At 60.6% G+C, this 114,192-nt stretch carries 93 protein-coding genes and 7 pseudogenes (1 of these 100 cut by a window edge); 37 read left to right on the top strand and 63 right to left on the bottom strand.

All coding sequences use genetic code 11. The annotated features are described in order from the left end of the window. Positions 1-245, top strand: partial view of an SDR family NAD(P)-dependent oxidoreductase gene (locus tag BRA1253DRAFT_RS34615; RefSeq protein WP_007601981.1) — the 3' end only. Its footprint begins 466 nt before the window's first position; the window shows 245 of its 711 coding nt (coding positions 467-711); its start codon lies off the left edge, out of view; it ends in the stop codon at positions 243-245. A gap of 192 nt (positions 246-437) precedes the next feature. Here BRA1253DRAFT_RS34615 and BRA1253DRAFT_RS34610 read toward each other — a convergent pair whose 3' ends face one another. The 4 genes from BRA1253DRAFT_RS34610 to BRA1253DRAFT_RS34595 form a co-directional block, all read right to left on the bottom strand. Continuing rightward, positions 438-1,898 (bottom strand): NAD(P)/FAD-dependent oxidoreductase, encoded by a 1,461-nt coding sequence (locus BRA1253DRAFT_RS34610; protein WP_007601980.1) that lies wholly within the window; start codon positions 1,896-1,898, stop codon positions 438-440. A gap of 161 nt (positions 1,899-2,059) precedes the next feature. Next, positions 2,060-3,481, bottom strand: a complete 1,422-nt coding sequence (ahcY, locus tag BRA1253DRAFT_RS34605; protein ID WP_007601979.1) for an adenosylhomocysteinase — start codon at positions 3,479-3,481, stop codon at positions 2,060-2,062. A 201-nt stretch (positions 3,482-3,682) separates the two neighbouring features. Next, complete coding sequence (gene metK, locus BRA1253DRAFT_RS34600) at positions 3,683-4,879, bottom strand: methionine adenosyltransferase (protein WP_007601978.1); 1,197 nt, start codon at positions 4,877-4,879, stop codon at positions 3,683-3,685. Between the two features lie 61 nt (positions 4,880-4,940). After that, complete coding sequence (locus BRA1253DRAFT_RS34595) at positions 4,941-6,296, bottom strand: hypothetical protein (RefSeq protein ID WP_007601977.1); 1,356 nt, start codon at positions 6,294-6,296, stop codon at positions 4,941-4,943. 173 nt (positions 6,297-6,469) lie between these two features. On the opposite strand from BRA1253DRAFT_RS34595, the gene BRA1253DRAFT_RS34590 reads away from it, so the two are divergent. Beyond that, on the top strand, positions 6,470-8,188 hold the full coding sequence (locus BRA1253DRAFT_RS34590; RefSeq protein WP_007601976.1) for a caspase family protein: 1,719 nt from the start codon (positions 6,470-6,472) through the stop codon (positions 8,186-8,188). Between the two features lie 141 nt (positions 8,189-8,329). Here BRA1253DRAFT_RS34590 and BRA1253DRAFT_RS34585 read toward each other — a convergent pair whose 3' ends face one another. The 6 genes from BRA1253DRAFT_RS34585 to BRA1253DRAFT_RS34560 all read right to left on the bottom strand — a co-directional run bounded on the left by BRA1253DRAFT_RS34585 (position 8,330) and on the right by BRA1253DRAFT_RS34560 (position 14,221). Further along, positions 8,330-9,448 carry a cobalamin-independent methionine synthase II family protein gene (locus BRA1253DRAFT_RS34585; RefSeq protein WP_007601975.1) on the bottom strand — a complete coding sequence of 373 codons (1,119 nt, stop codon included), beginning with the start codon at positions 9,446-9,448 and terminating at the stop codon, positions 8,330-8,332. Positions 9,449-9,469: 21 nt separating this feature from the next. Beyond that, positions 9,470-10,186 (bottom strand): ABC transporter ATP-binding protein, encoded by a 717-nt coding sequence (locus tag BRA1253DRAFT_RS34580; RefSeq protein WP_007601974.1) that lies wholly within the window; start codon positions 10,184-10,186, stop codon positions 9,470-9,472. After that, positions 10,179-10,934 (bottom strand): ABC transporter ATP-binding protein, encoded by a 756-nt coding sequence (locus BRA1253DRAFT_RS34575; protein WP_007601973.1) that lies wholly within the window; start codon positions 10,932-10,934, stop codon positions 10,179-10,181. Before BRA1253DRAFT_RS34575 ends, BRA1253DRAFT_RS34580 begins: the two co-directional genes overlap by 8 nt. After that, complete coding sequence (locus BRA1253DRAFT_RS34570; protein ID WP_007601972.1) at positions 10,931-11,959, bottom strand: branched-chain amino acid ABC transporter permease; 1,029 nt, start codon at positions 11,957-11,959, stop codon at positions 10,931-10,933. Before BRA1253DRAFT_RS34570 ends, BRA1253DRAFT_RS34575 begins: the two co-directional genes overlap by 4 nt. A 7-nt stretch (positions 11,960-11,966) precedes the next feature. Beyond that, positions 11,967-12,836 carry a branched-chain amino acid ABC transporter permease gene (locus BRA1253DRAFT_RS34565; protein WP_007601971.1) on the bottom strand — a complete coding sequence of 290 codons (870 nt, stop codon included), beginning with the start codon at positions 12,834-12,836 and terminating at the stop codon, positions 11,967-11,969. Between the two features lie 194 nt (positions 12,837-13,030). Further along, complete coding sequence (locus BRA1253DRAFT_RS34560) at positions 13,031-14,221, bottom strand: ABC transporter substrate-binding protein (RefSeq protein WP_007601970.1); 1,191 nt, start codon at positions 14,219-14,221, stop codon at positions 13,031-13,033. 524 nt (positions 14,222-14,745) lie between these two features. Between BRA1253DRAFT_RS34560 and BRA1253DRAFT_RS34555 the strand changes: the two genes are divergently transcribed. Beyond that, a complete protein-coding gene (locus BRA1253DRAFT_RS34555; protein WP_007601969.1) occupies positions 14,746-15,030 on the top strand; it encodes a hypothetical protein in 285 nt (94 codons plus the stop codon). 39 nt (positions 15,031-15,069) lie between these two features. Here the strand turns inward: BRA1253DRAFT_RS34555 and purU are convergent, their stop codons facing one another. Further along, on the bottom strand, positions 15,070-15,933 hold the full coding sequence (gene purU / locus BRA1253DRAFT_RS34550) for a formyltetrahydrofolate deformylase (protein ID WP_007601968.1): 864 nt from the start codon (positions 15,931-15,933) through the stop codon (positions 15,070-15,072). 141 nt (positions 15,934-16,074) lie between these two features. On the opposite strand from purU, the gene BRA1253DRAFT_RS34545 reads away from it, so the two are divergent. Further along, entirely contained in the window at positions 16,075-16,914 is an 840-nt protein-coding gene (locus BRA1253DRAFT_RS34545) for a uroporphyrinogen-III synthase (protein ID WP_007601967.1), read from the top strand. Between the two features lie 16 nt (positions 16,915-16,930). Here the strand turns inward: BRA1253DRAFT_RS34545 and BRA1253DRAFT_RS34540 are convergent, their stop codons facing one another. From BRA1253DRAFT_RS34540 to BRA1253DRAFT_RS34530, 3 genes are all read right to left on the bottom strand, one after another. Continuing rightward, complete coding sequence (locus tag BRA1253DRAFT_RS34540) at positions 16,931-17,611, bottom strand: redoxin domain-containing protein (protein ID WP_007601966.1); 681 nt, start codon at positions 17,609-17,611, stop codon at positions 16,931-16,933. A 21-nt stretch (positions 17,612-17,632) separates the two neighbouring features. Continuing rightward, positions 17,633-20,956 carry an adenylate/guanylate cyclase domain-containing protein gene (locus tag BRA1253DRAFT_RS34535; protein WP_007601965.1) on the bottom strand — a complete coding sequence of 1,108 codons (3,324 nt, stop codon included), beginning with the start codon at positions 20,954-20,956 and terminating at the stop codon, positions 17,633-17,635. 128 nt (positions 20,957-21,084) lie between these two features. Then, positions 21,085-21,762, bottom strand: coding sequence for a Crp/Fnr family transcriptional regulator (locus BRA1253DRAFT_RS34530; protein ID WP_035995649.1), 678 nt, complete (start codon positions 21,760-21,762; stop codon positions 21,085-21,087). A gap of 332 nt (positions 21,763-22,094) precedes the next feature. On the opposite strand from BRA1253DRAFT_RS34530, the gene BRA1253DRAFT_RS34525 reads away from it, so the two are divergent. The 6 genes from BRA1253DRAFT_RS34525 (at position 22,095) to BRA1253DRAFT_RS34500 (ending at position 29,339) form a co-directional block, all read left to right on the top strand. Continuing rightward, positions 22,095-22,916, top strand: a complete 822-nt coding sequence (locus tag BRA1253DRAFT_RS34525; protein ID WP_007601963.1) for an ABC transporter ATP-binding protein — start codon at positions 22,095-22,097, stop codon at positions 22,914-22,916. Beyond that, positions 22,913-24,844 (top strand): long-chain fatty acid--CoA ligase, encoded by a 1,932-nt coding sequence (locus tag BRA1253DRAFT_RS34520; protein WP_007601962.1) that lies wholly within the window; start codon positions 22,913-22,915, stop codon positions 24,842-24,844. The genes BRA1253DRAFT_RS34525 and BRA1253DRAFT_RS34520 overlap by 4 nt, the downstream gene beginning before the upstream one ends. 223 nt (positions 24,845-25,067) lie before the next feature. Further along, complete coding sequence (locus BRA1253DRAFT_RS34515) at positions 25,068-25,961, top strand: branched-chain amino acid ABC transporter permease (RefSeq protein WP_007601961.1); 894 nt, start codon at positions 25,068-25,070, stop codon at positions 25,959-25,961. Positions 25,962-25,964: 3 nt separating this feature from the next. Beyond that, positions 25,965-27,038, top strand: coding sequence for a branched-chain amino acid ABC transporter permease (locus BRA1253DRAFT_RS34510; protein ID WP_007601960.1), 1,074 nt, complete (start codon positions 25,965-25,967; stop codon positions 27,036-27,038). A 46-nt stretch (positions 27,039-27,084) separates the two neighbouring features. Then, the gene (locus BRA1253DRAFT_RS34505) at positions 27,085-28,368 is read left to right on the top strand and encodes an ABC transporter substrate-binding protein (protein ID WP_007601959.1); all 1,284 of its coding nucleotides are present in this window, start codon (positions 27,085-27,087) and stop codon (positions 28,366-28,368) included. A gap of 131 nt (positions 28,369-28,499) precedes the next feature. After that, the gene (locus BRA1253DRAFT_RS34500; protein ID WP_007601958.1) at positions 28,500-29,339 is read left to right on the top strand and encodes an ABC transporter ATP-binding protein; all 840 of its coding nucleotides are present in this window, start codon (positions 28,500-28,502) and stop codon (positions 29,337-29,339) included. Here BRA1253DRAFT_RS34500 and BRA1253DRAFT_RS34495 read toward each other — a convergent pair. Continuing rightward, positions 29,336-30,490, bottom strand: coding sequence for an AGE family epimerase/isomerase (locus BRA1253DRAFT_RS34495; RefSeq protein ID WP_007601957.1), 1,155 nt, complete (start codon positions 30,488-30,490; stop codon positions 29,336-29,338). The genes BRA1253DRAFT_RS34500 and BRA1253DRAFT_RS34495 overlap by 4 nt on opposite strands. An 86-nt stretch (positions 30,491-30,576) precedes the next feature. Between BRA1253DRAFT_RS34495 and BRA1253DRAFT_RS34490 the strand changes: the two genes are divergently transcribed. Then, positions 30,577-31,800, top strand: coding sequence for a phenylacetate--CoA ligase family protein (locus BRA1253DRAFT_RS34490; RefSeq protein ID WP_007601956.1), 1,224 nt, complete (start codon positions 30,577-30,579; stop codon positions 31,798-31,800). Between the two features lie 529 nt (positions 31,801-32,329). On the opposite strand, the gene BRA1253DRAFT_RS34480 is transcribed toward BRA1253DRAFT_RS34490, so the two are convergent. Continuing rightward, positions 32,330-32,557, bottom strand: a complete 228-nt coding sequence (locus BRA1253DRAFT_RS34480; RefSeq protein WP_245286039.1) for a hypothetical protein — start codon at positions 32,555-32,557, stop codon at positions 32,330-32,332. 425 nt (positions 32,558-32,982) lie between these two features. Here BRA1253DRAFT_RS34480 and BRA1253DRAFT_RS44020 point away from each other — a divergent pair, with 425 nt between their 5' ends. After that, on the top strand, positions 32,983-33,120 hold the full coding sequence (locus BRA1253DRAFT_RS44020) for a hypothetical protein (RefSeq protein ID WP_007601953.1): 138 nt from the start codon (positions 32,983-32,985) through the stop codon (positions 33,118-33,120). Positions 33,121-33,910: 790 nt separating this feature from the next. On the opposite strand, the gene BRA1253DRAFT_RS34475 is transcribed toward BRA1253DRAFT_RS44020, so the two are convergent. Continuing rightward, positions 33,911-34,471 carry an HAD-IIIA family hydrolase gene (locus BRA1253DRAFT_RS34475; protein ID WP_007601951.1) on the bottom strand — a complete coding sequence of 187 codons (561 nt, stop codon included), beginning with the start codon at positions 34,469-34,471 and terminating at the stop codon, positions 33,911-33,913. 3 nt (positions 34,472-34,474) lie between these two features. Then, positions 34,475-34,603 (bottom strand): hypothetical protein, encoded by a 129-nt coding sequence (locus BRA1253DRAFT_RS45950; RefSeq protein WP_256375812.1) that lies wholly within the window; start codon positions 34,601-34,603, stop codon positions 34,475-34,477. Positions 34,604-34,834: 231 nt separating this feature from the next. On the opposite strand from BRA1253DRAFT_RS45950, the gene BRA1253DRAFT_RS34470 reads away from it, so the two are divergent. Further along, positions 34,835-36,292 carry an IS4 family transposase gene (locus BRA1253DRAFT_RS34470; protein ID WP_007601949.1) on the top strand — a complete coding sequence of 486 codons (1,458 nt, stop codon included), beginning with the start codon at positions 34,835-34,837 and terminating at the stop codon, positions 36,290-36,292. Positions 36,293-36,897: 605 nt separating this feature from the next. After that, positions 36,898-37,138: pseudogene (locus BRA1253DRAFT_RS45705) on the top strand (transposase); the annotation flags it as partial. An 82-nt stretch (positions 37,139-37,220) separates the two neighbouring features. Here BRA1253DRAFT_RS45705 and BRA1253DRAFT_RS34465 read toward each other — a convergent pair. Then, positions 37,221-37,691, bottom strand: coding sequence for a GtrA family protein (locus BRA1253DRAFT_RS34465; RefSeq protein ID WP_007601948.1), 471 nt, complete (start codon positions 37,689-37,691; stop codon positions 37,221-37,223). 461 nt (positions 37,692-38,152) lie between these two features. Between BRA1253DRAFT_RS34465 and BRA1253DRAFT_RS44015 the strand changes: the two are divergent. From BRA1253DRAFT_RS44015 to BRA1253DRAFT_RS34450, 4 genes and pseudogenes are all read left to right on the top strand, one after another. Next, a pseudogene (locus BRA1253DRAFT_RS44015) lies at positions 38,153-38,571 on the top strand (phenylacetate--CoA ligase family protein); the annotation flags it as partial. Positions 38,572-38,826: 255 nt separating this feature from the next. Continuing rightward, positions 38,827-40,377 carry a hypothetical protein gene (locus BRA1253DRAFT_RS34460; protein WP_007601947.1) on the top strand — a complete coding sequence of 517 codons (1,551 nt, stop codon included), beginning with the start codon at positions 38,827-38,829 and terminating at the stop codon, positions 40,375-40,377. Positions 40,378-40,605: 228 nt separating this feature from the next. Continuing rightward, positions 40,606-41,739: a hypothetical protein gene (locus BRA1253DRAFT_RS34455; RefSeq protein WP_007601946.1), complete on the top strand. Its 1,134-nt coding sequence runs from the start codon at positions 40,606-40,608 to the stop codon at positions 41,737-41,739. A gap of 270 nt (positions 41,740-42,009) precedes the next feature. Beyond that, complete coding sequence (locus BRA1253DRAFT_RS34450; RefSeq protein WP_157158675.1) at positions 42,010-43,923, top strand: hypothetical protein; 1,914 nt, start codon at positions 42,010-42,012, stop codon at positions 43,921-43,923. Positions 43,924-43,995: 72 nt separating this feature from the next. Here the strand turns inward: BRA1253DRAFT_RS34450 and BRA1253DRAFT_RS34445 are convergent, their stop codons facing one another. From BRA1253DRAFT_RS34445 to rfbF, 7 genes are all read right to left on the bottom strand, one after another. After that, positions 43,996-44,730 carry an SDR family oxidoreductase gene (locus BRA1253DRAFT_RS34445; protein ID WP_007601944.1) on the bottom strand — a complete coding sequence of 245 codons (735 nt, stop codon included), beginning with the start codon at positions 44,728-44,730 and terminating at the stop codon, positions 43,996-43,998. After that, entirely contained in the window at positions 44,727-45,956 is a 1,230-nt protein-coding gene (locus tag BRA1253DRAFT_RS34440; RefSeq protein WP_245286038.1) for an FAD-binding oxidoreductase, read from the bottom strand. The genes BRA1253DRAFT_RS34445 and BRA1253DRAFT_RS34440 overlap by 4 nt, the downstream gene beginning before the upstream one ends. 140 nt (positions 45,957-46,096) lie before the next feature. Beyond that, positions 46,097-46,951, bottom strand: coding sequence for an NAD(P)-dependent oxidoreductase (locus BRA1253DRAFT_RS34435; RefSeq protein WP_007601942.1), 855 nt, complete (start codon positions 46,949-46,951; stop codon positions 46,097-46,099). Continuing rightward, on the bottom strand, positions 46,948-48,174 hold the full coding sequence (locus BRA1253DRAFT_RS34430; protein WP_007601941.1) for a class I SAM-dependent methyltransferase: 1,227 nt from the start codon (positions 48,172-48,174) through the stop codon (positions 46,948-46,950). The genes BRA1253DRAFT_RS34435 and BRA1253DRAFT_RS34430 overlap by 4 nt, the downstream gene beginning before the upstream one ends. Then, positions 48,171-48,722, bottom strand: a complete 552-nt coding sequence (rfbC, locus tag BRA1253DRAFT_RS34425; RefSeq protein ID WP_007601940.1) for a dTDP-4-dehydrorhamnose 3,5-epimerase — start codon at positions 48,720-48,722, stop codon at positions 48,171-48,173. Before rfbC (BRA1253DRAFT_RS34425) ends, BRA1253DRAFT_RS34430 begins: the two co-directional genes overlap by 4 nt. Further along, a complete protein-coding gene (gene rfbG / locus BRA1253DRAFT_RS34420) occupies positions 48,719-49,801 on the bottom strand; it encodes a CDP-glucose 4,6-dehydratase (RefSeq protein WP_198288327.1) in 1,083 nt (360 codons plus the stop codon). Before rfbG ends, rfbC (BRA1253DRAFT_RS34425) begins: the two co-directional genes overlap by 4 nt. 2 nt (positions 49,802-49,803) lie before the next feature. After that, entirely contained in the window at positions 49,804-50,571 is a 768-nt protein-coding gene (rfbF, locus tag BRA1253DRAFT_RS34415; RefSeq protein WP_007601938.1) for a glucose-1-phosphate cytidylyltransferase, read from the bottom strand. A gap of 424 nt (positions 50,572-50,995) precedes the next feature. On the opposite strand from rfbF, the pseudogene BRA1253DRAFT_RS34405 reads away from it, so the two are divergent. Next, positions 50,996-51,762, top strand: a pseudogene (locus BRA1253DRAFT_RS34405) (IS630 family transposase); the annotation flags it as partial. Between the two features lie 185 nt (positions 51,763-51,947). On the opposite strand, the pseudogene BRA1253DRAFT_RS42395 reads toward BRA1253DRAFT_RS34405, so the two are convergent. From BRA1253DRAFT_RS42395 to rfbC (BRA1253DRAFT_RS34335), 14 genes and pseudogenes are all read right to left on the bottom strand, one after another. Further along, positions 51,948-52,110 (bottom strand): annotated as a pseudogene (locus tag BRA1253DRAFT_RS42395) (enoyl-CoA hydratase-related protein); the annotation flags it as partial. A 219-nt stretch (positions 52,111-52,329) separates the two neighbouring features. Next, on the bottom strand, positions 52,330-52,728 hold the full coding sequence (locus BRA1253DRAFT_RS34395) for a hypothetical protein (RefSeq protein WP_157158674.1): 399 nt from the start codon (positions 52,726-52,728) through the stop codon (positions 52,330-52,332). 778 nt (positions 52,729-53,506) lie between these two features. Continuing rightward, a pseudogene (locus BRA1253DRAFT_RS34390) lies at positions 53,507-53,822 on the bottom strand (glucose-1-phosphate cytidylyltransferase); the annotation flags it as partial. A 226-nt stretch (positions 53,823-54,048) separates the two neighbouring features. After that, positions 54,049-54,996, bottom strand: coding sequence for a glycosyltransferase family 2 protein (locus tag BRA1253DRAFT_RS34385; RefSeq protein WP_007601936.1), 948 nt, complete (start codon positions 54,994-54,996; stop codon positions 54,049-54,051). Beyond that, the gene (locus tag BRA1253DRAFT_RS34380) at positions 54,993-56,828 is read right to left on the bottom strand and encodes a hypothetical protein (protein ID WP_007601935.1); all 1,836 of its coding nucleotides are present in this window, start codon (positions 56,826-56,828) and stop codon (positions 54,993-54,995) included. Before BRA1253DRAFT_RS34380 ends, BRA1253DRAFT_RS34385 begins: the two co-directional genes overlap by 4 nt. Positions 56,829-56,876: 48 nt before the next feature. Beyond that, on the bottom strand, positions 56,877-57,776 hold the full coding sequence (locus BRA1253DRAFT_RS34375; protein ID WP_245286037.1) for a hypothetical protein: 900 nt from the start codon (positions 57,774-57,776) through the stop codon (positions 56,877-56,879). A gap of 355 nt (positions 57,777-58,131) precedes the next feature. Beyond that, the gene (locus BRA1253DRAFT_RS34370) at positions 58,132-63,717 is read right to left on the bottom strand and encodes a glycosyltransferase (RefSeq protein ID WP_007601928.1); all 5,586 of its coding nucleotides are present in this window, start codon (positions 63,715-63,717) and stop codon (positions 58,132-58,134) included. Then, complete coding sequence (locus tag BRA1253DRAFT_RS34365) at positions 63,710-65,077, bottom strand: ABC transporter ATP-binding protein (RefSeq protein ID WP_007601925.1); 1,368 nt, start codon at positions 65,075-65,077, stop codon at positions 63,710-63,712. The genes BRA1253DRAFT_RS34370 and BRA1253DRAFT_RS34365 overlap by 8 nt, the downstream gene beginning before the upstream one ends. After that, a complete protein-coding gene (locus tag BRA1253DRAFT_RS34360) occupies positions 65,067-65,885 on the bottom strand; it encodes an ABC transporter permease (protein WP_007601924.1) in 819 nt (272 codons plus the stop codon). The genes BRA1253DRAFT_RS34365 and BRA1253DRAFT_RS34360 overlap by 11 nt, the downstream gene beginning before the upstream one ends. A 416-nt stretch (positions 65,886-66,301) precedes the next feature. Continuing rightward, on the bottom strand, positions 66,302-67,324 hold the full coding sequence (locus BRA1253DRAFT_RS34355; RefSeq protein WP_007601923.1) for a hypothetical protein: 1,023 nt from the start codon (positions 67,322-67,324) through the stop codon (positions 66,302-66,304). A gap of 71 nt (positions 67,325-67,395) precedes the next feature. After that, entirely contained in the window at positions 67,396-68,265 is an 870-nt protein-coding gene (gene rfbA, locus BRA1253DRAFT_RS34350; RefSeq protein ID WP_007601922.1) for a glucose-1-phosphate thymidylyltransferase RfbA, read from the bottom strand. Positions 68,266-68,279: 14 nt separating this feature from the next. Continuing rightward, entirely contained in the window at positions 68,280-69,164 is an 885-nt protein-coding gene (rfbD, locus tag BRA1253DRAFT_RS34345) for a dTDP-4-dehydrorhamnose reductase (RefSeq protein ID WP_007601921.1), read from the bottom strand. Positions 69,165-69,172: 8 nt separating this feature from the next. Next, positions 69,173-70,222, bottom strand: coding sequence for a dTDP-glucose 4,6-dehydratase (gene rfbB / locus BRA1253DRAFT_RS34340; RefSeq protein ID WP_007601920.1), 1,050 nt, complete (start codon positions 70,220-70,222; stop codon positions 69,173-69,175). Positions 70,223-70,234: 12 nt separating this feature from the next. Continuing rightward, positions 70,235-70,843 carry a dTDP-4-dehydrorhamnose 3,5-epimerase gene (rfbC, locus tag BRA1253DRAFT_RS34335; RefSeq protein ID WP_245286036.1) on the bottom strand — a complete coding sequence of 203 codons (609 nt, stop codon included), beginning with the start codon at positions 70,841-70,843 and terminating at the stop codon, positions 70,235-70,237. A 388-nt stretch (positions 70,844-71,231) separates the two neighbouring features. Between rfbC (BRA1253DRAFT_RS34335) and BRA1253DRAFT_RS34330 the strand changes: the two genes are divergently transcribed. Further along, a complete protein-coding gene (locus BRA1253DRAFT_RS34330; protein ID WP_051058488.1) occupies positions 71,232-72,005 on the top strand; it encodes an ABC transporter permease in 774 nt (257 codons plus the stop codon). Positions 72,006-72,010: 5 nt separating this feature from the next. After that, complete coding sequence (locus BRA1253DRAFT_RS34325; RefSeq protein ID WP_007601914.1) at positions 72,011-72,796, top strand: ABC transporter ATP-binding protein; 786 nt, start codon at positions 72,011-72,013, stop codon at positions 72,794-72,796. Positions 72,797-72,803: 7 nt separating this feature from the next. On the opposite strand, the gene BRA1253DRAFT_RS34320 is transcribed toward BRA1253DRAFT_RS34325, so the two are convergent. The 3 genes from BRA1253DRAFT_RS34320 to BRA1253DRAFT_RS34305 all read right to left on the bottom strand — a co-directional run bounded on the left by BRA1253DRAFT_RS34320 (position 72,804) and on the right by BRA1253DRAFT_RS34305 (position 78,649). Then, the gene (locus tag BRA1253DRAFT_RS34320) at positions 72,804-73,811 is read right to left on the bottom strand and encodes a glycosyltransferase family 2 protein (RefSeq protein WP_245286034.1); all 1,008 of its coding nucleotides are present in this window, start codon (positions 73,809-73,811) and stop codon (positions 72,804-72,806) included. A gap of 1 nt (position 73,812) precedes the next feature. Beyond that, a complete protein-coding gene (locus BRA1253DRAFT_RS34315) occupies positions 73,813-74,655 on the bottom strand; it encodes an NAD(P)-dependent oxidoreductase (RefSeq protein ID WP_007601911.1) in 843 nt (280 codons plus the stop codon). Between the two features lie 1,255 nt (positions 74,656-75,910). Beyond that, positions 75,911-78,649: a M10 family metallopeptidase C-terminal domain-containing protein gene (locus BRA1253DRAFT_RS34305; RefSeq protein ID WP_007601910.1), complete on the bottom strand. Its 2,739-nt coding sequence runs from the start codon at positions 78,647-78,649 to the stop codon at positions 75,911-75,913. Between the two features lie 201 nt (positions 78,650-78,850). On the opposite strand from BRA1253DRAFT_RS34305, the gene BRA1253DRAFT_RS34300 reads away from it, so the two are divergent. Then, positions 78,851-79,165, top strand: a complete 315-nt coding sequence (locus tag BRA1253DRAFT_RS34300; protein WP_035994526.1) for a hypothetical protein — start codon at positions 78,851-78,853, stop codon at positions 79,163-79,165. Between the two features lie 133 nt (positions 79,166-79,298). After that, positions 79,299-80,492, top strand: a complete 1,194-nt coding sequence (locus BRA1253DRAFT_RS34295) for a CaiB/BaiF CoA-transferase family protein (protein ID WP_007601908.1) — start codon at positions 79,299-79,301, stop codon at positions 80,490-80,492. An 822-nt stretch (positions 80,493-81,314) separates the two neighbouring features. Here the strand turns inward: BRA1253DRAFT_RS34295 and BRA1253DRAFT_RS34290 are convergent. The 3 genes from BRA1253DRAFT_RS34290 to BRA1253DRAFT_RS34280 form a co-directional block, all read right to left on the bottom strand. After that, a complete protein-coding gene (locus BRA1253DRAFT_RS34290; protein ID WP_007601907.1) occupies positions 81,315-82,835 on the bottom strand; it encodes a tripartite tricarboxylate transporter permease in 1,521 nt (506 codons plus the stop codon). A gap of 11 nt (positions 82,836-82,846) precedes the next feature. Next, a complete protein-coding gene (locus BRA1253DRAFT_RS34285; RefSeq protein ID WP_007601906.1) occupies positions 82,847-83,389 on the bottom strand; it encodes a tripartite tricarboxylate transporter TctB family protein in 543 nt (180 codons plus the stop codon). A gap of 179 nt (positions 83,390-83,568) precedes the next feature. Further along, on the bottom strand, positions 83,569-84,543 hold the full coding sequence (locus BRA1253DRAFT_RS34280) for a tripartite tricarboxylate transporter substrate binding protein (protein WP_007601905.1): 975 nt from the start codon (positions 84,541-84,543) through the stop codon (positions 83,569-83,571). Positions 84,544-85,064: 521 nt separating this feature from the next. On the opposite strand from BRA1253DRAFT_RS34280, the gene BRA1253DRAFT_RS34275 reads away from it, so the two are divergent. Next, complete coding sequence (locus BRA1253DRAFT_RS34275; protein ID WP_007601903.1) at positions 85,065-88,520, top strand: autotransporter domain-containing protein; 3,456 nt, start codon at positions 85,065-85,067, stop codon at positions 88,518-88,520. A 32-nt stretch (positions 88,521-88,552) separates the two neighbouring features. On the opposite strand, the pseudogene BRA1253DRAFT_RS42385 reads toward BRA1253DRAFT_RS34275, so the two are convergent. The 3 genes and pseudogenes from BRA1253DRAFT_RS42385 to BRA1253DRAFT_RS34265 form a co-directional block, all read right to left on the bottom strand. Further along, a pseudogene (locus BRA1253DRAFT_RS42385) lies at positions 88,553-88,681 on the bottom strand (GspMb/PilO family protein); the annotation flags it as partial. A 90-nt stretch (positions 88,682-88,771) separates the two neighbouring features. Continuing rightward, positions 88,772-89,569 carry an enoyl-CoA hydratase/isomerase family protein gene (locus BRA1253DRAFT_RS34270; protein WP_007601901.1) on the bottom strand — a complete coding sequence of 266 codons (798 nt, stop codon included), beginning with the start codon at positions 89,567-89,569 and terminating at the stop codon, positions 88,772-88,774. A 44-nt stretch (positions 89,570-89,613) separates the two neighbouring features. Further along, on the bottom strand, positions 89,614-90,813 hold the full coding sequence (locus BRA1253DRAFT_RS34265; protein ID WP_007601899.1) for an alanine--glyoxylate aminotransferase family protein: 1,200 nt from the start codon (positions 90,811-90,813) through the stop codon (positions 89,614-89,616). Between the two features lie 230 nt (positions 90,814-91,043). On the opposite strand from BRA1253DRAFT_RS34265, the gene BRA1253DRAFT_RS34260 reads away from it, so the two are divergent. Continuing rightward, positions 91,044-94,055, top strand: coding sequence for an FAD-binding and (Fe-S)-binding domain-containing protein (locus BRA1253DRAFT_RS34260; protein WP_051058554.1), 3,012 nt, complete (start codon positions 91,044-91,046; stop codon positions 94,053-94,055). Then, positions 94,048-94,476, top strand: coding sequence for a heme-binding protein (locus BRA1253DRAFT_RS34255; protein ID WP_007601896.1), 429 nt, complete (start codon positions 94,048-94,050; stop codon positions 94,474-94,476). The genes BRA1253DRAFT_RS34260 and BRA1253DRAFT_RS34255 overlap by 8 nt, the downstream gene beginning before the upstream one ends. Positions 94,477-94,889: 413 nt before the next feature. Here the strand turns inward: BRA1253DRAFT_RS34255 and BRA1253DRAFT_RS34250 are convergent, their stop codons facing one another. Further along, a complete protein-coding gene (locus BRA1253DRAFT_RS34250) occupies positions 94,890-96,095 on the bottom strand; it encodes an integrase core domain-containing protein (RefSeq protein WP_007601895.1) in 1,206 nt (401 codons plus the stop codon). A gap of 342 nt (positions 96,096-96,437) precedes the next feature. Between BRA1253DRAFT_RS34250 and BRA1253DRAFT_RS44765 the strand changes: the two genes are divergently transcribed. Together BRA1253DRAFT_RS44765 and BRA1253DRAFT_RS34240 are read left to right on the top strand one after the other, a co-directional pair. Further along, complete coding sequence (locus BRA1253DRAFT_RS44765; protein WP_007601894.1) at positions 96,438-98,036, top strand: AAA family ATPase; 1,599 nt, start codon at positions 96,438-96,440, stop codon at positions 98,034-98,036. Positions 98,037-98,541: 505 nt separating this feature from the next. Next, a complete protein-coding gene (locus tag BRA1253DRAFT_RS34240) occupies positions 98,542-98,985 on the top strand; it encodes a DpnI domain-containing protein (RefSeq protein ID WP_035994523.1) in 444 nt (147 codons plus the stop codon). A 725-nt stretch (positions 98,986-99,710) separates the two neighbouring features. Here BRA1253DRAFT_RS34240 and BRA1253DRAFT_RS45700 read toward each other — a convergent pair. Then, a complete protein-coding gene (locus tag BRA1253DRAFT_RS45700) occupies positions 99,711-99,947 on the bottom strand; it encodes a PilZ domain-containing protein (protein WP_083870012.1) in 237 nt (78 codons plus the stop codon). A 308-nt stretch (positions 99,948-100,255) separates the two neighbouring features. Between BRA1253DRAFT_RS45700 and BRA1253DRAFT_RS44760 the strand changes: the two genes are divergently transcribed. Further along, positions 100,256-100,447, top strand: coding sequence for a Myb-like DNA-binding domain-containing protein (locus tag BRA1253DRAFT_RS44760; RefSeq protein WP_083870011.1), 192 nt, complete (start codon positions 100,256-100,258; stop codon positions 100,445-100,447). 12 nt (positions 100,448-100,459) lie between these two features. After that, entirely contained in the window at positions 100,460-100,594 is a 135-nt protein-coding gene (locus tag BRA1253DRAFT_RS45945) for a hypothetical protein (RefSeq protein ID WP_007601891.1), read from the top strand. 68 nt (positions 100,595-100,662) lie between these two features. Here the strand turns inward: BRA1253DRAFT_RS45945 and BRA1253DRAFT_RS34235 are convergent, their stop codons facing one another. The 4 genes and pseudogenes from BRA1253DRAFT_RS34235 to BRA1253DRAFT_RS44755 form a co-directional block, all read right to left on the bottom strand. Next, on the bottom strand, positions 100,663-100,848 hold the full coding sequence (locus BRA1253DRAFT_RS34235; protein WP_035994520.1) for a hypothetical protein: 186 nt from the start codon (positions 100,846-100,848) through the stop codon (positions 100,663-100,665). Between the two features lie 37 nt (positions 100,849-100,885). Continuing rightward, positions 100,886-101,101 (bottom strand): hypothetical protein, encoded by a 216-nt coding sequence (locus BRA1253DRAFT_RS34230; protein ID WP_035994517.1) that lies wholly within the window; start codon positions 101,099-101,101, stop codon positions 100,886-100,888. A 128-nt stretch (positions 101,102-101,229) separates the two neighbouring features. Then, a pseudogene (locus BRA1253DRAFT_RS34225) lies at positions 101,230-101,590 on the bottom strand (hypothetical protein). 347 nt (positions 101,591-101,937) lie between these two features. Then, positions 101,938-102,102 carry a hypothetical protein gene (locus tag BRA1253DRAFT_RS44755; RefSeq protein WP_007601883.1) on the bottom strand — a complete coding sequence of 55 codons (165 nt, stop codon included), beginning with the start codon at positions 102,100-102,102 and terminating at the stop codon, positions 101,938-101,940. 666 nt (positions 102,103-102,768) lie between these two features. Between BRA1253DRAFT_RS44755 and BRA1253DRAFT_RS34220 the strand changes: the two genes are divergently transcribed. The 4 genes from BRA1253DRAFT_RS34220 to BRA1253DRAFT_RS46375 all read left to right on the top strand — a co-directional run bounded on the left by BRA1253DRAFT_RS34220 (position 102,769) and on the right by BRA1253DRAFT_RS46375 (position 104,221). Then, positions 102,769-103,068 carry a hypothetical protein gene (locus tag BRA1253DRAFT_RS34220; RefSeq protein ID WP_035994514.1) on the top strand — a complete coding sequence of 100 codons (300 nt, stop codon included), beginning with the start codon at positions 102,769-102,771 and terminating at the stop codon, positions 103,066-103,068. A 128-nt stretch (positions 103,069-103,196) separates the two neighbouring features. Next, positions 103,197-103,595 (top strand): response regulator transcription factor, encoded by a 399-nt coding sequence (locus BRA1253DRAFT_RS42360; protein ID WP_007601881.1) that lies wholly within the window; start codon positions 103,197-103,199, stop codon positions 103,593-103,595. A 12-nt stretch (positions 103,596-103,607) separates the two neighbouring features. Further along, entirely contained in the window at positions 103,608-103,811 is a 204-nt protein-coding gene (locus tag BRA1253DRAFT_RS44010) for a hypothetical protein (RefSeq protein ID WP_157158672.1), read from the top strand. 140 nt (positions 103,812-103,951) lie between these two features. Then, entirely contained in the window at positions 103,952-104,221 is a 270-nt protein-coding gene (locus BRA1253DRAFT_RS46375; protein ID WP_083870009.1) for a PilZ domain-containing protein, read from the top strand. Between the two features lie 525 nt (positions 104,222-104,746). Here the strand turns inward: BRA1253DRAFT_RS46375 and BRA1253DRAFT_RS34210 are convergent. Beyond that, positions 104,747-105,013, bottom strand: coding sequence for a hypothetical protein (locus BRA1253DRAFT_RS34210; RefSeq protein ID WP_007601879.1), 267 nt, complete (start codon positions 105,011-105,013; stop codon positions 104,747-104,749). Between the two features lie 290 nt (positions 105,014-105,303). Continuing rightward, positions 105,304-106,287 (bottom strand): ABC transporter substrate-binding protein, encoded by a 984-nt coding sequence (locus BRA1253DRAFT_RS34205; protein ID WP_007601877.1) that lies wholly within the window; start codon positions 106,285-106,287, stop codon positions 105,304-105,306. A gap of 493 nt (positions 106,288-106,780) precedes the next feature. Between BRA1253DRAFT_RS34205 and BRA1253DRAFT_RS44890 the strand changes: the two genes are divergently transcribed. Continuing rightward, positions 106,781-107,017 carry a hypothetical protein gene (locus BRA1253DRAFT_RS44890; RefSeq protein WP_210161958.1) on the top strand — a complete coding sequence of 79 codons (237 nt, stop codon included), beginning with the start codon at positions 106,781-106,783 and terminating at the stop codon, positions 107,015-107,017. Positions 107,018-107,111: 94 nt separating this feature from the next. Here the strand turns inward: BRA1253DRAFT_RS44890 and BRA1253DRAFT_RS34200 are convergent, their stop codons facing one another. The 6 genes from BRA1253DRAFT_RS34200 to BRA1253DRAFT_RS45690 all read right to left on the bottom strand — a co-directional run bounded on the left by BRA1253DRAFT_RS34200 (position 107,112) and on the right by BRA1253DRAFT_RS45690 (position 111,816). Next, a complete protein-coding gene (locus BRA1253DRAFT_RS34200) occupies positions 107,112-107,342 on the bottom strand; it encodes a hypothetical protein (RefSeq protein WP_007601875.1) in 231 nt (76 codons plus the stop codon). Then, complete coding sequence (locus BRA1253DRAFT_RS42345) at positions 107,339-107,680, bottom strand: hypothetical protein (RefSeq protein ID WP_083870006.1); 342 nt, start codon at positions 107,678-107,680, stop codon at positions 107,339-107,341. Before BRA1253DRAFT_RS42345 ends, BRA1253DRAFT_RS34200 begins: the two co-directional genes overlap by 4 nt. Further along, positions 107,677-107,946 (bottom strand): hypothetical protein, encoded by a 270-nt coding sequence (locus tag BRA1253DRAFT_RS34195; RefSeq protein ID WP_007601874.1) that lies wholly within the window; start codon positions 107,944-107,946, stop codon positions 107,677-107,679. Before BRA1253DRAFT_RS34195 ends, BRA1253DRAFT_RS42345 begins: the two co-directional genes overlap by 4 nt. A 54-nt stretch (positions 107,947-108,000) precedes the next feature. Continuing rightward, positions 108,001-108,243, bottom strand: a complete 243-nt coding sequence (locus BRA1253DRAFT_RS34190; protein ID WP_007601872.1) for a hypothetical protein — start codon at positions 108,241-108,243, stop codon at positions 108,001-108,003. Between the two features lie 388 nt (positions 108,244-108,631). Then, positions 108,632-111,361 carry a DNA primase family protein gene (locus BRA1253DRAFT_RS34185; RefSeq protein ID WP_007601870.1) on the bottom strand — a complete coding sequence of 910 codons (2,730 nt, stop codon included), beginning with the start codon at positions 111,359-111,361 and terminating at the stop codon, positions 108,632-108,634. A 59-nt stretch (positions 111,362-111,420) separates the two neighbouring features. Continuing rightward, complete coding sequence (locus BRA1253DRAFT_RS45690) at positions 111,421-111,816, bottom strand: AlpA family transcriptional regulator (RefSeq protein ID WP_245286033.1); 396 nt, start codon at positions 111,814-111,816, stop codon at positions 111,421-111,423. Between the two features lie 298 nt (positions 111,817-112,114). On the opposite strand from BRA1253DRAFT_RS45690, the gene BRA1253DRAFT_RS34170 reads away from it, so the two are divergent. Further along, entirely contained in the window at positions 112,115-113,725 is a 1,611-nt protein-coding gene (locus BRA1253DRAFT_RS34170; protein ID WP_007601867.1) for a recombinase family protein, read from the top strand. 77 nt (positions 113,726-113,802) lie between these two features. Further along, positions 113,803-114,192: helix-turn-helix domain-containing protein (locus BRA1253DRAFT_RS34165; protein ID WP_007601866.1), on the top strand; the 390-nt coding region annotated here is incomplete at its 3' end.

Raw genomic sequence — 114,192 nt, 5'->3', positions numbered from 1 at the left:
CCGCGACCAAGTCGCTCGCGATCGAATACGCCAGGCGCGGTATCCGCGTGAACGCGGTGTCGCCCGGCATCATCAAGTCGCCGATGCACCCCTTTGCGACGCACGCCCAGCTCGATGCGCTGCATCCCGTCGGCCATATGGGCGAGATGTCCGACATCGTCGATGCGGTGCTCTATCTCGAGGGCGCCTCCTTCGTCACCGGCGAGATCCTGCATGTCGACGGCGGCCAGAGCGCCGGCCACTGAACGCTAGCGCCTTCGCGCGCACGAGGACGACATGACGGACGCAGACGCCAAGCAGCAAGTCCACCCCGACCGCGTCAGCGGTCGGGTTCGACATCGGGCATTTCTTCACAGGCGCCGTCGTGCTCGCACTCGCGATTGATCTTGCGCTGCCGCTTACCACGCGCAAGGCATCGAATGCCGAGGTCGTTGTGATCAGGAGTAACGCATCACGCCGTCGTCGATCCGGCCGAACCGCAAGGAGACGATGTCGAGCGCGTAATTCTGGTAGAGCCGCCACGGTTGCTTCGAGCCCTGCTTCGGCATCTTTGCGACCGAGCGCTGAACATAGCCCGAGGTGAAATCGAGCGACGGCTGCGCGGTAATAGTAGGATCGTCATTATGCGGCATGCACTGCCGGAAATTGTGCCGGCCCATGTAGTTGATGAGCCGACAGACATACTCGCAGGTGAGGTCGCATTTCAGCGTCCATGATGCGTTGGTGTAGCCGAACGCAGAAGCCATGTTGGGCACGTCGGCATACATCATGCCTTTGTAGGTCAGCGTATTGGCGAAATCGACGATGCGGCCGTCGACGCTAACCTCAAGCCCGCCGACGACCTGGAGCACCAGTCCCGTCGCGGTCACGATGATGTCCGCCGCAAGCTCGCTGCCGTCCTTCAGGCGGATACCGTCGTGCGTGAACGTGTCGATCTCTTTGGTGACCACCGAGGCGCGCTGCTCGCGGATCGCCCTGAACAGATCGCCATCCGGCACAAGGCAGAGCCGCTGGTCCCAGGGATTGTAGCGCGGCGTGAAATGGGTCGCGACATCGTAGTCGGGGCCGAGCGCCATCTGCACGCCCTTGAGAACCAGCTCCTTGACCTTCGCAGGGCGGCGCCGACTGAGCTGAAAGAAGAACATCCCCCACATCACGTTGCGCCAGCGGATCAGGTGATAGGCAAGTCGCGTCGGCAGATTTCGCCGCAATTTGTTGGCGACGGGATCCTGCGCCGGGCGCGACACCACGTAAGTCGGCGAGCGCTGCAGCATGGTGACCTGCGCGGCCGTCTTGGCGAGCTCCGGCACCAGCGTCACCGCGGTCGCGCCCGAGCCGATCACGACGACGCGCTTGCCGGCGCAATCGATGTCGTCGGTCCATTTCTGCGGATGCACGACGCGGCCGGCGAAATCCGCGACGCCCGGAAACTCCGGCGTGTAGCCTGCCTCGTACTTGTAATAGCCCGAGCACATGAACAGGAAATTGCAGGTGAAGCGCACGGTTTCTGCCATGCCCTCGCCGGTGATGCTCTCGGCCTCAATGGTCCAACGTGCGTCCGGCGTCGACCACGCTGCACGCTTGACGCGATGGCGGAAGCGGATGTGCTTCTCGATACCGTTCTCGGCAGCGGTTTCGCGCACATAATTGAGAATCTGCGCGCCGTCGGCGATCGCCTTCGGATCGGTCCAGGGCTTGAAGGAATAGCCGAGCGTGAACATGTCGCTGTCGGAGCGGACGCCGGGATAGCGAAACAGATCCCAGGTGCCGCCGATGCAGTCGCGCCCCTCGAGAATGACGTAGCTCTTGCCCGGGCATTTGGTCTGAAGATGATAGCCCGCGCCGACGCCGGACAGGCCGGCACCGACGATCAGCACGTCGAAATGTTCTTGCGACATTTGTTTCCTCCGCCGTCAACGATTGTCTGACCGGGACGATCCCTCGTCAACCGGCAATCGCCCCCTGACACAACCGCGAGGAGACACGTGCGTCGCGCTCAAAACAACAAAGCCCCGGATCGCTCCGGGGCTTTGCGTCAATTGTAGATGCGATCAGCCGATCAGTACCGGTAATGGTCCGACTTGTACGGGCCTTCCTGCTTGACGCCGATGTAGTCGGCCTGGTCCTTGCGCAGTTCGGTCAGCTTGACGCCGATCTTGGCGAGATGCAGCCGGGCCACCTTCTCGTCCAGCGACTTCGGCAGCACGTAGACTTCCTTCTTGTACTTGCCGTCCTTGTTGTTGGCGAAAAGCTCGATCTGCGCCAGCGTCTGGTTGGTGAAGGAGGCCGACATCACGAATGACGGATGGCCCATCGCGTTGCCGAGGTTCACGAGGCGGCCTTCCGACAGCATGATGATGCGATGCTTGTCGGGGAATTCGATCTCGTCGACCTGCGGCTTAATGTTGGTCCACTTCAGGTTACGCAGACCCGCGATCTGGATCTCGTTGTCGAAGTGACCGATGTTGCAGACGATGGCGCGATCCTTCATCGCGCGCATGTGCTCGATCGTGATGATGTCCTTGTTGCCGGTCGCGGTGACGAAGATGTCAGCGCGGGGCGCGGCGTCTTCCATGGTCACGACTTCATAGCCTTCCATCGCCGCCTGCAGCGCGCAGATCGGATCAACTTCGGAGACCATGACGCGGCAGCCGGCCTGGCGCAGCGAGGCGGCCGAACCCTTGCCGACGTCGCCGAAGCCCGCGACCATCGCAACCTTGCCGGACATCATCACGTCGGTGCCGCGGCGAATGCCGTCGACCAGCGATTCACGGCAGCCGTAGAGGTTGTCGAACTTCGACTTGGTGACGCTGTCGTTGACGTTGATGGCCGGCCACAGCAGCGTGCCGGCCTTCTGCATGTCATAGAGACGATGCACGCCCGTGGTGGTTTCTTCGGAAACGCCCTTGATGCTCTTGGCGATCTCGGCGAAGTAGCCCTTCGGCTTCTCCTTAAGCTGCTTCTTCAGAAGCGCGAAGAAGACTTCCTCTTCTTCCGAACCCGGCTTGTCCAGGAACTTGGTGTCGCCGTTCTCGGCGCGCAGGCCGAGATGGACGTACATGGTGGCGTCGCCGCCGTCGTCGAGGATCATGTTCGGGTGACCGCCGCCGTGCCAGTCGAACAGCTTGGCGGTGTAGTCCCAGTATTCGGTAAGGCTCTCGCCCTTGACGGCGAACACAGGAATGCCGGCGGCTGCGATCGCCGCCGCGGCGTGGTCCTGCGTCGAATAGATGTTGCAGGAGACCCAGCGGATGTCGGCGCCGAGCGCTGCCAGCGTCTCGATCAGCACGCCGGTCTGGATCGTCATGTGCAGCGAGCCGGCGATGCGTGCGCCCTTCAGCGGCTGCTTCGGGCCATATTCTTCGCGGGTGGCCATCAGGCCGGGCATCTCGGTCTCGGCGAGCGAGAGCTCCTTGCGGCCGAAATCGGCGAGCGAAATGTCCTTGACGATGTAATCGGTGAAGCCGGGCTTCGCGTTCATGTCTGTTTCCTAGTGGTGGGTCTGGCGTGTCAGTAACGAAGCAAACGAAGCGCCTTGCGGCACAGTCTTCTCCCTCTCCCCGTTCTTGCGGGGAAAGGGCTGGGGTGAGGGGCTCCATCCGCGCACTGAGCCAGTGGAGAGTCCCCCTCACCCGCCGCTTCGCGGCGACCTCTCCCCGCAAGCAGGGCGAGGTAAGAGCGTTTAGACTGCGCGCTTGAGCGCTTCGACGAGATCGGTCTTCTCCCAGGAGAAGCCGCCCTCGTTGTCGGGGGTACGGCCGAAATGACCGTAGGCGGAGGTGCGCGCGTAGATCGGGCGGTTGAGATCGAGATGGCTGCGGATGCCCCGCGGGGTGAGATCCATCGCCTTGGCGGCGGCCTTCTCGAGCTGTTCCTCCGACACCTTACCGGTGCCGTGGGTGTCGATGTAGATCGACAGCGGACGCGCCACGCCGATGGCGTAGGCGAGCTGCAGCGTGCAGCGATCCGCAAGACCGGCCGCGACGATGTTCTTGGCGACGTAGCGAGCAGCGTAAGCCGCGGAGCGGTCGACCTTGGTGGGATCCTTGCCGGAGAACGCGCCGCCGCCGTGCGGGGCCGCGCCACCATAGGTGTCGACGATAATCTTGCGGCCAGTCAGGCCGGAATCGCCGTCGGGACCGCCGATGTAGAACTTGCCGGTCGGGTTGATGTGCCAGATGGTCTTCGCAGTGATCCATTCCTTCGGCAGCGCCTCGCGCACGTAGGGCTCGACGATGTCGCGAATTTGCTTGGACGAGATGTCCTCGACCAGATGCTGATGCGAGACCACGATCTCGCGCACGCCGACCGGCTTGCCGTTCTCGTACTGCACGGTGACCTGGCTCTTGGAGTCCGGGCCCAGCACCTTCTCGCGGCCGGAGTGACGCGCTTCCGAGATGAGGCGCAGAATCTTGTGGGCGTAGAAGATCGGCGCCGGCATCAGATCCGGCGTCTCGTTGGTGGCGTAGCCGAACATGATGCCCTGGTCGCCCGCGCCCTCTTCCTTGACTTCGCCCGGCTGCAGCGCATCGACGCCCTGCGCGATGTCGGCGGACTGCGGATGCAGCAGGATCTCGATGTCCGCCTTCTGCCAGTGGAAACCTTCCTGCTCGTAGCCGATGTCCTTGATCGCGGCGCGCACGACGCCTTCGATCTGCTCGTTGGTGACGGATGCGGGACCGCGGGTCTCACCGGCGATCACGACCTTGTTGGTGGTCGCGAGCGTTTCGCAGGCGGCACGAATTTGCCAGGGATCGATGCCGGCTTTCGGTCCTTCGCGGTAGAACAGATCGACGATCTCGTCGGAGATCCGGTCGCACACCTTGTCCGGATGGCCTTCGGACACGGACTCGCTGGTGAAGAGATAGGACGCGCGCATCAGTAACCCCTTGTTCCGCCGCTAGCTGGCGGGCGTTTGCGATGTTTAGCTTTCAATGATGTCAATCACGCCGGCGCGAGATGACGTAGGATTCGTCGAGAAACCAGAGCCCATTGTACTTTCGCAGCACGTCCCTGGCGGCATCCAGAGTGCGGCCGTTTTGAGTCATTTCCGTCAACCGGTCGTCCTCAATCTGAGCGACATACACCGCCGCATTCCAGGCTGCAAAGGCCGTCGAGGTTCCGATAGTGCCCGTCACCTCGTTGGGCAGCGCTTCCATATCATACCTGAAGATCGAGCGGTTATCTGCGTAAGCATTAAAATTTAAGTCGCGGCCCACCGAGCCGAGCTCATACTTCACCGCGCGCAATAGCTCATGACGGCTCACCGAGAAAGGGTTTTCTCCGGGCCAGATCGCCTGGATCATCTCCATGCCCGGATCCTGGCCATGGGAGTGAATTCCGATCAGGCGGCCGCCCGCCCGCAAGGCCCGGGCCAGGGGCGCAATGATCCGTTTTGCCCGAAAATTGACCGAGGACAGCGCGCGGTATGGCTGGGATGCAATAACGAGATCGAAATTGGCCTCGGCCTGGCCCGGCCGCGGAATGGTCGAATCGAGCAGAAACCGCTGGTCTTCACGGTAGAGCACCAGCACGACAGGCCGCTCATAGAGCGGCATTCCCGTGCGCGGGCTGACCGCTGCGCGCCAGTTCTGCTCCAAAAACGGCTTCAACTCCGCGATTTGCGTCTCGAACTCGCCCGAGGAAGCACCCCGCAGGGGAACTTCATGCCAGACTGTCGCGGCTGCCGCCGCGGGCGATGAAGGCGTGAGCCAAGGCGCCTCCGCATAAAGCATGTTGGTAAAAACGAACACCGAGGCCGGATGCTCGAAAATGCGATCCGGCACCTTGTCCAGCGTCAGGCGGAGGTCCTCGAGACTGAGCTCCTTGCCGGCGACATAGAACGGCATGTGTGGAAAGCGCTGATGCATCGAGCGCAGCACGCGCGCCAGTACCGTGCCGTCGCCAACACCGGCATCGAACACGCGCAGCGCCGGGGGCCGGGGATGGATGCTGGCAAGCTCCAGCGCCACGCGCTCGGCGACCACCCGCTTCTCACTGCAAGTGTGCACGAACAGCAGGTATTTCTGGCGGTTCTCGAAAAAGCGGAAATTGCCGCGCGGATCGCGCTTTTCCGGGGGCACCTGAAGTCCCCGCGGCGGCGGCACGCCGCCGGCCATCGATGCGGCCATGTAGGCCTGGATTCGGTCCAGGGTGTCGATCGTGATGCGCTTGCCCTCGCGCAGGCGGTGCACGAGCTTCCCATCGTTCACCGCGCGCCGTCCGAACGTCGACTCCGCCATGTCCGCCTTACGGCAGAACTCGGTGATTTGGCTCAGGATTTCGTCATTCTTCATGGAGTGGGACGCGGTGGGCAGAAGGGTTGGGTAATGCCTCGTAGCAAAATCTGCCCACTGAGGGAATAGGGATAGAGCCGCCCCCGTTTGCCATGTGCACAACAGCGAGGCCGTGAACCACCTTCCCCTGCCGGGCAACCAACAGACGCCTCTCCTCAACGGGACCACCGCCAATGCGTCGCCTGCTCGTCGCGCTCTGCCTGCTCGCCGCAACCCTGTGGTCGGCGCCCGCTTTTGCGCAGGCGCGCAGCCAGCTTGGGCCGCTCTGCACCACCGACACCAAGCCGGCGGACCAGATGATCGATGCCTGCAGCAAGATCATTGCGCTGAAGGTGTTCAAGGGCGAGCAGCTCGCAACGGTCTACTTCTGGCGCGCGGTGGGCTGGAACAAGAAGGGCGAATACCTAAAGGTCATCGCCGACGCCACGGAAGCGATCCGGCTCCAGCCGAGCCAGGCAGTCTATAATCTCAGGGGATCGGCCTACTATGACAGAGGCGAGTACGAGATCGCGATCGCCGATTTCGACGATGCGCTGAACCTGGGCCCGCCTGATGGTACCATCTTCCATAATCGCGGCAATGCCTGGCGCGGCAAGGGCGATTACGCCAAGGCCATTGCCGATTACGATATGTCGATCAAAGCCGATCCGAAATCGGCATTCTCGTACCAGAACCGCGGCATCTCCAAGGAGGCGCTCGGCGACCTCGACGGCGCGCTGGCCGACATCAACCAGGCGATCCGGCTCGACCCGACGTTGCCGCAGCCGCTGATCAACCGGACCGCGATCTGGCGTGTCAGAGGCGATTACAATCGCGCGATTGCCGACGGCAGCGAAGCGATTCGGCTCGCGAAGGAGAAGCCGCCCGTCAACATCATGACGCCGCCGAACAGCGTGCTGATCTCGGGCTACACCCATCGCGCGCTGGCCTATGAGACGAAAGGCGATTACGCGCACGCGAGCGACGACTACAAGGCCACTCTGGCGATCGCGGCGTCCGATGCCGGCAGCAAGGCCAATCAAGCCACCGCAAAGGTGCGGCTGTCGCTGATCACCGACGCAAGCGCACCGATCCCGCGCGATGCGCCGTCACCGACGACGCAGCCGGCAAAGGCGCCGGCTCCCCAGCAGACGGGTGCCGCGGCGCCTCCCTCGCCTGCTCCGGCCGCGCGCGGCACGCGCATGGCGCTGATCATCGGCAACGGCGCCTATGCGCATGTCAAGGCGCTGCCCAATCCGCCCAATGACGCGCGCGCCGTTGCGAAGAGCCTGCGCGATATCGGCTTCACTGTATCAGAAGGCGTCGACCTCGACCGCTCGGCGATGCAGAAGATGACGCGTGACTTCTTGCGGGAGGCGGCGCGGGCGCAGGTCGTGGTGGTCTACTATGCTGGCCACGGCGTGCAGGTCGACGGCCGCAACTATCTCATTCCGGTCGACGTCGAACTCAAGCCGGGCGCGAGGATGACGGACGCGATGATCGACATGGACACGATCATGGCCGGCCTCGACGACCAGGTCCGCACCAACATTTTGATCTTCGATGCCTGCCGCAATAATCCGATGGCACAGCAGGTCGCATCAGCCGGCACCAACCGCGCCATCGAAGCTGCCTCGGGCCTCGCAGCGCCAACGAGCCTGGGCGCCGGCGCGACGCTCGGCGCCGGCACGCTGATCGCCTTCGCCACTGCGCCGGGCCAGGTCGCGCTCGACGGCGAAGGCGCCAACTCGCCGTTCTCCGCCGCGCTCTCTCGCCATCTCGGCACGCCCGGCCTGGAAGTGCAGCAAATGCTGACGCGGGTGCGGGCCGAGGTGGTCTCGACCACGAAGAACAAGCAGGTGCCGTGGTCGAACTCGTCGCTACTGGGCGAGGTTTATCTGGCGGAGAAATGAAGGGCGTGTGCCTCACCCTCAGCTGTCATCGCCCGGCTTGACCGGGCGATCCAGTACGCCGAGAAGTCAGCGATTCTCCGAGAAGCCGCGGCGTACTGGATTCCCCGCCTGCGCGGGGAATGACAGCGAGCGAGTGGGGCCTTATTGGCCCCACACTTCCTTCGCGATCTCCACGGCGAGGCTGAGCTTGGCCCACTGCTCCTCTTCGGAGAGGACGTTGCCCTCCTCCGTCGAGGCAAAACCGCACTGCGGGGAGAGTGCGAGCTGCTCCAGTGGGGCGAACTTGGCAGCTTCTTCGAGACGACGCTTGATGGCGTCCTTATTCTCGAGCTCACCGAACTTCGAGGTGATGACGCCGACCACGACGACCTTGTTGCCCTTGGGCAGGAAGCGCAGCGGCTCGAAGCCACCGGCACGGTCGCTGTCGTATTCGAGGAAATAGCCGTCGTAATTGGTGCCGGCGAGCATGGTCTCGGCAACCGGCTCGTAACCGCCTGACGAAATCCAGGTCGAACGGAAATTGCCGCGGCAGACATGCGTCGTCACCACCATGTCGGCGGGCTTCTCGGCCAACGCGTAGTTGATGACGCGCGCATAGATCTGCTGGAGACCCTCGGGATTGTCGCCCCGCTCGCGCGCCTTCTGCAATTCGTCCGGCGAGCAGAGATAGGCCCACACGGTGTCGTCGAACTGGAGATAGCGGCAGCCGGCGTCGTAGAACGCCTTCACGGCCTTGCGGTAGGTCTTGCCGAGGTCCTCGTAGAACGCGTCGAGATCGGGATAGACGTCTTTGGAGATCGCCTTGCGGCCACCGCGGAAGTGCAGCACCGCCGGCGACGGGATCGTCATCTTGGCGGTGACGTGAGCCTGGTCGGCGACCTTCTTCAGGAAGCGGAAGTGATCCAGCATCGGATGGCCGTCGGGAAAATCGAGCTTGCCGATCACGCGCACCGCGTCATGCCGCGTCTCGACGCCCGCGAACTGGATGCCTGTGTCGGGGTGGAACATTTCGCAGCCGGTGAGCTTTGCCAGGAAGTCGAAATGCCACCAGGAGCGGCGGAATTCGCCGTCGGTTGCGAGCTTCAGGCCAAGCGAAGCCTGCTTATGCACGACCTTCTCGATCTCCATGTCCTCGATCTTGCGCAGGTCGTCGGCCGAGATCTCGCCCTTCTCCAGCCTGGCGCGGGCTTCCTTGATCTTGGCGGGGCGCAGGAGGCTGCCGACCTCGTCGGCGCGGAAGGGGGCTTTGGTTCGCTGCATTCTTAAACTCCCGTGAATTTTTTAGTGGGCCGCCGCCCCTGCGACGCCGAGGTGGCGCTCGAGGACCGACGGGTCGGCCTTCAGCGCGGCGCTCGGGGCGTCGTGGACGATCGTTCCGCGCTCCAATATCACAACACGGTCGGCCAGCCCCAGAATCTTTTGGGCATTCTGCTCAACGATGATCGAGCAGATGCCGCCCGCCCGCGTGATGGTCCCGATCGCTCTCAAGAGCTCCTCGACGATGATGGGGGCAAGGCCCTCGGTCGGCTCGTCCAGGAGAAGCACTTTCGGATTGAGGGTCAGCGCGCGACCGATCGCCAGCATCTGCTGCTCGCCGCCGGAGAGCTGGTTGCCAAAATTGCTCCGCCGCTCCTTCAGCCGCGGGAACATCTCGTAGACCCTCTCGACGGTCCAGGGGCCGGGCTGGGCCACTGCGGACATGTTCTCCTCCACCGTGAGCGAGCGGAAGATGTTGCGCTCCTGCGGCACCCAGCCGATCCCGGCGCGCGCCCGCTGGTCCGGCCGCAAGGTCGTGACGTCGGTGCCGGCCAGCCCGACAGTGCCGGAGAAGCGACGGGTGACGCCGACGATCGAGTTGATCAGCGTGGTCTTGCCGGTGCCGTTGCGCCCCAACAGCGCCAGCACCTGGCCTTCGGCGAGACGCAGGGACATGTTCGGCAGCACCACGGCCTCGCCGTAACCGGCGCGAAGCGAGTCGATCGCGAGCAGGTCAGACATTGACCGCCTCCTCGCCGAGATAGACCGCCTTCACTTGCGGGTCGCGCGCGACCTGCTCGGGCGGGCCTTCGGTGAGCAGCGCGCCGGAGACCAGGACAGAGATGCGGTCGGCGAAAGAGAACACGAGGTCCATGTCGTGCTCGATCAGTAGCACGGTCACATCGCGCGGCAGGCTGCCGACGACGGCGAGGATGTCGTGGCGCTCGCTCTCGGGCACGCCGGCGGCGGGCTCGTCCAGCAGCAGCACGCGCGGCTTGGCGGCGATCGCGACCGCGATCTCGAGCAGGCGCTGCTTGCCATAAGGCAGCGTCACGGTCTGCTCGTTCATGACGTCGAGCAGGTGGAAACGCGTCAGGAGGTCGGCGATCTCGCCGTTGACGTCCCTGCGCGTGCCCATCCGCCGCCACCAGTCGCCGCCATGGCCTAGGCGCTCAGAGACAGCGAGACCGATGGTCTCGAGCGGGGTCAGGTCGGGATAGAGCTGGTTGATTTGGAAGGTACGCGATAAGCCGCGCAACACGCGCTTGTGCACGGGCAGATCCGTGATGTCCTGCCCTTCGAGCAGGATGCGGCCCGAGTTCGGCTTGAGCACGCCGGTGAGCTGGTTGATGACCGTGGTCTTGCCGGCGCCGTTCGGGCCGATCAGCGCGTGGCGGGCGCCCTGCTCGATTTTCAAGGACAGATCGCGGGTGACGCGCAGACCGCCGAACTGCTTTTCGAGATTCTGCGTTTCGAGCGCGATAGTCATGCGTCGCTCTCCGGCGCGGCGACGACGGCCTTGCGCCCGGCTATCTGCCTGATGACCAGATTGGGCACATACAGCATCCAGCGATGCAGGCGCTGCCGTCCGATCAGGACGATCGCGACCAGCACGAGGCCGATCCAGAACTGCCAGTATTGCGGGGTGATGGTCGAGAACAATTCCTGGAGCATGCGAAACAGCACTGCGCCGATCAGCCCGCCATAGAGATAGCCGGTGCCGCCGATGACGAGCACCAGCATCAGGTCCGCCGAGCGCTCGAAGGCGAACACATCGAGAGAGGCGATCGCGGTGGTCTGGGTGAACAGCGCGCCTGCGATGCCGGCATAGAACGCCGCGAGCGTGTAGATCGCAATCAGGCGGCGGTTGACGGGTATGCCGATGGCGGCCGCGCGCAGCGGATTGTTCTTGATCGCGCGCAATGACAGCCCGAACGGCGAGTGCGCGACGCGGCGGGCGAACAGGAACAACAAGAACAGAACGGCGAGCGAATAGAAGAACCCGGTCTTGCCGAACATGTCGAACGGGATCTCGCCGAAGATCGGCTGCATCTCGATACCCTGCAGGCCGTCGGTGCCACCGGTGATGTTGGAGAAGCGTTCGGCCAATGCCTCAAGCAGCAACGCGATGCCGAGCGTCACCATCAGCCGCGTGAGATCGACGCCACGGATCACCAGGAAGCTGGTGGCGAAGCCGAGCACCATCGCGACAAGGCCGGCGACAACAAGCGCAAGGACGGGCTCGTTGATGATCCCGTGCAGCGCGAGAAGCCCCGCCGCGTAAGCGCCGACGCCGAAGAAGGCGGCATGGCCGAGCGAGACGATGCCGGCGTAGCCGAGGATCAGATCGAGCGACATCGCAAACAGCGCGAGCCGCAGGATGTCCGTCATGATCAGGTAGCGCGTGGGAAATACGAAGCCGCAGGCCAGCACGATCAGCCAGAAAGCGGCCTCGCCATAGTGCCAGCGTGCCTGGCGCTGGGCGTGATAGCCGACGTCGGAGGAGGCGCTCATCGGCGACTCAACGCGCAGCCGTGCGGCCGAACAGACCGTTCGGGCGCCAGATCAGGATCACGATCATCATGGTGTAGATCACGAAAGGTCCCATCTTCGGGACGTAATATTTGCCGGCGACGTCGCCGATGCCGAGCAGCAGCGAGGCCAGGAACGGGCCGGTGATCGAGGACGAGCCGCCGACGGTGACCACGATCAGGAAGTAGATCATGAACTTCAGCGGAAAGTACGGGTCGAGGCCGAGGATCTCGGCGCTCAGCGCGCCACCGAGGCCGGCCAGGCCGCAGCCAAAAGCGAATGTGAAGGCGAACACCTGCGGCACGTTGATTCCGAGGCCGCTCGCGGCGCGGGGATCGTCGACCGCAGCGCGCAGGCGGCTGCCGAACCGCGTCTTGGCCAGCACCATCTGGAGACCGATGGTGAGCAGCCCGCAGATCACGATGATCATCAGCCGGTAGCGGCCGATGCCAACGCCGAACAGGTCGAACTGACCCTGGAGCGCCGCCGGCAGGTTGATGAAGACCCGCGACGAACCCTGGATGTAATCGACGGCCGCGACCGACATGAAAGTGAGGCCGATCGTGAACAGCACCTGGTCGAGATGGCTGCGCGCATAGAGGTGTCGGTACAGCGTGCGCTCGAGCACGATGCCGATCGCAGCGGAGGAGACGAAGGCGAGCGGCAATGCCGCGAAGAATGGCCAGCCCATCCGGTTGACCAGCACCATGCAGACATAGCCGCCGGCCATGGCGAAGGCGCCATGGGCGAGGTTGACGAAGTTCATCAAGCCGAGCGTGACCGCGAGCCCGCAAGCCAGCACGAACAGCAGCATGCCGTAGGCAACGCCATCGAACAGGTTGGTGAGGATTGAGGTCATTGAAGGCCGGAAGTTATCTCAGGTGTAGCCAGGGGTGTGCTGCGCTCCCTCTCCCGCTTGCGGGAGAGGGTTGGGGAGAGGGTGCCTCAACAACGAAGACTCCCCCAGAGGAGAGAACCCTCACCCGGCGCTTTGCGCCGACCTCTCCCGCAAGCGGGACAGGTGAGAGTTCCGGGATGACGCGCTTTCGCGCGTCACTTCTTGGTCTTGCCGAGATCCTTGACGGCCTCGAAGGTCGCGAACTCGACGTTGTAAAGCTCGCCGTCGACCTTCTCGACCTTCCGGATGTAGATGTTCTGCACGATGTCGCGGGTCTCGGGGTCGATCGAGATCGGGCCGCGCGGGCTCTCCCATTTCTGGCCCTTCATGGCTTCGACCAGCTTGGTGCCGTCGGTGTCGCCATTGGTCTTCTTCAGCGCTTCGTAGATCAGGTGAATGCCGTCATAGCCGCCCACCGCCATGAAGCCCGGCCGGTTTCCGTAGGCCTTCTTGTAGGCCGCGACGAAATCCTTGTTCATCTGCGAGGGATGTGCCGCCGAATAGAGGTGCGCGGTGACCGTGCCCAGCACGGCGTCGCCCATGTTGTTGAGGAGGTCGTCGTCGGTCACATCGCCCGGTCCGATCACCTTGATGCCGGCCTTGTCGAGCCCGCGTTCGGCATACTGCTTCATGAAGTTACCGCCTTGGCCGGCCGGCACGAACACGAAGATCGCGTCAGGCTTGGCGTCCTTCATGCGTTGGAGGAACGGTGCGAAATCGGGATTGGCGAGCGGCGTCTTCACCTCTTCGACCACCTCGCCGCCACCGGCGGTGAAGTTCTGCTTGAAGAAGTTGAGCGCGTCATTGCCCGGCGCGTAGTCCGAAGTCAGGGTCGCCACCTTCTTGATGCCGTTTTTCACCGCCCAGTCGGCGATGATGGTGGAGGACTGCGCCAGCGTGAAGCTGGTGCGCACGATATAGGGCGAGCGCTCGGTGATGATCGAGGTGCCGGCCGCCATCACGATCTCCGGGATCTTGGCTTGCGTGGCCAGCGGCGCCGCCGCGAGCGCGGCCGGCGTCACGCCGAAACCGGCGATGAAATTGACCTTGTCGTTGACGATCAACTCCTGCGCGGCGGTCTTGGTCTTGTCGGGAATCGCAGCATCGTCCTTGAGGATGATCTCGATTTTCTTACCGGCGACGGTGTCGCCCTTCTGCTGCATGTAGAGCTTGATCGCGTTCTCGATCTGCTTGCCGGTGGAGGCCTGGCCGCCGGTCATCGGCAGGATCAGACCGACCTTGACGCTATCCTCGGCCTTGGCCGGTGCGATGGCCGCAAGGCCCGCGATGGCGGCAGCTGCTGCAGCCCAAACAGTCCTACGAGACAGTTGTTTGCGTTCGAACATCAGATGTCCCTCCCCTTCATTCCTGATCTCTTGTGCGCTGGACCGAGTGCCCGATCCTTGCCTTAAAGTTTAGCTCACGCACGCGTGATGTCGCGCGCCACATGGCGTCTTTCGCGCCCTTATTGTCAATCGGACGTTTGGCGACCATTCCGCGCAAGCCGAGCGTTCCGATTGCCGACGGCAGAAGCGATATCGGGTGACGTCCGAGTAAACCCGGCATCGCGATTGCAATCGCTTATCATTTGTACGATTGTACAAACAAAATGGACCTGTCAACGAAAAAGCCCTATCTCCCGATCAAGGCGCTTTGTCGCGAGCTCTTGCCGCAGTCTAGAAACGCTGTCAGCCGGGTGGATGGAGGATTTCGTCTTTTGTTTGCAGAATTTGAACATCGGCAGGGCCTGGGTCGGCACACTCCGGTATCAAATTACCCACCTCGAATAAGTCTATTTTACCTGTTGAAGGCTACTCTCCCGGCGACAGCCTGACCTGGCGTCCAACACGACTGACCTCGCGTCCGTACAATGCCCAGACCCTCCCGTTCCCTCCTGATCCTCCTCGCGCTCTCCGCGGGCCTGTCCGGCTGCGGCACCGTCAACGAAAAGCTCTCGTCCGACATGGGCGACTACGTCCCGCAATGGGCCGGCGGCTTGCCGGCGGACGCCCCGCCGCGGGCGGGGACGCCGCAATACGATGCCTACATGAAGGAACGCGAGCGCAAGCGGCTGATGCCGGCAGCGGATCGCGAAAAGGAAGAGCAGGCGCAGAAGGGCGCAACGGGCTCAGCGTCCGGCACCGCGGTGCGTTAAGTCGTGCCCCTCGCCGCCTGCGGCGAGAGGTGACGCAAATCAATCCACGAACACGACGGTCTTGCGGCCATTGAGAATGACGCGGTCGTTGAGATGGTAGCGGATCGCGCGCGCGAGCACGCGGCGCTCGATGTCGCGGCCCTTGCGGACGAGATCCTCAGGCGTGTCGCGATGGCTGATGCGCTCGACGTCCTGATCAATGATCGGGCCCTCGTCGAGGTCGCGGGTGACGTAGTGCGCGGTGGCGCCAATCAGCTTGACGCCACGCTCATGGGCCTGGTGATAGGGTTTTGCGCCCTTGAAACCTGGCAGGAACGAGTGGTGGATGTTGATGCAGCGTCCCGACAGGTTTGCCGAGAGATCGTCCGACAATATCTGCATATAGCGGGCGAGAACGACGAGATCCGTGCCGGTCTTGGCGACGAGGTCGAGGATCTGCGCCTCCTGCTCGCGCTTGGTCTCTTTCGTAACAGGCAGAAAGTGGAACGGAACCCCGCCGAAATCTAGCCCGTCATAGACCTCGCGCGGATGGTTGGAGACGATGGCGGCCAAAGTCATCGGCAGCTCGCCGGTGCGCCAGCGATAGAGGATGTCGACCAGGCAGTGATCGGACTTTGACACCAGCAGCATCACCTTGCGATGCGCGGCGCGATCGCGCATCTGCCATTCCATGCCGAAACGCTCGGCGATCGCGGTAAAGCCGGTCTGGAGCGCCGACAGCTCCACGGCTAGATCGGCGGCGGTGAACACCACCCGCATGAAGAACTTATTGGTCTCGGTGTCGTCGAACTGTTGGGCGTCGAGGATGTTCTGTCCGGAATTCGCCAGGAAGGTCGACACCGCCGAGACGATGCCGGGACGATCCGGACAGGACAGGGTCAGGACATATTGATGATCTGGCATGGGCCTTGATGAAGGTTTGGGCAGCGGCTGCGGAACGCCCCGCGATTTGCGCCCTGCTCTATCACCGACCCCACCTTGCGCCAATCCCGACCGTGGAGTCAGGATGAACGCACCATTGCTTTGACTGACCGGAGTAGGCTCATGGCCGACCGCTTGAACGGCACCCGCATCCTGATCCTGGAAACGCGCGAGGAGGCGCAGTTTTCGAAGCTGCTGGCCGAGCAAGGCGCCGAGGTCGTGCAATGCCCGATGTTCACGATCCAAGATGCGCCGGACCCCGCCCCGGTCGAGGCCTGGATCCGCCGCGCCGTCGACAGGCCCTTCGACGATCTCGTGCTGATGACCGGCGAAGGGCTGCGGCGGATCATGAAGCTCGCGCGAACCCGTGGTCTCGACCAGGCCTTGGTTGCTTCCCTCGCCCGATCGCGAAAATTCACCCGCGGCCCGAAGCCCGGCAAGGCGCTACGCGAGATCGGGCTCGAGCAGCAGCAGATGACGGAGAAGCCGACCACCGAGGGTGTGATCGAGATGCTGGGCAAGCTCGACCTGAACGGACGTCGCCTCGGCCTCCAGCTCTATCCCGACAAGGACCACAGCGCGCTGACCGGCGCGCTCGCCGCGCAAGGTGCCGAGGTCGATACCGTGTTGCCTTACGTCTACGATCCAAAGGCTGCGGACGCCAGCATCGTCACCGCAATCGACGACATGGCGGAAGGGCGGATCGACGCCATCGCACTGACCAATCTCGGCCAGGTGCGCCGTCTCCTCGAAGCTGCGAGGGCGCATGGCAGCGAGGCGCGCCTGCGCGCAGGATTCGAGCGGACGCTGATCGCGTCAGTGGGGCCGGCCGTCTCCGGCGAGCTCGTAGCGCTCGGCTTGCGCACGGACATCTCGCCGGTGGAAGACCACTATTTCATGCGCCCGCTGATCTCGGCGATGGCCGCAGCATTGGCGGACAAGCGGCCGAAGGTGGCGGAATGATCGCCAGACGCGGTGCCTAGCTTGCCATCTGCGAGGCGGCCGACATCAGCTCCTGCGGGCTCGGCGCGGCAAACATGCGATGGCCGCCTTCGGGCACCTCGGTAAAGCTCCAGCGCACAACCCCCTCGCGGTCGAGCAGAAACTGCCCGAAGAGCTGGCCCTGGCCGGTTGCCGCCATGCGCTGATCGGCTTCCGTTATCTCATAGCCGTCCTTGTTATTGAGGTACTCCGCGGCCGCGGGCCGGTTCATCGGGCCGGGCAATTCGCCGGGCATGTCGACTTGCATGCTCATGACCACGTTCATGCCGACCTTGTGCGGCCACTCGGTCTCGTTCTCCGTGAACTCGAGATTGGGCAGGCCGAACGCGCGGTGCGAGATCCGCTCGGGATCGGACGCAGCGAGCAGGTTGGGTAACGGATGGTAACGGAAATAGAGTCGCGCGCGCTCGATCGGCGTGTTGACCACCGTGAGACTTTCGACGCCTTTCTCGTGCAAGGCGGCATCAAGTTGCGCCTGTGCCGCGATATGGCGGCGGCAGAACGGGCAATGCAGCCCCCGATACAGGCCCACCAATATCGGGCTTTGTCCGCGAAAGTCTTCGAGCGCGATCTTTCCGTCGCGTGTGATCGCGTCCAGCACGACGTTCGGTGCACGATCGCCCGGTTGAAGTGGTCCCTCGACGTGACGTTCAGACATGATGGCACTCCTTCACATGATCTAGTCAAGAAACGGCAGTACGATCAGCCCTGCGGGATCAAGCCCGTGCCGCGTGCAGACGTCCTGTGCCAGCGTGAAATATCGCTCGGCTTCGGGCATGTCGCCTCGATCAAGGTTCAGCGTCGCAAGACCATCATAGCATGGAAACAGCTGCTGCGGCTCGCCGGTTTCGCTCGCCACCTCGATTGCCTCATTGTAGCAACGAGCAGCCAGATCGGGCCGGAAATGGCATTGATGGATTTGCCCGAGCACGATCAACGGCACGGAGAGATGCTCGCGCTGATCAAGCGCGCGGTCGATTTCGATCGCCTTTTCGGCGGCCGGCACCCCCTCCTCAGTACATTTGTCGGTGAAGGTGCAACAGGCAACGGCAAAATTGGCGAGAAGGCGCGCCTGGAACCCGAGATCGCCGATCCGACGCGCGACATCGAGTCCGCGCCGGCAAATCTCCACGGCTTTCGCAGGGTCGACAATCGTGTAGAGCACACCGAGATTGGTGTAACCGCGGCAGGCCACGTTGAGGAGACCGGCGGCCTCGGCTGCTGCGACACTTTGCTCCACCTCGCGGACCGCCTCCTGGTGTCGGCCAAGCCGCGCCAGTGCCACCCCCTTGGTGTTGAGCGACTCTGCAATGGCGCGCGCCGCCTCGAATCCGACTTGCCTGTCGGCGTCCGCCGGTACGCTTCGGGCGTAGCCAAGCGCCTCGTCCGCCCATCTCGCGGCGGCCACGTGATCGCCCGTGCGAAACGAAAGACGGCCGCGCTCTTGCAGGAGGTGCGCCCACTCGATGGGCGCGTCGGTCCCTCCCAGCCGTTCGGCCGCCTCGGCATAATGCGCCTCTGCCTTGATCCGCTTGCCGGCGTCCCACAACAATCGGCCAAGCTTGCGGAGAATTCGCGCTTCGCCGATGCGGTCCTCCGCATTGCGATGACCTTCCAGCGCACTCTGGTAGTGCTCCTCAGCCGTGATCCTCCGGCCGGCCGCGGCACACAGCTCCGCGATCCGCTCGCAGAGGATCAGGCGTTCGGGCTCCCGTTCCCCGCCGGCCAACAACACGGCGAGAGCCTGTTGGTAGAAGCGAATGGCATCGTCATTGGCGTAGGTCGCGCGGGCGCGATCGCCGGCCGCGCGCAGATAGCGCGCACCTTTCGGCTTGCTCGCGCTCAGGCTGAAATGGTGTCCGAGCAGTATGAGGTCCTCGAGGCGCTCGGGCTCATTGCCATAGAGCCGCTCCAGCGCGGCACCAATCCGTCCATGGAGCTCGATCCGACGCTGCAAGAGCAGGTTTTGATAGATCACGTCCTGAAGCATGGTTTGCGTAAAGCGATAAGATCGCAGCGAGATCGAGTTCGCACCCGCGACCTCCTCGACAATCTCGGCATCGCACAGAAGTTCGAGCCCCGCTTCCACCTTCGTCCTCTCAGATGCCATCGCACCGAGAAGAGCCGCGTCAAAACGGGGGCCGATCACCGCGGCCTCCTGGGCCAAGCGGCGCACCTCATGCGGCAGCCGGTCCAGGCGCGCCAGTAACAGGGCCTGAATGCTTGCCGGTATACCGGCGGCGGCTTCATCTGACTTGATCCGCCACCGTGAGCCGTCACGCTCCAAGGCGCCAGCTTCGATGAGACCGCGGATGATTTCCTCAAAGAAGAGTGGATTGCCGCCCGCGCGCTCGAGGATTCGGCTGAACAGATTGCCCGGCGGTTCACTCCAGCCGTGGCTGAAGTAGGCCGCGAGCAGCTTTTGTCCGTCTGCATCACCAAGTGGAAGCAATCGAAGGGTTGTATGGCTGATCCGTCCCGAGCCGAACTGATCCAGTTCCAACATGGGCCGATGCGTAAACAACAGCATCAGCCGCGTACGCTCCAGCCGGTCCATCAGGAATCGCAGCGCTTCAAGCGATACAGCATCGGCCCAGTGCAGATCCTCGACAATGATCAGGAGCGGCGACAGGACCAGGCGCCGTTCGAACACGGTACGAATCGCAAAGAATATCTGCCGCCGAAGCTGCTCGGGCTCGACGTGCTGCAGCGCGGCGTCCGGATCGCCGAGGCCGAGAACGTGGAAATAAAGGGGCATCAGGCGATCGGCCTCTTCGACCGCAAGGCCGAGCTCCGACAGTGCCGTGGCCAGCTTGGCCTGGGCCTCCGCCACGGTCGCCTTCTGCGCGATGCCGTAGGCGCTGCGCAGCACAGCGGCAAGGGTGCCATAGGACTGTTCGCCCAGCGGCGAGCAGACAGCGCGCCGGATCGCCACGCCGGCGAAACGGTCCTCATCGCGGGCGTGGGCAACGAATTCGTCCACCAGACGCGTTTTGCCGATGCCGGCTTCACCGACCAGCCGCACCAGCTGCGCCGCGCCGCCACACGCGAGATCAAGATTGTCGACTAGACGGGCGAGCTCGGCGTCGCGCCCAATCACCGGCGCACTGAGGCCCAGCGTATCGAGGCCGCGTGCCGCACGGGGCGTGTCGAGCGCTCCGTTCAAGCGATGGACCAGGACGCTGCCCATCTTGCCCTTCAGCGAGACCTCGCCAAGCGATTCATATGAGAATGCATGCCGCGTAAGACGGTAGGTCAGCGGCCCGACCAGCACCTCGCCCGTGGAAGCCATCGACTGCAATCGTTGAGCCGTATTCACCGTATCGCCCGTGACCGAGTAGGATTTGGCAACTCCAACACCCAGTCCGCCAGCAACCACGTGCCCGGTGTTGATGCCGACATGAAGCAGGAGCGGTGACCCGGCATACGCCTTTGCACGTTCGCTGAGTTGCGCCGTTCGGCCCATCATATCGAGCGCGGCGCGGACGGCCCGCTCGGGGTCGTCTTCGTGCGCGGCCGGCGCTCCGAATAGCGCAAGCAGCGCGTCGCCGATGAATTTGTCCACGAAGCCGCCAAAGCTTTGCACCGCCGCCGTTAGCTCCTCGAACAATTCGTTCTGAAGCGCCTGCATGACTTCAGGATCGAGTCGCTCGCTCATCGTGGTGAAGCCGCTAAGGTCGGCAAACAGCACGGTAATGGTGCGGCGGTTGGCTTCGCTGTCGATCTTGTCCGGCTGCGATCGAAACCCGTATAGGGCGTCGACCGTCGGCGCCAGCGGTGGCGAGGACGCCCTGGTTGGGATTGTCACGCGGCTGGCCTGCATTGATGCCTGCCCGCCGGCCTTGGAGGCTTCACTGACGAGGGCGCCGCATTTCGGGCAGTACGCGAAATCCGGTGCGCACGCATAGCCGCAGCCGGGGCAGGCGTTCGGCTGCTTCGTGCCGCATTTCGGGCAGAAGGCAAAGCCGCTCTGAACCTCGGAACCGCAACAGGAGCAGTTCATGGGTCGAGACCCCGCGGGCGCCGCGATGGCGCAGTCTGCTGGATCCGGTCAGATGGGCCCAGGATCCCGGCAAGGATGGGCTCGTCGTGCCGGAAGAGCAAGCGGTGATAGCGGCCGCGAACGCGGCTTCACTCCTCCCCGTATCCCCTTAGCCGCTCGATATCCAAAATGGTCACGCCGCCGTACTCCAGCCGCAGCAGCCCCTCTTTCTCCAGCCGGTTCAGCGCGCGGTTGGCATTCTGGCGGGACATGCCGGAAAGCGCGCCGATCTCTTCCTGGGTGATCTCCAGATGCGCGGTGGATTCCGGATAGAGGATCGGATTGAACAGCGAGGCGATGCTGCGGGCAAGCCGCGCGGTGGCATCCAGCGTGCGGTTGACCTCGAGCATGCCGATGAACTGGCCGAGCCGCTCGTTGAGCTGGCGGACCAGGAAACGATTGAAGCCGACGCTGTTCTCGAACAGCCACATGAAGGCGCTGCGCTCCATTAGCGCGACGCGACTGTCGCGAAGCGCGACGACGTCATAGCGGCGCGGCTCGTTCTTGAGCACGCTGCCCTCGCCGAACCAGGCCCCTGCCGTCAGCCCGGCAAGACTCGTCTCCTTGCCGTCGCGCGAGACCCCGCCCATCCGGGCAAGCCCAAAGACCATGCCGGCCCAATAGTCGAACGTGTCGCCGCGCATGAAAACGGTCTCGCCCGTGCCGTAGGACCGCTCCGTGATCCCGGTACGAGCGACCTCGATCTCCGCTGGCGTGAGCTCGCGCGACCAGGCAGCGACGCGCTTCAGTTGATCCTCTGAAATCATGATCCCGAAGCCAGCCGCACCGTTCGTCACTCCTGTTCTGCTGCAACGCAGCATGACCGTTTCGACCACCATCCAACGAAAGATGGATGATCCCCCCATCCAAAAACTTTGTCGCAGAATTGTCAGGCGGGAGACATTTCAAAATAGCGCTTTCCCCTATTGAGGACCACCTCGGGCGATGCGGCTTTTGATCCCAAACGGGAAGGGAGCGGCGCGGCTCCGGTCGAGACCATCTGCTGCATGGCCTCACCGGCACGGTCGTACTAGGATCGCACGACAGAAACGGACGAAGAGCGCCACTGAAAGCGCCATCACCGGGAGGGATCTGTTTGGTGGCTACCAGTCTTGAAGTGCGCGGCGTGTCCTTGCGATTCGGCGGCGTTCGTGCGCTGACCGATGTCGGCTTCGCCATCAGGGAAGGCGAGCTGTTCTCGATCATCGGCCCCAACGGCGCCGGCAAGACCTCGATCGTGAACTGTATTTCCGGCCGCTACAAGCCGACCGAAGGCCAGTTGTTCTACCAGGGCCGCGACATCACCGGCCTGACGCCCAACGCGCGCGCTTCGCTCGGCATCGGCCGCACCTTCCAGAACCTGGCGCTGTTCCACCATATGAGCGTGCTCGACAACATCATGGTCGGCCGCCATCACCTCCTGAAGAACAATTTTCTCACGGGCTCGCTGTACTGGCTCACCGGCGCGCGCAAGGAAGAGCTCGAGCACCGCCGCAAGGTAGAAGAAATCATTGATTTCCTCGACCTCCAGTCGGTGCGAAAGGCGCCGGCCGGCACCCTCTCCTACGGCTTGCGCAAGCGCGTCGAGCTCGCCCGCGCCATGGCGCTGGAGCCGCGCCTCATTCTCCTCGACGAGCCGATGGCCGGCATGAACTTCGAGGAGAAGGAGGACATGGCCCGGTACATCGTCGATCTCAACGAGGAGTTCGGCATGACCGTGGTGATGATCGAGCACGACATGGGCGTGGTGATGGACATCTCCCACCGCGTCATGGTGCTTGATTTCGGCCGCAAGATCGCCGAGGGCGATCCGGCCGCCGTGCTCGCCGATCCCCACGTCAGGCGCGCCTATCTCGGCGAAGAGGACGAGGTGCTGGTCGATCCTGACGATGCTCCGCCGGCGCAGGAGAGCGCGGCATGATGGATTACGCAGGCCGCGTCGCCCAGGCCGACACCTATCCGAAAATGCTCCGGCTCAATGCGAAGGAGTACGGCAACGAGATCGCACTCCGGGAGAAGGATCTCGGGCTCTGGCGCCCGTTCACCTGGAACGCCTACCAGACGCGGGTGCGCGATTTCGCGCTCGGCCTCATCGAACTGGGCCTTGGGCGCCAAGACGTTATAGGCATCATCGGCGACAACCGGCCGGACTGGGTCGCGGCGGAAATCGCCACTCATGCGGTTGGAGGGTTGAGCCTCGGGCTCTACCGCGACGTGCTCGACGAAGAAGCTTCGTATCTCCTCAATTATGGCGAGGCGCAGCTCGTTTTCGCCGAGGACGAGGAGCAGGTCGACAAGCTGCTTACGCTGGCCGACCGCGTCCCAAAGCTGAAGCACATCATCTATTCCGATCCGCGCGGCATGCGGAAATACGACGATCCGCGCTTGATGTCAGCGGAGACGTTTGCCGAACTCGGCCGGGCGCGGGCTACGCGCGAGCCGGAACTTTACGACCGGCTGGTGGACACGACCAAGGGCGAGGACGTCGCGATCCTCTGCACGACATCAGGCACCACCTCGCATCCAAAGCTCGCGATGCTCGCGGCCGGCCGCGTGCTCGGCCACTGCGCGACCTATCTCGCTTTCGATCCGAAAGGGCCGGACGACGAATACGTGTCGGTGCTGCCGCTGCCCTGGATCATGGAACAGGTCTATGTACTCGGCAAAGGTCTCTTGTGCCGGATGAAGATCAACTTCGTCGAGGAGCCCGAGACCATGATGAACGATCTGCGCGAGATCGCGCCGACGTTTGTCCTGTTTGCACCGCGCGTTTGGGAATCGATTGCCGCCGACGTCCGCGCCAGGGTGATGGACGCAACGCCGTTCAAGCAGCGCCTGTTCGACATCGGCATGAAGAGCGGACTTGCCGCGCTCGAACAGGGCGAGCGTTCCGGCTTCGCCGACGCGATCCTGTTCCGCGCGTTGCGCGACCGCCTCGGCTTCACCCGCCTGCGTTCGGCCGCAACCGGCGGCGCGGCACTTGGGCCCGAGACCTTCAAGTTCTTCCAGGCCATGGGCGTGCCGCTGCGCACGCTCTACGGCCAGACCGAGCTACTGGGGGCCTACACGCTGCATCCCGCGGGCAAGGTCGATCCCGACACGACGGGCGTGCCGATGGCCGACAGCGTCGAAATCCGCATCGACAATGCCGACGTCCACGGCGTCGGCGAGATCGTGGTGCGGCATCCCAACATGTTCCTCGGCTACTACAAGAACCCGGAGGCGAGCGTTGCCGACATCAAGGACGGCTGGATGCTGTCGGGCGACGCCGGCTATTTCAACGACGACAAGCAGCTCGTGGTGATCGACCGCATCAAAGACCTCGCCGAGACCTCGCGCGGCGAGCGCTTCTCGCCGCAATTCATCGAGAACAAGCTGAAGTTCTCCCCCTATATCGCCGAAGCCGTGGTGCTGGGCTCGGGACGCGACGCGCTCGCCGCAATGATCTGCATTCGCTACTCCATCATCTCCAAATGGGCGGAGAAGAACCGGCTCTCGTTTACGACCTACAGTGACCTGGCCTCGCGGCCCGAGGTCTACGCACTACTCCGCAAGGAGGTTGAGACCGTCAACGCCACGCTGCCGCCGGCGCAGCGCATCTCGCGCTTCCTGTTGCTCTACAAGGAGCTCGACGCCGACGACGGCGAGCTCACCCGCACGCGGAAAGTGCGCCGCAGCGTCATCAACGAGAAATACGAAGGCATCATCGACGCGATCTACGGCGGCCAGGCCGAGATCCCCGTGGACACCGTGATCCGGTTCCAGGACGGCACCACGCAAAGGGTGCGGACGACGCTGCGAGTGGTGGATTTGGGCGGACCGGGGCATTTGGCGGAGGCCGCGGAGTGAACACGCTTTCAAACGAGCGCACGCTGCCAGTCGATGCGCCCCATCCCCTTGTGGGAGAGGGCATCTCCGCCGTCAGCGAAGACCCCACTCGGGTGAGGGGTCCTGTCTCCGCACCGTCGCTGCGGAGACAACCCCTCATCCGGCTTCGCTTCGCGAAGCCACCCTCTTCCGCAAGGGGAGACGGTGCACCGTTATCGCTTCTGCATTTTACGCGGACATCGGCATGAACACCGCCTTCCTCATCCAGCTCCTGGTCAATGGCCTCGTGGTCGGCACGCTCTATGGCGTGGTCGCGATGTCGTTCGTGCTGATCTACAAGGCCTCGCAGGTCGTCAATTTCGCGCAGGGCGAGCTCTTGCTGGTCGGCGCCTGGGTGTGCTGGACCTTGCTCGCGAAATACCAGGTGCCGTTCTGGATCGGCATGCCGTTGACGCTGGTGTTCATGTTCGTGTTCGGCATCGCGGTGCAGGTCCTGATCCTGCGACCGATGATCGGCGAACCCATCATCTCGGTCATCATGGTGACGATCGGCCTCTCCACCGTGCTGCAGGCCACGCTGAAATGGATGTTCGGCGTCAATCCGCAGCCGTTCCCGCGCGTGTTCGAGAGCCAGTCCGTCAGCCTGCTCGGGCTCCAGATCCAGACCGTCTATGTCATGAGCCTCGTCGTCTCGATCGCGATGATGATTGGCATGGCCTGGTTCTTCCGCGCGTCAAAGTACGGCCTTGCGATGCGCGCCACTGCGTTCAACCAACAGGTCGCGCAATCGCTCGGCATTTCCGTGAAAAGCGTGTTCGCGATGGCCTGGGCGATCTCCGCAACGGTGTCGGCGGTTGCAGGCGTCGTGGTCGCGGTCGTGAACGGCGTATCCTCGGGCCTTGCCGCCTATGGGATCAAAGTGTTTCCGGCTGCGATCCTCGGCGGGCTCGATTCCGTCGGCGGTGCCGTGCTCGGCGGCATCATCATCGGATTACTCGAGAACATCGCGCAATATGTCGACAGCGAATACCTTCACTGGGGCAATCTCTACGAGATCGCGCCGTTCTACGTCCTCATCATCGTGCTGATGATCAAGCCCTACGGCCTGTTCGGCACCCACGACATCGAACGGATCTGACCCATGGCCGGCCCCGCCCTCATCCCTGCTGGTGATTTCCGCACCTCTTACGCGGCTGACACCACGATCTTCCCGACCGCGACCAGCCGCAACTTTGCGATCGTCGGCGTGGTGCTGCTCTGCCTCGTGCCGCAATTCCTTGGTGGATACTGGCTCAGCATCCTGATCCAGATCGGCATCTTCTCGATCGCCGCGCTTGGCCTCAACATCCTGGTCGGCTTCACAGGCCAAATTTCGATTGGCCATGCCGCGTTCTTCCTGCTCGGCGCCTTCACGTCTGCCTACATCTCGAACAGCACATCGATCCCGGTGTTCTTCGCGATACCCCTCGCGGGCGTCGTCACTGCGCTGATCGGGCTGATCTTCGGCATCCCGGCGGCGCGGCTGAAGGGGCTCTACCTCGTGATCGCCACGCTCGCCGCGCAATATATCCTGCTCGACTTCTTCTCCCGCGCGGAGTGGTTCACCGGCGGCTCGGTGCCGGCCAGCGCCAATCCGTTCTCGATCCTCGGCTACACGCTGCGCGGCGACAGGCAATATTTCTACGTCGTACTCGCCTACGTAGTTGCAAGCTACGTCCTCGTCACCAATCTGATGCGCACGCGCGATGGCCGCGCGCTGGTGGCGATCCGCGACCATTATCTCTCCGCGGAGATCATGGGCATCAATCTCACCAAGTACCGCACGCTGTCATTTGGGCTCGCGGCGTTCTTCGCCGGCATCGCCGGCGCGCTCTATGCGCACTACCAGCTCGTGGTGTCGCAAGAGGGTTTCGGCATCGAACGTTCGATCCTGTTCCTCGCCATGATCATCATCGGCGGCACCGGTTCGATCATGGGCACGCTGATGGGCACTGCGTTCGTGGTGCTGCTGCCCGAGACGATGGAGTTCCTCAGCGTGACGTTGAAGGGCGGCGCGATCGACAAGGCGCTGTCGCTCAACAACAACATCACCTTCCTGCGCGAGATCGCGATCGGGGTGATCATCATCGCGTTCCTGATGTTCGAGCCCGACGGGCTCGCCCATCGCTGGCGACAGATCAAGGCGTATTGGAAACTCTACCCGTTCTCCCATTGAGCGCGGGCAACTCTCTAACCAACAAATAAACAGGAGGAGGCAACCAATGAAGACAAAATCCTTTTTGAGCACCGCATCGCTTGCACTGGCGATCGCCGCATTCTCGTCAGGCGCGCAGGCGCAGATCGCAATCGGGCATCTCGCCGATTATTCCGGCGGCACGTCCGATGTCGGCACGCCCTACGGCCAGGCCGTCGCCGACACCTTCGCCTGGGTCAACAAGAACGGTGGCGTCGGCGGCAAGCAGCTTAACGTCGACACCAACGACTATGGCTACCAGGTGCCGCGCGCCATCGCGCTCTACAAGAAGTGGTCGGCGCCGGACTCCAAGGTCGCGGCGATCATGGGCTGGGGTACGGCAGACACCGAAGCGCTGACCGGCTTCCTCGCACAAGATAAAATCCCCGATCTCTCCGGCTCCTACGCCGCCGCCCTCACCGATCCCGAAGGCGTCAGCGGCAAGGCCAAGCCCGCGCCTTATAATTTCTTCTATGGTCCGAGCTATTCGGACTCGCTGCGCGCGATGCTGATGTGGGCAGCCGAAGACTGGAAGGCCAAGGGCAAGTCCGGCAAGCCGAAATTCGTCCACATGGGGGCCAACCACCCGTACCCGAACGCGCCGAAGGCCGCCGGCGAAGCCATGGCGCAGGAGCTCGGCTTCGAGGTGCTGCCGCCGCTGGTGTTCGCGCTCGCGCCGGGTGACTACAGCGCGCAGTGCCTGAGCCTGAAATCCTCGGGCGCCAACTACGCCTATCTCGGCAACACCGCCGCGTCCAACATCTCGGTGATGAAGGCCTGCAAGACCGCCGGAGTCGACATCCAGTTCATGGGCAATGTCTGGGGCATGGACGAGAACGCCGCCAAGACCGCGGGCGATGCCGCCGACGGCGTGATCTTCCCGCTGCGCACCGCGGTGAGCTGGGGCGGCGATGCGCCCGGCATGAAGACGGTGATGGAGATCTCCAAGATGTCCGATCCCACCGGCAAGGTCTATCGCCCGGTGCACTACATCGCGGCGGTCTGCTCGGCGCTCTACATGAAGGAGGCGATCGATTGGGCCGCCAAGAACGGCGGCGCCACCGGCGAGAACGTCGCCAAGGGCTTCTACCAGAAGAAGGACTGGGTGCCGGCCGGCATGGAAGGCGTCTGCAATCCCTCGACCTGGACCGACAAGGACCACCGCGGCACGCTGAAGGTCGACCTCTACCGCACCAAGATTGCGGGCGCGACCGACGGCGACCTCAACGACCTCATGGCCAAGGGCGCGATCAAGCTCGAGAAGGTCAAGACCGTCGAGCTGCCGCGCAAGCCGGAATTGCTGGGCTGGTGAGCATGTAGCCAGTTCGTCGTTCCGGTGCGATGCGCACCATCGAACCCGGAACCTCGAGATTCCGGGTTCGGTCTTGCGGACCGCCCGGAAGACTGGAGGAAACTGCGACGACATCGAGAGAGTAACTGACCATGAGTGAAGCGGCTCACATCGAGCGCCCCTCGCCGACCGTGGTACCCGCGCCGCCTCTCCTTGGCGTGCGCAACATCGAGGTCGTATATGACGACGTCATCCTGGTGCTGCGCGGCCTCAGTCTCGACGTGCCCAAGGGCGCGATCGTGGCGCTGCTCGGCGCAAACGGCGCCGGCAAGTCGACGACGCTGAAGGCGATCTCCGGGCTGCTCAAGACCGAGGACGGCGAAGTCACGCGCGGCGAGATCCTGTTCGAGGGCGAGCGCATCAACGGCGTCGATCCCGACAAGATCGTCCGCCGCGGCATCTTCCAGGTAATGGAGGGCCGGCGCATCGTGGCCGACATGACCTCGCTGGAAAACCTCAAGCTCGGCGCCTTCACTCGCAGGGACCGCGAGGTCGGCGCCGATCTCGATATGGTCTTCAACTATTTCCCGCGCCTGAAGGAGCGCACCGGGTTGGCCGGTTATCTCTCCGGCGGCGAGCAGCAGATGCTCGCGATCGGCCGCGCGCTGATGGCGCGCCCGAAGATGATCCTGATGGACGAACCCTCGATGGGTCTGTCGCCGCTGCTGGTCAAAGAGGTGTTCTCGATCATCCAGAAGATCAACCGTGACCTCGGCGTCACCATTCTCCTGGTCGAGCAGAACGCCCGCGCTGCGCTGTCGGTGGCAAGCCACGGCTACATCATGGAGCAGGGCAAGGTCGTGCTCGACGGCACCGCGGACGAATTGCGCGACAACGAGGACGTCAAGGAATTCTACCTCGGCGGCGCCGGCGACCAGCGCAAGAGCTTCAAGAACCTCAAGAGCTTCAAGCGGCGCAAGCGCTGGCTTTAACCTTCCAATACCTGTTCCGCTTCCGTGACTGCGCAGAGAACATGATAGAACGACGACGCAGGAATGGTGTCGATCAGCGATTTGCCGTCGCGGTCGAACTGGTCGTACCAGCCGCCCCGCACGGGATGGCTGAGATAATGCCGTTCGAGCCGCGCCAGCGCCACGCGCGCCTCGTCCGCCGCGCCCGCCTCGCCGGATTCGGCCTGCGCAATCCACGCCTTCGCAATCTCGGTCTGCGGCCACAGCCGGCGCGTGTTGCGGCGAATCTTGCCGGCGTCGTCACCCTCGTCGATCAGGCAGCCGGTGGCCTCGTCGCGATAGCGCAGCGCGGTTTCCAGCAGCTCCGCGCGCCGCTGTCCGGTCGGGCAGCCCGTGATGCGTTCGAACCCCTTCAGCAACCAGACCCATTCCGCCTGGTGGCCGGGCTCGACGCTGACCGGCGCGATCTTCGACCAGTCCTCTTCGAAATATTCGCCGAGCGCGCGCGTCCGCTTGTCGTAGAGATTGGCGAGGAACAGCGCGAAGAACTCGCCGGCACGGTTCTGGAACGACAAATCGTGGGTCGCGTCGAAGCACGCGATCATCGCCTCGAACAGATGCATATGCGGGTTCTGCCGGCGCGGCAGCGAGACCGGAAGGCCTTCGTGGACGCCGCCGTGCGGCGAGCGCAGATGGCCATCGAGGAAGGCGAGCAGCGCATCGATCTCGGCGCGAATTTGTGCGTCCTGGTCGAGCGCATAGACGGCCGCGAGCGCAAACAGGATGAAGGCGTGGTCGTAGGCGTCGCGCCGGCCGTCCAGCACCGCGCCCTCCGGCGTCAGCCGGTGCACGTAGCCGGGCCGGCCGTCGGGCGTCTTTGCTTTGGCGAGCAGATGCTCGAGCCCCTTCAGCGCGATGGCGCGCCCGTCAGGGTACCAGCCCATCTGCGCAGCCTTGGCGTAGCACCAGATCTGGCGGGCCTGCACGAACACCCGGCGCGGCGCGGTCACGTCCGCCGTGCCGTCGCGGTGCAGCCGATCGATGAAACCACCCGCGCCATGGTCCCAGCCGACTGTCGACCACAGCGGCAGCGCCTCGTCGATCGTGCGGCGCTTCAGGCGCGCGACGACGTCCGCCGCCTCGTCCGCCGCACTGATTCCCTCGTCCGCCATCGCGTCCTCTTCAAACCTCGCCAATGGCCGTCTGATACCCATGCCGGCGGCGGCACGCAACGGATGCCAACACGGAAAGATCAGCCATGACCGCCCATTACGACGCCCTCGAGACACGCGAGCAAGCCGCGCGCGAGGCCGATCTGTTCGCCCGCCTGCCCGGCGTGCTGCGCTCTGCGATGACCGCGCCCGCCTATGCTGATCGGCTGAAAGGCCTGGATCCGGCTGCCGTGACCTCCAGGGCGGCACTGGCGGGCCTCCCAGTGCTGCGCAAGTCGGAACTGCCGGCCCTGCACAAGGCCTCCACGCCCTTCGGAGGGTTCGTCGCGGCGGCGCCCGGCTCGTTCGCTCGCCTCTTCACCTCCCCCGGGCCAATTTTCGAGCCGGAGGGGCGACAGGCCGACCCTTGGCGCGGCGCACGGGCACTGTTCGCGGCCGAGTTCCGGCCCGACGACATCGTGCTCAACACCTTCAGCTACCATCTCACCCCCGGCGGCTTCATCTTCGATGCGTCGGCCCGCGCGCTCGGTTGCGCCGTAATCCCGGCCGGTCCAGGGAATACGGAGCAGCAATTCGAGCTGATCGAGGCCTACCGTCCCGTCGGCTACAGCGGCACGCCGGACTTCCTTAAGATCTTGCTCGATGCTGCCGCAAGCTCGGGCCGCGACGTCTCCTCGATCAAGCGCGCGCTGGTCTCGGGCGCAGCCTTCCCGCCCTCGCTCCAGGCCGAGATCAAGGCACGCGGCATCGAAGCCTACCAGGCCTTCGGCACCGCCGATCTCGGCATCATCGCCTTCGAGACCAGCGCGCGCGACGGCTTGGTCGTGAACGAGCATCTGATCATGGAGATCGTCAAGCCCGGGACCGGCGATGCAGTGGCGCCCGGCGACGTCGGCGAGATCGTCGTGACCTCGCTCGACCCGCACCATCCCTGGATCCGGCTCGCTCTCGGCGACCTCACCGCGGCACTGCCGGGCACCAGCCCCTGCGGGCGCACCAACATGCGCATCAAGGGCTGGATGGGCCGCGCCGACCAGACCACCAAGGTCAAGGGCATGTTCGTCCGCCCCGAGCAGGTCGCCGAGATCGGCAAGCGCCATTCCGCGCTCGGAAGATTACGCCTCGTCGTCACACGCCAAGGCGAGGCCGATGCAATGACGCTGAAAGCGGAGACGGCGGCCGCGAACGATGCGTTGCGCGAGGAGATTGCAGGCACTTTGCGCGCCGTGACGAAACTCGGAGGCGACGTTGAATTGGTGAGACCCGGCGCGCTGCCGAACGACGGCAAGGTGATCGCGGACGAGCGGTAGAGCTGATCGTCTCCTCATAAGTGCAGCAAACATCTGGATCTTCGCCGCAGGCATACCGTAGGGTCGTTACTTAATCAGCGGACGTCCGCTTGGGCCCCAAGAGCTGAGGGCAAACTTCCCATCGCTCAACTCGTGTCAACTACTCGCTTCACTTCGGGACCTGCGGTTGTCATCAACGACAGCGGTCACGCCATCGATGAAAGCTTGACACTCAGCGTGGGTCTTAAACGTGCCCTTGTACTTCCCGAATAGGAAGACGGTCCGGCCCTGACCCTTTCCGAAAAAGTATTGGCCGACGTGTCCGCCGCTTTCGTCTTTGAGCTCAATACTACCAAGGGCTTGCACTGACTTGAGGTCTGTTTCGGGTAGCTTGATCTCCACATCTGTCTCCGCGATTCAGGCCGGCTCCATGCTATCACGAACTGCGCGGACTCCGCACTTAGCGCCAGGATGGCTGGTCGCCTCTCAGGAGGGCTGGCGGTCTAAGGACCTGGTAGTGGCCACAGCGTCAACTCGCGGGTCTACCAGATCAGCGCTCCGCCGCGTTGCCGGCCAATTCCATCGCTAGATCCAGAGCTGCGACTCCAATTTGATCTGAAGAATTAGATTTGCAGCGCCGGTCCATCCAAGCAACAATCGCGGAGAAATCGCCGCCGCCGACAATGTCCCTTTCGGCACTCACGTTTAGCCCGCTGACGAAGCCCACGACCCAGGATTCAAAAGCTGCCTTTGCGACTAAGTTCTTCTTGCTATTCATCCAGGCGGTACAAGATTGCGAGGCAGCGCCCACGATCGTTGATTCGGCGTTCAGCTACGTCAAAAATAGCATCATCACAATGGCAAGCGCTCGTTTCATCTCTTCCTCGACCGAAAACGGCTACTTCCAAGGAGGCTTTATCTGTCATTGCTTATGCCAGCTTATCCGTCCCGTCGAGAGCTTACGTGTCCGCACTTTGCAGGCCGAGAACTCACCGCAATGCCGCGAGAAATCGCGGAGTCGAGCTTGGAACGGTGTGAGAAGGCTGCCCTCTCGCGGTACCGGCGGGGGCTCAGACACGCGAAGCGGAATCCCCGATCAGAACCAGAAGCTGGGTAGGACCACTGGCAGTGTAGGGGGTTTCAGGCCGGGGAGCGTCGCGCCGATTGGACGGGCTGCTAGTATTTCAAAGTCTTGGAGGCTACATGAACAACATTTTCCCATTGCTGGCTGTCGGGATCACCATCGGCCTGTTTGTACTCTACGCTGTGGTGCGGCAGAACTTACGTCTATTCCACCGCGCCGATGACGTTCCTCACTGGCCGGATTGGAGCCTGAGATAGACGATTGGCCGTAGAAGTGTCCCTCGCCATACGCAGGCGCATCGAAAAAACCGAATTTAGCTTGCGCCGTCGGGCAAAACAGTGGTTTATGGGGTGCTGGTCCAGTCGCAAATGGAGTCCAGCCAAATGTCCAAGAATGCAAGGCTTTGTCCGATCTGCCGGATAACCAAGCTTAACGGAAAAGCCGAAGGGACTACGGGAAGCTTCTCAGAGCTTTCTTGTATCTCCGTTCGATCAGCGCCGCCCGTCAACGGTGCTGGTTTTGGACCCGTTGCTTTCAGCCATTGCTCCGCGGCTGGCGTGGCTGGGGGAGCGGCGTGTATCGCTATGAGCTGCAGTTGACTAGCCGGAGAGCAATTGGCGGGTTAGGGCGCATGACTGTGCCGCACTCTCGCAGCCCTGGAAATCAAAAGGGTGCAACTGACGACCACAAATATCTCATTGGCTTTGGTTCCGCGCCCTCAATCATCGCCAAGATCAGAACTAACCTAAGAGCTCGCAGACGATCCTGGCGACTCCTAGCTTGAGCCAGATTTTGAAGTGCGTCTTCCATGTCCGTCCCTTGAAGACTTCCGCAAGGACTGCATCGAAGCTAGAACCAGCGGGCTCGTCCCAACGAGATAAGCCATGCCCCGACAGGCTTTGCGGTTCGACGCTGCGCTTGTTTGCGGCCCGGTACTCCTCGCTGCGTTTGCGCGATTGGCTTCATTTGTCGTTTTGACGCCAACTTGCTTCCTTGATTTCTCTACTTAGCAAATCGAGCAATCCGTTTGCCGCGAAGACAACGACGTCAATCCTCGGTTCCGGCTCCTCCGCGATGCGACGGTGACTGATCCGGAGGATACGACCGATCCGTCAACAACGGGGCAATGAACGTATGGAGGTTTGATCCATCAAACAGATAGGCTGCTATTCCGGCCGGCTGCGCCGCAGCAAGGTCGCTCTGCTTGTCGCCAATCATGAAGCTAGCATCGATATCCACCGAGTACCGCTCAAGGAGGCCTCTGATCATCCCCGGCTGTGGCTTACGACAGTTGCAGAGGACACGGAAACGCTCAATCAGACCATCGGGGTGATGCGGGCAAAATTCGAACGCATCGATACGGGCACCAACAATAGCAAGTTCACGCGACATCCATTCGTGCAGATTGCGGACATGCCGCTCCTCGTAAAGCCCCCTCGCAATTCCTGATTGGTTGGTCACGACAAACGCGAGATACCCGGCGTCATTGACTGCTTTGACGGCCTGCTGGGCTCCTTCCACCCACCGGATCTTGCCCGGATCGAAAGCATAGCCATCGTCCTTATTGAGGACGCCATCACGATCGAAGAATACTGCCGGATAATTCAAATCTCACAGGCCCAAGTTGGAGGCGATACCCGCCGATCTTCCGACAATCACGACTTCATTCAACATGTCATGCGACTGAAGAACATCGTTCTCGGCGAGCGCGCCTTTTGCATCCAGGTCTTTGCTTTTCATGCGTGAATTGGCTTCCTTTTATCGGTTTATACCGGTCAGCCTCGTCTCGTCCTTGCCCTCAGCGCGTGAGAACAAGAGCCATTCCTGCCGCCAAAAACGTACGCATCCGGCGAAGCTTTCAATTACCCATAACGTTGACCACTCGGACTGATCCGCTGATCGGCGAAATCTTGAATCGAAAAAATCACTTGTGATTCCTTTCTGAGCACCTGATTCGCGAGGGGGTGCTCTATGGGGGTGATATTAAGGGATCGATCGGCAAAAGGCTGTTCGCGGTCCTTGGAAGGTGAATGTTGGATTGATCAAGAGAGTAGTGGATGCGACTTTAGGGAAGCGCGGCTCGGCGGCAGATTCCGCAAACTGCTCACGCAGATTGGAAGCGCCATGGGACAAAGCATTCCGCTCGTCTGCCAGGATTGGGCAAATACCAAGGCAGCCCATCGCTTCTTCTCCAATGAGCGGGTCAGCGAAGCGGACATTCTGGCCGGCCACTTCCAATCGACACGTGATCGTGCCGCCGCCGCTGAAAGTCTCGTTCTTGTGCTGCACGACACAACCGAGTTCAGCTATCAACGCGAGAAGTCAGAAGCGATCGGCATCACCAAGAGCATAAACAGTGGACGGGATAAGGCGGGCCGCCTCAGATCGCACACGGTTTGCGGCATCCTGATGCATTCGAGCCTCGCGGTTACAATCGAGGGGGTGCCGCTGGGGTTGGCGGCCGTTAAGTTCTGGACCCGGAAGAAATTCAAAGGGTCGGCAGCGCTTAAAAAGAAGATCAATCCGACCCGGATTCCCATCGAGAAAAAGGAAAGCGTCCGGTGGTTGGAAAATCTCAAGCACTCTACGCAGCTCTTGGATCATCCGGGACGATGCATCCATATCGGTGATCGCGAGAGTGACATCTACGAGCTCTTCTGCGCAGCACAGGAGATCGGAACTCATTTCCTGATCAGGACCTGCGTCGACCGCTTGGCTGGAGATGGGGATCATACGATCGCCGACGAAATGGACGAAGTCGCCGTCAAAGGGCTGCATCGCATCGAAGTCAGAGATAGCAACGGCGATCCCGACCAGGCCGTTCTTGAGATCAGGTATCGCAAGATTCGCGTCCTGCCGCCGATCGGAAAGCAGAAGCGCTATCCCGCTCTGACCCTGACGGTGATCCATGCCGAAGAGCGCGGGACCCCGAAGAACAGAAAGAAGATCGATTGGAAGCTGATCACCGACCTGCCTGTTGGATCCCGCACCGACGCTATTGAGAAGCTCGAATGGTATGCTTTGAGATGGAAGATCGAGGTGTTCCACAAGATCCTCAAATCGGACTGCAAAGCTGAGGAGTCGAAGCTCAGGACCGCCCAGCGTCTGACCAATCTGATCGCGCTCTTTTGCATCCTGAGTTGGCGGGTCTTCTGGATGACGATGCTCAACCGTTCCGCCCCAGACGCGCCGCCAACCCTCGCGTTGACTGCGACTGAAATCGGCGTGCTCGATCGCCTCGTCAACGACAAACCAAAAGGAAGACAGAAAACGCTCTCGCACTATCTCATCAAGATCGCCCGGCTCGGCGGTTATCTCGCCCGCGCCAGCGATCCGCCGCCCGGCAATACCGTTATGTGGCGCGGGCTGTCACGCCTCACTGACATCGCGCTGGGCGCCATGGTCGGAGGAGAATTTGTTGGTAATTGAAAGCTTCACCGGAAGCATACCCAAAAACGAGCAAGATTGTTGCTGCAGAAAGAACTGGCCTTCATCCGCGATTGGAGCGTTCTGATTCGACCGGGGGCGCCACCTTCGATCGTAGCGCCGGTATCTAGCCTCGCGGACGCGGGGCTTGCGGCAGTGCGGCATGTGTCGCCGCTTGTTTTTGCGTAGGAGATATCGGTGACAACAGTTCAAAGAAACGGCGCCGATGCGCCCAATCACCTCATCAGGTTCAATCCCAATGACCGCCGCTTTGGCAAGAGAAACGCGGAGAGGTCGCACCAGAAGATCTCCCGGATAATCTCATCGTCCAGGTCGGCACGGTAACGGAGGTCCTCAATCGCAACTGGTACCAGCGCTCAACAGGATAAACCATCTCGGACATCCAGAACCGCATTCGGCATACGTGCACAATTGGATGGCGGGAAGCTTTGTGGACCAGCATCTTGCGCCCAACTACTTCAACGTGATCAAATCTCTCTGCGGAAACATGGACGACATTTGAGCGCGTGGGAACGATGCTTGCTGGAATAGGCGGTCCGCCGAGGTCTGAGCGGTCTACATTGCGATGCATCGAGTCAGATGCGGATAAATCCATGCAGAACGGCTTCATCGAGAGCTTCAACGGCCTGCTGCGGCATGAATTGTTGAACGAGGCGCTGTTCACGTCACTGGTCCAGGTCCCCGTCACGCTTGGATGCTGGCGGGCCGATTACAACAACGCACGACTGCACTCGCAGTTCGGGTGAAGACCCGTCGGAGTTCGCCTTCACCTGTCATCCGCGCCGGGATCTGGTGCTGCGCTGTGCCGAAGGCTCCGCGCCAGCTCCCGTCGCTCCCATCCCGCCAACCGGGCAAATCCAACGACCGGGGCGAACTCAGAATTGGATAAAGCTTGGTGGCAAGGTCAAGATTAATCGCCTCCGCACGAGATCGGCTGGATCCGTCCTATTTCAGGTTCAGAGTTCTTGAACACGAGGAAATGTGAGATACAAAAATTTGCTCCGAACGCCGCGATAATTGAGGCGAGCTTCGCACTGGGAACATTGGAATACTGCGAGAGCACGACCAGCACCGTTGTTGCAGCTGTCAAGCCGAGGATGCCGGACGACGCAAAGCGAAGATACTGTCCAAGATTCAAAACTCCGCCGGTCTCACGCCCGAAGGTGATCTTGCTATTCATCGCGTAAGAGCCTGTGACGGCAATTAGCCATGCAACAATATTCGACAAGATCAGCGGCAGATGGAGGACATGAAAGGCTGCCGTGAAAGCGCCGACGTCAACCGCGACGTTCACAACCCCAATCGAGGCAAAGCTGAAAAGCTTGGCCAGCACGGTGCGGCGATGCCAAGTGTCGGCGATCTTGAGCAGGATGGGCTCCATTTGCGGACTGTTACCAATTTTCTTCTACTTCGTCCCGCCTTCCAGGGCCGCGGCGGCGCACAATCCTTGGAGGTGAGGATTTCGTGCAACAGCTCGGTCTGGCTCAAGCCAAGGAGAAAGCTGATCGATGCCTGGCAGGATCTGGTTACGCAAGCTTTGCACTCTGACGCGCCGTGCAGCCGCCCGGAGGAGATCAAAATCACGCGTGCCATCAACAGTGCCTTCGTTGAAAATTCATCGCGGCAGAATTGTGGGTTAGCGTCGGCCGATGGGTCAACCTTCGTTTCTGCAAAGCATTGGACTTGTCGCTGCAACTGCGAGAGTGATATCCGGAATCGAATATTGACTGAGCCATCGCAAGTCACCGAAGTCGTGCGGCGAGGAATTTACGTCCAGATGGCACAGCATCACGGCCAACCTTCACGGCCGGTATTTTGAAGGAGCATGAGGGCCGACGTTTCGGTCGCCGATTCGTCACCTCACTCGCCCCGCATCACCCCTGGATCGGCTTGCGCTCGGCGATCTAACGACAGCTCTGTCCGGGACTAGCCCGTGCGGGGCGCACCAACATGCGCATCAAGGGCTGGATGGCCGCGCCGACCAGACCACCAAGGTCTAGGGCATGTTCGTATGTCCTGAACAGATCGCCGAGATCGGCAAGCGCCATCCCGAACTCGGACGGCTGCGCCTCCTGGTCACGCGGGCCGGCGAGAGCGACCTGATGACGCTGAAGGCGGAAACAGCATTTCCGAGTTCGCCACTTCGAGATGATCTTGCCGCGACGTAGCGCGCCGTGACAAAGCTCGGCGGAAGTGCCGAATTGGTCGGCACTGGGTCTGTGCCAAACGACGGGAAGGTAATATTGGATGAACGTACCTAGCCCACTACTCGCCAAGTCCTAGGTTTGGTTTCAAATTTTCCGCCCGAGCCTTGACTATCGCCCGCGCTCGACCCACAACGGCGACTCTCCGTGCAACACGCAAATGAGATTCTCGGATTAGCGCATTTCATATCATATTCTGGCCGACTTGTATCTGGCTGGTGAACCTCCGAGCCCGACCGTGATTAGTACACCTTATCAAAGCTCCTACAAAACTGGATGGGACGGTAAACCAGAGCATGAGGCTCTCCGGGCTTGTTGGCCGTTCTTTTGGCACGTACCGCGTGGCAAGCCGATGATGCGTATGCTGCTTGGCGGTTGGTAGACAATTTTGTAAACGGAAACGGACTGCGTTACAATTTGGACGAGCGCGTCCAGACGTTTACTTCAACTCTATGGACCTTTTTGGTAGCAACCGTTTATTATTTTACAGGGAATATTTATTACACTTCGATTTTTTTGTCGATAACGCTGACACTTATGGCCGTTGCGGCCATCGCTTTTCCGCACAGAAGGCACATTGCGGCAGTTCTCGTCTGCTATATCACTTTGGGGATGTCCGTCGCGTTTACGGATTTTGCTGCCGCAGGCTTCGAAAATCCGCTTAGCTATTTTCTGTTAGCTGGGTTTAGCTATCTTTTTTTCAATGCCGACTTAAACCAACGCGGATCCTTCCGACTGTTTTGTGCTTTGGCTGCACTTGCCGCGCTCAATCGTTTGGACACGCCAGCGTTCTATATACCACCGATTCTCTACGTGCTCAGCGTCTCCAAGCTGCCTTCGCGCGAAAAATTCCTTGGTGTCTCCATTCTGCTCGCGCCGGTTCTGCTGTGGCACTGTTTTGCTCTGTTCTACTTTGGATTTCCTCTTCAGAACGCGGCGTATGCCAAGCGATTCAACAATCTTCCCTTGCTGGAGTACGTCAAAGCAGGAATCGACTACTACTTGAATTCCATAAATCGAGATCCCGTAACGCTCACAGTAATCTTTTCTGCCCTTGCACTGGCTGCATTTTCTGCTGGAGTTAGATTAAGAGTGTTTAGCTTTGGGATTTTTGCCTATCTATTGTATGTTGTGTTCATAGGGGGGGATTACATGAGCGGGCGCTTTTTTAGCGTGCCCCTTTTTGCATCAGTTATCCTTCTACTAAATTCACGGGTTCTAAACGATCTGCCTGTGGCTGTTTCGACTGCAGGTCTGATCATTGTAATGGGGCTACTGTCCCCACACGCACCGTTCCTGAATGACCGCCTCTTTGGGCAATTGCGGGGACTCAGCCCTACATCCGAATGGGAACAGAGAGGAATAGCGGACGAACGCGCGAGTTGGTATCAACACTCTGGTCTCCTGCTGGCAAGTCGCTTTGCACCTATGCCGCGCGAAACGCCCGAGTGGCCCTTTCGTAAAGCTATCGCTGAGTTCGAACAAAGTGCGGAGCAACAAACCTGCGTAGGAATGATAATGCCAACCGGCTACTTTGGGTTTTACGTCGCCAAGAATTGCCACATCTACGATTTAAACGGCCAAGTCGAACCGTTGATGGCTCGCCTGCCGGTTTTATATGCGCGCAATTGGCGTCAGGGCCACTTGTTCAAACCAGAGCCTAAGGGATTGAGGGAATCCCTTCGCAGTGGAAGCAACCGGATTGAGGATCCCGATTTGGCTCTATACTATGAAAAATTGCGGTTAATAACGCGCGGGGAACTTTTGTCCTTTGAGCGTCTCAAGACAATCTGGACCATGAACGTAGGAGGGTACAATAGATACCTAGACGCCTATGCCCATAGGCAAGAGACACACAAATAGGTCGTTCAAATCTGTGTCCTACCAATAGCTACAAATCAAGCTGCTTGTCCGGCGCGCTCGGCCTCCGATTTCCCGTAGCGGCCAATGACGGTTCGGAATGAAGAAAATGCAGGTCGCGGCCCCTGTGTCAAGCTGCAATGTGGAACTACTTGGGACCGGTTCGCTCAGGTAATTTGATCGCGTTCATCACGACTATGGCACTCGTGGGCGGGAGCTAGTAACTCTGCTATGATTAATATCTTCGACTACGCGATCGTTCACCCCGCAAGGGGAAAAACTCCAATTCTTCCGTTTGGCAAAATGGATGCCGAGTGGAACGCGGGCAAGGTCGCTACCTCTCGGCGTTTGATTGCTGCCTACAATGCAACGGTAGGACAACAATCTCAGCTGAAGCAGATCACAGACGATGACCTATGGTCCGCCCTAACGCGGGACAACTTTGGTGAGATGATGAGTTTTGTTCGTAGCGGCGACGCCGAAAGGCTGTCGCGCTACTTGGTCAATTTCGGCAAGGATTATACATGGTTCGGCGGAATCACGACGGGCGTCGACGGCTACAATCATTGGGATCCCAGCGAAGAGGCTGTGGCTTACACCTATTTCGACAAGCTGGTCTGTTTGGGCGAAGGCTTGGGTGTTCTATCGGTGGAGAACCCGGAGCAGGGAACAGGAGGAAATTGGGGGAAAAACATTCAATTGTCCCCCAGCGAGATAGTAGACACCATCGAAGCGCATCTGGGAATTAACATCCTCCCACCTGAAGGCATTATCCCCGTTGCTGGTCTTCGCGTCCGGAAGGGACTGTTACATTACCGCCACATTAACGCGCTCTATTTGGCCGTTCGCATCCGGGATCTAACCTCTCCTACCGATCGCATTTGCGAATTTGGCGGCGGTCTCGGTCTGGCGGCTCTCTATCTCAGTCGGCTAGGTCGTCCTGACGTGACGCTATTCGACATCCCGATCGTCAACATACTTTCCGGACACTTCTTGATCGAGGCGCTGGGCGAGGATGCAGTGTGCCTTGAAGGCGAGACGCCGAAGAGCGACGCGATCAAGGTGAGAGCAAACTGGAACTGCGCGGAGGAGCCCGGTGCAAGCTTTCGTCTGGCTGCTAACCAGGATTCATTTCCAGAAATCAATCGCCGCATCTTCGACGAATATGTCCGTGAAATTAGGCGCATAACGGTGGATTATTTTCTGAGCATCAATCACGAAGACGAGCACCCAATCACAGGTGGCGCGCAGCATCTTCATGTATCGAGGCTTCTTGGGTCGGAGCTGGGCTTCACGCGCCGTTACCGGGCTCCCTATTGGCTACGCAGGGGCTACGTGGAAGAACTTTATGGCCTCGAGACCTAGCGATTGCTCTCCTATTAGGCACCTTCATGCGTTGGTCGCCCGCAGATAATATTTCCGGGAGCCACCGGCGGTTATCGTGCGGATCCGATTGATCTCCCACGGCTTTGACCACGTGCGGTTTGCGACAGTTCCGGATTCGTACACCTTGGGACGCAGAGGTCGCGAAGCCCCGCCTTTTGTTGCGGTCAGCAGGGTTGCATGCGATAGGTCGATTCCAGAGCAGGGGAAACGCTGTTTGTACTCTCGGACGCACGAGCAAGGTTCGTCGCATTGAGCGAGCGCATCACATCATCAGCCGCCGCGCTAATCTTCACCTCATTTTGTGTTGTTGCGCTACCGCCTTGGCCGCCATTTGGACGGAACATTACCAATCTCGGCGACATGTCCGTCGACCTCGCGTTCATGCTCGCGGGTCCAACCTTGATGCATCAGCGTGCGCAATGGGGCCCCGATGTCGTCTTCACGTATGGTCCACTCGAATTGCTGGCGTCGTCGCCACTCTATCCAGCACAGATAGCTCCTCTGCTGACCTTTCGGCTTCTGTTTGCCGTCGCAACCGCTGCCCTCCTCTGCGTCATAGTTTGGCGATCGCTTCAGCATTGGATCGAGCGCTTGCTCGCGATCGCGCTGTTCGGGGTCAACGCATACCTATGGTTCATTGGTTGGGACGAGGCCCTTTGGATCGCCCCAGCGGTCTCCATCGGCATCCTGCAACTCACGGCAGTTGAGGACCGACCATTTCCAATCAACGCGCTGGTCTATTTCGCCACCTCGCTTTTGGGGGCTGCCGCCCTGGTGAAGTTTAGCCTTACGGCGATTTATCTCGGCATATTCGGCATATTGGCGCTGCAAGATATTCTGCAGCGACGTGTCCCGGGTCTGAGTTTGTGGTTTGGCGCCAGCGTACTCGCAGCATGGCTGCTGGCCGGCCAGAAACTAGCGAACTTTCCGACGTGGTTCGCATCATCGATCGACCTATCCCGAGGCTACAGCGACGCAATGTCAAAGGGATTCTGGATACCCTACAGTCCCGCTGTAGTAACCTTGATGTACGCTGCTGCGGCCCTGCTCGTACTCGCCCCGCTGCTGTCAAGACTGGAGCGGTCGAGTAAGATATTGCTCTGTACCATGGGGGCAGGCATAGCAGCTGTGAACATTCAGCATTCCTTCGGCGGCAACCAGATCGAACAATCCGCAATGGTTCTTATCATTGCTGCCCTCTTGTTCGGCGTCGCAACGGCCGGCTATGCTCGCCTTGCGGCGGTGCTTTGTGTTGTCGCCTGCAGCGCGGTTCTTTCCGTGACGAGCTTTTCAGCGCTCGATTTCCGCCGAGGTCCGCTTTTGATTCAATCACACATTGAGCACCTGAAGCGCGCATTGCTTGGCAGGTATGATTTCGAAATGCTCGGGATGCAGACCTTCAACGCTAATGTTCGTAAACTCACCGACCTTCCCGACAATATCTCCGGCACGGCCGACATCTATCCTCATAAAGCTGGTATCATCATTGCCTATCCACACTTGGTGTATCACCCGAGACCCGCTTTTCTCTCTCTTAACGCGCACACCGAACAGCTGTCGCGGCAGAACGCGGAATTCCTGCGCAAACCTGATGCGCCGGAATGGCTGTTGTTCGAGATCGACTCGGCCGAAAGGGTCAATAACAGATACCCTGCAACCGATGATGGCCCGTCCTGGCCAGAGATTTGGGCGCGCTATAGCTTTGAGATGAAGCGAAACGGATTGCTCGTCTATCATCGAAAGACGGAGCCGGATCGCATTGTGATTAGCCCAGTCAACCGGGCTAATGTATCCTTCGGCGAGCCGATTCCGATCGACCCAAGCGAAATGGTGTGGGCAACGATTGACTTGAAGCGAAGCTGGCTCGGAAATGTGGTGTCGCTCTTCTACAAGGCGCCGCAGGTAATGGTCGACTTGAAGTATTTGGATGGATCCCGCGCTTCATACCAAATCGTTCCAGCCCTCGGTCGAAGCGGGTTTCTGCTATCGCCAACGATCGATACAACATCGGGTTTTGCCTCGCGATCCGGCAAAATTGCGAAGTCGGTCGCTCTTCGGATTGAGGGTGGCAACAGTTGGGCTTATCAGCCGCAGTCAGAGGTGACCTTATCAGCGCTTGCCATAAAGGATGACTCTAAGGGAATGACCCGTGGATCTCCATAGCCGAACTACGCCGATCGCTTGACGCTAAATCAGCTCAGCGCGGGCTCATGTTTTGTGCCAACGAGTTAGAAATTAGAAACTTAGTTTTTTGAAGATGGACCAAGGTAGCCGGTGAATCGCAAAGGCGACTCCCGCCCAAAATCTCGGAAAGAAACGCGCTCCAAGGTCATTATGAGTATTCGCCACTACATAACTTGCAACTCGCGCAGGCGATACGACTGGGAACAGCAGACGCTGGCCGAACGATTGTTGGGTTTCGACGTAGCCAAGACGAAAGAACTGAACCAGCACGCCGCTACCGACGGTGAGATGGCGCAGGCTTTCAAAGTAGCTTTCCAACCCCCGCTTCGCAGCGGAATAAACCACGTTGGCCTTCCTGCCGCGAACGGCGGCGATCGAACCGAAACCGACAATGCGTGCATGCTTTTGTCGCAAAAGCCGCGGCAAGAAGTGCGCCGTGATTGCCATCACGACGGTTAGGTTGGAGTTCACTATTCTCAGCGTGTCCTGCGTGTTCAAAAGCCCGAGGTCATCCCGCCGCGATGCTCCGATCGGAAAATAAAGCCCGTTGATCTCGCCGAACTCCGAAGCGGCCGCGGCGATCTGATCCACACAGACGGGAGGGACGCTGGCATCGGTGACGACCGTTCGCACCTCGACGCCGTGGACCAATCGAAGATGGGCGGCGAGCGCGTCAAGGTCCTGTGCATCGCTTGCCACTAGGAGCAGCGCCGTGCCACGCGCCGCAAGTGCTTCGGACAGCGCGCGTCCCACGCCCGCGGATGCACCAATCACGAGCGCCGTCACAGGCCTAGCCTTTCGGATAGATCGGAACGAAACAGGCGTTTTGGATCGAAGGCATGGAGCGTGTCGCGGAAACGATCGGCTCCGCCATAACAGGTATCGATCACAGCGCGGGGCAAGCGCGAATCCTTGATGATGTTGGGCAGGCCGCCAAGCGCCATCACCCGTTCATCGAGAAAAGCCATGAACTGATCGGCGGCTGCACCAGCCGACATATTCAAAGCGAGGCAAACGCCTGCCCCGGTAAATCGCAGCAATTCCCGCGTCCCGACAAATGCCTTTGCTGACGACAGCGTGATCGGCAGAGGCTGGGCACGGACGCAGGTGCGGACCGACTCGACGTAGTCCTCAATCGCGTCGTCGGGCAGGATCGCCTGATACTCGCGAAAACCCTTTGCGCCGAACAGTTGAAAATACAACTGCGTCTTATGAGCCGGAAACAGCGCATCCTGCAACGAGACGACCTGCCCCTGCAATAGCTGCTTTTGCCGACGCCGGAACTCCAGGTTGAGGGCACGTGCTGAGAACGCATTCATCAGGGGAACCGGCCAGCGCCCGCGGTTCTTGGACGACAGCATCGGCGGCTCGGCATCCGAAGCAGTCGATGCGCCCTCGTCGACGAACCTGCCCTCAAAAATATAGCCGCTTCCAAAACCGGGCTTTGACGATGCCATATCATGCCAAGTATAGGCGAAGTCGGCGTCGCGCGTAGCGAGCCGCAGGCGATCGAACCCTTCTGCGGCGTCGGCAAACGGCACGGCGAGCATTTGGACCCACGCCGTTGGCGCTGTTGAGGCGCGCAGCCGTGCCCGGATGATGTGTCCGGTGAGACCGTACCCACCGCAGGTCAGCCGAAACAGGTCCGGATCTTTCTGCGGCGAGAGCTCAAGCATCCCGTGAGCCGGGTGCAACAAGGTAATCAACTCGACCTGATTGATAAACGTGCCGTCGCGACTCTGGTTCTTGCCATGGACATCGGCGGCAATGCATCCTCCGACCGAAATTCGGCCATGCCCCGGCTGGATGGGCAGATAAAGCCCGCGCGCAGACAGGAAGCGGTGTAGCGCGAACAGCGAGATGCCCGTCTCGACCTCAACGACGTGGCGTGCGGAATCGAAATCCGTGACTCGATCGAACGATCGGTGCGAGACCGACAAACCACCTTGCAGAAAGCTTGCCGCCGCATAAGAAAGCCCAGAGCCTCGCGAAATTCGCGGCGTTTCCGCCAAGCCGCTCCGCCAATAGCGATAACGGTCAGGCTGCTGCAGTTGCCCCCGCGCACGGACGCGGCCGTCGAAGCTAACGAAATCGTGGTCTGCCCGCGGAGCGGCGGATGGCCTGGACGACGAGACCTGGTCACTCGGGATAGTCACCGCGACGACGGCTTCAACGTGTTTAGCTTGGACGGCACGCCCCAGAAGGCCATCGGCTCGTAATCGGGATAGGGAAAGTGACGGCGGCGGAGTTCAATCTCGCTTGATCGCGAGATCCGATGTTGCGACACAAGATCCAATACCGATATCGGCGCCCCACTGCAGCAATTGATCACGCCGTCGCAGACCAGTGGATTCTCAAGAGCCAATGCGAAGTTCGCGGCGACAGCGTTGATTGGTAGATAGTCGCGCAGCTGGTCGCCGGCCGACATGTTGAAAAATGCCGCGTCTTCGTCAATTGCGCGGTCGAGCTGCGCGAGCACGCTATTTGGGTTTTGCCCCTCGCCATACATATAGAACAGCCGCATCCATTGCAGGGTGAACGGCTTTGGCTGCTGCAAGAACTGCAGCGATTTCCGCAGAGAGTCCTTAGCAAAACCATAGGCCGTGATCGGCGCGGTCGCGCCTTGTTCGGTCAGCGGCCCATACTGCATGCCATATTCAAGGCAGGTTCCCGCCACCATGATTTGCGACACACCCGCATCCACGGCTGCTTCCAGAAACGCTAAGTCAGCAGGAAGATTGCGGCCGAGGTGAAAGAAGTCGCGATAGTTCGGCAGACCGGGCCAGGCCAGATGGATCAGCGCATCCGGCTGAGATTCACCCGAAAGCGTCGGCCGGAAGTCGCGATGAAGGTCACACGAGATAAAGTGGACCTGCGTGAACCACGGTAGCGATCGCGCCTTTTCGGCATTGCGGGCGACAGCGGCGACGGAATGACCTCGGGCCAACAGCGCGCTGACAACGTGCCGCCCAACGAACCCGGTTGCGCCCGTCACCAAGACCTTCATGGAAGAACCTTGAGTTCCGGAACGGCTATGACGAACTTGCTGCCTGATGCCAGAAGCTGCTGCTGCTGCTGCACGACCTCGTCGGCGATGTTCCAGGGGAAGATGACCACCCAATCGGGCCTGACCTTCGCAAGCTGGGACGGCGGCAGGATCGCGAGGTGATTGCCCGGCATATAGCTGCCCTGCTTGGAGGCCGCGGCATCGCACACGAAACTCACGAGATCATGTTTGACCCCCGCATAGTTCATCAGCGTATTGCCCTTCGCCGCGGCACCATACGCAGCCACCGATTTGCCTGCGCGCTTTTGGGTAATCAGAAATTCAAGGAAGTCATCCTTGACCTTGTCCGCCTTACGCTGAAATCCTTTGTAGATGGCCAGGTCACGCAAGCCATAGGCCTTCTCTTTTTCCAGCATATCCATCACAACAGGCTGGTTTTTTCGCGGATCGCTTTCGTGGCATCCGTAGATGCGCAGGCTTCCGCCGTGCGTCGGCAGTTCTTCGAGATCGAAAATGCGCAGTCCTGACCTTGCAAATATGTGGACGACGGCGGTCAGCGAGAGATAAGAAAAATGCTCATGATAGACCGTATCGAATTGATTGAGCCTGATCAGGTTCATCAGATGCGGGAACTCGAGGTTGATGGTGCCCCCCTGCTTCAGCGCGATCCGAAGGCCGTCCGTGAAGTCATTGATGTCAGGCACGTGCGCGTAGACGTTATTACCGCAGATCAGGTCGGCGCGCTTGCCCCCTTCCGCCAGCTCCGTCGCGGTCGCCTCTCCGAAGAACTTGCGCAGCACCGGCACGCCGATTTTTTCTGCAGCGTCGGCGGTACTGCTGGTCGGCTCAACCCCTAGGCATGGGATGTCCGCCGCAACGAAGTTCTTCAGCAGATAGCCATCATTGGAGGCAACCTCGATCACGAAACTGTCACGGTTCAGCTTCAGGATTTCAGTGATCTTCTGCACGTAATGCGCCGCGTGCTGCAGCCAGCTGCGGGAGGTTGAGGAAAAATACGCATAATCGCGCGAAAACAATTCGTCGGCCGCCGCATAGTCCTCGGTCTGGACTAGCCAGCAATTGTCGCAAACATAGAGCCGCAGCGGAAACGTCATTTCCGGCGCGCGCAGTTGACTAGCCGACAGATAGGCGTTCGACGGCGGCGCGTGACCAAGATCGAGAAAAACGTGTTCGAGCTCGTGATGGCAATGACGGCATTTCATACGACGATTCCTTCGAAATTCCTGTCAAGAAGCCGATGTTGGAGGTCCCTGTCGGACAGATCGGTCGGCCCCAACGGCCAATCCACGCCAATCATCGGATCATCAAAACGGATAGCGCCTTCTGCTTTGGAGGCATAGAACTCGGTATGCAGATAGAGCAGTTCGGAATCCGGCTCTAGCACCTGGAAGCCATGCGCACATCCTTCGGGGATGACCAAGGCGCGTCGATTGTCCGGCGAGAGTTCCAGTGACGTCCATTTCCGGAACGTCGCCGATCCCTTGCGCAAATCGACGGCCACGTCGAACACGCGACCGCGGAGGCAGCGGACGATCTTCATTTCAGCATGTGGCGCATTTTGATAGTGCAGTCCCCTGAGCGCGCCGACGCGACGGGTGATCGAATGATTGATCTGAACGATCGACCGTGATCCGATGATGCCTTGTTGCTCGCGCGAGCAGAACAGACGGGAGAACGCCCCACGCGGATCTTGGTGGGCCGCGCTCTCCGCAACCCAGACACCCTCGATGCCGGTCTGCTCGAGCTTCATGAAGCCGAACCCTCGGCCCACGCCAACTCGCGGGCACTGGCGCGCGCAACATAGCGATCGAGTTGCTCACGGCTGATAACGTCGCTTCGTTCGAGCCAGACCCGATACCACTCAGCGGTGGCTGTTACTCCTTCGTCGAAAGTCCATACCGGCTGCCAGTGCATGCGCTGACGGGCCTTGTCGCTATCGACCTGAAGCAGATGCGCTTCGTGGGCCTGGACCTGACTAGCGTCGTACCATTCCGCAGCCGGCCATTGCCGCTTGATCGCGTCGAGGACCTGCCGAACCTGGCGGTTGCCTTCCCGATCGGGCCCGAAATTCCAGGCCTCGGCAAAGGTGGGATCGCGTTCGATCAATTTTTGTCCGAGCATGAGATAACCCGAGAGGCATTCGAGAACATGCTGCCAGGGTCGCGTCGCCGTCGGTGATCTGATCTCCACCGGCCTGCCGTGCCGGATCGAGCGCACCAGATCCGGAATCAAACGATCTTCGGACCAGTCGCCGCCGCCGATCACATTACCGGCGCGCGCCGTGGCCAGCAGTGGGGCGTCGGGCGCGTTGAAGAATGAATTCCGGTAGCTTGCTGCAACAAGCTCGCTGCCGGCTTTGGACGCACTGTAGGGATCGTGTCCTCCCAGCCGGTCCGTCTCGCGATAGCCCCAGACCCACTCGTTGTTTTCGTAGCACTTGTCGGTGGTCACGACGACAATCGCAGCAAGGCGCTCCGCCTCGCGGCATGCGTCGAGCACATTGGCCGTGCCCATCACGTTGACGGCCCAGGTCTCCAGTGGACTGCGGTAGGAACGCCGTACCAGTGGTTGGGCGGCCATGTGGAACACAACATCCGGATCTGTCTTGCGGATCCGATCGCGCAGCAATTGTTCGTCGCGAATATCGATGAAGTGGGACTCGATGTCTAGATTCAGCAGGCCGAAATGGTGGGGATTGGTCTCCGGCGGAAGCGCTATTCCCGTCACCTTCGCGCCCAAAGCCTTGAGCCATAGCGCCAGCCAGCTTCCCTTGAAGCCGGTGTGTCCGGTCACCAGCACATGGCGGCCCTTGTAGATATCGCCGAACATCGTCACCAACACTTCCAGGGGGCCTTCCCTGACGACCACAATTCCTCAAGATGACTCTTGTCACGAAGCGTGTCCATCGCCTGCCAGAAACCACTGTGGCGATAGGCTGATAATTGGCCCTCGGCAGCCAGCCGCTGCAATGGCTTCTGCTCCCATACCGTCTCGTCACCGTCGAGATAGGACAGCACGCCGGGCTCGAGCACGAAAAACCCGCCATTGATCCAGGCGCCGTCGCCCGCCGGCTTTTCCTGGAAATGGTGGACCGCTTCGTTCTCAATGTGGAGCGCGCCGTAGCGACCGGGGGGCTGGATCGCGGTCACGGTCGCCAGCCGTCCAGCGTCGCGATGCTTGGCGATGAGAGCCGAAATATCAAGGTCCGCGACACCATCGCCATAGGTGAAGCAGAACGATTCATTGCCGATATACGGCGCGACCCGCTTCAGCCGACCGCCGGTCATGGTAAGTTCGCCGGTATCAACCAGCGTCACGCGCCAGGGCTCGGCGAACTTCTCATGGATCTCCATGCTATTCTCACGCATGCTAAACGTGACATTGGACATGTGCAGGAAGTAATTGGAGAAGTACTCTTTGATGACGTAGCCTTTGTAGCCAAGACAAACCACGAAATCATTGATCCCGTGATGCGAGTACATTTTCATGATGTGCCAAAGAATCGGCTTCCCGCCGATTTCAATCATCGGCTTCGGCTTAAGGTGCGACTCTTCGCTGATACGGGTGCCCAAACCACCGGCGAGAATGATCGCTTTCATCTTGTCTCTCACTCAATTCGAGAACGGAATTGCCCTTTCGGCTCGGCAGCTCGAGAGCGACGCGCGCCCGGATGCATGGACCAGAAAAGCCCCCGCTTTTATCAGGAAAATGCTCAGAACCCCATACCGACAGGCTTGGCGAAAATCAAGGAAATCTGGGCCTTAAACCCTCGCCGCCCCAGGAGAGGCAGAGGCCGGCGCCGCGCGAAATCGCGACGGGAGGTACTCACGAGCCCCCGGGGGGCGCAGTTCTCGTTCACGACGCTACGACAATCGCGAAAATCAGCGGTTCGGACAGCCTGAACCTTCAAGACAGCGAACGTTAACTGGAACAAGACGATCTCGGACGAATCTTCGATTCTTGGTGTCCAAGTTGGTGTGCAAGTTGAACTACGACAGCCCGTGCCAGCTCGGATCAAAGAGGCTGGCCGATGCCATGGTCAAGCTCACCGGGCACGAGAGTCTGTCGGGCGAAGGTGCGCCGGCGGCCGGCCGAAAACGGTCTCAAGCCTGGCAAGGATATGTGGTGCATTCCTCGGATCAACGGGGAATATGTTGCCCGCATTGAAGGCGTGCTCGACCTCTATGCCGAAGCGCGCCATCCCAAGCGGCCGGTGGTCTGCTTCGACGAGAGCCCGGTGCAGCTGATCGGCAGGTCCTCCAACCGATCCCGGCCGAGCCGGGCCAGATCGAGCGCTAAACCGCCGCAACGGTACCGTCAATCTCTTCGTCTGCATCGACGTGCATTGGCCCTGGCGCAAGGTCAAGGTCACCGAGCGGCGGACGGCCGAAGACTACGCCCATTGGATGCGCGAGCTCGTCGATGTCCACTATCCTGATGCCGCGTGCATCCGGGTCGTACAGGACAACCTTTCGACGCACTCGGCCGGCGCCCTCTATGAGGCATTCCCGCCCGCCGAAGCCCGGCGAATTCTGCGCCGCCTGGAGTTCCACTACACCCCGCCAGCTGGCTCAACATGGTCGAGATCAAGATCGGCGTGCTCCGCGGCCAATGCCTGGATCGCAGAATCGACGACCCCACGCGCCTCATCAGCGAAATCGCCGCATGGGAGAAACAACGAAATGCGCACGCCATCAAACGGATGTTCACAACCAGCCCGCGCCAAAATGGGCCGAGCCTATCCGTCACGTTCCAAAGAGTCACAATCACTGTGCCGAGGTACTAGCTAACCAGAAGAGCCCCCCGGCTCTGCCGGGGAGGCAGTAAAGGTTTGACATTTACGGCGGTCGCCCATCGCCAAGACTTTCGGCGCCGCCGCCGGGGCAACGCCGCGCTGGTGACCGCCTTCGCGGGCATTCCCTGGCAAACGGCGGCGGTGATCGTCGGAGTGCTGGCCGTGGCGGGGCTCGTGCGCCTTCTCGGCGGCCGACGGCGTCTCTTTCATCAGTTTGTCGGCGGGCACGATGCGGCTGACGAGGCCGGAGCGTTCGGCCTGCGCGGCGTCCGGTGAGACAGAGGTCCATCGCTTTCGACTTGCCGATCGCGCGCGTCAGGCGCAGCGTGCCGCCGATGCCGGGGCCCTGGTGATAGCGGACGTGGTTACCCGCACGAAACGATCTCCTCGACATACCCGCGGCGCATCCAATAGGGGTACGCCTTACGTGAGTGCGTCCGATTGTTCGGCAAAGTTGTCCAACCGTGAAGTGCTTGAACTCGTGATTAATGGAAAGTATCTTTCCGACTCTTGGCGAGAGAGGCTCTCAACTATTGTCCTGCTGTCGTAGCGTCCATTTCTGTTAGTGAGTCGACATCAACAATAAGAGAATACTGCGGGTCATCGCCGAACAGATCGGGCCTTTTATCTTCACGCTAGCGGTTCTTCGTGTCTCGCCGTGCAGGGCCACTGCGTGAGCGCCGAGAGTGCTGCCTAGGAAGCAACCTGGTGACACGTTCGTCAAAGGCAGGTCGATAATGGTATAACGACCAACGCCCATCTTCATAACGTAATAGGCAGTGCGGCCGAGACCGGCGCCAATTTCAAGGACTGAAGCGCTGCTTGGAAGTTCGTCGAGATTGTCGACGATACGCCACGCCTGATACGACGCTTGGATCGCCCTATAGTTCGCAACACCGCGGCTAGTCTTCAGCCCGATCTCGCCACGATAGAGGTTCGAGAAGTCGATCTTGAAGCCCAACCTTTCATCAAGTTCGTTCAGGAGCGTTTCAACGTCTGGCGCCTCGTCAATTCTACGCCAGCCTCGGGGTACTCTACTCGCCTCCTGATCCCCAGAGCCCGCGCAGTATGGAGCAAATTGTCGTAGCAGAGTCGATGCTACCATTCGCGCCAATGCGACAATTCATTGCTTGGCGAATCTCGCGCATGGATGCTTTCAAACCCGTAGAATAGATGATTTGATCCGGGGTCGCGTAGCATGGCCGAAATATCTTCGGCGCCTCCTTGCAGCAACGTTTTTTACTCTGACCCATTGAGGTCGGAAATCTCCTTGAGCCATTGGCTTTCGTTTCCGCCTAAATCAACCCCGACCGTCTTCCTGAAGGCTTCGTGATACGGTCAACAAGCTTCGCGCCGCCCTCCTCCGAATTTTTTCTCGACGACTACGATCTCCCCACCGACGCGGCGGGGGATCGTGATGCAATATGCGCCTCTGAATCCGTCTATTGTGGAAGTCGTCTATTGTTTGGAGGCAATCTCGGCCATCACCCGAGCCTCCATCTGCTCCTTGTCCTAAAGCAGCCGATAGTGGCGCCCCCAGTAAGAGATTTCTGATTTTCCAGATCAAATTCATCATGCTCAGTTGATGTTGAAGGTCGATGGCGTAGAACCTACCGCAATTGCCTTGGCGCATCTTATAGGGTCGGTTTGGGGGATTTTCAATTTTTGTGGCTGGGTGTTGCGGATGCAAAACGTGCGAGATTGGTGACGTGGGCTGTGAGCCAAGCGACGACACCATCGCCATCGCCATCGGTGAAGCAGAATGATTCATCGCCGATATACGGCGCGACCCGCTTCAGCCGACCGCCGGTCATAGTGAGTACGCCGGTATCAAACCAGCGTCACGCGCCAGGGCTCGGCGAACTTCTCATGGATCTCCATGCTATTCTCACGCATGCTAAACGTGACATCGGACATGTGCGGGAAGTAATTGGAGAAGTACTCCTTGATGACGTAGCCTTTGTAGCCAAGGCAGATCACGAAATCATCGATCCCGTAATGCGAGTACATTTTCATGATGTGCCAAAGAATTGGCTTACCGCCGATCTCAATCATCGGCTTCGGCTCGAGGTGGGACTCTTCGCTAATAGCGGGCCGAGGCCGGAGCAGTGATTCTGTTCTCGAATTGAGTGAGAGACAAAATGAAAGCGATCATTCTCGCCGGTGGTTTGGGCACCCTCAGAGCGACTGCCCCCCAGGAAACGTCACTTTTATCAGGAGCATGTCCAAAATCCCATACCGGCACGCATAGCGGAAATCAAGAAGATCTGCCCCGTTCTCGCTACGACACCAAGACGGCACGCTGGGCGTGCGTGAAGCGGCGGTTCACTACATAGTTTGGCCGCCCGAGGCCATTCTTGTAAGACCGCGCCACGTACAGCGCTGTGAATGCCGCCGTGAATCCGAAATACGTGCAACCGCACAGAACGTTCAGCAGCAGCAGCCACGGGCTTTCGGCTAATATGTACGCAGCTCCCAATACAGCCGTGAGCAGCAGCCACAATGGCAGCGCGTAAATTGGCAGGCGCAGGGGCAGCGTCGTCGACGACAGGATGCCAGCGATCGCAAAAATCGTCATTCCAACGAAATTGTAGTTTGTCTTCCCCGCGATGCGGCGTTGCCGCTTGTAAGGCAGGCCGATCCGCTTGAAGCCGACCCGCGAGATCGACGCACGGATGAACGGGAACGAGCTGTGGTCGTTTACAATGGCATCGCGCACTTCGGAAGTAAGCAGCGAGAACTCGGCCATGTACAGGATGATGTCCTCGTCCGCCAGCGATCGGACGACATGGTAGAACAACTTGCGCAGCATCTTGACTGGCCGCGCTTCCTCGCGATCCACGCGCGCACCATAAACGATATCGAAGCCCTTCTCGTAATAGCTGACGAAATCCAGCAGCATTTCCGGCGGGTCTTCACAATCGACGTCGATGAAGGCGATGACGTCGCCGTGCGCATTGCGCAGTCCACATTCCAGCGAGCGCTGGTAGCCGACATTGGCGCTCAACGTGATCACATAGACGAAATCATATTGCGCGCGCAGCTTGCCGATTTCGGCATAAGTTCCGTCGGCAGATGCGTTGTTGAGGAACAGCAGCTCGACGCGGTAACGCGCCGCCAGCAGCTCGATTACCGGCAGCGCCCGCGCGAAGAATAGCGGAACAACCTTTTCCTCGTTATAAACAGGACAGACAATAGTCATACGCGGCAACTGCCGATCGTCGTTCACTTCGCATACTCCGTTGTCAATTCCATGACCAAACGTCCGCGCTGCGCATCGTCATCGTCTGATAGCACCACTGCCTGACCGCTGCCCTCCACAGGCTCATAGAGCGGCAACCCAAGAGCGGCCACGTCCTCGCCAGCGCCCGAGAAGGTCAATTCATATGTACGCCCCTTGCTGCCTGCGACATAAGGGAGCTTTAGGCTCACGGTCGCCCAGTCCCGCGCGCCAGCCGCATCGACGTCACCACGCGCGATCGGCTGCTGGCCTCCGACTTCCGACAGTTCCCATGTCACGATGCCCTTTGTGGCCTTGCCGTTCGGCGTGACAAATTTGAAGGAGAGCCGTTTTAGGCCATCGTCGGTTGCAACGAAGCGTTGTTTGACCGTTCGCCGGGCCGACAAATAGACGGGCTTGTCGAAGTTGCCTACCGGAGATTGCGCCTTGACATAGGCCCGATTGCCGTAGGGACCCAGTTCGAGTAACTGAAGTTCGCGTTTTAAATAGGTTACTGCTTCTGGATCAGGATGTATGAAGCGATCCTCAGGAACCGGATGGAGCCCCCAGACATAGGCCTGCGCCAGTTCCCGGTTGAAGTCGTGTGCGTTAGCATAGACCCGCCATGCCCGGCCGTAGCTCACAAATGCTGCGGCGATAAGAATTCCCGCCAGCGTAAAGACGATCCGGCGCGCAAGCATCGGATGAGCCCATTCGTCCCACCATCGGTGCGCCAGACCGGCGCCGACGTAGTAGACCTGTCCGAGCATCAGATATGTACCAAAGATCGTGTAGCGGCTGGCATTGCCGTTGGCCACACCGAATTCGTCAAAAGCGGCTCGCGCCCAGCCGGTCGCAACGGCCGACAGTATTGCATAACCTCCGAAGCCAAACAGAACCATCGCTGCCGGATTGCGCTTGCGCAGCCGCGGGAGCGCGTCAAGGCTCAGCGCAGCGCCGGTCGCCAGCAGGATGCAGCTGCAGACCACGTTAGCCGCGATCGACAGCGGGAGGTGAAACATATCGCGATAGGAAAACCAGAGCAGTCCGCTGAGCGGCGCGCCAAGATAAGCCAGAGAGAATTCCAGCAGTTGCAAAACGCTCGGATGCGTTGGACTGCTGTCCATTTTTATGCCCGGCAAATAACAAGCCGACGCAACCAGCAGATTGACGACCCAGAAAACTGCGAATCGGTCCGGCCGCATCAACTTCGCTGCGGAGAGCTGGAACGTGACGATGATGGCGATGAAGGCAAAGAAGCCGTTGGTCAGCGTAAAGGCTGCCAACCAGCAACTGGCCGCGGCGACGATGTGACCGCTCCAGATCTTCGGTCGGGTAAACACGATCAAGAAGCTGAGCGCAATGAAGAAGTTGGTGGCGTCAAGCTGAAACATCATCGACCACCAGTGATTATTGTGGCCGACCGGCGAAAACACGATCAGCGAAACGATCAGCAGCGTGACCGCAAACACCTCGTTCGCCTCACCAACCAGCCGGCGCGCCAGCCAGACGAAACAGGCAAACGTCCCATACATCGACAGGTAGAGGTAGATGTATTCAGAGCGGATATCCCAGTCGGTCGCGACGGCGTTGATTAGCATCACCAGCCGATAGACGAACGGCCTGGTGTGATTGTGAGGCGCCCAAAGACTAGAGAAATGAAAGTTGCCCTCTCGCCACTCGGCAATCCAATGGATCAGTTCGGTATGATCCCAGAAAGGCACCGTAATCGCCGAATACTGAATCGCCAACAGCAGATAGACCGCCGGAATGGCTGCGAGCAGTATGAGCAGCGAATTGCGTGTCTTCGGCGATACCAAGGGCGTCTGTTGTCCGGTCATCAGTCAACGGTCCAATTGAGCGGCACGCATCGGCCCGTCCGACCGAAATTACGCGGGATTGTCTGATCCGTGCCACGTCCAATGCTCGTACAGCTTCTTACCTGCTGGCAACATCGTCTCGAAAGCACGCGTTCGATTATCTGATACAAGGATGTTCTCTTGCGCGCCAGATCGGAAAGTCTTGCTGCTCGACCACTCAGAGGAATGGTATGCCCTAGCATCATCGCCAACGACAACGGCATGCAGGCCCCGCTGCACAATGCTGTTCGTCATGCTTGTATGGCCGCTCTCGAATTCAAGGCAATCTTCCTTGGTCCCAAGCGTCGGTGGTAGCACTTCCAGAAACACTGGCCGTCGCATCATGAAGGCGTTAGTGCGAATGTGGGGGTTGGGAAATGAAGGTAATTTAGCATAGATAGCGCCTCGCTTCGCGCATACGATCTCGAAGTGATCTTCGACCTCCTGACGGCTCGGCGGCCTTAGAGCGAACAGCTTGAGCGCCAGCACCCGTCCGGCAGGTCGTCGGGCCCGCCTATACAGCGATGGCGGCCGTCGTGCCAGCCAGTGCGGAGCAAACCTGAGGATCTCGTGGCCCCATCGCTCGACGATCAGCGGATCATAAGGGATACCTTGCACGCAAAGCCAGACGGCCTTTGACATGCTCTTCATGCTCTCACGGACGCTTTCCAGTGACGCAGTTGCACGGGCAATGCCGATATCGGCCCACGAGGCGTGATCATGGAGCTTTCGCAGCCAGCCGTCTGATTCGATCTCGGAAAAAGTGTTCAAAAAGCAGAGATAATCGTGCGGCAGCGCTTCTGCGGCCATCTTGTAAGCTGTGATGTCGAAGCCTTCATCGCTCATGGTGATCGATCGATGCTCAATCTGCTTGCAAATCGCTTTTTGCGGGGAACCGGCGGGATCTTCATTGAAAGCCTTTCCAGACAATCACCAGGTCATGGGCGATGCCGACTGGGCGGCGCTTATAGGAATCGATGAACTTGCTAACCCGCGCGACGCCTTCTGCGCACCTCGCTAGGTACACGACAGCGATTTTCGGCTGGACCGCGGCGGCAACACCCAATGACATGAGCAGCTTCCACTTTCACCCGCAATTTGCGGCAACCTTACCGCGTAAAGCGAACCCAAACACGCTTCCGTCATCCATTCGTCCCCGTAATTGAGAGCTGTTCCGGATCTAAGCCGCGCCCGGTTTTCGCGCGAAGATCGGGCAGCGGTCGAGCTGCCACCTGCGTCGCTCTGGACCGGTCAACCTTCCAAGCGAGCGACATGCGTCGGACGATCAAAGAACGAAATTACGCGACATGCCATAGCGGACAAGCGCGCGGGGAGCGGTTGAGTTTTCTGCCGGCAGCCGCGCCGTGCACTGCAACACTGCCAGCGCGCGACCACGGATCAGGGGCGAGAAACCGACGGTCCAGCCGGCCGCTGAAAGTCTCTCGCAAAGCTGCCACACGAACGACGCCTGATTTGCTCCCGTAGTCAGCGGCCACAGTCCCACCTGTTTAAGGGCCGAAACACGGAAAAACGCTAGAGCCGCGCCGGGTAGGTCGACACCTTGAGTCTTCAATGCCAGCGCATACGGCCCGCCGTTGGTGGCGGCGCGGCCCATCCAGGGCGCCTCCAGTTCACCGTTCACGTTTCTCATGTAGCAACCGTCAATGATGACGTTGTCTGCGTTGACGACATTGCCGCCAAGCACGCCCACGCCCGGGTGCAGTTCAAACAGGCGTGTCGCTTCAATGAAGACGCTTCGGCTGTCAATGGACACGCCATTGCTGGCGAACACCATAATCGCATCCTGACCACAAGATAACTGACGGTCTGCTAACGCGTCGCCATACCAAATAAGCTCGGACAGATCGTGTGGTCGCCGCGCGATATAGAGCTCGCGCGCACCGCGGCTCTCGGGCCAGTCGGCAATCTCGAAATTCTGCGGCTTCGCGCAGCGCGCAATATGTCTCGCAAGAATATGTCTGACCGAATCAAGCTGGCGCGCATCACCTTCGGAATTATTGGTGGTCGAGCCGCTGTGCTGCCGCCAATGATACAGAATCTCGGGAATATGTTCGATCCGGCCGCCCCTGTCGGCGATGCGAGACACGCTATCCCAATCTTGGCACCAGCTTGCCGCCGCGTCGCTGTAGACCCCGGCCGCAATCGCGGCTTCGCGTTTCATGGCGCAGAGATGCCAGATGGTCGAATTGTCTAGCGATAGCAACGGATCGTAGGCTCCCCGCAAATAAGGCTGGGCCGGACGGCCGGCGACGAGCGTGTCCTCATCCGAAAACAGGAAGTCGGGATGGCCCTTCACCTCAATCTGGTGCGCCAAGATCTGAATGGCATCATCTGTGATCAGATCATCAGCATCGACCGGAACGACGTAGTCGCCGGTAGATGCCTCGAGGCCTCTGCGAAGTGCCGCAACAATCCCGATGGCTTCGGGCTCGACAAGCACTTGCCCGCCCCAATCGCTTTCGGCGCGCTGGTGGATCGTCGTCAGCGCAGCCTCGGTCATCTGGCCATTCACGATCAGCAACCATTGCGAAGGCTTCAGAGTCTGCCGGCCGATCGCCCGCGCTAATTGGTCGAGTAAATCAAGGTCACTGCCATGGTAAATTGGCGTCACGATTGAGATCGTCGCCGGGCTGGCCGGCGTCGGGTAGCGCGCGTGGCGGGACCTTAAGTCACTTGTCAGCCAGTCTTGATACGATAGCGTGCGCGCCTGCAAGACTCGCAGGTGATTGAGGCGCTCCTGTTCAGAAACAGGTGCGTAGGCGGTCTCGGGGGTCAATCCGAGTCGTGGTGAGTAGAATCGCGTCTCAGGGATCAGTGACCAGAAGCGTGACAACCAACGCGCCGTCCCGCTCCCGGAAACAACCGCAGCGTCGGCTCTCTCCACACGCGCGCGCATGAACGGCGAATAGAGCACCCTCTTACCTGCCTCCGCCGCCATTGCCCCCAGCCAGGGGCCGAGCATTCCAATCGCGACGGCTTCGCGCTGCAGTTCACCCAGACACTGCTTCAGAAAGGATGTCCTGACGACGCAATGCGCCGTCGAAACCGCCGAAACCGTATGCGCCTTCCACATCCGCGCGCCGTAGCCAGGATCGGTCAGCGCGCGCCCCTGATCCGGACAACCGCAGCCATCGCCGTAGCCAAACACGCGCGGACCATCCACGATTGCGGAGCTGTCATCCAGCATGCCGCCAACCATCACTGCATCGGCGAACAATTCAAGCAGCCCCATGGCGTCCCAGCGCCACTCGTCATCGAGCGGCAAAACGCCGTGCCATTGCAGATGGACGAGATCGGTGCCGATTCTGTCGACTGCATTGGCGAGATCGGCGACGTTTCCACGCTCCAGCACGATGGCAGTTACGTCCGGGAACGCGTCAGCCGTACCATTCGCCGCGCCAATCAGGATCGTCTGAATCGATTGCGCATGCGATCGCTCTCGCCGGAACCACCAGTCAACATTGTATTTGAACAGCGGGCTGTTCATGAGCCCGATATTCGTTGCGCCGGAGCGATCAAGAAATCTCTGCAGCGTCCGCCGGTGGGACTCAGTAATGTAGGACTTCGATTCGATGTTTCCGGACGTCGATGCCGTATGCACGCGCCAACTGTAAAGCACTTCCGGAACATGTTTTGGCCTTTTGCCGGCGAGCATGAAACGGATAAAGCTGTCCCAATCGTGGCAGCCTTCGGCAGAGCTGTCGCTGTATAAGCCAAGCTGAATTGCCAGTTCGCGATCGATGGCGCAAAGATGCGCTATGTAACACGAGTGCACGAACAGCACCGGATCCCAGTCCGGCTTAAAGTACGGCGAATGAAACCGTCCCGCGTCCAGCTTGTCTTCGTCGGTAAAGAGCAGCGCTGGATAATTGTTATCCTCGATGAAGCGAGTGAGAACGTGGACGCAATCGGGCTCGATCAGATCGTCGGAGTCCAGCGGCAGAATATAACGCCCGGACGCCCGTTCGAGGCAGTACCGCATTCCGCCGATGATACCGAGATTGCTCTCGACGCGTTCGAGCCGCACGCCCGGATGTCGTGCGAGCCTCACAAGGGTGCGGCGGGTGCCCTCCTCTGTGGAGCCGTTGTCGAGGATCAGCCATTCGAAACGCATTCCCCCGTCCTGAAGAAAAACGCTGTTGCCAAGCTCTTCGAGGAATCGGGGATCGGTGTTGTAGGCGGTGGTTACAAAGGAAAGCAGGCCGGGCGTCTGATGGTACATTCCATCCCGGCGACGACGGGCGAGACTCGTCTTGCGGTAGGCCTCGTAGTCGCTCTTCGCCACCGACGGCAGGCCCGGCGCCACCGACTGCGCGGTTTCCAGCGCAGGCTCGCGCATCCCTTCTAGGCGCGTAAGCAATTCCGTGACGATTCCATTGAGGCTCTGATCCCAGTCCGTGGGCAATGCGATCGCGCCCGAGGGATCGTAACTCGGCAGCCCGCAATTGATCCGCCCTGCTGCGTTCTCGATAGCCTGCGCGACGCTTTCGGCATTCGGCTCGGCAACGATAATATTCGGGGACAACGCCCGCATGCGCTCCGCCGTCTTTACCGAGAAGCTGTTGGTGACGACCAGCTTGCCCGACGCAGCCATTTCCAGCGGCGGATAGCTCGGATGCGGTGACAGCATCAGCGACAGCATGAGATCGGCCGTGCGCACGCGTCCAGCATATTCATCGAATCCCATCCATGGCAGCGGATTGAGCATGACGCCTTCGCCGAGTGCAATCGGCGGAATGTTTTCGCCCATCGCCCAGACTTCCCAATTGTTCTTGTCGATCGCGCCGGAGGCGACTGCACAACGCAACGCGACCAGCCCAAGTTCGAACAGGTTGCGGCGGGCGATGTTGGGGCGAGCGTAGAACAGCAGCACCTTCTTTTTGGAGTGAGAGGGGACGGGAAAATAATGGCCGCGATCCAGGGCGGGATTGAACCATAGCGCATCGGCCGCAAATGCCGGGTCTGCAAAGCGCCCAGCACCTTCCCGGACCAAATGGTCGAGCAGAAGTCGGGTATTGATCACTGGGATATGCGGCAGTCCATAGGTTTCGAGTGCACGGGCCTGAAAAGTGGAGCCTTCGTGAAGAATCGGCTCGAAATCCTGAATCAGGTAAACGAAGGTCTTGTTGGCAGTATTGGCGACCGCGTATTTCGCGATCTGGGCGGTCCACCAGGCAGTTGCGAAAAATACATCGCAGATGCCGATCGGGATCGGTCTGGTGCGGTCGAATCCATCGACGATCTCAATGCAGTCCCTGGCGATCGGCCGGTTCAATAGCCGCTCCATGTAGGGGAATAACGCGGCCTCTTCACCCTCCAGCGACGCGTCGCAGGCGATCAGTCGGATGCGCTCGCCGCGCTCCGCCAGCATGGACGCGACCAGCAGGGCGGTATTGGGACCGCCGGACATGTGCTTGAGGCGGAGACCTGGCAACAGCACATTGACGGAGGGGCGAACGGCGAGGTCGTCGGCCACCTCGAAATTCAGCGGGAGACTTAGGTGGTAGCCCGGCACTTGCGAAAGAGCCTCGACGTCCGAGACTGGCGCAGATTCGGACGCGGCGATCTCTAAACTGAGCAAGCTCGAATGCGGGTCGAGTGAACTGATCAGCCCGCGATCACGCACATATTGCGCGATGGCGCGGCCCAATTGAGTGTGCCTCATGTGCTGTCGATAAAAAGCGATACCGTGTCGCAAGACGAACTTACGAAGACGCTCGGTGGTCGTCGAATTACTCCTCGAAAAGGCGCGCCGGAGCGACTTCACGCCTGCGCTGAGTATCCGACGAAGATTGCCGGTCCATGGCGCGTCGGACGCCAGACTTCGCATGCGAATTACTACAAGCCGCGGGATCGCCATCATTCGCCAACTGATCGATCTGCGAATGTCGTCGAGCTCGCGAATTAACTGGTCGTTTCTCTGCTTCAGACCCTCGAGCTCGCGAATTAGCTGGTCGTTTCTCTGCTTCAGACCCAAAATGATCTCGGCTGACGCGGCAAGGTCGCGCTCTATCTCCATGAACGACTCGTCGGGCGGCGCGGATCGATTGGTCCAAATATTCTTGCTTTCGTCGAACGCCGCATCCGGTTGGTACGAAACACCGTCCCATTCCTTGTTGAGCGGAAACACCAACTCCAAGGTGCCGGAAAGGACGCGCAGACCCAGGCCATTCTTGCCGGCGGGCGATTTCCTCACCACGCACATCGAATTGATGAATTCGACCGAATGAACTAACGCCAGACTTTCTTCGGCCAGCTCGCAACCATATTTGCCCAAGATGCCGCGCAGAATTTCGCCACGGGCCTTGGGCACCCCCCAATGCTCATGGTTGATGACATCCGCAAGGCGCTTGAAAAACGTGATCGAGGAATAGGGGTAGTAGAGACCGCCTTCGTACGCACCCCAGTAGCTGCAATGCAGATCCTCGGCGATGAAGATTCCGCCTTCCGCAAGGTGCGGAAAATACAGCGCGAAAGTCTTGACGATGTCGCTGGACAGATGAGATCCGTCATCGATCACGATGTCGAACTGTCCGGAGCGCTGCAGTATTAGCTGCTGGGTCTGCCGATCGTTCGCATCGCCAACAACGACACCGATGCGCGGATCATCATATGTCAGGCGCTCGCAATCCGGATTGATGTCGCAGCCGATAATGGCTTGCGCCTTTGGAAAGAATTGCGACCAGAGCTCGAGCGAACCGCCGTTCTGGACACCGATCTCGAGCAGCCGGACCGGACGATCCCACATCGATGCGAACAGGCGGTCATATTCATCGAGATAGAGCGACCACTTGTCGGACATCTTTCCAGCGTGGTTGGCGTAGAGCTCGTGGAGCGTTCGCTTAATCATTGGTAACCTGCAACTCTACCCGCTCGAACGGAATGCCAACGAGTCCGTAACGAATCTTGCTTGAAGCGACGTTGACGATCAGTGCGTCATGCATCCAATGATGCTGAATGTTGTGATAGCGATCGCCGTCTGCGACCGACGCCATCACGGCATACTGCCCGTTCGGAAGCATCGGCAGACGGAACTCGAACACGCCCTCGAATGTCGTGCCCGGCTTGACGCGAATCGGCATCCGATCGGTGAACGGAAGCGTATTCTCTCCAAAAAGATCCTGCCCCAAGCGATCGCGAATCAGAAATCCCAGGATCGGCTTGTCGACTGGACCATGTGCTTTGGCTCGGACGGTCATGCGAACGCGCTCGCCGCCTTCGTAAATCCCCTCCGGACCGGCCGACAATTTCGTTAAAGAAACGGAGTGGATTTCGGCATGGCCGGTCTTCCAGCCGGTGGCGACGGCGGTATTGTCCCGTACGCTGGCCACGGCGCCGTAATCCACAGCCGGCGCCGCATGCGGCTCCATTGGCAATGTTTCGGATGCCGGCCCGCCAGCCGGCCGGTCTGAGGTGACCGAGATCAACTTGGCTTCTTCGCCGTAGACTTCCTGAAGCGTGAACTGGAGGTAGCTTTCAGAAACCTCTCTCGACGTGCCGGTCATCCGGATCTGGCCGTGGGACAGCCAGATCGCGGATTCACACAGGTTCTGCACGGCAGCGGTATCGTGGCTGACAAACAGCAACGTGCCGTGCTTTTGAAACTCTCGGATGAAGCGCATGCATTTTTGGGTGAACACCGCATCCCCGACCGCGAGCGCTTCGTCGACCACCAGAACATCGGCGTCGACATGCGCAATCACCGCAAATGCCAGCCGGACATACATGCCGCTCGAATAGGTCTTCACCGGCTGTTCGATGAACGCGCCAATATCGGCGAACGCAGCGATCCGCTCGAAACGGCTGCCGATCTGCGCTTGGGTCAGCCCGTAGAGCGCGGCGGCCATAAAAACATTCTCGCGGCCAGTGAATTCCGGATTGAAACCAGCCCCGAGCTCTAGCAGCGCTGCCACGCGACCGTTAACCTGGATCGCGCCACCGCTCGGATTGAGAGTTCCGCAGATCATCTGCAATAGGGTCGATTTTCCACTGCCGTTGCGCCCGATAATGCCAACGGTTTCGCCCTTCTTTACCTCAAAGGAAACGTCTCTGAGCGCCCAGAACTCCCGAAAATACTGCTGCCGCGTCTTGCCGATCAGCGCTCCGAGTCGCGGAAACAAGGACTGCTTTAGACGATCGTGCGGCTTGTTGTAGATCTGGTAGCACTTGCTGAGGCTCTGTACCTTGATTGCAGTTTCCCTAGAGGACATCGGCGAACCCCCGGCGGGTCTTCTGAAACCAGGCAAAACCACACCATGCGACCAAGGCGCCGCCTAAAAGATAGATCAGGTACATCGACGAGTCCGGCACCTTCCCCCAGAACAACACATCCCGCGCCTGCTCGATCGCGGGCGTGATCGGATTGAGGAACAGCAGGCCGCGATATTTCTCCGGAAATGCATTCACCGGATAGAAGATCGGCGATAGGAACATCAGGATCGTGGTAATCATGCCCATGAACTGCGCGACGTCGCGCAAATAGACGCCAAGTGAGGCCAGGAACCAGCTCACCCCCAGAATGAAAAGCAGCAGCGGCAGCAAAACCAGGGGGATCAGCACGACGGTGAGGTGCGGCATTCCAAACAAGAACAGATACGCAATAAACCAAACGCACATGCTCACCGCGCCATGAAAGATCGCCGAACCCAGCGCAACCGCAGGAAGTATCTCTAGCGGAAAAACCACCTTTTTGACGTAGTTCACGTTGCTCAGGATCAGGCTGGGCGCGCGGTTCAAGCATTCCGAGAAAAGCGTGAATACGATCAGGCCGGGAAACAGCACCATCGCAAACTCAGTCTTCGAGTCACTCCCGACATTCCAGCGCATCTTGAAAATCACGCTGAAGACTAGTGTGTAGATAATTAGCATCAGAATCGGATTGAAGAATGACCAGAACAGTCCGAGCACGGATCCGCGATAGCGTCCGACCACTTCCCGGTGCACCAGAGCGCGTATCAGGCTGCGGTTGCGCCACAAGTCCACCAGCATTTTCAGCGGAGAAATCGAAAACTCCTGCATCAACCAAGAACCGCTGCAGCTTCAGATCGCAGAGCCCCTGCTTCTTCAGTAAGCAAATCTGACCAGCAGCTAGAGAGCCGCGATGCCCTTTCAAGCCACCCGTTTCCTGGGATGCCACCCACGCACGCCGATCCTACCGCAGTCACATCCTGGACGGAAAAACCGGTGGGATCCAGCAATCGGACACAGCAAATTTTCTCGACAATGCCCATTCTTCTTCACCAGGAACTGTGAATCTCGGTTCAACCGTTGGAAGTGCCCGCGTTCTCGTCCCCGCGAGGCCCACCCTTCGCTGGCCTATGTAACAATCTATGCCACGCAGCACAATCTAACCGCGCTCCGCAGTTGGCAATTCTCCCCTTCCCCTCACCCCTCCCGCGGCGATCGGATTCCGGTGCATTTGCCCTGCTCATAACCTACCGGGAGATGGTACCTTGGTCGTCGCCCCAGGTCATCCTCGTGAAAGCACGCTGCCCGGCCGCATTCATGTTTTGGAACGCCCGAGTCTGGTTGTCCTTGACGAGAAGATTGCGCTGGCCTCCAAGGCGAAATGTGCCGCTTTCGGCCCATTCTTCCATCCCGTAAACGCGTCCATCCGCACCCACCACCACGATTTGCAGGCCGCGCTGAAGGATTCGCTGCGTGAGCCCGTCCGGCCCGCTCTCGAAAAGGTATGAATCGTTCTTGGTTTCGATCGAATCCGGCAGCACATCGAGAAAGACCTGTCGTTCGATCATGAAGGCATTCGTTCTGATGTGCGGGTTCGGAAAAGGCGATATTTCGTTCAGGCGCGCCAGCGCGCCGCCGGGCCCGATCTCGTTGTTCCAATACGTTTCAAACTTGTCGTCCAGTGTGCTGTCGTGGCCTGACGAGCGCACGGCGAAATAGGAAATCGCGGCGGCCACCACTCTAGTCGCCAGGCGCTTCGGTAAGCGAGCCCTGATTGCTCGGAACAACCGTCGGAGGCCCGCCGGTTTTGGAATCCCCTCATTCTGAAATAGCCACCATCCCTTTTGGACGTGCTTCATGCTGCTGAGAAGGCTTTCATAGGAACCGGTGCCTCCGGCGATACCCACGGACTGATCCGCAAATGCCGAATGAAGCTTGCGAAGCCAGCCGTCCGCCGCGATTTCAGAAAACGTGTTGAGGAAGACCACGTACCGGTGCGGCAGCTGCGCAGCAGCCTTGGCATAGGCGTTGATGTCGAAGCCATCATCCGACACTGAAACGAAATGAGGGAATGCACGCTTCAGGACTTTGTCGAGCGTGGATTCCCCCGGCGGGAAGCCTTTTCGGACCACCACGCAATCATGCGCAATCCCGGGTGGATGACGCTCGAAGGATTCAATGAAATTCGTGACCGGTCCTTTTCCTTCGGCATAGCGTGCCAGATAAACAACAGCGAGATCGCTGGTGAAGGTTGAACCCTGGCCTGGCACGACGTTGTTGTCCTTGTTGCTGGATCACCGAAGCACTAGAAGACCTCCGGCGATGATCGGAAAGACGGGGCTCACAGGGCTTCAGCCAGGTCGCTGATGTAGCGCGCATAGGCGCTCTTTCCCAGCGCCGCGCCCAGGCGTGCCAACTGATCGCGATCGATGTATCCTTGGCCGAAAGCCACCTCTTCGGGACAGGCGATCCGAAATCCCTGTCGCCGCTCGAGCGTGGCGACAAAGTTGGCGGCTTCCAACAGGCTGTCCGGCGTACCGGTGTCCAGCCAGGCGAAGCCGCGACCCATCAGCTCAACCGCAAGCTCTCCGCGCTCAAGATAGGCCCGGTTCACATCGGTGATTTCGAGTTCGCCGCGTGCTGACGGCTTGACGTTGGCGGCAATATCGACAACTCGGTTATCATAGAAATAGAGTCCGGTAACGGCGAAGTTCGACTTCGGCTGTAGTGGCTTTTCCTCGATCGAGGTCGCATTGCCCTTCCGGTCGAACGCGACCACGCCATATCGTTCCGGATCGGCGACGTGATAGGCAAACACCGTTGCGCCGGTGGTCCGCGACGTGGCGCTGGCGAGCAAATTCGGCAGGCCATGGCCAAAGAAGATGTTGTCGCCGAGAATGAGCGCCGAGGCGTCGCCGCCAATGAAATCGGCGCCAATCACGAACGCCTGCGCCAGACCTTCAGGTTTGGGCTGCACCGCGTAAGACAGCGACAGCCCCCACTGATTGCCGTCTCCCAACAACGCCTCGAACAACGGCAAGTCCTGCGGCGTCGAAATGATCAGGATGTCGCGGATGCCGGCCAACATCAGCGTGGTCAGCGGATAATAGACCATCGGCTTGTCGTAGACGGGCAGCAACTGCTTGGAGGTCACGAGCGTCATCGGATAGAGGCGCGTCCCGCTTCCGCCAGCAAGAATAATGCCCTTCAAAGCAGATCTCCCGTTCAAATCCTAAGAAGACGATCAAGGCAATCCGTCAGAGACTGCTTCAGCGGAGGCAGCCCCACATCGAACACCGCCGCCAGTTTCGCGCTCGAAAGCTGCGAATTTGCTGGTCGGACGGCAGCTGTCGGATAATCGGAAGTCGAGATCGGGTCAAGCAATACGGACCGCCCGCCGCGGGACGCCGCGAGATCGGTGACCTGTTTCGCGAAGGCGTACCAAGTCATCGGGTCGGGCCCAGCAAGATGCGTGACACCCGCATAACGCGGCTGCCAGCCCCCCGCCACCCGCCCGGCGATGGCGCGGATCGCGTCGGCGATATCCGGCGCATATGTGGGGCAACCTACCTGATCATTCACTACCCGCAGCCGGTCACGTTCCGATGCAAGGCGAAGAATCGTGCGCACGAAATTACCTCCAAACGGCGCGTAGACCCATGACGTACGCAAGATAACGTGCCTTGGGTTCGCCGCGGCGACAGCTAGCTCGCCCGCCAACTTGGAGCGGCCATAGACGCTTTGCGGGTTGACCGGATCGCTCTCAACATAGGCGCCGGTCTTCATCCCGTCAAAGACGTAGTCGGTCGACAGATGGATGACCGGAATGCCTTGATCCGCGGCCGCCGCCGCTACAAGGCCTGCGCCATTGCGATTGAGCGCAAATGCGAGATCGGGTTCCGACTCAGCCTTATCCACCGCCGTGTAGGCCGCGGGATTGACCACCACGTCGGGACGGAAAGCGGCAATGGCTCGCTCGATCGAGACTGCGTTCAGCAGATCGACGTCCGGTCGTTGGCCAAAGCCGAACTCAATCTCCTTGTCGGCGGCCGCAGCCTCCCGGAGCGACCGCGCGACCTGGCCCTCGCCGCCAATCACATAGATCCGCATCTGTGGATTCACGCCCCCACCAGACCAAGACGTTCGCCGCCATAGACCTTGTTCCGCAACGGTTGCCACCAATCTTCGCGCGCGAGATACCACTGCACTGTTTTTTCGATCCCGGTTTCGAACGTTTCCCGCGCTCGCCATCCCAGATCGGTTTCGAGCTTGCTGGCATCAATCGCGTAACGCTGATCGTGCCCCGGGCGATCGGCAACGAACGAAATCAGCTCGTGATGCGAGGCGTCGTTCGGGCGCAGGCGATCCATCCACGAACAGATCTGCCGGACCACTTCGATGTTGGTCCGCTCATTGCGTCCGCCGATATTGTAGGTTTCGCCGGGTCTGCCTGTTGCGAGAATGATGCCAAGCGCCCGGGCGTGGTCGTCGACAAACAGCCAATCGCGGACGTTGGATCCGTCGCCATAGACTGGAAGCGGCTTGCGATCCAGTGCGTTCAGGATAACCAGCGGAATCAGCTTTTCGGGAAAATGATAGGGCCCGTAATTGTTGGAACAATTGGAGACTATGACAGGCACGTCATAGGTTCGGTGCCAGGCCTTTGCCAGATGGTCGGAAGCAGCTTTGGTGGCCGAATAGGGAGAACTGGGATCGTAGGCCGTGGCTTCTGTGAACAGCCCGTCCTCTCCGAGCGACCCGTAAACCTCGTCCGTCGAGACGTGCACGAAACGGAAATCATCCGCATTTTTCTTGGCCGATGCGATGTAGCGGCGAGCCGTCTCGAGCAGAGTGAAGGTACCAACCACATTGGTTTTTAAGAACAGGTCGGATCCGGATATCGAACGATCGACGTGGCTCTCAGCGGCGAGATGAACTATCGCCTCCGGCTGGTATTTCTCGAAGATCGCAGCCATCGCGGCGCCGTCGCAGATATCGTGCTTTTCAAACGCAAAATGCGGACTGGACGCAACCAGCGCCAGCGATGCCACGTTGCCGGCATACGTCAATTTATCGACCACGACGACGTGATGGCCGAGATCGGCGATGAAATGACGACATACCGCCGATCCGATAAAACCGGCTCCTCCAGTCACGATCACCCGCATTGCGCCACCTCCTCAACCGCCGAATTGAAAGCCCGGAGGGACATCTTTCAAACGCGGCTGCTTCCGGTCCTTGTCCGATAAGACCACGTCACCTGGCGAAATCCGCCAATCGATGGCCAGGTCAGGATCGTCCCATGCGATACCACGATCGCAGTCCGGCGCGTAGTAATCGGTAACCTTGTAGATGACTTCGCAATCGTCGGTCAGTGTGACGTAGCCATGAGCAAAGCCAGGCGGCACCCACAATTGACACCAGTTCGCCGCCGACAGTTCGACGGCAACGTGCCGGCCGAAGGTCGGCGAGCCTGCCCTGATGTCAACGCCGACATCGAGAATTGCTCCGCGCGAGCACCGCACCAACTTACCCTGCGCGTGGGGCGGAAGCTGGTAATGCAATCCGCGCAGCACGCCTTTCTGCGTCGATAAAACGTGATTGTCCTGCACGAACGCCGCTTCGACGCCACTCGCAAGAAGCGCGTCCGCACGAAATGTCTCCGAGAAAAATCCCCGGGGGTCGCCATGCCTCGCCGCGGTCACCAGCAGAATGTCTGGAATCTCGAGCCGTTCAATTTTCATATCCACTTTCGGATGTTGGTCTTTTGTATCCGCTTGCGTCTGCATGCCCCAATTGGAAGAACATGATCAACAGAATTCTGCTTCGCGCCAGGTTCCTCTGGCTGCATGCCTCGTTGGCACCTACTGGTCACGTGGATGCTCGCTCCCAAACCGGCCGCAATCTATAATTATTCAAGCGTCTGCGCGCTAGACGCGACTGACGTTGTATGGCCTAAGGCATTGTCTGGAACTTGCATCATGCCTGACGGCATCGTGCACCTTGATGGTGGCATGATACTGAAAGCATTGCGCTTTTCCGGATCGAAATCCGAGATTCGTCTGCAGCCACCACAAAAGTTGAAATCGATCGATGTTAGCGACTGTCGAAACACGAACGGGCGAAAGACGTCCGCCGGGGACCGTTACTTGGGGCGCCGGACAAAAGTCCGCCGAAATGGCCATTGCCGACATTCGGGACGGTTTCGCCGCCTGGCGCCTGTGGGGCCGGATGGGATGGAACGACATCCTTCAGCGCTATCGCCGCTCCCTGCTGGGACCGTTCTGGCTGACCGCCAGCATGGCAATCATGGTGGTGGCGCTGGGATTCCTCTACGCTGGACTGTTCAATACCCCGATTCGCGATTTCCTGCCCTTTCTCTGCACCGGTCTGCTGGTCTGGAATCTTCTCGCGACCTTCCTCAGCGAAGGCGGCATGATCTTCACGGCGGCCGAGTCCTATATCAAGCAGGTCCGGCTGCCCTATTCGATCTATGTGTATCGGTCGAGCTGGAGCAAGATCATCATCTTCGCCCATAACTTCGTGATCTATATTGGGGTACTGATCTATTTTGGGATCTGGCCCGGCGCCACGGCCCTACTGGCCATTCCCGGACTGACCCTCCTGGTGTTGAACGGCATGCTGGCGACGGTCTATATTGGCATCCTGTCCGCCCGATTCCGCGACATCCCGCCGCTCATCGCCTCCGTCGTGCAGCTAATATTTTTTGTTACGCCGATCATGTGGAAGCCGGAATTGCTCCAGCGCCGGGCCTACATCGCCGACATCAATCCGTTTTTCCATCTGATTGAGATCGCGCGGACACCGTTGCTGGGAAATGTGCCCGACTTGAAGAACTACCTTGCAGTGCTGTTGATCACGGCGGTCAATCTCGGGCTTGCCGGACTGGTCTTCACACGCTTTCGATCGCGTATCGCCTACTGGATCTGAAGACGATGAAAAACGACAAAATGCTGTCAGAGCTGACGCTGGAAAATGTCAGCGTGTCGTTTCCCATCTATCATGGCGGATCGCGGTCCTTGAAGAAGAGCCTACTATTCCGTAGTTCCGGTGGCCATGTGGCAACCGACGCTAACCACCGCGTCGTCGTTGAAGCACTGCGAAACGTCTCGACGCATATCACCGCCGGCGATAGGGTCGCGCTGATCGGATCAAACGGCGCCGGCAAGACCACCTTGCTGCGCGTGATGGCCGGCATCTATGAGCCGCTTGTCGGCACGGTCCGCACTCGCGGGATGATCTCTCCGATGCTCGACATCGGTCTTGGCATCGACCAGGACATCAGCGGCTACGAGAATATCCGCATGCGCGGCCTGATCCTCGGCATGACGCCCGATGATATCGCCAGCAAAATGCAGGATATTTCCGACTTCACAGAGCTTGGCGAATATCTGGACATCCCGGTGCGCACCTATTCTTCCGGTATGATGACGCGATTGACTTTTGCGGTGGCGACCAGCTTTGCCCCCGAAATCCTGTTGATGGACGAGTGGATCATGGCCGGCGACGACAGCTTCATCACCAAGGCCAGGCATCGCATCGACAATTTCGTCGCGAAGGCGAGCATCCTAGTGCTCGCTTCCCACAGCGCCGAGACCTGCCGCCAGTTCTGCAACAAGGCCCTCTGGATGGATCAGGGCATGATCAAAGCTGCAGGTTCCCTCGAGGAGATCCTCGAAAGGTACGCGGAGAGGCAAAGAGAGCGCGTCGCAGTAGCGTGAACTACCGCTATAGCCGGCCAAATAACGCCCCGACGAAAAGGCCAAGATTGTCGACGAAGCTTTGCCGGTAGACACCGGACTTCCAGACCAACCACAGCCGCATCGGCCATGCGGTCTGACGGATCCTGGCGTAACGGTCGAGGACGAGTGCATTGTGCGGCGATAGCAGGTCTCGCATCCTGCCCAGCGCGTTCAGGTTGACGTCGTTCCACATCACCATGCGGCCGGACGCGAATGCTGACAGTCGGACAAGCCGCGCCCGCAGACCGATATTCGCCCCAACCAGATTGAGCCCATGTTGCCTATATCGGAGGCTGGGCCAGGGGTCATAATGCGCGGTGCCGCCGATCCCTGTCACGACCTGATAGGTCCACCAATCGTGCGATACCAGAGCAACGTCGATCGGCGTGGCCTGAAGCGCCAGCTTCGCCGCCCGATTGAACACCATGGTGTTGCCGCCGCCGATGTTCTGCACCAGCGCATTCTGAAACGTTGGCTCGCGTAAGAAGAGAGGTGAGAAGCCGATCAGCGCACCGCTCTCTTCGATCAACTCGGTTCGCGTAAAATACAGAGCCGGACGATCGCTCGGACGCGCTTCGAACCAGCTCACCGCCTTCGCAAGTTTCTCCGGAAACCAGACGTCGTCTTGGTCGCTGTAGGCGAACAGCTCGCCGTCGATATCGTCAGATCGGACCAACGACGCGAAATTCTGCCAGAAACCCATCTGCGGCCCTCGCCGCACCACCACCCGCTGGGGAACCTGCTTGGCAAACTCCTGGATGATCTGAATCGTATCATCCGTTGAGCCGTCGTCGGACACCAGCAATTCCCAGTTGCGATAGGTTTGCGCCTTATAGGAGTCGATTTGCTCCTGAATAAATGCGGCGCCGTTTCTGGTCGCGAGCAGAATGACGACTTTAGGGCTTGCTAACGGCAACTGGGAAGATTCCTGATTGAGCCTCTTACAGCCATCACCACGGCGACGCTGGAGCTCGGCTTCTCTTAGACTATCCATCTTATTCTTCAAATCGCGGATGAAAACCCCGCGGATTCCAGCCAAAATCGCGGACCGCCGGCGCGGGATCGAACACCATGTCCTTCGCCATCCGGGCGCCCATCGCGGCATTTGCATTCGGAAGGAACGGCTTTGCCAGGGCAAATGCCAGCCGCCAAACGAATGGCGGCGCGGATATGATCCGGCGCGGTTTACCGAGTGCGTCGAAAATCCGACCGACCATCTCACGATAGCTAATCGTCTCACCGCCCGGCAGCGCATAGGTTTTGCCGATTGCCGCCTCGCTTGCGGCCGCGGCAATGGCGCCGATCGCCAGGTCTTCGGCGTGCACGGGCTGCCGTAGCCCAGCACCTTTGCCCATCAACGGCAGCACGCCGAAGCGTCCACAGAGCCGCGCCAGCCGCGAGACGTTGCCGTCGCGGCCCTCCGCATAGATGATGGTCGGGCGCAGGATGGTCCAGCCGACATTGTAGCGCTCGCATGTGGCGATCAGCCGTCTCTCCCCCTCCGCAAGCCGCTGCAGCAGTTCGCGCTCCGATGCGATCTCGGAGTCTATCTTGGTGACGATGCTAGTGGAGGTGAAGGCGACAACGCGCTTCAGCGCCGTCGTATAGATGTGCGGCAGCGCATCCGCCAACAGGCCAACCTCCACCGTGCAATACAAGGTCTCGAACGAAGGCGGCTTCCAGGTTTCGGGCGCAGCGAGATCACCCTGGAGCCACACTGCTCCGCAATTGTTGTGCCGCGCCCGGGACAACGCCAGCGGCGTTTCACCGGACCTGACCAGATGCTCGACGATGTAGCCTCCGACGATCCCGGTGGCGCCCACAACGAAACTCTGCATCCCTAACTCACTGCGGCGGGCGCCTGTCGGCGGCCTTTATCCAACGGACCAGCATGCCCTATATCAGACGTCGCCACCTGCCACTACCGCCAGTTCCGCGCTTCATGAGGAGGCAAACCTTCAACCGACGGGCCCGGTCCCTCCTGCTGAATCAACTCGCCGAGCAGCACATCCGGGCGAGGGGAACCTCGATCTTCTCGCGTTCGGATCGTCATGGAGCCGGCCCAGATGCTGGTCGACGCAAAACCGAACGTGCCCGGTCGTTAGTCCTGATTGGGTGGCGCCGGGAGTTGGCAAGTTGGCAGCCCGGGCGCTCTATTAGCGTCCCTCGGCCGATCGCTTCAAGCCGCCCCCGCCGCACGGTCGGAAAGAGGCGCGGTTAGATCGCAACGGTCCAGCCGAAATGGCCCACTCTCCGGAATTGATCGCGTGGCCTGAATTGCGCTGCACGCGGTAAAATACGGACAAAAACCACCGTTCTGACTTTGCGATCGCCCGGAATTCGAGCCACACCTTGTCTAGCCATGTCAACGGCCCGATCCGCTTTCGTATTCTTAGTATTGGCTGCTCGACAAGCAGTGCCGTAAGCGTGCCTACCACGAGCGTAATAGCGAAAGCGAGGAGACCTTGCTCCAGAAGCTGAGAGGCAGGCCCGATGTCAGATGTTGAATTGGAAGGGCATACAGATAGACGTCAAAGGAAATATCGAGTCTGGGCGCGGTCCAGCGGGGCAGCGGGAGATCAATCAAGATGACGCAGACCGGCGCGATCACCACGAGAACGAACGTCTCGCTATGCCCGCACAACAGCAGCAAAAATGCGATCGAAAGAAAACAGGCGATCGCAGTCTACTTTGCCAGCCGCGTACCAACGCGGCAACGCCGACCCCGCTGGCGAAAAGAATTGCGCATATCAGACCCCGCTTCCCGAGACAAGACTAGAGTCGTCGCCCGGCGCTCTTGGCGCGCGACGACTAATCTCCCATCACAATCCGTGCTCTCTAGTCTGACCAAGAGTCGTTGGGTCATCAGCAAACAGCGAGGCGTCCCCCGAGCGCAAGCCACATTATTAGTTGACACTTTTCAGCCGTGGTCCCTCCCACCCTGAGCGAGTTCCAAGCAAGATTGAAATTAGCGGCGCATCATTTTGCTGCTTGATGCGCCCGCGGTCCGCGGCATCGTGCCAAGCTAGTCTTTACGGCCGCCGTCACCTTTGTGGGTGGCGCTAAGCGAGCGAGGACCTTTTCGCATATCGATCAGAGGATGTGAAAATCGCTCAGATGTAGCTGCAGGGTAGCCGTCGTCATATTTTGAATGACTGCGTTTTCATGCCCATCTTCCGCCGTGTGGGAAACAATGGAGGCGACGTCCGCAAATACCGTGTGGGTGAATTGAATAATATCGGCGCCCGGTTCAATTTTGGCGATGGTGTCTTGGCCGAAGTTCGGGCTGAACACAAATGTGTCGCGGCCGGCAGTGCCGATCATCAACTTGCTGTTCGCGTCGCCGAGGTAAACATTGTTGGACATGGCCTCGTTGGCGTTCGAGCTCGCGATCATCGTGGCGGTCAAGCCGATATGTCCGTCGCCGTTCAGGTCCTGGAAAGAACTCGGCTCGGCCGATTGCAACGCATAGTCAGCTCCTGATAGGGCTACTGTCGATGAGATGAAGTTGCCGCCGCTGTCGGTGGTCCAAATCGAATACATGTCGGAGCCCGTAACCTTCCAGACAACCTCGTACCCGCTTGCCGTCCGCTCCGCGCTGATCGGCAACCAGCTGCCAAACTGGCCCGCCACAAAGTCGGCACCAGAGACCTTAAGCGACGGGCCCGAGCCAGCGCTGTCGTAGAGGAAGAAATGATTGCCGGCCCCGGTCAGATGGGTTGATCCATTCGTCTCGATCACCGTGGTGGTCAGGCCGATATGTCCGTCGCCGTTCAGGTCCTGGAAAAAACTCGGCTCGGCCGATTGCAACGCATAGTCGGCCCCGGATAAGACTGCTGTCGATGAGATGAAGTTGCCGCTGCTGTCGGTGGTCCAGATCGAATACATGTCGGAGCCCGTGACCTTCCACGCGACCTCGTATCCGCCCGTCGTCTGCTCCGCGCTGATCGGCAACCAGTTGCCGAACTGACCCGCCACAAAATCGGCTCCAGAGGTTCTTAGCGACGGGCCCAACCCGGCGCTGTCGTAAAGGAAGAAGTGGTTGGCGCCCTCGGTCAGATGGGTTGATCCATTCGCTTCGATCACCGTGGTGGTCAGACCGATATGTCCATCGCCGTTCAGGTCCTGGGAAAAATTGGACTCCGCCGTTTGCAATGCATAGTCGGCTCCCGGCAAACCCGCCGTCGATGAGATGAAGTTGCCACTGCTGTCGGTGGTCCAGATCGAATACATGTCGGCCCCCGTGACCTTCCACGCGACCTCGTATCCGCCCGTCGTCTGCTCCGCGCTGATCGGCAACCAGTTGCCGAACTGACCCGCCACAAAGTTCACCCCGGAGGTCTTGAGCGAGGGACCCGACGAAGTACCGTTCGCATATAGGTAATAGTTGCTGCCGAGCAGCGTCAGGGTGGTCGCACCGAGCGACTCGATGACGACAGGAACGACCGCAACGCCGATCAGATCGGACGTGCTTATCGCGATATTGCCCGTGAGATCGATCGCAAAGTCGGCGAGGCGATCGCCATTGGTGTCGCCCTGCAGCGTGGTGACGCCAAGCGAACTGTTGTAGCTGTAGTTGAGTTCACCGGCAGATCCGTCGAAAGCGGAAAGGCCGATGAAATGGAAAAGATCGTAACCGGCCGTACTGCTGATCGCGTCGATTCCGTGGAGGTCGATCTTGTCTGTGCCCGACGTGAAGTCGGTGATGCGGTCATGTTGTCCGCTAGCAGCCGGGCTGTCGCTGAGCGCAAATACAAAGGTATCGGCGCCGCCTCCGCCGGTCAGCGTATCGGTGCCACGTCCGCCCTTCAGCACGTTGGCGATTGCATTACCGATGAGCGTATCGTTGCCCGAGCCGCCGTTCGCGTTGTCGATATAGGACCGCGCGTCGCCGTTGTACAAATACGCGTTGAAGATGTTGCCCTGCGCATAGTGGCCGTTGCCGAGATAGGCGAGCTGAGTCGTCGAGGTGATCGACGATGCGCCCGGGTTAAGGTTGATCGTGACCGCCGTTGCGTAGTTCGACAGGTCATAGGTATCGATGCCGTTGCCATCCCAGATCGTCTCGAAGATGCGGTCGGCCGATCCGCCAATGCCATTGCCCGGCGCGAGTTGGGCCGCGCCGTTGATAAATTCCTGACCGGTCGTCGGACTCCAGGAGTAGACCGTGTTTTCGCTGTGGGTCGAGAAGTTCGCGCCGTACATCGTCTGCAGTGCGAGAATATCGTTGGCCATATAGGTCTGCGAATACCCATAGGCTTCGTTGGTGTAGCCGCTCGTGGTGGAAGCACCGACATAGCTGCGATAGCTCATGACGGTGTATTCGCTGTCGTCATGCGCGCTCGGCACCGCGACATTGGCGGGGCCGCCTGCCTCCTGACTGTGCTTCAAGCCAAGGGCGTGTCCGAGCTCGTGCAACGCAGTCGTGAAATAGTAATTGCCAAGTGCAGCCTGCGAATAGTTGTAGGCAGTTCCGAACCAGACATCGCCGCCGGCCGCGTAATTGCCGGGGTAATAGGCGTAGGATGTCGGATTGGCGGCCGGCGACTGCGCGACCATGATGTCGGCGCCGTTCGTCCCGGCGTACTGGATGTTGGCGTTGGTGTAGCCGAGGATCAGTCCGATCGCGTAATTGATCGCCGTCTGCATCTGACTCGGCGCCGAGGCAAAACCCGACGTCGTTGGCTCACTGCTGCCGCCGCTGTAGGGACTGGCGTAGTCGCTTGCAGCGTCCGGAAAGCTGTAGGTGATCGTGCCGGACCATTTGTAGCCCGACAACAAGCCGTCGATATCTGAGTTGTTGGTCGCACTTACGTTGACGGCGGTGGCCAAGGGAACCTCCGAAGCAGCAAACCCCATGTTCGATTCGGGGCGCGACAGGTGATTCTAGCTGGAGGAGTAAACGTTTGGTTTAATTTTGGCGAGCCGGTCCGGACTCCTTCCATAAGGCCGTGTTAGCCATCAAATCCCGTATTCATACGGGCCAGGACAAGGATGCTGGTTCCGGCTAACTGCCGTGTTGCGAGTGAAATCATGAAACGATGTTCCCTCTCGGCCGGTCTGTTCGGCGCCCTGATGACGCTGGCCGGGCCGGGCCATCTGCCTTTCGGAGGACTGCCTGTCGTGGTCGGAAAAGCCAATGCAAATGAGAGTGGCAAGGAAGGCGGCACAGCGGGGCGTGCCCCCTCCGTTCCATTGGCCCGCGACCCCTCCGCTGCGGTCGCGGAGGAGTACGAATCGGCCCGTCGCTTGGGAACGCGGGAGGCGTTCGAGCTGTTCATTGCGCGCCACCGTGATGACCCGCTGGCCGAGCGGGCGCGCGCCGAGCTGAAACAGCTGGCGCGCTGATCCTTCGCCGGCACCCCTCAGGCATTGCATTCGACAGGCGGCATCCGCGCGGCCCTGACCTGCCGCGTGATGTCTTGCTGCATGGTCTTTCGGCACTATGGTAGGCCCGCAATCAGTCCCGGAGCCCATCAAGATGCCCTTTCCGCATGCCTCGGAAGCCCTGTCACGCTTCACCGTGCTCGATCTGACCCGCGTCCGGTCCGGGCCCACCTGCGTGCGGCAGCTCGCGGACTGGGGCGCCAACGTGATCAAGATCGACGCGCTCACCGAGGATGCCGGCGGCGAGCAGCCGGGCGGACCGCGGCGGGGCTCCGACTTCCAGAACTTGCATCGCAACAAGCGGGCGATGACGCTGAACCTCAAGGACGAGCGCGGGCTCGCCGTGTTCAAGGGCCTCGCCGCCAAGGCCGACGTTGTCGTGGAGAATTTCCGCCCGGACGTGAAGAAGAAGCTCGGAATCGATTATGAGGGCCTCGCCAGGATCAATCCGCGCATCGTCTACGGCAGTATCTCCGGCTTCGGCCAGGACGGGCCCTACCACAAGCGTCCGGGCTTCGATCAGATCGCGCAAGGCATGGGCGGGTTGATGTCGATCACCGGCGCGCCGGGCGAAGGGCCGATGCGGGTCGGCATTCCGGTCGCCGACCTCACCGCCGGTCTATTCTGCGCCATGGGCATCCTCACCGCACTGCTGGAGCGCGAGGTCTCGGGCAAGGGCCAGTGGGTGCAGACCTCGCTGCTGCAGGCCCAGATCTTCATGCTCGACTTCCAGGCCGCACGCTGGCTGATGGAGAAGGAAGTGGCAAAGCAGGCCGGCAACAACCACCCGACCAGCATTCCGACCGGCGTGTTCAAGACCTTGGACGGCTACATCAACATCGCCACTACGGGCGGCCGGATCTGGGAGCGCTGCGCGCAGGCGATCGGCGCGCCGGAACTCTACAGCCATCCCGACTATCTGACCGCGCCGGCCCGCTCCAAGAATCGCGACGCGCTCAATGCCGAGATCGAGAAGCGTACCTTGACGAAGTCCACCGAGACCTGGGTCCGTGAACTCAACGAGGCCGGCGTGCCCTGCGGGCCGATCTACGCCATCGACCAGATGTTCGAAGACGAGCAGGTCAAGCATCTCGGCATCGCGCAGGAGGTGCCGAATGACGAGGGTCGCGACATCCGTCTGGTCGGCCAGCCCGTGACGCTGTCGCGCACGCCGAGCAGGATGGTGGCGCGGCCGCCGGAATTCGGCGAGCAGACCGACGAGGTTCTCACCGAGTTCGGTTTTTCTCGAGAAGAAATCGTCGCTCTCAAGGCCGCGAGGGTTGTGTGAGCTTCATGCAAGGCCGAGAGGGATGGCAGACTGAATGGGTCGGTCCGGCGACCTGCGGGCTATCGTGGAGCTTTTTCGCCCGAAGCCCCTAGATCAGCTGAAGAAGGGCGCACCACCGGCTCTCGGGCGGGCGGTGGCTCATTGAGGTCGCGAGCCCATGGGGCGCTGGTCCGAACTGCCCTGTCTGAGGAAGTCTGCTGGGAGCTCACGCATGACGAAACAAAAAGGCTGACCAAGACCGCCAAAGCATGAGCCGCGAATTTCTTCTCGTTCTTAGTCATGGGAAACTACCCGTGCGTTCGTGGAGACTCCTCCTGCGATGTTTTTATCCTATATAAGCTGCGCGCCGAGCGAAAGCGTTGGGTGGGGCGACCTAAGCCGGTCCGCTTTCAAAGCTACGGTGAGGAATTGGCACGTCGACTTCTCATTTTCCTATGGCCATGTGGCCTGTCTGACGTGCCGCTCTGTTTACGCTCGTTCAATTCGGCCCGCCGTGGCTCGCAAGCCGGAGAATTCCACTCTATCGCTTGCGGCGAAGTATTTGCGCAATGGAGAACACAATAGTGTGCCTACTTATCTTTGTCTGAAGCTCCCGCCGTACCGGAGCACTGGTTTCGTCCGACCGCGGTATTGGCACATTAAATCTGGCGGAAATCATTGCCGAAAGCCTAGAGGGAACAACTGACTACGATTTCTGTTCTCGGCTCGAAGCAGTCAGATTAGAGGGTGTAGGCCGATCTCACACTGGCGAATGATCTTGCAGCGCGGGAACTCTCGCGTTCAGAATTGAAAATTAAGGCCATCTGCTGACTGAAGATTTACTCAATTGGAGCGACGCGGGCGTGGCGTCCGCGTCAATCCGACACGGGCGAGCAAACCGTCAATCACAGGCCAAAACAGGAGCACGATCGCCAACGTCGTGATCGAGCCGACCAGTCCGTTCGACCAGAACACCTTGAGATCGCCGCCGGCGCCGATCATCGACAGACGGAAGGCATCCTCGGCGCGGTTGCCGAGCACGAGCGCCAGCGTGAACGGCGCGAGCGGAATGCCGATCTTCTTGAAGACGTAGCCAACGACGCCGAAGCCGAGCATCAGCCAGATGTCGAACATCGCGTTCTGGATCGCATAGGCGCCGATCGCGCATGACACCACGATCATCGGCGCCACCGCGGCGAACGGCACGCGCAGGATCGAGGCGAAGATCGGCACCGTCGTCAGCACCAGCACGAGGCCGACGACATTGCCGAGATACATCGAGGCGATCAGGCCCCAGACGAAGTCTTTGTGCTCGACGAACAGCAACGGTCCCGGATTGAGCCCCCACACCATCAACCCGCCGAGCAGGATCGCGGCGGTTCCGGAGCCGGGAATGCCGAGCGCCAGCATCGGCAGCAGCGCCGCGGTGCCGGAGGCATGCGCCGCCGTCTCCGGCGCGAACACGCCCTCGATCCGGCCCTTGCCGAAGCTCTCCGGGTCCTTGGAGAAACGCTTGGCCAGATTGTAGCCCATGAAAGAGGCTGCGATCGCGCCGCCCGGGGTAATGCCAAGCCAGCAGCCGATGAAGGAGGAGCGCAGCAGCGTCACCCAGTATTTCGGCAGGTCCTTCCAAACGCTCAGCACGACGCGCAGCGAAATGCTCGCCGCGTGTCCGCGCAGCGCGAGGCGCTCCTCCATCGTCAGCAGGATCTCGCTGATGCCGAACAGGCCGATGACGGCGACGAGGAAGTTGATGCCGCGTAAAAGTTCGGACGAGCCGAAGGTCATGCGCAGATTGCCCGACACCGTGTCCATGCCGATGCCGGCGAGCAACAGCCCCAGCGACATCGAGATGACAGTCTTGTGCTTGGCCTCGCGCCCGAGACCGACGAAGGAGCAGAAGGTCAGCAAATATACCGCGAAGAACTCGGGCGGGCCGAACTTCAGCGCAAAGGACGAGATCATCGGGGCGAGGAAGGTGATCAGGAGCACCGCGACCAGCGAGCCGATGAAGGAGGACGTGAACGCCGCCGTCAGCGCCTCCGCCGCCCTGCCCTGCTGCGCCATCGGATAGCCGTCGAAAGTGGTCGCGACCGACCAGGCCTCGCCCGGGATGTTGAACAGGATCGAGGTGATCGCGCCGCCGAACAGCGCGCCCCAGTAGATGCAGGACAGCATCACGATCGCCGAGGTCGGATCCATCGTGAAGGTGAGCGGCAGCAGGATCGCAACGCCGTTGGGGCCGCCAAGGCCCGGCAGCACGCCGACGAAGATGCCGAGCACCAGCCCGACCATCATCAGCACGAGCGTCTTCCACGTCAGCAGGACGGCGAAGCCATGAAGCAAGAGACCGAAAGCTTCCATCGCGGGCCCGCCTAGTAGCCGAAGGCCGCTTCGAGCGGCCCTTTCGGCATGATAACGTCGAAGGCGATGTCGAAGGTGACGAACATGATCGCCGTGAATACGACAGCGGTGAGCAGCGACTTCCACAGCGCGATCTTGCCGACGAGACGCATGAAGCTGGCGATCAGCAGGAAGCTCGCGACATAGAGGCCGAGAAACTGCGTCGTCAGGCAGAACAGCAGCGTCGGCAGGAACACCGCCATCACGCGGCGGGCTTGCGCGCGCGTGACGAAGGTTTCGGGTGCCGCGCGGTGCGCGACCAGCGCCACGATCAGGCCGTAGAGGCTGGCACCACCGAGAATGACGGAGAGGTAGAACGGGAAATAGCCGGGCTCCGGCCCGGTCGAATCCCAGGAGGCGCCGGTGCGCCAATTGTCGTAGCCGAGCGTGGCGGCCAGCGCGAGCAACAGGAGACAGACGAATATCTCGATCGTGCCGGAGGAGACGACGGAAGGCGAGTCGTCTTCGGGCGCGGTCGGATCGTCGACGACAATTTCAAGATCGGTTTGGGGCATGAGCCATCAGGTGCAAACTGCGTTCCCCCTCTCCCCGCTTGCGGAGAGAGGGTTGGGGTGAGGGGGAGTCTCAACGGGGACGGCGAGAGCTGGACTCGCGGAGAGAGCCCTCACCCAACCCTCCCAGCGCGAGCGAAGCTCGTCGCGCTCCCGCAAGCGGGGAGAGGGAGAAGCCAAAGCTACTTCGCGACGAACCCGGCTTCCGTCATCAGCGACTTGTTGACTGCATCGTCCTCCTCGAGGAATTGCACCATGTCCTTGCCGGTGAGGAAGATCGGCTTCAGCGCCTGTTTTTCCATGTAGTCCTTGTATTCCGCGGTCTGTGTCACCTTGTGGAACAGCTCGACATAGAACGCCTGCTGCTCAGCGGTGACCTTGCCGGGCAGGAACATCGCACGCAGCATCAGATACTGCACATCGACGCCCTCCTCCTTGCAGGTCGGGATGTCGGCCCAGGACTGCGTCTCCGTCACTTTGCTGGTGTAGGAGATTCGCTCCTTGTCGAACACGCAGAGCGGACGCACCTGGCCCGCGCGCCAGACTTCGAGATTTTCGGATGGATTGTTGACGTTGGATTCGGTGTGGTTGCCGACGAGTTGGGTCGCGGCCTCGCCGCCGGACTTGTAGGGCAAATAGGAGAATCTCGCGCCGGTCTTCTGCTCGAGGAACACGGTCAGCACGTGATCCTCGCGCTTCGAGCCGGTGCCGCCCATCTTGAATGGCGCGCTCGCCGCCTTCGCCGCGGCGACGAACTCCTTCACCGTCTTGGGACCCGCGCTGTTGTCCCACAGCACGAACTGGTCAAGCGCGATCACCGAAACCGGGGTCAGCTCACGCCAGTTGAACGGGATCTTTGCCGACAGCGGCAGCATGTAGATCAGCGAATAGGCGATCAGCACCTTGTTGGGGTCGCCCTCACTGGATTTCATGTACATCAGCGCTTCGGCGCCGGAAGCTCCGCCCTTGAGCGAGACCACGATCGGCTGCTTCATCAGATTGTTCTTCTGGATGGCGGCCTGCATCATCCGCGCCATCTGGTCGGAGGCGCCGCCCGCGCCTGCCGCCACCACGATCTCGACCGGTTTGGTCGGCTCCCACCCAGCCAAGGCCGGCGCGCTCAACGATAGCACTGCTGCGACGCCAACAGCTTTCATTAGGATTCGCACGAGTTTCGTCCCCTGGATTGTTGGCTTTGTTTGCCAGGAATTTATCGATGCATTGTGCGGACTAATGCGGGCGAGTTCAAGCACACAGGCATCCGCTGTCACTGACTTTCGACTGATGAAGCCAAGCCCGAGATTCGCTACTTGCCCTTCCAGTTCAGCGTGCGCTAGTTGAGGAAGGCGTCCATTCCCACGCGGAAATCTTCGCTTATAGGGGCCTCGAGGATCAGGTCCTCGCCATCCTCGCGCGCGACCGCGGGCGGCGGATATGGCGCACCGCTTCACCGGCAGCTTCCCCCGCGTGAGCGCATGGCGAGCGACATGGATATGTTGCCTAATGGCCACGATGGCTGAAAATGCAAAGCGGAACAGGCCAGAACCCGGCGCGAATGGATAGCCGTTCATTGCAGGCTGTTGCGGCGCCATGAGATCATGTCGCAGGGTATAGGGGCATCAGTACGTGCCCGGGTTGCATGCTCGCGATAATTTCATTGCTGATTTGAGAAGATTAGATGGCCGAACCGATGGCAGGTGGGCGGATCGGATACGGGCTGCGATCCGTCGTGCGCCACTCCTTGGCGACCCTGCTGGCGACCACTGCGCTCGGCGTGGTCGCCGCGCGAGCCGTCGACGGCACCTGGGCCGGCGGCAGCAGCGACTGGACGAATGGCACGAACTGGTCATCCAACCCGGTCGTGCCGGACGGGACCGCAACGTTCACCAACACCGGAAGCACAGCGGTCGACAACAATAACGGTGTCGTTGTCATTGGCACGGTCCAGTTCACGAGCATCGCCCAGGCCTACTCCATCACGATTGGCAAGCCGTTCACCGTCAACGCGGCAGGCATTGTCAACAATTCCGGGACGACGCAGAATTTCGAAGTCACCTCCGGCAACAGTCTGGTGTTCCAGAACAGCAGTACCGCGCGCGGCGGCGTCGGGGCTGGAGCCGTCATCATCACGAACGACGCCGGCGGCCAGATCGATTTCTTCACCAGCGCTTCGGCCGGCAGCACCACGATCAACAACCTCACTTCGGCGACGCTGAACTTCCACAACACCACGACCGCCGCCACTTCGACCATCACCAACGACGGAACGGTGAACTTCGACGGCTCCAGCACGGGCGGCAGCGCGCGTTTCGTTAACAATGCCGGTGGCACGGTCGATATTTCCGGCCTGACCAGCGGCGGGATGACCGCGGGCTCGATCGAAGGCGCCGGCAATTACGTGCTTGGCGCCAAGACCCTCACCACAGGCAGCCTCAACACCTCGACCCAGGTCGACGGCGTGATCTCCGGCATCGGCGGCGGACTGACCAAGGTCGGCACCGGCACGATGACGCTGACCGGCCTCAACAGCTACACCGGCGCGACGACGATCTCGGCGGGGACGCTTGCGATCTCCGGCTTCGGCAGCATCGCGAGCTCCAGCATCGTCACGGTGAACGCGACGTTCGATATCTCGGCAGTGACCCCGTCATCCGCCGCGATCACGACACTCGCCGGCAGCTCGAGCGGCGTCGTCAACATGGGCGGCAACGGGCTGTTCATCACCAACGGCTCGACCGAGTTCGCGGGCGTGATCCAGGGCACCACCGGTGGATTTGACGTCGCTGGCGGAACGCAGACCCTCTCCGGTGTGAACACTTACGCCAATGCCACACAGATCGATGCCGGCGCGACGTTGGCGCTGAAAGGCGGCGGATCGATCGCGAACTCGGCGAGCGTCACGTTCACGCCAGGCGCAGGCGGCACGTTCGACATCTCGCAAACAACCTCCGGCACGTCGGTGAACGCTCTGTTCTCCTTGACCGCTGGCGGCAGCGTCGCACTTGGATCGAAGACACTGACAATCACCAGTGGCAGCTTCTTCGGCGGCGTCATTCAGGATGGCGGCATTGCGGGCGGCACCGGTGGCAACGTCGTGATCGCCAACGGCGCCACCCAGCAGCTCTACGGCACCAACACCTATACCGGCACCACGACCATCGCGAGCGGCGGCGAGCTCGATCTCATCAATTTCGGCGGCAGCGATGGCAGCATCGCGAGCTCGAGCAATGTCATCGCCAACGGCATCTTCGACATCTCGGCCCTGAGCACGGGAACCTCGATCAAGTCGCTGGCGGGCTCCGGTAACGTCAACATCGGGGCCAACACACTGACGATCACCAACGGCATTGGCAATTTTGCGGGCGTCATCGACGACGGCGGCGCGGGTGGCGGCCTCACGCTGACCGGTGGCACGCAGGCACTGTCCGGCGCCAACACCTATACCGGCGCCACCACGATCAACGGCGGCAAACTCGTCGTGGACGGCTCGATCCTGAGCCCGATCACCGTCAATGCCGGCGGCACACTCGCCGGCGGCGGTACGCTGCCTGGCCAGGGCGTCGTCGGCAACGTCGCGATCAATGGCGGCACGCTCGCGCCCGGCAGCAGCACGAACTCGTTCGCACTGCTAACGATCAACGGCCCCCTCAGCTTCACGGCGGCCTCGACCTATCTCGTGCAGATCTCCTCCGGCAATGCCAGCCTCGCCAATGTCAACGGCGCGGCCACGCTCGGCAACGCGACGGTGAGCGCGATGTTCGCCTCGGGCACGATCAAGAAGCAGTACACGATCCTGTCCGCGACCGGCGGTTTTGGCGGCACCTCCTTCAACGCAGCCGTCCTCTCCAACATGCCGACGATCAACGCGTCGCTGAGCTACGGCACCAACAATGTGTTCCTCAACATCGGCGTCAACTTCGCGCCGAGCGGGGGCGGCCTCACCGTCAACCAGCAAAACGTTGCGAACACGCTGACCAACTTCTTCAACTCGACCGGCGGCATTCCGGCAGCCTTCGCTGCGCTGACGCCGGCCGGACTGACCACGGCCTCGGGCGAACTCGGCACCGGCATTATCCAGTCCGCGATCAATGCCGACGGGCAATTTCTCAATCTGATGCTCGACCCGACCGTCATCGGCCGCTCGGGCGGTTTCGCCAAGGCGGGCAGCGTGGCGCAATTCGCCGCGAGCGACGACGCGGCCGCCTATGCGTCCATGCGCCCGGCCAACGCGCGCGAGCGCGAGGCTTATGCGATGGCGACCAAGGCACCGCTGCTCGTCTCGCAGCCGGCCAGCCGCTGGAGCCTCTGGACTGCCGGCTATGGCGGCTCGGCACAAGTCGGCGGCAATGCGCCGGTCGGCTCGCAAGACCTGACCGCACGGGCCTGGGGCGGCGCGGCCGGTGCCGACTACAGGGTTTCGGTCGACACGCTGGTCGGCTTCGCGCTCGGCGGCGGTGGACTGAGCTACTCGCTCGCCAACGCGATGGGTTCGGGCTCGGCAGACCTGTTCCAGGCCGGCGTCTACGGCCGGCACAATTTCGGGCCGGCCTATATCTCCGCCGCGCTCGCTTATGGCTGGCACGACGTTACCACCAACCGCACCGTGGCGCCCGGCGGCTTCGACCAGCTGCAGGGCCGCTTCAAGGCCGACACCTTCTCGTCCCGCTTCGAGGGCGGCTACCGCTTCGCGACGCAGATGATCGGCCTCACCCCCTATGCGGCGGCACAGGTGACGAACTTCAACCTGCCCAACTACTCCGAAGTCAGCCTCAATGGCGGCGGGCTGTTCGCGTTGAACTATGCCTCGCAATCGCTGACTGACCCCCGCTCCGAGCTCGGCCTGCGCACCGACAAATCGTACGCGATGCAGAACGGCGTGCTAACGCTGCGCGGTCGCGCCGCCTGGGCGCACGATTACAATCCGGGCCGCGCCGTCACCGCGCTATTCCAGACCCTGCCGGGCACCAGCTTCGTCGTGAACGGCGCCCGGGTCGACTCCGACTCCGCGCTGGTCAGCGCCAGCGCCGAGATGAAATGGCTGAGCGGCTTCTCGATCGCCGGCACCTTCGACGGCGAGTTCTCCGGCAACGTCACCAGCTATGCCGGCAAGGGCGTGTTCAAATACGCTTGGTGAGCCGACGTCGTGAGTTGACGAGGCCCCCTACTTCCCGCCTGCCATTGGCCGGAGACGCCCAAGATCACCCTGACGCGGCCGGTTGCCACATCACTCAGCGACGTGGTCTGCGGCACCTGGACGTCCAGCTGGTCGACGAACAAGAACGGCATGCCGGCTTCGCATAAAGGGAGAAGCGGGCAATTGTGATTCCGACAGGCGGAACCACTTGAATTGAATAGTTGCACGGCGCAATCGGCAGAGGACGCGCGCTACTTGCCCTTCCAGTTCGGCGTGCGCTTGTTGAGGAAGGCGTCCATTCCCTCGCGGAAATCTTCGCTCATATAGGCCTTAAGGATCAGATCCTCGCCTTCTTCGCGCGAGAGCGTGCGGCGGATGCGGCGCACTGCCTCCTTGGTCGCCTCAAGCGTCAGCGGGGCGTGGCTCGCCACGAGCCTGGCGGTTTCGTCGGCGCGGCGCTGCAGCGTCTCGACATCAGAGACGATCTCGTTGAGGAGGCCGAGCGCCAGAGCTTCCGGCGCCTCGACGAGGCGCGCCTTGAAGATCAGATCCTTGGTGCGGGCGGGGCCGACCAGCGAGACGACGCGGCTGATGTTCGACATCGACAGGCAGTTGCCGAGCGTGCGGGCGATCGGAAAGCCGATGCGCGTCGCTTCAGTCCCGATGCGGAGGTCGCAGCAGGCCGCAATTCCGGCGCCGCCACCGGTGCATGCCCCCGCGATCGCCGCGATCACGGGCACGCGGCACTGCTCCAGCGTGCCGAGCACGCGGTCGATCCTCGCTTCATAGTCGAGTGCGTCCTGCGCGGTTTTGAACGCACGGAATTGAGAAATGTCGGTGCCGGAGGCAAACGCCTTGTCGCCAGTGCCGGTCAGGATCAGCGCCTTGATCGAGCGGTCGGTGTTGATCTCCTGGCAGATCTCCGCCATGCGCTCGTACATGGCGAAGGTCAGTGCGTTGCGCGCCTGCGGGCGGTTGAAGGTGATCCGCGCGATGCCGTCCGTGACGGAGTAGAGCAGGTCTTCGTTGGCGGTCGTCGGTGCGTTCATCGCGCGCTCTCTTTTCTCGAAGTTGGCTCAGGCAACCTGGGCCTTCAGGCCACCTGAGCTTTGGTCATCGGCACCGCGTCGCGTCCCTTCAGGACGTCCATGGCCGCCAACACGCCGCCGCTCCGGTGCGGGATCTTTGCAAGATCGAGGCCCATCTCGACGCCGGCGAGCGTCCCCATCAGCATCAGGTCGTTGAAATGGCCGATATGGCCGATGCGGAACACCTTGCCCTTAAGCTTGTTCAGGCCAGTGCCGAGCGACATGTCGAAGTTTTCCAGCACCACCTTGCGGAAGGCATCGGCGTCATGGCCATCAGGCACGCGCACGCCGGTCAGCGCCGGCGAATGCGCGGCAGGATCGGCGCACTGCGTCTCCAGGCCCCAGACCTTGATCGCGGCGCGCGTCGCCGCGCTGTGGCGCTTGTGGCGGGTCCAGACGTTCTCGAGCCCCTCCTCTTCCAGCATCTTGATCGCCTCGCGCAGGCCGTAGAGCAAATTGGTGGCCGGCGTATAGGGGAAGGTGCCGAGCTTGTTGAAGCCGATGACCTCCTGCCAATCCCAATAGGAGCGCATGCCGGGGTTGGCCTTGGCCACCGCGAGCGCCTTCTCCGAGACGGCGTTGAAGCCGAGGCCCGGCGGCAGCATCAGGCCCTTCTGTGAGCCGGCGACCGAGACGTCGATGCCCCAGGCATCGTGCTCGTACTCCATCGAGCCGAGGCCGGAGATGGTGTCGACCATCAACAGCGCCGGATGCTTGACCCGGTCGAGCAGCTTGCGCACCTCCAGCGGCGGCGTCACGCAGCCGGTCGAGGTCTCATTGTGGACGACGCAGACCGCCTTGATCGTGTGCTGCTTGTCGGCGGCAAGGCGCTTCTCGATCTCGGCGAGATCGGCACCATGGCGCCAGTCGCTCGGGATGAAGTCGACGTCGAGCTTGAACTTGTCGGCGATGCCGCGCCACAGCACAGCGAACTGGCCGGTCTCGCACATCAACACCTTGTCGCCGGGGGCGAGCACGTTGACCATCGCAGCTTCCCAAGCGCCGGTGCCGGACGAGGGGAAGATGATCACGGGCTGCTTGGTGCGGAACACCCGCTGCATGCCGGCGAGGACGGCGAAACCGAGCTCTGCGAACTCCGGACCGCGGTGATCCAGCGTCGGCATGTCCATGGCCCGCAGCACCCGGTCGGGCACGTTGGTCGGTCCTGGAATCTGGAGAAAATGCCTTCCAGTGTGCACGGTCATCGGCGTCCTTCCCGGTCTTTGAGTCTGTCTTTTGCGTCTGTCTTGGCTTTGAGCTCAACTTGACTTCGAGCCCTTTGGCCTCAAGGGGTGCGCAAGCCGCTCGAATATCACTATTCGCCGGGCTTGTCCCTCGCCCGGCGGGGTCCGTCAATGCACAAGAAGCAGGGCTCGCCTTGCCAAGGGCCGTGACCGAAGGCAAGACGGGGGCGGCGAACAGGCAAGAGCGGACCATGGCGGCGGAAGTGCCCGGGAAATCACAGGAATCGGCCAAAAAGGACGGCATCGCGGCCCGTCTGGCCCGGGAAGTGACCGGCGACGTCCTGTTCGACGCTTTCAGCCGGGGCCGCTACGCCACGGACGCGTCCTTCTATCAGATCGTGCCCACTGGCGTAGTGGTGCCGCGCATCATGGACGAGGCCTTGCGGGCGCTGGCGATCGCGCGCGACGAGGGATTGAAGGTGACCCCGCGCGGCGGCGGCACCTCGCAATGCGGCCAGACCGTCAATGACGGTCTCGTGGTCGATCTCTCGAAGCACCTGAACCGGATCCTGTCGCTCGACGTCGAAGGGCGCACCTGCGTTGTCGAGCCCGGCATCGTGCTCGACGACCTCAACCGCCAGCTGAAAAAGCATGGCCTCTGGTTTCCGGTCGACGTCTCCACGGCCTCGCGCGCCACCATCGGCGGCATGGCGGGCAACAATTCCTGCGGCGGGCGTAGCCTGCGCTACGGCACCATGCGCGACAACACGCTGTCGATGGAAGCCGCGCTTGCCGACGGCACGCTGAGCCAATACGGCGAGGTGTCGCGCGATCTCTCCGATCTCGATGCGAACGGCAGCGCCCGTGCCCTATTCCGCGACATGCTCGATCTCGGCGCCCGCGAGGCCGGGGAGATCGCCGCGCGCTTTCCAAAAGTGCAGCGCCGTGTCGGCGGCTACAATCTCGATGCGCTGGTGCCGCGCAACGCCCGCAACAACATGGCGCATCTGCTGGTGGGTTCCGAAGGCACGCTGGCGTTCACCACCAAGGTCGAGCTGAAGCTCTGGCCCGTGATCCGCAACAAGGCCCTCGGCGTCTGCCATTTCGGCAGCTTCTACGAGGCGATGGATGCGGCTCAGCATCTGGTCAAGCTGAAGCCGATCGCGGTCGAGCTGGTTGACCGCACCATGCTCGCGCTCGGCCGTGACATCGCGATGTTCCGGCCCATCATCTCCGCCGCGATCAAGGGTGATCCGGATGCGGTGCTGGTGGTCGAGTTCGCCGAGGAGGACCAGGCGGACAATTTCGTGCGCCTGAAGCAGCTCGGCGAGCTGATGGGCGATCTCGGCTTCAACTGGAATAACGACAAGCGCAAATGGGGCGGCGTGGTGGAAATCACAGAGCCCGCACTCCAGAGCGGGATCGCCGATTTCCGCGCCGCCGGCCTCAACGTCATGATGTCGATGAAGCAGGAAGGAAAGCCCGTCTCCTTCGTCGAGGACTGCGCCGTGCAGCTGCCGCATCTCGCCGACTACACCGCGCGGCTGGGCGAGGTGTTTGCCAAGCACGGCACCAGCGGCACCATGTATGCTCACGCCTCCGAAGGCTGCCTGCATGTGCGGCCCGTGCTGAATTTGAAGCTGGAGAAGGACGTCAAGGCGATGCGGGCCATCGCCGAGGAAGCCTTCGAACTGGTGCGCGAGTACAAGGGCTCGCATTCCGGCGAGCACGGAGATGGCCTGGTGCGCTCCGAATTCCACGCAACCATGTTCGGCGAGCGCCTCGTCGCCGACTTCCGCGAGGTGAAGCAACGCTTCGATCCCGATGGCGTGCTCAATCCCGGCAAGATCGTCGACGCTCCCAGGATGGACGACCGCTCGCTGTTTCGCTTCAAACCGGACTATCGCGTCGCTGAGCTCAAGACAAAACTCGACTGGTCCGCTTATCCCGGGGCCGGCGGCGGTTTCCAAGGCGCGGTCGAGATGTGCAACAACAACGGCGCCTGCCGCAAGCTCGAGGGCGGCGTGATGTGTCCGTCCTACCGGACGACGCGCAACGAGAAGGACGTGACGCGAGGCCGCGCCAACACGCTGCGCCTCGCAATCTCCGGCCAGCTTGGCGCGGGCGCACTCTCCTCCGACGAGATGATGGAGACGTTGAAGCTCTGCGTGTCCTGCAAGGCCTGCCGCCACGAATGTCCGACCGGCGTCGACATGGCCAAGATGAAGATCGAGGTGCTGGCCGCACGCGCGGCCTCGCACGGTCTGACCTTGCGCGACCGGCTCGTCGCCTATCTCCCGCGCTATGCGGGCCTCGCCTCACGCTTCGCGGCGCTGGTAAATTTGCGCAACCGCAGCCCGCTGCTGCGAAAGCTGTTCGAGCGCTTTGCCGGCATCAGCGCGCGGCGGGCGCTGCCCGCCTTCCGCAGCGACGTGTTCGCGCCGCCTGCCGAAGCGGTCGGGCCGGAGACTGGCCGCGAGGTCGTGCTGTTCGCCGATACCTTCAACCGCATCTATGAGCGCGAAAATCTCGACGCCGCGTTGCGCGTGCTCGCAGCCGGCGGCTATCGCGTGCATCTGCCGAAGCCCGCGAGCGGCAGCCGTCCGCTGTGCTGCGGCCGCACGTTCCTGTCAGCTGGCCTCGTCGACGAAGCCAGAGCCGAACTCGATCGTCTCGTCGCCGCATTCGCGCCCTTTGCCGGGCGCGGCGTCCCGATCGTCGGGCTTGAGCCAAGCTGCCTTTTGACCTTGCGCGACGAGCTCGCCTCGCTGCGCAAGGACGATGACGCCAAGGCGGTTGGCGCCCACGCGCTGACCTTCGAGGAATTCCTGGTGCGCGAGGCCGAGGCCGGCCGGCTGAAACTGCCGCTCGGCCCCCTTGCCGACAAAGCCCTGGTGCACGGCCATTGCCATCAAAAGTCCTTCGGCGCCTTCAAGCCGGTCGAGCAGGTGCTGCGCCTCATCCCTCGCCTTGAGGTCGAGACCATCGAGTCAAGCTGCTGCGGCATGGCCGGCGCCTTCGGTTATGGCGCGGACACCTACGATGCCTCGATGGAGATGGCCGAGCTGTCGCTATTGCCCGCCGTGCGGCGCGCGGATCAGGCGACGCTGATTGTTGCCGACGGCACCTCCTGCCGGCACCAGATCCACGACGGCGCCCAGCGCGAGGCGCTTCACGTCGCGCGCGTGCTCGCGATGAGCCTCGATCGTGCGAAGACCCAATCCACAACCCCTCCCATTGCAAAGGAAACCAATCGTGGCTGACCTCACCCTCGACACCGCCCGCAAGATCCTCGACGCCGCCTTCGCGAAATCCACCGAGTTGAAGCTGAAGCCGCTCGTCGTCACCATCCTCGACGCACGCGGGGTGCTCAAGATCGCCGCGGCGCAGGACGGCACCAGCCTGATGCGCGCCGAGATCGCGCACGGCAAGGCCTATGGCGCGCTCGCATTGGGCATGGGCTCGCGCGCTCTCTTCCAGCGCGCGCAGGAGCAGGCCTATTTCATCGACGCCATGAACACCATGGCCAAGGGCGCGCTGGTGCCGGTCCCCGGCGGCGTGCTGATCATGGACGGCACGACGCTGCTCGGCGCCGTCGGCGTCTCCGGCGACACCTCGGACAATGACGAGGCGTGTGCCGTGGCGGGCATCCAGGCTGCGGGGTTGAAGGCCAACGCGGGATAGTGATCGTCCACGCACGCAGAGCTCCTGCGCTTCACAAGACGTTATGGAGTGCGTCGCGTAGGATCGCCTGTCGGGGGTTCGAGTCCCTAGAGGGCTACCCACGTTCCCCCCTGTCCAGACCGGAGACATAGGTAACAGGTCGTACCTAAGACATGGGTGACAACCTCGTGCCGAACGGGTTGTCGAGGGGTTTCAAAGTCGTTTACTCCAAAAGTCGATCCAGTTTGAGGCCGCTGGTCAGCGATCTGCTGTGTTCCGGCGAGACGCATCCATGGCCTGGCCATTGTTGCTTGGCTCGCGCTGTCGCCGTCAACCCCGCGCGTGCCGCGCCCCTGTGGGCTTCGGGGGTTGACCGCGACAGCGGAGCAAGCAAAGGGCCTGCCATGCCAAGAATGCACGAGAGCGCGTCGCGCTCAGGGCGCTGCGGTGGCAACTGAGACATCGGTGACGGGCTTCGGGCCGAACGGGTTGTCGAGCGGCTGCAAGGTTTTCTGCTCCAGATCGAAGTAACCGAGATCGTAGTGCATGAAGCTGACGAGCCAAATGCCCTCGTCGACCTCCTTGATGCCGAGCTTCTGACCGGCCAGCACGGTTGAGATGTTGATCTTCTTGCGATGCAGGCAGAGCCGCCCGCAAGCGGTGACGACAATGTCGCGGTCGTGGAAGGGGTAAGTCAATTCGGGCAGGCCGTCATAGACGCGCGTTGAAGCGGTGTAGAGCTCGGCGGGGCACTTCATGCCGAGTGCCTCATGGGGCCGCTCGGTGTTGAATTCGTGCACGAAGGCATCGAAGCGTTCCTGCTGCTGCAGGCTGTTGAAGCCTGGTGGGCGGGTCGCTTCCTTTTTGAGGGTGAGGTGCATGCGCTCGTGCCGGCCGTTCTGCTGCGGACGGCCCGGCTTGATGCGCTCAATGGCAATGCCGAGCCGGAGCCACCAGACCGAAAGCTTCGACAGATTGAACAAGGCGTTGGGGCTGGCAAAGGGCACGCCGTTGTCGGAGCGAATGGCCAGTGGCAGGCCGCGCTCGTGGAACAAGCGCTCGAAGGCGGTTATGGCGGGGTCTTCGCGCGTCGAGTCGAGCGCCTCGCTCAGCAACAGGAAGCGCGAGGCGTTATCGCTGACCGTCAAGGGAAAGCAGTAGCGGCCATTGCCGAGCTTGAACTCGCCCTTGAAGTCGGCGCACCAGAGATCATTGGGGGCCGTCCCTTGCGACAGCGGCGTGCCGCGCGCACGGTGGCGCGGTCCGCCGCCGCGTTTGACCAGGCCGTGGCGATCGAGCACCGCATGAATGGTGCTTTTGGCCGGCACGCGAACATCGCCATCGAGCCGGCGCACCAGCAACTCGCGGATCTTGCGCGCACCCCAATGCGGCTTCTCGGCCTTGAACTGGACAATCAGGGTCTCGATCTGGGCCGGCAATTGGTTGGCGTAGCGAACCGGCCGTCGGGAGCGGTCGTTCAGCGCCTCGAGCCCGTGTTCCTTGTAACGATCGAAAATCTTGTAGCCGGTCTTGCGGGAGATGCCGAACTCCCGGCACACATCCGTCATGGCTTCCCCGTCCAACAGCCGGGCGACAAAGCGAAGGCGCTCTTCCATTACCGAACTCGCTTTCCACGGCATCTACACCTCCCGCAGAACAAAAGCGGAAAGTGTAACCCATGTGTCCGGTACGAACTGTCACCTATGTCTCGGGTCGCTCACCCCGACATTTCCCTGGTGAGTTTATGGTGTCTGTCTCTTAGCCCTGCGCGGAGCCAGTTTCTCCCTGCCCTCCCCGGCGCGGGGAAGAAACAAGCAGGAAAAATTGATGTAATTCAATACGATGTGACCGATGTGTCCTCGTTTGTGTCCCTGTCCCTCGTCCTTACAAAAGCTGTGCGTTCCCAGCCCTGACATGCGCGCGTTGATTGACACCTTTGAGCCACTCGCGTCTCAGTAGGTTTTTCGAGGGATTTTCGCGCCATGCAGCTGAAATGGTTTCACGTCCGTGACTTCCAAAGTGTCCGCGATTCCGGCCGGATTCCTGTTTCTGAGATCACATGTCTGGTTGGCAAAAATGAAGCTGGTAAGAGCGCTCTGTTGAAGGCGCTATATAGGCTCAATCCCGTCGTACCGGCCGACGGAAATTTTGACGTCACAAATGATTACCCTCGGATGGACGTCGAGGATTATCGGCACGCGGTGGAATCCGGGAAACGGGGAACAGCCGTACCAATCACGGCCTGCTATGCGCTGGATGCCGACGAGATTGCAGCCATTGCTGACATGTTCGGTGAGGCGTGCGTCACGAAACCGGAGATCACCTTCGAAAAAAGCTACGATAACAAACGGACCTACTCGCTCAGTGCCGATACCTCTAATGGCCTTGAGCATCTCATCAGTAAGGCCGATCTTTCGGAGCAAGCTGGGGCAGCTCTCACCGACGCGCCGCGTACTGCAGACGGGCTCAGCGCCATCTTGCAGGCACAGGAGCAAACGGCGGAGGTCACTAGGCTCTTAGCGGTGCTTGCCGAGGTGAAGAAAAGCGGTATCAGCGGCTATATTTACACTCATATCCTCCTGTCTCGCAGACCGAAGTACCTCTACTTCGACGAATATTATCAAATGACGGGTCACGAAAATATCGAAGCCCTTGTCGCGCGCGAAGCTGCTAACCCAAGCCAGCTGAAGCCGTCCGACCACCCACTGCTGGGCTTGATTAGACTTGCGCGTCTTAAGCTTCCGGAGTTGATCAATCCTGCAAGCACCATCGAGTTGAAAAATAGACTTGAAGGTGCAAGCAATCATCTAACCCGACAGGTGCTGAAATACTGGTCGCAAAATAAACACTTGCGAATGACGTTTGACGTTAGCGGCGCTGAGGGCACGCGAGTTCTGGAGGATGTCTTTGCGGCGAGCGCTGATAGCCTTTTCCCGCTCCAAGGCGCTCTCGGATACGAGTTGCATCAAACGTTATTCGTGGGACCGTACTCGCTAGTGGTCGAGGGCGCAGCTGATTTGCTCTTTCTGCAAGCGATGTCGGCCATTCTGCAGGAAGATAAGAGGACCGGTCTCGATCCACGCTGGACCATCACCCCCGTCGGTGGGGCCGCTAAGGTGCCAACGTTCGTGGCGCTTCTGGGCGCTCAAAAGCGCATGGTCATCGCTACACTGATCGATAGCCAATCGGCGGATCAGCAAAAGATTGAAGGGCTGTACCGTGAAAAACTCTTAAGGAAGGCCAATGTCCTGACCTTCGCCCATTTCACTAAGACGTCAGAGGCCGATATCGAGGATATGTTTGGCCCAGAGTTTTACGTGGGCCTAGTCAATGCCGAATTTTCCGCACAGCTCAGCGGTGAGATTGATGCGAAGGCGTTAAAGTCAAAGGAGCCGCGCATCTTGCAGCGGCTGGAGAGATATTTCGTCGAGCATCCTCTGAAAGACGGCACGTTCAGTCATTATCGCCCGGCTCGATACTTCAATGAGAACTCTAGGAAGCTCTCGTCGACGTTGCCCAAGGGCGCGAAAGATCGGTTTGAGGCGGCATTCAAGACATTGAACGCTTTGATACCTAGCTAACCGGAGCGTGGCGGCAGTTGCTGCACTTCCTGCGTGCAACTTTTTTCCCCTAAAAGTGCGTGAATGCGAAAAGCGTAAATCGAGTGAGCCTCTACCCAACCACACCGAATCTGCCCGGCTCCTGCACGAGCCCTAGACTTTAGGCTTTTTCAAGCGGAGAGATAAGCTACGCATGCCCCTCAAAAAGCAGTGGATCATAGTTTTCGAAGCAGACCCGCTTGGGCCGCTGGCCGGAGAGTTTCATCCAAGTAGCCGCACCTATGATACGGAGGATGAGGCAAGAACTGCATGGAAGCGCAGAGACCAAAGGGGCGAGGCAGTGGACATCATCGAGATTGAATTTGACCCAAGCCGATCGCGACTACCGTGACTGAGAAGGGACGCAAATGTTGCTGACCTACTATAATCAGAACGGAGCAGCCGTCGCCTATCTGGATGGTGAACACCCACGTCTACGCCTCTGATGGGCGTCCTCTCGCTAACTACTAATTGGGGCTAGGAACGCATGTCCACAAAAAGGCAAGTCTTAGGTCGCTTCGGCGAGCTAACCGTTGCCAAGCATTGCCAATGTCCCAAATGCAAAAGAAGCCAGACCTTGAAGCGGCTTCCTAACAACTTCAAATGCGCTGACCTCATTTGCAATTTTTGCGGTTATCTGGCGCAAGTGAAGGCGACCAGCGTGCGCAGCACCGACACCGTACCAAGGTCGGTCCTGGGAGCGGCGTGGGGGCCGCAAAGAGATCGAATGGCCGCCGCGATCTACTTTCCGCTTTTTCTGGTACTTGTTGCTGGGAAACAGTACTCCATTTTCTACCTCTCGGCAGACTTGCAAGCCCCAAGAATGTTCAAACCGCGCAAACCGCTTTCTCTGACTGCGAGACGTGCTGGGTGGCGCGGGTTCATCTATGATTTGACCAGCGTTCAACAGAGCTTCGTGAGACTAAAGTAGTTTTGGCAACACGGAAGCCGCGACCGACATAGCTGATGCATCCGGGACATCAGTTATCACCGCGCGGTAGTACCGCGATAGCTCGGCGGAGCTTGATTTCGATGCACCGAGCGCAGATCAACTCGCCCTCCCCGGCCGGGGGCGCAAGAACCGTCAGCTCTTCAGGTGCGAACTCTTCTTCGCAGTGATCGCAGCGGGGGATTTCGAGCATCCGCGCATTTGCTCACGCAGTTGTGGCGGAATTCAGCAGCTCTTCACCCCACCGCTCGCAAGAGCTTGATTCAATAGCCACGGCCGAGCTTGCACGAAGTTCGTTCCCAATCTGGAACGTCGCTGAAGAAATCCCGGCCGTTGCAGATTTACAACCCGCAAAGCCATTCGAGATACTAAGCTCGTCCATTGAGACGACCAAAATATATTTCATTCCTAGTTCAATATGATCAGTTGGGGGCGAAAGATGTTTGATGTCTATCGCAATGACAAACGCTTCTTGCTCGTTCTAAGTACAGGCTCTGCTGTACCGGTGCTTTACTCTGCACATAAGTGGCGCAAGAGCAGAAAAAGAGTTCTCAAGGTCAGCGACGAAATCAAGTCAGCCGTTCAGGCACAAGGGTATTACGTCCGCAGACTGCGGGTCACTAGGAGCGGATGATCGAGATCGAGTAGGTCGCAGGCCGCCGCCCCTGACGCGCCCAGCCATGGCCGCGCGAGCACCAGCGTGATCATCAGGAAAACGCAACCCCGATCCGTCGCTCCGAGCGCCACACCGCTCGACAGGAAAGCTGCGACTGCGCACTCGGAATGACCAGCGTGAACTCGTGCGGAATGCCAGATGCGCTTGGCACGTCCAGATGGGCGCCCGCATCGGAGAAGTTTCGGACGACGCAACTGAAGGCGCCTCCGGGAAACTCGATGATTGCCGACTTAAATACACGTTGACGGCGTGCGGTTCGCTTTTCCATGGGGACGGGTTTAAGCCAGCTTTTCTTACAGATCGATAAAGCTGTCGCGGAAAGTCGGGGCACAATTCGCGGGCAAAATAGAGAAATCGTTTACTTGATGCTGGCCTAGCGAGCCCACTCCAATGACCGGATGTCTTCGCGCAACCTACTCGGTTCACTGGCGCCGCCTCGTCACGGAGCAAGTCACCAAGGTGCCAAAGTATACTCAAGTATACAGTTGTTCCGATCCCATTTGTGAAGGCGCGACTCAGCGTACTGTAGGTCAAGATGGTGGGACGGTATTGACAGGTTAGGGGCGGCCCGGAGCGATGGCGCAGTCACGGTTACCGTTGGTGCGAAGGTGGACGCCGGAGGAGCATCAGCAACTGCTGGCGATGGCGGCGGCTGGGCGCCGACCCGCTGAGATCGCGCGCGCGCTCGGCAGGACAGAACCGGCCGTGCGAGGCCGGGCCAACCTGCACAACATTCCGCTGCGACTGGTGACGCAAAAGCGAAAGTGAAGCGAGGGACCCATGATCAAGGGCATGGCCATAGCTGCTCTTGTACTGGCGGCGGCCAGTCTCGCAGACCAGCAATTATCCTACGGGCGCTATACTGACGCGGCGCTCGCGCTTCTGCGGGAAATTGAGCGTTCATTCCGCCGATAGGCACGAGGCCGGTCGCGCCGCGCGTGGCGGGCGCCAAGGACCGAAGAGAGCGCCAGTCTGAGGCGGGTTCAATCTTTGCGGGCGAAGGTCGCTACCTTCCGATCCCCGTCCCACAGCTCCACGTCGTGACCGTCAACCAACTGCTTGGCCTTCTCTTTGGCGGTCTCGACGCCTTCGCAAACCAGATCAACTCGCATCTGGATACGTCCGCCCTGATCAAGGACATAAGCTTGGTAACGGTGCATCGCTTGCATTTGTGTTCGCAAAGAGGGGCCGCCAGTTCAGGCGGCCTTACTGCCTTTGGATGATATCGGACGGCATAGTCGGCTCAGCGGGAGGTGATGGTTGGGTCCGCGCCACCTTGTCGAACAGCTCAAGAGCCAGGACGTGCATGGCTCGCGCCTTCTCCGGATCAGGCTCGGCAAGTGCAAGCCGGGAGGCGATCTCTGCTTGCTTCAGATAGTAATCGGCGGACGGCACACCCAACCCCTCCAGAACGATCTTCAACGCGCTGGGGCTAACTGGCGTTCCGGGAGACGGTGCAAAAGTATACATAGCCGCAGCGGGTCGGTTGGGGCGGGCTCATGGTCTATCAACCAAATCGATCTGCTCGGCGGGCGTCAGGCGGGCCATGCTCAGGCAGCTCCCCGGAGAGGCAGCGCCAATTGGATACCGAACGTGCGGGTCGCGTTTGCCTCGATGAAGGCCTGCAAGGCCGGCGTGATCTCGGTGCGGCCCATGACGCGCTGAGCAAAGCTCATCTGCGATCTCGCTGGTCGCATCGCGAGACCAGCCCTCGATCGCGTTGAAGGCGACGATGCGGACCGGATAGGCATACTGGCCAGACAGCAGGTCGCGGATGATGGTCTCGACGTCGGTGTCCTGCTCGTCGGTCTCGCGCCAGGAGCAGCCAGCGCGGGCGCCGAAGTCCTCAAGCACCAGGTAAATGGTCCGGTCCAGCCGATCCGGCGGCACGATCGACGGCGCATGACGCATGACGCAACTCCTACTCAAGAGGAGCAATCACGCTGCCAACCGATCGTTCCGTTGGGACCTGTGTGCGGCAGAGGATGCCCGCGCAATCGAACGTTTCCCCGCTGGGGCCGTTTGCTTGCCTGCTTCCATGTGAATTTGGCGGTAGTTGTCCGGTATATCGCCCAGCGCCGCAGTGCAGTTATCGTGATTTTGCCGGGGCTGGCATTTCATCCCGAACAAGATTTCAACCGGCAAGGGGTCGCTGAAAGGCGACCCCTTCTAATTTCCAGCAAGCGGCACAGCCATTGAGCAGATTGGTGCGAGGCCTCCGCACATCGTGGCGCGGGTAACGGCAAATGAAAAGGCCGTCAACTGAGGCGGCCTTGTTTCTCTCGGAGACGATCCCAGTCATTCGTCTTCTCCGGCGTGGAGATAAAGTCCTCCACTCGCTTCAGCCCAGCGGCTTTAAAGAGACCGAGAGTGATGACGACCATCATCAACACGGTTCCAGCAAGCACCGCCAGCGTCAACATGGGATGTCTCCACGTTCGCCCGCATTTTAAACTCAGGCGGTCAGATCACGGTTCCCGAACACGGGAGGGAACTCTTGCCGACTACCAAGTTTTCCCGATGCCCTTCCCCAAGGGCGACACACCCGAGATTGGCCTTCCCATTGGCGACGGAGCGCGGTTAGTCTGCATGTCTTTCATTACAGTTACTCTGTTTCTCAGCATGGAACCCTCTAGCCAAAGTACGAAAGCGAACAGTGCTGATTGCCGATTTGTCCTAGGCTCACGGAGCTTGAGCCTTCTCCAAGGTCCAAGCACCTCCAGCGGCCCCGGCCCACAATCCCCAAAAGCCCCCACGGCCGGGGCCGTCTTGTTATCGACATCCCATGACGGCGACCGCCAGGCCGGCCCCATTGAAATTCGGCCGAACGTCCGCCCCGCGCAAGCCGCAAGCCGAGCAGACGAAGCGCGGCTCGATGTCGGACAGCCGCACCTCATCGGGCTAGGCGTCGGCGCTGACCGCGACGTGACGGCCGCAACGGAAAATCTGGCCCTTGGCTGCCCTATATCTTCATCTTTCGCTTCTCTTGCTTGGACTCGCGTTAGAACCAACTTGCCGAATTTTCCCGAACGTGATTACGAGTTCTTAGTTGCTTCTCAGTACCGTGCGATGCAACGGTTCAGTTGCCCATGCGTCAAGACAAAGAACAAGAAAGCCGACGGGTCACGTTTGAGCACCGCTTGCCAGCGCAAATGATGGCGATCGATGGCACCTGGCGTCGTTCGTGTAGCCTCAAAGATGTGTCTGAAGTCGGTGCTACCCTTCAAGTTGAAGCGACGATTGAGGGGCTAGCGTTGAAGGAATTCTTTCTTCTGCTCTCCTCGACGGGACTTGCCTATCGCCGGTGTCAGCTTGACCGAGTGAATGGCGAGGAATTGGAGGTCAGCTTCCTTCGCCAAAAGTCTAAGGCGACGAAATCCCCAGCTTAATCCGACAGAGATCGCGCCTGCCAAACATCTCGCCATTGCCAAATTTTCCCGGTCCATGGAACCTTTTACGTCTGTGCACTTTGTAACATCCAGCGAAAGTATGAGTACTGGGGGAAGCCTTGACGGAAATGCCATCCATCCTTGTCATCGAGGATGACGACGCGATCCAGAGCCTTGTTGAGGATGCGCTGAACGAGGGCGGCTTCGAGACCGCTGTCGCAAGTACCGGCGAGGAAGCCGTGACCCTCCTTAAAGGGGGCGTCGCTACATACCGTGGCCTCGTGACTGACATCAATCTGCTGGGAAGGTTCAACGGCTGGGAGGTTGCGCGCGCGGCACGTGAGGTCGATCCGAGCTTCCCCGTCGTCTATATGTCCGGGGTGGCCGCTGACGAATGGCGGGTACAGGGCGTTCCAAACAGCATAATGCTTCAGAAACCGTTCGCGCCCGTGCAGCTTGTGACGGCAGTTTCCCACCTGCTCAACGGCTGCTTGAGTCCCAAAGCACCAGACGCACCCTCCGGCTAGCTTGGTGCTCAGATGGCGCGATTCTTCTTCGGCCTTTGCGGCACAGAAAACGTCAATGATCCCGGCGGCCTCGTCTTTGAGCATGAAATAGATGCCTTCCGTGCAGCTCAAAGACTTGCTGAAGAAGTAGCAAGTAGCCGACCCCATTTGAGAGAAAATACATGGGTGGTTGTGAGTCGGAACGATAGCGCCAGCGCTTATTATCTGAGCCTTTAACATCATCCCCGATTGCCGTTCCGTGACATGCCGTTACGAACCAGCGACGGCTTGCCGAGTACAACGCAGTCACTCCGGAAAGCCACTCGAAATCAGGACGGAAGGAAAAGGATGAACGGCCCTCTCGGGGAAGTATCCCGATGTTAGAACGTCGTGCCTCAAAGCGGCTTACAGTTAATCAACCCGCGCTGCTACGCTTTCGCGACATTCGTGGAGTTCATCCATGTGTTGTGAGAAATCTCAGCGAAGAAGGAGCCTGCCTTAGCTCTCCGGTCCGCATTTTCGCCGATGAGCTTGAGCTGTCGGTTGACGGGTTCAAGAGTACTCTGAGGTGCCAAGTTGTTTGGAGAGACGAGCATCTGTATGGCGTAAGATTCCAAGGCGGGAAACACACATGTGTCCCCTTGTGATGTGATGCGGCCTTGGCGCGGCCCCCGCAACGTGTGCTGGCCTGTGGCCTCCTCGAGGCCGGCTGGCGGCCTTTTAAATAATAAAAGGGACTTAACATTATTTAATGGATTTAAATTCCGTTTGGTTTAATGTCCGCTCGCTACCAACCGGAGGTGAAGCATGCCAAGCCCCACAGAAGACGAGGACCGCCGCGAGTTCTTAAAGACCTGCGGTAGGTTTGCCGTCGTGACGCCTCCAGCGATGACGCTACTGCTATCAACATCGCTGACGTCTAACGCCATTGCGCGGTCTGGCGGGGGCAGCTCGCATGAGCATCACCACCACGACCACGACCACCACCACCACCATCATGACGATTAAGGCAGTGGCATTTCAATAGGCGGTGCCTTGGGCAACGCCGTAGGCGATCATGCCGGCCTTACGCCGTCGTCGGCATGGAGTGGGCGGCCCTGGGGCGCTCCTTTAGCCCCCCTGCGCTCCAGGGCGCTTTCCCTCACAGGCACATGACCGTAGCCGGGCGAACATCAGCGGCCCGCCGCGCTCACCGCAGCGCCACGGCGCGAGGACCCTTCGGCGTATTGCTGTGCCACTCGGCGGGTTTCTGAGGTGCGCTCGTCCAACTCCGCGAGGGTGACGACTTGCTCGGCGCGCCGCGCCAGCTCGTCATAGTTCTTCGCAACTTCACGAAGCGTCGCTTTGGTCTGCGAGAACTGGCAGTTATCGGCCTTGGTGCGAAATTCTTCGGCACGCATCCGCCAGTACTTCGGGGTGTGCATCCGTTCCGCGCCCATGGCCAATCCCCTGAATTGGACCCTTCCAGTTTCCCAATGCAGGTTAAGTCCGACTTGTTCCCGGATGCACGTTAAAACGGTACGGTTGCCGTCGCGGCGGACAGCTCGGCGGTTGCATCGCTGCAACTGCCGATACGCAAAATGACCGCCAGCGGCTACCTCACAACCCGGTAGACCTTCGCCGCCTTACGGCGCGGCCCGACTTCGGGCTTGGCTTCCCCGGCGTTGAGCGCGCGCATGATCCCAATCCGGTCGAACATCACCGGCCCGCCGCGCTCAACTGGCCGCGCTCATTCGATTACCTCGTCGGCCCGAGAAATCAGCGTTGGTGGAAGACTGAGGTCGAGTGCCTTGGCGGTTTTCAGGTTGATGACCAGCGCAATCTTCGTCGGTTGCTCCACCGGAAGTTCACCCGGCGCAGCGCCATTCAGAATCCGTCTCACGTAAGATGACGCCCGGATAAATAGATCCCGCTCGGTCGTCCCATATGTCAAAAGCCCGCCCAAAACGGCGAACTGCGAATAATTGGAAAAGGTGGGAATCCGATGTTTGATGGCCAGCGCTGCAATGCGGTCAGTCAGATCAACATTGCCTGAATCGGTTATGAATTGCAGCGTGTCCGGACGCTGCTCCGCGAGCGCCGAGAACACGGCATCCAGTTCGCTGGGCAATTTCAACGCGAATGGCAGCACTGTCATCCCCTTCGCGCCCGCAGCTACACTGAGTTTGGCAACGAAAAGTGGATTTGTGGGATTGGCCGGATTGAACAGGGCGGCGATAACGGCCGCCTTCGGAACGACTTCACGTTGGAATTCAAGCGTCTTCGGTGTCAGGTCTTCATGCAACGTCGCCATGCCTGTCGTATACCCGCCCGGCCGCGCGAGACTCGCAACAAGGCCGGTTCCTACCGGGTCATTGATCGTGAGCATCACGACAGGTACCGGCGGATTAACATTCTGTGCTGCGCGGGTGGAGGCGATTGTGTTTACCAAGAGCATGCGCGCACCGGCTTGAACTAACTTACGCGCCATATCCGGAAACAGCTCATAGTCGCCCGCCGCAAATTGCACGTCGAGGACGTAGTCTCGCCCATCTACTAAACCATTCTCGCGCAGACCTTGCTTAAGATTCTCGACCTGAGCCGTGCTATTTGCCGATCCCGCCGCGCCGCTGGCCAGAAATCCAATGCGTACACGAGCCTTTTGGGCGAGTGCTCGTACTGGCCAATTTGCTGTCGCGCCCCCAAGAAGAGCGATGAACTCGCGTCGCTGCATGTCCGCCCCCCAAACGTTCAGAAGACGGCAGTGTAGCTGTTAAAGCTCGATAGTTGGAAGACGCCTCGGGGCCCGGAGGCCAAATCATGGGCAGCTCGCCGATGTCGCTTGTGGGTCAAAACCTGCCCTGATGGCGCGGCCGGAGAATGTCTCCCAGTCCCCCGGAAGCAGTCGTGGCTTGAGTTTGGCAGTCCGGTTCACCTCGCCTCTAGAAGAGCGCGAACTAGAGGCAGCGGAATAAGCAAGGCCCGTTTCCGAAGGCTGTGAGGCCCTTGCTGGCGCTGATCTTGGACTCCTCGCAACCGCAATGAAGGTCATCGATGCCACTTTTTCGGTTTTTGATCTCACCTTATGCGGGCCTCCCCGTGCGCTCGGTGCGTCCTTGCCTAATGGACAAACGATGCCCCCGCCACCAAGCCGCCCGAATCACGTCCCGTTACTAAGCATTGACTCGCGCGCAGCGTGGATAGCCCAACGGACAGGGCGGACTATTATGGCCGATGCGAACTGGGACGACTTGGATAGGTTTGAACAAAGGCTGCTGATCAAGTTGTTCGGCGGCGGCTCAACGCGATACGATGATCCGGTGGTTGTTGAGGGTCTTCGACGCCGTGGCTTTGTAGACGATAACAACCAACTTTCCATGCCAGGGCTGCGTGTTTTCGCCGTTGCTGTGCGCGAACAGCAAGCAAAAGCCCGATCCCATTTGGCTGTCCGGACAAGCCACTGAGTCAGAGCCGCCGCAGCAACCGATGACGCCGCCGCCACCGTCGCCATCCATTCGTGCTTTTGCTGCCGTTCCTGACGACGTGCGAGGGACGCATCTAGTGTCGTTCCGTCGATTGCGCCGTCGTCGCACCGAACGCGCGGATGGCGACCTCCTGCGTTGCCCACATGCGCCACTCTTCGAGATCACCGGCATAGCGCAGCATCGATTTGCGAAATGCCGCATCATCAACGCTCATGCCTTTGACGAGCAGTAGGTAATTTCCATGCTTGACCAATGCCTCGTTCCGACGATCGATAAACAATTGCTGTGCCTCTTCGAACGTCATTTCGAGCCTCCGCGCTTAACTGCCAGTTTCCAAATTCTGTTTCCGCCTTCACCAGGCCGGACCCCCGTCGAGTCAAGGTCGGAATGCCAGACACTTCCCCCGTGCGTGATGAAGGTCCCCGGCGGATATGTCCGCGATGCATCCCAAATGCCCGAGTACCGAAGTGTCGGTCGCGACTCGAGTTCCTTGATCCGCTCTTTCAGCGGCGTGATTGCTGCCAGCACGAAATCGCCGATCACTGGTGCCAGCGATTTGACGAGGCCTTCGATCTCGGCTCGCCGCTGAGGCGACACTCTGGCTTCCACTGCGCGACGTTCTTCGGGAGTTGGACCGTTCATGGCATGCCCTTCGTGTCTGCCGGCTTGCCATGCCGCCTTTCGTAGGCGAGCTGCAACCGCGACTGTTCTCGAACCAGTATGCGCGCAGCCAAAACGTTATCGGGCTGGTCGCGATTCCACAGCAGTTGGCGGATGCGCTTTTCCAGCCGAGCAATAGGGATTAGATCGTCGATTTCGGGCGGAAGTCGAACCACAAGGCCCGCTGCTTTTTTTGCGGCGAACCGTCGCCCATATTCCAGCTCGCTCGCAGTCAACCGGACGACCATTTGTCCTGCCCTCAACATGGTTTGATCTCGACCTCTCAATAGCAGATCGCGATCTCAACCCTCGTTACGCCGTAACCCTGCGAGTTTCCGCAGCGCCAGTTTCAACGCTTTCGAGAGTTCTTTCCGATCCGCCTCGTTCCATTCCTGCAGCACGCCCTGGCTGCGAAGCCAGTCTACGTCGTTCCCGTCGAGATCGATCGCAACTCGCACAGCGCCGATCGCCTGGCGCGCGCGGTGTTCCCGCATGCGCTGGGCGGCGGCCGTCGGTGCAATGTGCGCCTTCGCCGTGGTTTTCACGGTAGACCTCCCGCGCTAAATGCCGTCAAAATGGCAACCCCCTTCTAGGAATTTGATCCCATCGCATACGCACCAGCCGGTGCGGTTCAGAACCACGGCGTCTTGGATTCCGACAAGCCCCCCAGCCTGAGACGCAGCCCCCAGCGACCCCCGACGCCGTCCCGATGACCGATGACCTGACCTGACCCGAAAAACGCCCTTTCTCTCTAAACCTACTTTCTCCCTGCCTTTTGCCTTCCCTCCCTTCATTTTCTCATTTCTCCAACCAAGAGGATTAAAACTGGTCACTACGGTCACTACTGCTCGAAAAACGAATGCAGCCAACAACTTGAGTCAGTGACCGCCTCGATGACACGTCGCGCCTCATCGGCACTTTCCCGGTCACTGGTCACTGACCCGGAACTTCATCAACATCACCATTCTGGTCATTCGTGACCCGATCCGCGTGATGTTCGCGCATCTCGGTCACGCTCTTGCGCGTGTCCCAGGACGCCGGCATCAGGCTGTTGACTTCGCGTTGCGGATCGGTGGCGTTACCGACCTTGCCCTCGAACAGCCGGCTCTCGAACGCTCGCTTGTGAAACTGGAGCCCGGCCCGATTGAGCGCGATGCCGCCGTAGTAGCGGCCAGTGGCGTCACGCATGTCGCCCCTGTCCGTGCAGACGCGCGCGTCGCCCATCGCCCTCAGCGCCTTGCCGATCGCCTCATTGGTCGGCAGGCGGCGATCCTCGCCCTTCAGCTCCATCCACCATGCCGAGTGCGCCAGACAGAAATCGGTGACCTTGATGCGGGCCATGGGATCGAACTCGACACAGTCCTCCAAGAAGCCGGCCACGAGGTTACTATCTTGGTGGATCGCCTTGGCGGTTTCGGCGATGCTCTCCGTGCTCGCGATCGAACCCCTCTCCAGCGCCCGCCGCAGGCCCGCCACGGCCCAACTGAGAACGCCCTGCAGCTCGGTGGCGATGATGAACTCGCCGGGCTTGTCGAAGCCGCGCCGGATCGCTTCGGCCGCCACGCCGACCGGCTTCGTCACGTCGAACTTGCGCGTGACCTCGATCACGATCATGCGGTCGACGATCGCGCGCGTCGCCTCCTTGAACTGCGGTTGAAAATTGGTCGCCCAGAAGATCGGTGCGCGGACGATTCGTTGCATCATGGGGCCGTTCTTGATGTTGATCTGCACGGGATCGCCGGTCACCACGGCCTTGACCGTTTGCGACATGTGCCACTGACCGGTGAACGCCTCGTGCAGCACCCACGGCGCGCGGCGCGTGAACGGCATCAGGCCATGCGTCCCGTCGACGGTGCCGATGCCCGCCGTGATCGGCTTGTTGCCGAACAGGCCGGCGACAAGGTCGAGCACGCCGCTCTTGGCGCGGTTCTCATTGCCCCAGAACACGCAGGCTTTGCGCAGGCCGCGCGCCTTCTTGTCGATCAACGCGGCGCCCAGCAGCTCTTGCACCACGCCGACGAGTGCGGCCTGCTCCTTGGGCTTCCGATCGCCGAACATGTCGGCGATCATGGTCTCCCACCACGGGCACTTGGCGGCGGGATCATACTCGACCTCGACGCGCCACGTGCAATAGTGATCCGGTCGCGCCTTCTCCAACGCGCCCGTACGCGGGTCGACGAGACCCGACCGCGTCGGAATCTTGCCGTGCTGGTCCCAGGGCAGTTCGCCCTCGCGCCACAGCTCGGGCCGACGCAAAATCCAGTTGCGGGTCTCATTGACCAGCTTGGTGCCGGTCTTGTAGCCGAGCTGCTCGAAATTGTGCTCGATCCGCACGTCGAGCCATTTGGTTCCGGTGCGCAGCTCCCAGACACCACCAGTGTAGAACCATGAGCCGTCATCGTTGTTGATCAGCTCTTCGCCTTCGCTCTCGAAATGGGCGATGACCGCCTTGCCGACTGCAATGTGCAGCTCGGCGCCCTTGGGCGGTGCGGGTGTGATCACGGGCATCTTGATCACGTTGCTGGCGCCGGCATCGGTGCCGGTTGCCTGCTGCTCGATCTCGATGTTGTTGCCGTTGTTCGTGACCGCCTTCAGTCCGACGCGTTCGCGCTCGACCTTCTTTTTCTCGGGCGGGTGCTTCTTGATCCAGTCGTCGCACATCTTGACGATGTTGCGTTCCTCGATGCGCCAGTTCCAACGCTTGCCGTAGTCGCCGGCCGCACGATGGGTATAGGCCAGGATGGTTGCGACAACCTCGTCCTTCGGCACACCCTGGTTCAGCAGCGCGGCGCTACACTGCAACTGAGTCTGATGGATCGAATTCTCGCCGCCGCCCATGAAGATCATGCCCTCCAGGCGTTGCTGCACGTCGATCGGCGGTTTCAAGTTGAAGCGCTTGCCGTATTCCTCGAAGAAGGCGAACTCATCGCCGGCCCCGGCCGGCAGCGCGTGCTCGCGCACCTTGCGCAGCATGATTGGCGATTGCTCGCTCAGCCATTCCTCCAGCTCTTCCAGATCGTAGCGACGATCCGGGTGCAGCTCGATGATCTCGACCGGCGTATTCTCGCCGTTCTTGGTATTGTGGGTGCCGGGCAGACGCATCACGCGCGCGACCTCGCAGACGGCCGGATCACCGGCAACCACGTCGGCGAGCTGACCATACAGCGCTTCGATGCGCGCCATGTTCTCCTGGGTATCGATCGACTCTTTGAAGAAATAGTACAGATGCACGCCATTGCCGGAGAAGATGATTGCGCTCGGTTGATACTTCAGCCGCGCGATCTGCTTCAGCACAAAGCCGCGCGCATCCTCATTGCCGAGCAGATCGACGCCCTTGAAATCGATGTCGCAATGCGCGGCGTTGGTCTCTTTGCAATTCTCTTTGTTGCGCTTCTGCGTGCCCTCCTTCTGGGTCGAGACGCAGACGAACATGCCGCGTCCAGGGATGTCCCATTCCTCCATGAAGCCCTGGACCTGCGCGAAGTTGCGGCCGATGACGTGGCGCTCGGCGCCCAGCTCGCGCTCATTGGTGAACGAGCAGACGTAGGCGTTGCCGGTGGTGTGGGCGAGAGGCGCCTTCAGGAAGTCGACCGTGCCGTTGGCCTTCAAGTCCGTGCCGCTGGCTTGCGCGCATGCGGGCGCGCTGGTATCCGTGAGGGACATCTGAGAAAATCCGGTGAGAAGAGGATGCAGAGGCGGCTGGCGGGCCGCCTTTTCTGCGACTAGGCGACGCGCTCGGCCAACTCCTGCACCGCGATCGTTCGCACGCGCCGTGCAATCGCGGCATTCACCCAATCATCAATCTCGGTGGCAACCCAGCCCACCCGGTTGGCACCGATCGGAACACGCTTCGGGAACTTGCCTTCGGCTTCGAGACGATCGATCTGCCGACGACCAAGCAGGACGCCGTGGTCGTGGAGATCGAAGAAGGGCAACAGTTTGGGTTTGCGCATGTCAGCTCCTGTTCTAGACGAGGCGCGCGTGCAATAGACAACGCGCGCGATGGAGCTAACTAAATAGACGGTTTTTGCTGCCTGTGGACAAGGGCGATTGCACATTCCGTTTGAAAACTCGCCGTGGTGGTTGAAAACTTCCGGGCAGCGCAGCGGCAACAGCACGTCACTGCATGTCGTTGAACGACCTGGCAGGACATCGCTGGACGTTGAGCCCACCAATTTGTTCTGCTTGATGCTTCCGGGTGAAGCGCAATCATCAACATGATGAGTCGTCGACGCCGAAGAGCCTCCAGGCGCAGGTAGCCGTTTCGTCTGATGGCGGCACGAGTCCTATAATACCGCCGGATCGCCCCGACGAGGCCGTTCTCCGCTATGTGCGAGAGCTTGCCAAACGCCTCGCACGCGAGGATCATGAGGCGGAGATCGCGGGCCGCCAAGACTCCGCGATCGCGGAGAGCCCATGACCCGCGCTGCGCTGTACGCCCGCTTTTCATCCGATCAGCAGAAAGATCGCTCGATCGCCGATCAGATTTCTCTCTGTCGCGATCTTTGTGCGCGCGAGGGCATGACGGTGATCTCGACCTTCGAGGACCGTGCGATTTCCGGGTCGGCCGCCGTCAATCGCCCTGGCTTTCAAGCGCTGATGCAAGCGGCCGAGAGCCGATTGTTTGATGTCATTGTGGCCGAGGACATGGATCGCATTTTCCGCGATCAGGCCGACTATCACAACGTTCGCAAGCGGCTCGACTTTCTCGGCATCACGCTGCACACCGCAACCGGCAAGATCGGTACAATCGACGGCGCGCTGCGCGCACTCATGAGCGAGCAGTTCATCGAGAACCTGCGAGTGCACACTCGGCGTGGCCTTGAAGGTGTTTTGCGCGACGGCCGGCACGCTGGCGGACGCGCCTATGGATACCGCGCCATCAAAGACAAGCCTGGCGAGTTAGAGATCGTCGAGGACGAGGCCGAGATCGTTCGCCAGATATTTTCCGACTACGTCGCCGGTAAGACGCCGCGCCAAATCGCACATGACCTCAACAATCGTAGTGTGCGCCCGCCTCGCGGCAGGCTATGGAACGGCTCGACCATCAACGGTAACGTCGCGCGCGGCGGCGGCATGATCTTGAACGATCTCTATGCCGGCCGCATCGTCTGGAACAAGGTCCGGATGGTGAAGGACCCGGCGACGGGTAAGCGCCTGTCGCGTCCCAATCCGAAGGAGCAATACAGGATCGTCGAGGCGCCGCATCTGCGTATCATCGACGACGCAACCTTCAAGGCCGCACAAGGCATCAAGGCCGAGCGCCGGCGCGATGCGACGCCGGCATCGGCACAAAGGGCACGGGCGCCGAAGCGGGTGTTTTCTGGATTGATCCGATGCGGCTCGTGCGGCGGCGGCATGTCTTCGATCGGAAGTGATCGCAAGGGCTTGCGGTTGCAGTGTTCAGCGCACCGGGAAAGCGGATCGTGCGACAACGGCAGACGCATCTATCTCAGCGACATCGAGGCGCTGGCGATCAAGGGATTGCGCCAGCACCTCGCGCACCCCGAGGTGATCGCCGAATTTGTCGATGCCTACAACGCCGAGCGCAAGCGCCTCAAGAAAGAAGCGAGCACCGAACGCGCCCGGCTCGAACGGCGGCTCGGCGAGATCGAGCGCGAGATGAGGCGGATCGTGGACTCCATCGTAGTCACGGGAATGCCGCCAGAACAATTCGTCGCCCGGATGCAGGAGCTTGAGGCCGAGAAGACGAAGGTCATGGCCGGGCTCGAAAGAGCCAAGGAAACCGACAACGTGATCGCCCTGCATCCCAAGGCGCTCGATCGCTACAAGGACGCCGTGGTGGAGTTGGCTGATGAGCTAAAGCGCGGCACGCCGACCGAGTTTGCGACCGTCCGCGAGCTGGTGACGGCTATCATCGTGCACGCCAGCCCGAGCCGGCCGGGCGGTGCCGGAACCAGAGCCAACGCCGAGGATGATCGGAATGTTCGGATCGACATCAAGGGGCGCCTCGCCGCGCTCTGCGGCAATCCGGCACTGTTTCCGAATATGGCTATGTCGGGGTGAGCGACCCGAGACATAGGTGACAGTTCGTACCGGACACATGGGTTACACTTTCCGCTTTTGTTCTGCGGGAGGTGTAGATGCCGTGGAAAGCGAGTTCGGTAATGGAAGAGCGCCTTCGCTTTGTCGCCCGGCTGTTGGACGGGGAAGCCATGACGGATGTGTGCCGGGAGTTCGGCATCTCCCGCAAGACCGGCTACAAGATTTTCGATCGTTACAAGGAACACGGGCTCGAGGCGCTGAACGACCGCTCCCGACGGCCGGTTCGCTACGCCAACCCATTGCCGGCCCACATCGAGACCCTGATTGTCCAGTTCAAGGCCGAGAAGCCGCATTGGGGTGCGCGCAAGATCCGCGAGTTGCTGGTGCGCCAGATCGATGGCTATGTTCGCGTGCCGGCCAAAAGCACCATTCATGCGGTGCTCGATCGCCACGGCCTGGTCAAACGCGGCGGCGGACCGCGCCACCGT

This window comes from Bradyrhizobium sp. WSM1253, from assembly GCF_000244935.1.
GTDB classification, from domain to species: domain Bacteria; phylum Pseudomonadota; class Alphaproteobacteria; order Rhizobiales; family Xanthobacteraceae; genus Bradyrhizobium; species Bradyrhizobium canariense.
This window is presented reverse-complemented; position numbering and strand designations above follow the sequence as displayed.

What these genes read in the sequence shown, in the direction of transcription:
- BRA1253DRAFT_RS34610 (WP_007601980.1), bottom strand. Translation starts at nt 1,898, where the DNA reads ATGTCGCAAGAACATTTCGACGTGCTGATCGTCGGTGCCGGCCTGTCC.
- ahcY (WP_007601979.1), bottom strand. Translation starts at nt 3,481, where the DNA reads ATGAACGCGAAGCCCGGCTTCACCGATTACATCGTCAAGGACATTTCG.
- metK (WP_007601978.1), bottom strand. Translation starts at nt 4,879, where the DNA reads ATGCGCGCGTCCTATCTCTTCACCAGCGAGTCCGTGTCCGAAGGCCAT.
- BRA1253DRAFT_RS34595 (WP_007601977.1), bottom strand. Translation starts at nt 6,296, where the DNA reads ATGAAGAATGACGAAATCCTGAGCCAAATCACCGAGTTCTGCCGTAAG.
- BRA1253DRAFT_RS34590 (WP_007601976.1), top strand. Translation starts at nt 6,470, where the DNA reads ATGCGTCGCCTGCTCGTCGCGCTCTGCCTGCTCGCCGCAACCCTGTGG.
- BRA1253DRAFT_RS34585 (WP_007601975.1), bottom strand. Translation starts at nt 9,448, where the DNA reads ATGCAGCGAACCAAAGCCCCCTTCCGCGCCGACGAGGTCGGCAGCCTC.
- BRA1253DRAFT_RS34580 (WP_007601974.1), bottom strand. Translation starts at nt 10,186, where the DNA reads ATGTCTGACCTGCTCGCGATCGACTCGCTTCGCGCCGGTTACGGCGAG.
- BRA1253DRAFT_RS34575 (WP_007601973.1), bottom strand. Translation starts at nt 10,934, where the DNA reads ATGACTATCGCGCTCGAAACGCAGAATCTCGAAAAGCAGTTCGGCGGT.
- BRA1253DRAFT_RS34570 (WP_007601972.1), bottom strand. Translation starts at nt 11,959, where the DNA reads ATGAGCGCCTCCTCCGACGTCGGCTATCACGCCCAGCGCCAGGCACGC.
- BRA1253DRAFT_RS34565 (WP_007601971.1), bottom strand. Translation starts at nt 12,836, where the DNA reads ATGACCTCAATCCTCACCAACCTGTTCGATGGCGTTGCCTACGGCATG.
- BRA1253DRAFT_RS34560 (WP_007601970.1), bottom strand. Translation starts at nt 14,221, where the DNA reads ATGTTCGAACGCAAACAACTGTCTCGTAGGACTGTTTGGGCTGCAGCA.
- BRA1253DRAFT_RS34555 (WP_007601969.1), top strand. Translation starts at nt 14,746, where the DNA reads ATGCCCAGACCCTCCCGTTCCCTCCTGATCCTCCTCGCGCTCTCCGCG.
- purU (WP_007601968.1), bottom strand. Translation starts at nt 15,933, where the DNA reads ATGCCAGATCATCAATATGTCCTGACCCTGTCCTGTCCGGATCGTCCC.
- BRA1253DRAFT_RS34545 (WP_007601967.1), top strand. Translation starts at nt 16,075, where the DNA reads ATGGCCGACCGCTTGAACGGCACCCGCATCCTGATCCTGGAAACGCGC.
- BRA1253DRAFT_RS34540 (WP_007601966.1), bottom strand. Translation starts at nt 17,611, where the DNA reads ATGTCTGAACGTCACGTCGAGGGACCACTTCAACCGGGCGATCGTGCA.
- BRA1253DRAFT_RS34535 (WP_007601965.1), bottom strand. Translation starts at nt 20,956, where the DNA reads ATGAACTGCTCCTGTTGCGGTTCCGAGGTTCAGAGCGGCTTTGCCTTC.
- BRA1253DRAFT_RS34530 (WP_035995649.1), bottom strand. Translation starts at nt 21,762, where the DNA reads ATGATTTCAGAGGATCAACTGAAGCGCGTCGCTGCCTGGTCGCGCGAG.
- BRA1253DRAFT_RS34520 (WP_007601962.1), top strand. Translation starts at nt 22,913, where the DNA reads ATGATGGATTACGCAGGCCGCGTCGCCCAGGCCGACACCTATCCGAAA.
- BRA1253DRAFT_RS34515 (WP_007601961.1), top strand. Translation starts at nt 25,068, where the DNA reads ATGAACACCGCCTTCCTCATCCAGCTCCTGGTCAATGGCCTCGTGGTC.
- BRA1253DRAFT_RS34510 (WP_007601960.1), top strand. Translation starts at nt 25,965, where the DNA reads ATGGCCGGCCCCGCCCTCATCCCTGCTGGTGATTTCCGCACCTCTTAC.
- BRA1253DRAFT_RS34505 (WP_007601959.1), top strand. Translation starts at nt 27,085, where the DNA reads ATGAAGACAAAATCCTTTTTGAGCACCGCATCGCTTGCACTGGCGATC.
- BRA1253DRAFT_RS34500 (WP_007601958.1), top strand. Translation starts at nt 28,500, where the DNA reads ATGAGTGAAGCGGCTCACATCGAGCGCCCCTCGCCGACCGTGGTACCC.
- BRA1253DRAFT_RS34495 (WP_007601957.1), bottom strand. Translation starts at nt 30,490, where the DNA reads ATGGCGGACGAGGGAATCAGTGCGGCGGACGAGGCGGCGGACGTCGTC.
- BRA1253DRAFT_RS34490 (WP_007601956.1), top strand. Translation starts at nt 30,577, where the DNA reads ATGACCGCCCATTACGACGCCCTCGAGACACGCGAGCAAGCCGCGCGC.
- BRA1253DRAFT_RS34480 (WP_245286039.1), bottom strand. Translation starts at nt 32,557, where the DNA reads ATGAATAGCAAGAAGAACTTAGTCGCAAAGGCAGCTTTTGAATCCTGG.
- BRA1253DRAFT_RS44020 (WP_007601953.1), top strand. Translation starts at nt 32,983, where the DNA reads ATGAACAACATTTTCCCATTGCTGGCTGTCGGGATCACCATCGGCCTG.
- BRA1253DRAFT_RS45950 (WP_256375812.1), bottom strand. Translation starts at nt 34,603, where the DNA reads ATGAAAAGCAAAGACCTGGATGCAAAAGGCGCGCTCGCCGAGAACGAT.
- BRA1253DRAFT_RS34470 (WP_007601949.1), top strand. Translation starts at nt 34,835, where the DNA reads ATGGGGGTGATATTAAGGGATCGATCGGCAAAAGGCTGTTCGCGGTCC.
- BRA1253DRAFT_RS34465 (WP_007601948.1), bottom strand. Translation starts at nt 37,691, where the DNA reads ATGGAGCCCATCCTGCTCAAGATCGCCGACACTTGGCATCGCCGCACC.
- BRA1253DRAFT_RS34455 (WP_007601946.1), top strand. Translation starts at nt 40,606, where the DNA reads ATGATTAATATCTTCGACTACGCGATCGTTCACCCCGCAAGGGGAAAA.
- BRA1253DRAFT_RS34435 (WP_007601942.1), bottom strand. Translation starts at nt 46,951, where the DNA reads ATGAAGGTCTTGGTGACGGGCGCAACCGGGTTCGTTGGGCGGCACGTT.
- BRA1253DRAFT_RS34430 (WP_007601941.1), bottom strand. Translation starts at nt 48,174, where the DNA reads ATGAAATGCCGTCATTGCCATCACGAGCTCGAACACGTTTTTCTCGAT.
- rfbC (WP_007601940.1), bottom strand. Translation starts at nt 48,722, where the DNA reads ATGAAGCTCGAGCAGACCGGCATCGAGGGTGTCTGGGTTGCGGAGAGC.
- rfbG (WP_198288327.1), bottom strand. Translation starts at nt 49,801, where the DNA reads ATGTTCGGCGATATCTACAAGGGCCGCCATGTGCTGGTGACCGGACAC.
- rfbF (WP_007601938.1), bottom strand. Translation starts at nt 50,571, where the DNA reads ATGAAAGCGATCATTCTCGCCGGTGGTTTGGGCACCCGTATCAGCGAA.
- BRA1253DRAFT_RS34380 (WP_007601935.1), bottom strand. Translation starts at nt 56,828, where the DNA reads ATGACCGGACAACAGACGCCCTTGGTATCGCCGAAGACACGCAATTCG.
- BRA1253DRAFT_RS34370 (WP_007601928.1), bottom strand. Translation starts at nt 63,717, where the DNA reads ATGATTAAGCGAACGCTCCACGAGCTCTACGCCAACCACGCTGGAAAG.
- BRA1253DRAFT_RS34365 (WP_007601925.1), bottom strand. Translation starts at nt 65,077, where the DNA reads ATGTCCTCTAGGGAAACTGCAATCAAGGTACAGAGCCTCAGCAAGTGC.
- BRA1253DRAFT_RS34360 (WP_007601924.1), bottom strand. Translation starts at nt 65,885, where the DNA reads ATGCAGGAGTTTTCGATTTCTCCGCTGAAAATGCTGGTGGACTTGTGG.
- rfbD (WP_007601921.1), bottom strand. Translation starts at nt 69,164, where the DNA reads ATGCGGATCTATGTGATTGGCGGCGAGGGCCAGGTCGCGCGGTCGCTC.
- rfbB (WP_007601920.1), bottom strand. Translation starts at nt 70,222, where the DNA reads ATGCGGGTGATCGTGACTGGAGGAGCCGGTTTTATCGGATCGGCGGTA.
- rfbC (WP_245286036.1), bottom strand. Translation starts at nt 70,843, where the DNA reads ATGCAGACGCAAGCGGATACAAAAGACCAACATCCGAAAGTGGATATG.
- BRA1253DRAFT_RS34330 (WP_051058488.1), top strand. Translation starts at nt 71,232, where the DNA reads ATGGCCATTGCCGACATTCGGGACGGTTTCGCCGCCTGGCGCCTGTGG.
- BRA1253DRAFT_RS34325 (WP_007601914.1), top strand. Translation starts at nt 72,011, where the DNA reads ATGAAAAACGACAAAATGCTGTCAGAGCTGACGCTGGAAAATGTCAGC.
- BRA1253DRAFT_RS34320 (WP_245286034.1), bottom strand. Translation starts at nt 73,811, where the DNA reads ATGGATAGTCTAAGAGAAGCCGAGCTCCAGCGTCGCCGTGGTGATGGC.
- BRA1253DRAFT_RS34315 (WP_007601911.1), bottom strand. Translation starts at nt 74,655, where the DNA reads ATGCAGAGTTTCGTTGTGGGCGCCACCGGGATCGTCGGAGGCTACATC.
- BRA1253DRAFT_RS34300 (WP_035994526.1), top strand. Translation starts at nt 78,851, where the DNA reads ATGAAACGATGTTCCCTCTCGGCCGGTCTGTTCGGCGCCCTGATGACG.
- BRA1253DRAFT_RS34295 (WP_007601908.1), top strand. Translation starts at nt 79,299, where the DNA reads ATGCCCTTTCCGCATGCCTCGGAAGCCCTGTCACGCTTCACCGTGCTC.
- BRA1253DRAFT_RS34290 (WP_007601907.1), bottom strand. Translation starts at nt 82,835, where the DNA reads ATGGAAGCTTTCGGTCTCTTGCTTCATGGCTTCGCCGTCCTGCTGACG.
- BRA1253DRAFT_RS34285 (WP_007601906.1), bottom strand. Translation starts at nt 83,389, where the DNA reads ATGCCCCAAACCGATCTTGAAATTGTCGTCGACGATCCGACCGCGCCC.
- BRA1253DRAFT_RS34280 (WP_007601905.1), bottom strand. Translation starts at nt 84,543, where the DNA reads ATGAAAGCTGTTGGCGTCGCAGCAGTGCTATCGTTGAGCGCGCCGGCC.
- BRA1253DRAFT_RS34275 (WP_007601903.1), top strand. Translation starts at nt 85,065, where the DNA reads ATGGCCGAACCGATGGCAGGTGGGCGGATCGGATACGGGCTGCGATCC.
- BRA1253DRAFT_RS34270 (WP_007601901.1), bottom strand. Translation starts at nt 89,569, where the DNA reads ATGAACGCACCGACGACCGCCAACGAAGACCTGCTCTACTCCGTCACG.
- BRA1253DRAFT_RS34265 (WP_007601899.1), bottom strand. Translation starts at nt 90,813, where the DNA reads ATGACCGTGCACACTGGAAGGCATTTTCTCCAGATTCCAGGACCGACC.
- BRA1253DRAFT_RS34260 (WP_051058554.1), top strand. Translation starts at nt 91,044, where the DNA reads ATGGCGGCGGAAGTGCCCGGGAAATCACAGGAATCGGCCAAAAAGGAC.
- BRA1253DRAFT_RS34250 (WP_007601895.1), bottom strand. Translation starts at nt 96,095, where the DNA reads ATGCCGTGGAAAGCGAGTTCGGTAATGGAAGAGCGCCTTCGCTTTGTC.
- BRA1253DRAFT_RS44765 (WP_007601894.1), top strand. Translation starts at nt 96,438, where the DNA reads ATGCAGCTGAAATGGTTTCACGTCCGTGACTTCCAAAGTGTCCGCGAT.
- BRA1253DRAFT_RS34240 (WP_035994523.1), top strand. Translation starts at nt 98,542, where the DNA reads ATGTCCACAAAAAGGCAAGTCTTAGGTCGCTTCGGCGAGCTAACCGTT.
- BRA1253DRAFT_RS45700 (WP_083870012.1), bottom strand. Translation starts at nt 99,947, where the DNA reads ATGGAAAAGCGAACCGCACGCCGTCAACGTGTATTTAAGTCGGCAATC.
- BRA1253DRAFT_RS44760 (WP_083870011.1), top strand. Translation starts at nt 100,256, where the DNA reads ATGGCGCAGTCACGGTTACCGTTGGTGCGAAGGTGGACGCCGGAGGAG.
- BRA1253DRAFT_RS45945 (WP_007601891.1), top strand. Translation starts at nt 100,460, where the DNA reads ATGATCAAGGGCATGGCCATAGCTGCTCTTGTACTGGCGGCGGCCAGT.
- BRA1253DRAFT_RS34235 (WP_035994520.1), bottom strand. Translation starts at nt 100,848, where the DNA reads ATGCAAGCGATGCACCGTTACCAAGCTTATGTCCTTGATCAGGGCGGA.
- BRA1253DRAFT_RS44755 (WP_007601883.1), bottom strand. Translation starts at nt 102,102, where the DNA reads ATGTTGACGCTGGCGGTGCTTGCTGGAACCGTGTTGATGATGGTCGTC.
- BRA1253DRAFT_RS34220 (WP_035994514.1), top strand. Translation starts at nt 102,769, where the DNA reads ATGCGTCAAGACAAAGAACAAGAAAGCCGACGGGTCACGTTTGAGCAC.
- BRA1253DRAFT_RS42360 (WP_007601881.1), top strand. Translation starts at nt 103,197, where the DNA reads ATGCCATCCATCCTTGTCATCGAGGATGACGACGCGATCCAGAGCCTT.
- BRA1253DRAFT_RS44010 (WP_157158672.1), top strand. Translation starts at nt 103,608, where the DNA reads ATGGCGCGATTCTTCTTCGGCCTTTGCGGCACAGAAAACGTCAATGAT.
- BRA1253DRAFT_RS46375 (WP_083870009.1), top strand. Translation starts at nt 103,952, where the DNA reads ATGTTAGAACGTCGTGCCTCAAAGCGGCTTACAGTTAATCAACCCGCG.
- BRA1253DRAFT_RS34210 (WP_007601879.1), bottom strand. Translation starts at nt 105,013, where the DNA reads ATGGGCGCGGAACGGATGCACACCCCGAAGTACTGGCGGATGCGTGCC.
- BRA1253DRAFT_RS34205 (WP_007601877.1), bottom strand. Translation starts at nt 106,287, where the DNA reads ATGCAGCGACGCGAGTTCATCGCTCTTCTTGGGGGCGCGACAGCAAAT.
- BRA1253DRAFT_RS44890 (WP_210161958.1), top strand. Translation starts at nt 106,781, where the DNA reads ATGGCCGATGCGAACTGGGACGACTTGGATAGGTTTGAACAAAGGCTG.
- BRA1253DRAFT_RS34200 (WP_007601875.1), bottom strand. Translation starts at nt 107,342, where the DNA reads ATGACGTTCGAAGAGGCACAGCAATTGTTTATCGATCGTCGGAACGAG.
- BRA1253DRAFT_RS42345 (WP_083870006.1), bottom strand. Translation starts at nt 107,680, where the DNA reads ATGAACGGTCCAACTCCCGAAGAACGTCGCGCAGTGGAAGCCAGAGTG.
- BRA1253DRAFT_RS34195 (WP_007601874.1), bottom strand. Translation starts at nt 107,946, where the DNA reads ATGGTCGTCCGGTTGACTGCGAGCGAGCTGGAATATGGGCGACGGTTC.
- BRA1253DRAFT_RS34185 (WP_007601870.1), bottom strand. Translation starts at nt 111,361, where the DNA reads ATGTCCCTCACGGATACCAGCGCGCCCGCATGCGCGCAAGCCAGCGGC.
- BRA1253DRAFT_RS34170 (WP_007601867.1), top strand. Translation starts at nt 112,115, where the DNA reads ATGACCCGCGCTGCGCTGTACGCCCGCTTTTCATCCGATCAGCAGAAA.